This is a genomic window from Nocardia flavorosea (assembly GCF_015477805.1).
Classification (GTDB): Bacteria; Actinomycetota; Actinomycetes; order Mycobacteriales; family Mycobacteriaceae; genus Nocardia; species Nocardia flavorosea_A.
On record NZ_JADLQL010000008.1, the window covers coordinates 57,240 to 149,952 of the forward strand.

Genomic DNA, 92,713 nt, shown 5'->3' on the forward strand with positions numbered 1-92,713 from the left:
GTCACCACGGTCTTCGGCGGAGTCCCGGTGAACCGTCAGATCAAGGCATTCAAACAAGGCGTCGATATCGTCGTCGCCTGCCCGGGCCGGCTCGAGGATCTGATGAAGCAGCGGGCGGTCACACTGGACGCCGTGCGGATCACTGTACTGGACGAGGCCGACCATATGGCCGATCTCGGGTTCCTCCCGGGAGTGACGCGGATTCTCGCGGCCACCCCCGCCGACGGTCAGCGCCTGTTGTTCTCGGCCACCCTGGACAACGGGGTCGGGAAACTGGTCGACCGGTTCCTGCGCGCGCCGGTAACCCATTCGGTGGACGAGGTCGATGCCGCGCCGCCCAAGATGGAACATCATGTTTTCGAACTCGCAGGCACCGCCGCGAAAAAGGACATCGTCCGGCTGCTGGCCGCCGGGAGCGGGCGGCGCATCCTGTTCATGCGCACCAAACACCACGCGCGCCGGCTGGCCGGTGAACTGAACCGCGTGGGGATCGCGGCCGTCGACCTGCACGGAAATCTCTCGCAGCCGGCCCGCGACCGTAACCTGGCGGCTTTCGCGGCAGGCACTGCCCACGTCATGGTCGCGACCGATATCGCGGCGCGGGGTATCCACGTCGACGATCTCGAACTCGTCGTCCACGTCGACCCGCCCGCCGAGCACAAGGCCTACCTGCACCGGTCCGGCCGCACCGCACGCGCCGGAACCGAAGGCACCGTGGTCACGCTCGTGCTGCCCGAACAGCGCAAGGATGTCGCGGCGCTGCTGCGCAAGGCCGGTATCGCCGTGCAGCCGCGGGCGGTGACCTTCGATTCACCGATTCTCGCCGAACTCTCCGACGGTTCCCTCGCCGACCTGCGCACTCCTGTGGAACCGCAGGCCCCCGCCGGCCGGCCGGAAGCGGCACGCTCCGGGAACCGGCCCGCCCGTGGCAAACGCGGATCGCGCGGTGCGCGCACGGGAGCGAACGGCCGCACCGAGACCTCCGGTTCGGACAACGGCGCGCGCTCGGGCGCCCGGACGGGACAACGCAACCGCCCGGAGGGCGCGGGTAACCGCGCCGGACAGCGCGACCGCTCCAGCGCCGCCGAACACGCCGGCGCCCGCGGAACCGGCGGCCGGCGTGCGGCGTCCGCGGGCCGCTCCGGACAGCGGGTCACCTCCGGCCACGAGACGGGCGGCGCGCCGGCGCGCAAACACCCCGCCGGCGCGAAGCAGTCCGCGCATACGTCCGAACCGGCGCGGTCGCGCGGGCCGCGCCGTCCCCGCCGGGCCACCCGCCCGGCGGGCTGATCGGTCCGCTTGTCCGCATCCCGGCGGGGCCGGCCGCCGGGGCTCGGACTCCCCGGGCAGGAGCCGTCGCGGGTCGAGCATCCGGCGGCTGCCTGGAAATGACGGAATACACCGCGAGGTGGGCATTCGGGCGGTCGATCCGGCGCACCTGATCGGATCGAGCCGGCCGGCCGACATTCGGACCGGGATCCCGGACTGCTGCCGGTGCGGACCGGTGTCGACCCAGCCCGCGAATGCCCGGCAACGCCGGCCGACCCCTGCCTCCGGAGCCGGCCCGACCGTCGTGTCGAATCCCCGGTGACGCGAAACGGATTCAAGGCGACGACGGCTCGACCGAGTCTCGGGCGATTCCCGGGCTACGGGTGGCGCACGGAACTCGATTATCGGTTCGCGAACCCCCTCGATATCACCGAAGTGACCTCATCGGGCCGAGCGGTAGATCGAAGGCCCGGATGAACCCGGGCACCGTCCGGCCGACACGTTTCACGGAGCGGAGGCCGGGTAACTCGCCGGACGATATATCTGCCGTGCGGTAGATGTGCCGATTCCCCGGACGATCGGAGCCGAGATGCCCGCCGAACCGAGTGTGCGTATCCCGATCCCCGTCGAGGACGTATTCGCCGTCCTCGCCGACGGCTGGCTGTACGCACTGTGGGTCGTGGGCGCCACACATATCCGGAAAGTCGACACCGGGTGGCCGGAAGTCGGCACCCGGATCCACCACAGTGTGGGCGTATGGCCACTGGCTCGCAGCGACACCACGACGGTGCTCGCGGTGGACCCTCCGCACCACCTCGAACTGGAGGCCCGGCTGTGGCCGGCCGGGGCGGCGCATATCTCGCTCGATCTCGTCGCGCTCGGCCCCGACAGCACCGAGGTCCGGATGGCCGAACGCGTCTGCCGGGGCCCCGCGCGCCTGTTACCCGGGACAGTCCAGGACCTGACCCTGATCCCCCGCAATCACGAATCCCTCCAGCGTCTCGCTTCCCTGGCCACCGGCCGCTCCCCCCGCCGCCCCGCCTGAGCGCGCCGTCCACCGCATTCGGCCGCCCACTGCCCGTTCCGACTTCGGCTCCCGAGCCATGACCCGCACCGTGGTCATTCGCCCGGGCCAAAGCCCGGCCGGCTTTCAACCGCCGGACTCGGCGGCCCGGGATCGTTCTGGACGCTGGTCCTGATGAGTCGGCTGCCCGAACCGCAACCGTGGACGGACCGGCGCGAGCGGAGGACTGGGCCCTGGCCGGTCCGCCCGCATTGCGGCCGCCAGTTCCCGGCATGCGGTGACGGCGTCGTACTCCGGCACCCAGCCCAGTTCACGGCCGGCCCGGCCGGCGGCGACGAGGCACGCGCGGTCGGCGAGTCCGAGCCAGGCCGGGTGCAGTGGTTGCAGCCCCAGCCGCCAGGTCGGCCCGGCGCCGGTGGTCAGCACCGCGCGCGGTACCGGCGCACGGAACCCACCGAACAGGGACGCCAGCGTCGGCGCCGAGAGAACGGGTTCGGCGGCGAGATCGAATGCGCCCACCGCGCGGTCGCGCAGTATCGCCCGGATCGCGGTGGCCACATCGGCGGCATGCACCAGTTGCAGCCGCAGGTCCTTCCACAGTGGTACCGGAAGCGCCCGGCAGCCGATCACCGATCGTGGCAGCCATGGACTCAGCAGCCAATCCCCCAGTTCGGCCGCCGCATCGCCCTGCACAATGCCGCACGGCCGGATCCGCGCGACCCGGATACCCGGCTGCCGATGTTCGAATTCGTCGAGTCGGGTTTCCAGAGCTGCCTTACCGAGGCTGTAGGCGCTGCCGGGCACACCGGCCCGCGGATGAGTTTCCTCGACGCGGGTCCACCGGTCCGCGGGTGTGTACGCGGCCACCGAAGAAGCGCATACCAGCTGCGCCACACCGGCCGCGACCGCCGCCCGCAGCACGTGTTCGGTGCCTGCCTCGTTGGTGCGGTTCATCGGCGGGTCCGTCCGTCGCGGATGTACCGCCCACGCCAGGTGGACCACGGCGGACGCTGCGGTGAACGCCTCCGTAAGGACGGGCACGGCGGCGGGGTCGCCGATATCGCAGTCGATCCACCGCGCCCGGGCGTACGGTTGGCGCGCGGGGGGACGACGGCGGGCGATTCCGGTCAGTTCCCAGTTCTCGATACCCGGGCAACGCAGCAGCGCCGTTCCCACACTGCCGCTGGCACCGGTGACGACGACCTTCACGAGCCCGGTGTGCCGGCGATCGCCACGACCGCACCCGTCCCCGGCCCCGTCGGACCGACGCTCGGATACGGCGGACCGATGTTGGGATACGGTCGACCGGCGCTGGGATACGGCGGACCGACGCTCGGATACAGCCGGCCGGCGCTCGGCAAGGATCGCTGCCGCGACCACATTCGATCCGTACCCGCCGACAACCGATTCCGGGTTACCCGCCTCGGATTCATACAGCCCGGATTACCATCCGAACCACAGCGAAACGTTCCCGCACCCGTCACGGCGGTGCGGGGAAACCGACCCCGCACCGGCTATGCGTATACATATACTGGCTGCATGCTCGATCCGCTCAGCCTCGCCGTCGGCGCAGGTCTTCTCGCAGTCGGCTGGGTCGTCGGCCGGTTCGGCCGGCGGCGAGGAGCTGGATCGGCCCGCAAACTCACCGCCCGCTGCGGCTGCGGCCATGATCTGGCCCTGCACGATCGCGCCACCGGAACCTGCCACGCCGAATCCTCCCGCCGGGGCACCCATGGTCTGCGTGAATGGGTGCAATGCAACTGCCGCCGCTATACCGGGCCCACACCGCTCGAGGATGTGTTCAGCTCACCGATCCTGCCACCGGAATCCTGAACCGGCCGCGGGCTTTCCACCTCCCGTCCATATCACCGACCGCGCGCCGGTCACCCGCGAGCGGCCGGTAGACCTGCACCGCGCGGTGGTATTTCCCCGCAGGCGGCCACCGGTCACCAGGCGTGCCCGCCGCCGCGAATCACGGAGGCGGGCACGTGTGGCTCGGGGAAGTCAGTGCGCGAGCACCGGTTCCCCCTCGGCGGGAGCGGGCAGGGTGGACGGCAACAGCACCGCCATCACCACCGCGCCGAGCACGAATACTGCTGCGGCCCAGGCGAAGCTCGTGGTGTAGCTTTCGATGGCCGATTGCGCGACGGTGATCCGGTCCGGCGTCCGCCCGGCCAGGTAATCGCCGGCCGCCGAGGCCGCGATCGTGCTCAGCAGCGCGGTGCCGATCGACCCGCCGACCTGCTGACTGGTGTTGATCATCGCAGAGGCGACACCGGCGTCATCGTGCCGCACCCCGGCGGTGGCGCTCTGGAACGCCGTCGACATCGCGGCGCCGAGGCCGAGGCCGAGCAGGATCAGGCCGGGCAGGATATGGGTGGTGTAGCCGGTATCGAGCCCGATCCGGGTCAGCCAGGCCATACCGAGCGCGGCCAGCGCGAACCCGCCGCTGACGGCCACCTTGGGGCCGATCTTCGGCAGCAGCAGCGACGGTGTCGTGGTGGACGAGACGACCATCCCGGCGACCATCGGCAGGAACGCCACCCCGGTCATGATCGGTGAATAGCCCAGCGTCAGCTGCATGTAGTAGGTGAGGAACAGGAAGATCGCGAACATTCCGATGCCCATCACGAATACCGCGAGGTAGGCGCCGCCACGGGTGCGGTCGAGCACGATACGCAGTGGCAGCAGCGGATGCGCCACCCGCGTTTCGAGCCAGACGAACAGTGCGAGCAGGGCCGCGCCGCCGACCAGGAAGGCGAGCGTCGCCGCATCGGTCCAGCCGTCGCTTTCGGCGTGGGAGAAGCCGTAGACGATCGCGAACAGGGCGGCGGTGACCACGGCCGTCCCCGGAATGTCGAGTTTGGGCCGGGTGCCGCCGGCATGCCGGGCCAGCAGCAGGACCGCGCCGACCAGCGCGACCGCCGCGAAGATCAGGTTCACGAACATCACCCACCGCCAGGACGCCCATTCGGTGAGCGCACCGCCGAGCAGCAGGCCGATGGCTCCGCCGGTTCCGGCGACGGCGCCGAAGATACCGAAAGCCTTCGCCCGTTCGGAGGGTTCGGTGAAGGTGACGGTGAGCAGGGACAGCGCCGCCGGTGCGAGCAGTGCGCCGAAAACGCCTTGGCCGACGCGCGCGGCGACCAGCATTTCGAAGTTGGCGGCCGCGCCGCCGACGGCGGAGGCCACCGAGAAGCCGAGTAGGCCGATGATGAAGGTGTTGCGCCGGCCGAACAGGTCGCTGAGCCGGCCGCCGAGCAGGAGCAGGCTGCCGAAGGCCAAGGCGTAGCCGGTGATCACCCACTGCCGGCTCGCATCGTCGAATCCGAGGTCGTGCTGGGCCTGCGGCAGCGCGATGTTCACCACGGTCGCGTCGAGCACGACCATGAGCTGGGCGACGCCGAGGACGGCGAGAACCCACCATCGCAGTGCATGTGATCCACGCCTGCCGGACGGTTTTTCCTGCGCGGATGGGCCGCGTTCGAACGTGGTGGTCATCTCGCCCCTTAGAAGAATGAATTATCCGGAGAAGGCTCTCCGCTTACCTGAACGCTAACACAATAACGGAGATGGTGGCTCCACTTAATCCCGGCGTTGATAGACTGCGACTGTGAAACCCGCCACGGCCTTGCGTAAACGGCGGCTGCGCGCCGATGCCGTCCGCAATCAGCAACGCATCGTCGAGGCCGCCCGTGAACTGTTCGCCGACCGCGGCCTCGAGATCTCCCTGGATGACGTGGCCGAACGCGCGGGCGTGGGAGTCGGCACCGTCTACCGCCGGTTCGCCGGCAAAGCCGAACTGATCTCCCAGGTCTTCGAACACCACCTCGGCGAATTCGCCGAGGCCGCCGAGACGAGCGCGCACCACCCCGACCCGTGGCTCGGCCTCGTCGAGTTCGTCGAATACGCCTGCCGCCATCTGGCGATCAACCGCGGATTCAGCGAGGTGATCCTCGAACTCGATCTCGATACCGAACGCTTCCACCGCATGCGCGACCGGATCAAACCGGCGGTCGCCGCCATCGTCGAGCACGCCCGGGCAGCGGGCGTGCTGCAACCCGATATCGAACCGTCGGATCTCTTCGCGATGATCCACATGGTCGACGGGCTCGCCGAATTCGCCAAACCGATCAATCCCGAGGTCTGGCGGCGCTATCTGGCCATCACCCTCAACGGCATTCGCGCCGATACCGTCGCGCGCCGGGACTTACCGGTTCGCGCACTCACCGACGACGAGGTGGACCGGGCCAAAGCCGCCCGCACAGCCCCCTGCGCCGGTCGCCGCCGCTGACGGCTCGCCGAGCCGTATCACTACCCCGGCCGATAGTTCACGAAGCGTGCGGGAGCGGCACACCCGGCCGGATCCGCCCGCCTATTCGGCGTCGAGATCGTCCAGCAGTTCCACTGCGGCGCGAGCGTATTCGCCGATCCACCGGTCGTAGATGCGTTTGATCGGCATCGGCGCGAGAGCGAGATGCCGTTCCCGTCCCACTTTACGGCCGGTCACCAACCCGGCCCGTTCCAGCACTCGCAGATGCTGCAGCACCGTCGTCCGGTCCAAGCCGGGAAAGAACTCACACAACCCACCCGTGGTGCGCGGCGCCTCCTTGAGCGCGTCGAGCATGGCCCGCCTGGTCGCCGACGCCAGCGCTTTGAACACGAGGTCGTCGGGATCCTTGTCACCAGCCGCAGACATGTTGTAAATTTATCACATGTCTGAACTGAAAGAACTTTCCTTCACCGTTTCCGGTCGCGTGGCCAAACCCTGCGCGGAGGTCTACGAGGCGGTCGCCGACCCCGAACAGCTTTCGAAGTACTTCACCACCGGAGGAGCCCGCGGCCGGCTCACTCCAGGAGCGGAGGTGAGCTGGGATTTCCACGACTTCCCGGGCGCCTTCCCTGTTCAGGTGCTGAAGGCCGATCCGCCGCGCACCATCGTCATCCAGTGGGACGGCGAGGCCACCACGGACGAGGCCGGCGCCACTATCACGACCTTCGAGTTCGAGCCGATCGACAACGACACTCGAACCCTGGTGACCATTACGGAATCGTCCTGGCGCCCGACCGAAGCGGGCGCGAAGAACGCCTTCGGCAACTGTGAAGGGTGGACCGGCATGCTGGCGGCGCTCAAGGTCTGGGCCGAGCACGGCATCAACCTGCGCGAGGGCTTCTACACATAGATTCGGCACCGAGACGTCCAGATCTGTCCCGGTCCACGAGCGTGCCCATGCTGTCCGGCGGAACAAGGGCAGGGCACACGTTTTCACCGAACTCGCCGAGCGTGCGCGGAGTTACCTTCCGGCCCATGCCGATCGAGCGTCGGCCACGACTGCTTGTCAGCTCCGGGGACTATCATTCTTCAGATGTCGTTGCCGAGTGATATGCCTGCCTTCAACAAATCCGTAGTCGAGAATTTTCGCGCCAACGGCGGGAAGATCACGATGGAAGGAATGCTGAAAGGATCCGACCTGGTCCTACTGACCACTGTCGGTCGGCGCAGCGGCCGGCAGCATATCGTGCCACTCGCCTATCTGACCGACGGTGACGACCGAATCGTGTTGTGGGCGTCCAATATGGCCGCAGCCGAGCATCCGGCGTGGTACCGGAATCTCGCCGCCAATTCGCAGGTCATCGTCGAACGACCCACCACGGCGGGAATCGATCTGTTCACCGGTACCGCCCATACCGCCGACGGCGCCGACCGCGAGCGGCTTTTCGGGCTGCTGGCGGATCAGTTCCCCCATATGGCCGCGCACCAGCAGCAGACCGAGCGGGAAATCCCCCTCGTGGTCGTGGAACGGGTATCCGGACTGACCGGATAGGTCGCCCACCGGCACACGGTGCGGGGGCTACCGGCGCCGTGCGCCGGGCCGACTCGGCGCCGTCGGTACCCCGGCATCGGCCACCACGCCGGTCTCCGCTGTGCCTGTAACCGGGATATCCCCCCGGGAACCCGGCCGGTTCCAGCGTGCCCCGCTATCACCCCCGGTCCACGGTTCCGGCTGCACCCGCGGTGATTCCGACGACCGGGGACGCGTAGTGCCGGACGTGGTCGTGGCGGGGGCCGGAGCGGTGCCGGGCGGAAGGAGACCCGCCGGGCGGCTGCACCCGACCGGCGGGCCGCCGGGGCGCGGGGGCAATCATGGACCCATGAACAGCAGTGATGTCGCACGCCTCGTCCACGAGGTCCTGGACGCCGTCACCCACGGTGAACCGGATGTCGCCGCGCCGGCGAGCTCGCTGACCGAGCTGGGCCTGGATACCGGCATGATCGACGAGATCGTGGACCGCGTACGCCGCGACCGCGCCGAGGTCGCCCGCCTGCGCCGGCGCGAGCAGGAACTCACCGCACTGTTCTCCAGCGCCCGCGATCTGGCCGAGGTGCGCGATATCGACGCACTGCTGGCCAGGTTGGTGGCGCGCGCCCACGAAATGATGGGCACTGACGTGACCTACCTGTCGGAATTCGATCCCACCACCCGTGACCTGCACGTCCGCAAGACGATGGGGTCGGTGACCCCGCAGTTCCAGGATCTGCACGTCCCCGCCGGGAAGGGGCTGGCGAGCCGGATCGCCGATACCCGGTCGGCACAGTGGGTCCCCCGCTACAGCGAGTACGTGGAGGGCACCCATGAAGACACCATCGACGATGCCGTCTTCGCCGAAGGGATCGTCTCCATCCTCGGGGTACCGATGCTCTCCGACGGCACCGTGCTCGGCGTCCTGTTCGCCGCGACCCGGCAGGAACACCGATTCACCCCCGAAGAGATCGCGTTGCTCTCGGCGCTGGCCGACCATGCCTCGGTCGTACTGCAGACCGCGAATATCCTCGCCCAGCTGCGCGAATCACAAGACCGCACCCGCGGTGCCCTGGACAAGCTGACCGCGCACCTGGAAGCCCGGGACCGGTCGAGCGCGGTCCACCAAGAACTCGTTCACGCCGTACTGTCCGGTGGCGGCTTCCCGCAGGTCGCGCGCACTTTGGCGGCGGCGCTGGACCGGCGGGTGACGATCGTCGACGCGGAATCCTTTGCGATCGCCACCTCGGCGGCCACGGACACCGAGCACGGCGCGGTGAGTCTGTCACCGGAAGTGCGGGCCGCGATCTCGCTGAGCCGGTCGAGCGGACACTGCCGGTCGGTCGAGAACAACAAATCGGTCGAGGCGGTGACCGCTGTCACTGCCGGTGAACTGTATTTCGGCGCGCTCCTGCTCACACCCGGCAGTGTCGAGCTCGGTCCGGTGGAGCGGCGCACGATCGAACGGGCAGCACAGGTCGCGGCTCTGCTCGCCCTGCAACAGCGGGCGGTCACCGACGCATACCGTCGTGAAAGCGGCGAACTCATCGCCGACCTGCTGGATTCCGCGCCGGACCGGCGGCGCGATATCGACCAGCGGATGCGCAACCACCGCCTGACGCCAGCCGACCTGAAATCGCTGCATATCGTCGAGGTACCACCGGCCCGGCGGGCCCGGGCCGAACGCGCCGCCGCCGGATTCGCCGGCGACGCCGGACTGGTGGGTGAGCACGCGGGCACCGTCGCCGTCCTCGGATCGGCTGCCGATCCGATGGTCTTCGCGAACGATCTCCGCGCCCAGCTCATCGGTGCGCTCGGCGCCCCGGTTCTCGTCGTCACCCCGCCGCGGGCCGCCGCTCCCGGTGAACTCCCGCGCCTGTTCCGCACCGCGCAACAGACTGTGCGCCTGCTGGCGGGACTGGGTATCGACGACGGCGCCGTCGCCACGGACGCCTACGCCCCGTACACCGTGCTGTTCGGAGCGAACCCGGAGGCCCTGCAATCGTTCCTCGACCTCACTATCGGCCCGGTCGTCGCCTACGATGCCCGGCACGGTACCGATCTGCTCACCACGCTGCGCACGTTCGTCCGGCACGAGTCGAGCCCGACGAAGACGGCGCGCGCGCTGAACTATCACACCAACACCATCCTGCAGCGTCTCGACCGCCTCAAAGCCCTGCTCGGCGCCGATTGGCGCCAGGACGAACACTTGTTCCGGATCTCGCTCGCCACCCGGTTGGACGAGTTGCGTTCGGTATCGGGCCGATGAAGGGCGGATGTGATGAGAGCACACCGAGCAGGAGGTTTCATGTGGTCCCACCATATGTCACCGGTTACAACGCCGCCGTAGCGTCGGTCTCGGCAGATTTTCCCCGGGGCCGCGGATACCGCGGAACCGCGATATGGAGGGCGCAGTGACCGTCAACAGCAGAATTCCCGGATTCAAGGATTCGTCCGTCGAGCAACGCCGCTCGGTGGTTTCCGAACGGACCGGGGTTGCTGTCGCGGACCTGAATGTCCTCGACCCCGCGCACGGTCTCGACACCCAACACGCCGATCACATGATCGAGAACGTGATCGGTGTGCTGGGTATCCCGGTCGGCATCGCCACCAACTTCCGGATCAACGGCCGGGACTACCTGGTCCCGATGGCGACGGAGGAACCCTCGGTCGTGGCCGCGGCGAGCAATGCCGCACGGATGGCCCGCGACCGGGGCGGATTCTTCACCTCGGAAACCGGGCCGGTGATGCAGGCACAGATCCAGTTGCTGGATCTGCCCGATCCCGAGGCGGCGCGGCTACGTATCCTGGAACACCGGTCGACCGTCGTGGACCTCGCCAACGAGCAGGACCCGACCCTGGTCCGGTTCGGCGGCGGCGCCCGGGATCTGCACGTGCGCCTGGTCCCCACCCGGACCGGTACCCACGTCGTGGCGCATCTGGTGGTCGATGTGCGCGATGCGATGGGGGCCAACGCGGTGAACACTATGGCCGAAGCCATCGCCCCCCGGCTCGCGGAGATCGCCGGGGGCCGTTCCCTGCTCCGTATTCTCACCAATATGGCCGACCAGCGCATCGTGCGGGCACGCGCCGTATTCGACCGCGACCTGCTGGGCGGGGCGCAGGTCGTCGACGATATCGTGCACGCCTCGGCGCTGGCCGAAGCCGACCCGTATCGGGCCGCCACACACAACAAGGGCATTATGAACGGCATCACCGCCGCGGTGCTGGCCTCCGGCAACGACACCCGTGCCGTGGAGGCGGGCTGCCATTCCCACGCCGTCGGCCCCGACGGCCGGTACACGGCGCTGTCGCATTTCGAGAAAACCGCCGACGGACATCTGTCCGGCGCCCTGGAGGTGCCGATGGCGGTCGGCCTGGTGGGCGGCGCCACCAAGGCGCACCCGGTGGCGCAGGCAGCGATCAAGATTCTCGGGGTGACCACAGCGACCGAACTCGCCGAGGTCGTGGTCGCGGTGGGCCTCGCCCAGAACCTCGCCGCCTGCCGCGCCCTGGCCGCCGAAGGTATCCAGCGCGGGCATATGAGCCTGCACGCCCGGACCGTCGCGGTGACCGCCGGCGCGGGCGCCGCGGAACTCGACAGCGTGGTCACGCAACTCATCCGGGACGGCAACGTCCGAGTCGAGCACGCCGAAAAGGTGCTCGCGGAGCTGCGGAGCCGGAGCTGATATGAGCCCGGACCTCACACCAGTTCGGCGCCCGGCGCCGCACCCGCACCCCAGGCCGGGGCTGCCGGCCACGGTCCAGGTTTACGAGGTCGGCCCGCGCGACGGCCTCCAAGCCGAAGCTGCCGTGGTACCGACGGCGGCCAAGGCCGAATTCTGCCGGCGGCTCGTCGCCGCGGGTGTTTCGGCCGTCGAGCTCACGAGTTTCGTTTCACCGCGCTGGATTCCGCAACTGTCGGATGCCGAAGACCTGCTGGATGGTCTCGATCTGCCGGGCGATATCCGCCAGGTGGTCCTGGCCCCGAACCGCCGCGGGCTCGATCGGGCGCTGGCCGCCGGCGCCACCGAACTCGCCGTATTCGTCAGCGCGACCGAGACCTTCGCGGCGAAGAACCTGAACACCACGGTCGGCGGCGCGCTCGACTCGGCACGCCCCGTGGTGGCCGGCGCCGCCGCGCACGGGCTCGCCACCCGCGCATATATCTCGATGTGCTTCGGCGATCCGTGGGAGGGCGCCGTCGACACCGGAGCCGTCGCCGATATCGCCCAACGCCTCTTCGATATGGGGGTGGCCTCGATCTCGCTGGGCGACACCATCGGGGTCGCCACTCCCGGACACGTCCACGACTTGCTGGAGGCCCTGTTCGCGCGGGGTATCGCCCCTGAGACGCTGGCGCTCCACTGCCACGACACCTACGGCCAGGCCCTCGCGAACGTCTACGCCGCGCTGACCGCCGGGATCACCGAGTTCGACAGCGCGGCCGGCGGCCTGGGCCGCTGCCCGTATGCCGCCGGCGCCACCGGCAACCTCGCCACCGAGGACCTCGTGTGGATGCTGCACGGGCTCGGTATCGCCACCGGCATCGACCTGGACGCGCTGGCCGGGATCTCCCGGTGGATGTCCACGGTGCTGGGCCGCTCCGGCCCTTCGCGAGTGGTCAACGCACTCGCCGCCTCCGCTTCCTGACCCGCCCCACCCTATCGACGCCGACGGAGTACCCATGCCCACCGAACCCGCGCCGCCAGTACCGGCGACACCGGCCGACCCACCTGCCCCCGCGCCGGCCCCGGGCGGCGAACACCCGCAGTATCTGGAGGTGTGGGGTGACACCGTCGTAGGCCGCCATCTCGCCGTCTCTGTGGTTATCGGCATCGGCGTGAGCCTGGCCGCGCTGCTACTGTCCGACCTGGCGTTCTCCGCGTTCGTGACGAACGAATCGCTGGCCGACGCCTACGCACTGCTGGTGGGTATCGCCGGATGCGTGGTGGCCGGAGTGGTCTGTGGACGGCTGTTCCGGCCGAAACGGATCGTGGTCACCGATGCGTCCGAGGACGCGGCCGTCGGCGAGGTCATCGCCGCATTACGCGAAGAACGACACGGCCTGGGATCGCCGGCCGATCTACCCGACCACACTCGGCGTGAACTCGACGATCTCGGGCTGCGCCCGCGGTTCGCCGCGGCCGAACGCGAGAACACCGGTGCCGTGTCATGAGCGCAATTCTCACCAGCGATATCGCGCTGGCCGTATTACTCGCCGTAATCGGCGCGATCGTCTTCTCGCTGATCGGAATGGTGTCGGGGACCGACGAAACCGCCACCATCGCCCCGCTTACCCTGCTGGTCATCCTGCTGGGCGCGCCGCCCGCGGCCGTGTTCACATTCTTCCTCTCCGGGGCCGTGGCCAAACATATGACGCATGCGGCGCCGACCACGCTGCTCGGCATACCCGGGGACACGATGGCGGTCCCGCTCATGCGCGAAGCGCGGATGCTGCGTGCGTTGGGCGTACCCCATATCGCACTCCGCAAAGCGATTTCCGCGGCGGTCATCGCCGCCGTGATCGCCGTCCCGGCCGCCGTCCTGTTCGCCACGTTGCTGGCCCCGATCGCCGACCACGTCCAGTCCGCCGCCCCGTGGCTGTTCCTGCTGGCCGCGATCGGCATCGCCTACGCGTCGCCCGGCAAATGGGCGGGAGTGCTCGCGCTCATACCGTTCGTCGTCCTCATCCTGGGCCTCAAACAGCTCACCGAGTCCTACGACATCGCACTCAATATCAGCTACTTCCTCGGTATCGCCGTCGGACCGCTGATCGCCGACCTCTTCTTGTCTCTCGGCCCACAGGGACGGGCCGAGATGACCCGCAGGGAACCGGCGACGGTATGGCTCGCACCCGATGTCAAAACCTGGAAGGGATACTTCCCCAATCCGTTCCGGATATTGGACCGCGGTCAGACCGGCTATGTCGCGGCCACCGCCACGGTGTCCAGTGCGACCTTCGTATTCAGTCCGGTCGCCATGACGGTCCTGATGGGCGAAGTGGTCGCCTCCCGGGTCAAACACGGCTACCGCCGGCTCACCTCGGTGATCGCCGCGCGTAACGGCACCACCGAATCGACCTATATCGCCGAAGCACTCATCCCGCTCATCGCGTTCGGGCTACCGTTGAGCCCGGTCGCCGCCGGGCCCGCCGCACCGTTGTTCAACGCCCCACCGGTTTTCACCACCGATGACGGCCACGGCAATATCGACAACCTGTCCACCGCGCTCACCAATACCGAATTTCTTTTCTACGGGCTCGCCGCCGTCGCGGTGGCGGTCCTGATCGCGTACCCGTTCGCGATGAACTTCGCGCACCGGGCCGCGAGTATCGTCGTCCGCTATGTGAGCCACGAGGCCATCATCGCCGCGTTCACCGGGCTGGTCGTGGTGATCAGTGTCTGGGAGGGCGGAATACTGGGTCTGGCCGTCACGCTCACGGTCGGACTGGTCGGCGGGCTGCTGTGCCGGTTCTTCAAGATCCATGCCGGGGTGTTGTTCATGGGCTACTACGTGGCGGTCTTGACCGTCCCCGCGATGCTCGCGCTCTGAGGACACCCGCGTCCCGAAGCACCGCGTGTACCCGCCGGGCGGGTACACGCGGTGTCTTGTGTCAGCAGGCGTTTTCTGTCGGCGGCGGGGTGGCGGGGTCGAAGTCGTCCCTGGGCCGCGTCGTGGGTATGGCGGGCGTGCCGGTTCAACCGGGCCGTACCGATCAGGTGGCGGACGCCGACATCGCCTTCTCGACCTGACCGGTGAATCAACCGCTCCTGTCATGAGTTTCGCCATCGACATCGCACACGGTTCCGGCGACCGATCCGAAGGGCACACAGAATCTCCACAATTGACTCCTGTTCTCTCCACACGGGGTAGCTAGGCTTCCCGACCATGGAACAGAAGGCACCGGCAGGGGGAGCGACGGCGCGGCGGATCCTGGTGGTGGACGACGAACTCACCATTGCCGAATCCGTGGCGGCGCGGTTGCGGGCCGAAGGGTTCACGGTAGAACTGGCCCACGACGGACCCACCGCGGTAGCCGCCGCCGGCACATTCCAGCCGGACCTCGTCGTCCTCGACGTCATGCTGCCCGGCTTCGACGGACTGGAGGTGTGCCGGCGCATCCAGGCCGAACGCGCGGTGCCGGTGCTGATGCTCACCGCGCGAACCGATGAAACCGATCAGCTCATCGGTCTCGGCGTCGGCGCCGACGACTATCTCACCAAACCTTTCTCCTTGCGCGTCCTCACTGCCCGGGTGCACGCGCTGCTGCGCCGGGTCGAGCGCGCCGGCGATCGGCCCGGCGCGATCACCGTGGTCGGCGATCTGCGGATCGACGCCGACCAGCGCCGGGTCTGGCGCGGCGGAGTCGAGGCGCAGCTGACCCCGCTGGAATTCGATCTGCTCGCCCGGCTGGCGCAGCGTCCCCGGGCAGTGCTGGCCCGCGAACGACTCCTCGAAGAGGTGTGGGACTGGGCCGATGCCGCGGGCACCCGGGCGGTCGACAGTCATATCAAGGCGCTGCGCCGCAAACTCGGCGCCGACCTGATCCGGACGGTCCACGGTGTCGGCTACGCCCTGGAGAGCAGATGAACACGATGCCCGGCACCGAGACCCCGAGCCGGTTGCGGCAGCTCGCCGGCCGGGTGACAGCGGTGCTGCCGCGGCCACTCGACCGGATCAGGTCCATCAAACTCAAACTCGCCGTGCTGATGACCTTCGCGGGCGGACTCGCCTTCGGCTACTTCCGCCTGCAGATCGGCTGGCTACCACCGATGACCACGCTCGCCGCAATGGTGATCGCACTGGTGTCCTCCCAGTTCCTGGCGCACGGCATCACCACGCCGCTGCGGGAGATGACGGCCGCGGCGCAGCGGATGGCCCGCGGGGACTACACGAGCCGAGTCCGGGCCTCGTCCCGGGACGAGGTGGGGCAACTGGCCGAGGCGTTCAACCGGATGGCGGCCGATCTCGCCGCCGCCGACCGGCAGCGCCGCGATCTGATCGCCAATGTCTCGCACGAACTGCGCACGCCGATCACCGCCCTGAGCGCCGTGCTGGAGAACCTGGTCGACGGGGTGTCGCAGCCCGATCCGAAAACCCTCGAAACGGCTCTCGCGCAGACCGAACGGCTCGGGCGGCTCGTCTCCGAACTGCTCGACCTCTCGACTATCGAGGCCGGCGCCGTTGCGCTCGACCGGGGCGAATTCGCGGTCGCACCGCTTTTCGCGGAGGTGGTGGCCGAGGCGGAGGTCATGACGGCGGCATCGGGTCGCGGGATCCGCTTCCGCAGCGAGACCGACCCGGCATCCGCATCCGTGTACGCCGACCGTGCCCGCCTCCACCAGGTGCTGTCGAACCTCCTGGACAACGCCGCCCGGCACGGCCCGGCCGGCGGTGAGGTCCGGCTCCGCGCCCGCACCCTGAGCGGCGACCTCGTCATCGACGTCGAGGACGACGGCCCCGGAATACCGCCCGCCCAGCGCGAGCACATCTTCGACCGATTCACCCGCGGCGGCCGCACCGACGGCGGCGGCACCGGACTCGGACTCGCCATCGCGCGCTGGGTGATCGATCTGCACCGCGGCTCGATAGCCGTCACCGACCCCGGATCCCGGATCCGCGTAATCCTCCCGGCCACCGAGCCACCCGACCACTGACCATCCCACCCGCACAACCCGGCCGCCGATCGGCTCCGGGGCGATAACGCACACCTTCAGGAGGGATCCCATGCCCAGACGCGCCCAAGCGAACGACGACGGCCCGGAAAGGACGCTCCCGGTGAAGCCGGCGAATCCTGCTGAGCCCGGCCCCGCGCCGGCAACCGCGAAATCAGCGACGCCGGAAACCGCGGAAACGACCGCGAGCAGCGAATCGGCGGCGCCGGCCGAGCCGGCTGCCCCGGCGATTCCGGCCGGGTCGGCAGGAACAACCGACCCAGCGATACCGACCGAACCCGCCGGTCCCGCGACCGAACCCACCGGCCCCACGGGCCGGTCGGCTGATCCCACAACGCCGGCCGGGGCTCGGCAGCCCGATCCCCGCGCTGGTGATTCGGCGGAGCGCGTATATGGTTCGCCGGTCCCGGCCGACCCGATCGCGAGTTCTCCCGCCGAGCACGGAACTGCCGCGGATTCGATAGCCGATACCGCGGTCCGGGGTCCCGGCAGCCGGGCACAAGCGCTGCAGCCGTCCAGAGCACTCGGTACACCGGAATACCCGAGACCACCGGCCGTCCCGCCGCGCCGGCATCTGGTCGCCTACCCGGCGGGTGCTCTGCCCGCGGCGGCGATAACGGGTCTCGTCGCGGCAGTGGCCGTTCCGCTCTTCCAGCCCGGAATCGGCTGGCTGCTCGCGGGTTCCGCGGCGGCGGCCGCGGTCGGCACGGTTCATCGCCGGGCAAGCCGTACCGCAAGACCGGAGCAGGGGCATACCAGGAACTGGGAACGCGTGTGGTGGTCCGTCGCGGCGCTGGCGTTGCTGGCCGTCGGAACTTTCCGGGCCGCGGGCTGGTTGTTCGCGCTGTGCCTGGCGGCGGCGGCCGTGGCCGGGTCGCTGGCGGTGGTGGGCCGGCGTTCGGAGCGCGGGATATTCCGGGATGCACTGGCTGTTCCGCTGGCGTCGGCCGGTGCGGTTGCCTGGGCGTACACCGCCTCCGGGAAACGGCCCGGCGGCGGCGGGGCGCGTAATCGCAGGCTCGGGGGCTCCATCGCCGTCACGGTGCTGTTGCTGGCCGTGTTCATACCGCTGCTGGCGGGTGCCGACGCCACGTTCGCGGCGTTGGTCGACGGCCTGATTCCGCGGCTGGACGGCGACATTCTGACCCGCTGGGCGCTGGTGTTCCTCTGGGTGGGTATCGGAACTCTGGGCGCGCTCTACCTGCTCGCCGGACCCCCGCGCCCGGCCGGTGATCAGCCGAAATCCGCGAATCGCACGCTGGCGCGGCTGGAGTGGGGGCTGCCGGTCGGCGCGCTGACGGCAGTGTTCGCGCTGTTCCTCGGGGCACAGCTGGTGGCCCTGTTCGGTGGCGACGACTACGTGCAGCGCACCGCCGGCCTGACCTACGCCGAATACGCCCGGAGCGGTTTCTGGCAGCTGTCCGCGGTCACCGTGCTCACCCTCGCCGTCATCCTGCCGGTCCTGCACCGCGCTGCCCGGGACACCGCCGTGGACCGGCTGTGGTTGCGCGGCCTGTTGTGCACGATCAGCGGGCTCACGCTGGTGATGATCGCCTCCGCGCTCGGGCGGATGTGGACCTACCAGCAGGCGTACGGATTCACCGTGCTGCGGTTGCTGGTCGGCACCTGCGAACTCTGGCTGGGCATCGTCTACGTGCTGGTGATCGTCGCGGTGCTGCGCCTGGAAACGACGTGGCTGCCCCGCAGTGCGGTCGCAACCGCGACGGCCGCGCTGTTGGCGCTGGCGGCACTGAATCCCGAGGGTCTGGTCGCCGGCGAGAACATCGACCGCTGGGAGCGCGGCGAGGAACTCGATGTCGACTACCTGGCCGATCTGTCGGTCGATATCGTCCCCGCCCTGAACCGTCTGCCCGCCGCCATCCGCGCCGACCTGCTCGACAGGCTCGAGTACCGGCTCGACGACGAAACCTGGAACAGCTGGAACCTGTCGCGCGCCCGGGCACACTGAGCCGCGGAGCCGGGGCTCGGCGCGAACGCGGACTCCTCAGGCGTGGGCCAGGGTGGTCAGTGCCACGTGAACGGCGGTGCCCGTAAGAATGCTGAGGACGGCGTTGTGGCGCCACAGGTGCAGGCCGAGGGTGACGGCGAGAGCGGGGCCGATGATCCACAGTTGTGTGGGGCCGATATCGCGCAGGGTGTAGGCGGCGAGGATGACCATGACGCCGACAGGCATATGGCGACCCAGATAGTCGACGATACGGCCGGCGCGCAGCGGGGCGAGCACCGCGAACGGCAGGGCTCGCAGCGACCAGGTGATCACCGAGCACAATACTGTGGCGGCGATCAGGTAGCCGGTATCAGGCATCGACGGTCTCCTTCTCGGTCAGTACGCGGCGCAGCAGCAGAGCCGCCAGGAACAATCCCAACGCCACCAGCAGCATCTGTCCGGGCAGCAGCACTCGGGCGATCAGCGCGCAGAGCAGGGCGAGCACCGGCACGGGGATATCGCGCTCGGCCCGGAAGCCGTCCACGGCGAGTACGACGAACAGCGCGGTCAGGGCGAAGTCGAGGCCCTGCAGCTGCACCGGAACCAGTGCCGCGCCCACGGCGCCGACGGTGGCTCCCCCGACCCAGTAGCCCTGGCACAGCACCTGCAGCCACAGGATCCGGCGGCCGCTCCACTCCTGGGCCGCCGGGCCGGTGGTCAGGGCGTATGCCTCGTCGGTGAGCGCGAAGGTCGCATACCCCTTACGCCGCTTGCCCCGGATCCGGTGCAGCGGGAACGACAGCGCATAGAAGATGTGACGGAAATTCACCAGGAACGCGGTCAGCGCCACCTGCGCCAGGGGCGTGGCAGCGGTGACCAGACCGATCAGCAGGAACTCCAGCGACCCGGCGTAGATGAGACCGGTGAACACCGGAGCCCACCACCAGGCCAGCTGGCTGTGGACCACCAGTACCCCGAACGCGAGCCCGAGCGGGAACAGCGCGAGACCGACCGAACTGGTGTCCGCCAGCGCCGCCCGCAGGTCCGACCGGCCCCGGGCCGGGGTATCGATTGCAGGGGTACATGTCGAAGTGGCGCTCACCAGGACATTTTATGCTCGAATACGCGTAATATGGTTTCCCGTTCTTATCCGATTTCGCGATTGTGAGACATATATGCATATCGATTCCGTCGATCGGGATATTTTGTTTCACCTCCGGCAGGACGGCCGGCTCACCAACGTCGAGCTGGCCAAACGGGTCGGTCTCACACCGCCGCCGTGCCTGCGCCGGGTGAAACGACTCGAGGAAGCCGGCGTGATCAGTGGTTACCGGGCGCGGATCGACCCGGCCGCGATGTCCCGCGGATTCGAGGTGGTCGTCGCGGTGGAGATCAGCATCAACGACTTGCAGACCGTGGAGGAGTTCGAGAACGCCGTCGCCTCCTATGACGAAGTGGTGGAGTTCCACCGCCTGTTCGGGCGCCCCGACTACTTCGTCCGCGTCGCGGTCACCGACCAACAGGTCTTCGAGACTTTCCTGACCGGCAAACTCATGGGCCTGCGGGCCGTCGCCAGGGTGGATTCCCACCTGATCATGAAGAAGATCAAGACCGACGACTGATGGCGGCCGGGCCGGTTACGAGGCCGCCCACGCGGATCACGAACGTCACCCGCAGGCCAGGAGAGCGGACGGTCGGATTACGACGCGGAACCGGCAGAGGATCAAACCGAACCGGTGCTTCGGGCCGCGAGATCCGGCATCGGGACCGGACGCGAGTTCTCCCGTAGCGAGCGGGCCCCGGCGACACCGACCAGCGAAGCGGCTACGGCCGGTAGCACGGGGACGAGCGGCGGGCGGCCCTCCTCGACACACGCGCGGAAACCTTCGAGGATCCGCACAGTGCCTTCCGCCCGCGGCTCGACGCGGGTCCCATCGGGGAGGAACAGCGGCGCGGGCTCGCGTTCCTCGTCGCGAACGGTGCCCGCGGGGTCGGTCCAGGGCTCCTTACGTACCCGCACCGACCACGCCCGGTCGCCGGCTGCCCGCACCGATTCGGCGAGCCCCGCGGTCCCGCGCGCCGCGAACCAGCTCCAATGACTGTCCGGTTCGCCCTGGAGGAAACCGTGCCGGGTGATCGCCAGCCCCCCGGTGTCGAGGCGCACCAGCATCACCACGGCAGGGCGTGGATCGGCGGCGTCGACCGGGAAAGCCGCCACCTCGGTGGGCATCGCGCCGGTGAGCGCGAGGACAGGCGAGAGCGTATGGGTGCAATACGCCGTCGGTTCGATCCGGCCACGCCAATGCGCCGGATCGCCGATCAACCCAGCAACCGCGTCCGGCGCCATCCCGTGCAGGTAATCCGCTTCGACCAAGGTGACCCGTCCGATTTCCCCGGCGTCCACGATGCCTCGCACGAGCTGGATATGCGGGTGGAACACGTAGTTCTCGGCGAACGAGTAGGTGGCCGCGGAGCGCCGCTCGGCCGCGAGTAGTGCCCGCGCCTGCTGCTCGTCCGCACAGGCCGCGGATTCGGAGAGCACGTGAACGCCCGCGTCGAGAAATGCGATCGCCAAGGGGGCGTGCTCGTCGAAATCGTTGGCCAGCACCACCGCGTCGAGCCGTTCGTCCAGCAGGGCCGGCCACTCGCCGACCATCGCCGCGCCCGGCAGCAAGTCCCGCGCTTCGGCACGCCGCCCGGGATCGCGGTCACAGGCGGCCACCACTTCCATACCCAGCCGGCGACACCAGTTCGCCAGGTGCAACCCCATCCCCAGACCCACGACACCCACGCGCATCCCGGCATCCTCGGACGTCCGGCAGGTGCCGGTCAACCGAATTCACCGGTGACGCGGTCGCCTGCCACTCGACCGGCAGACCGGGCCGGCCGGATATCCGTCAGACGTCCTGGGACCGTAGCGGAGAACTGCGACCACGTGCCGCGGCAGACCGGATGTGACCGAAAGCGGTTCCCCGCCGACCGGCGCCCGCAGCGTTCCGGCCGTGGCGACTCCCGCCGGTTCGAGCACCGCATGCAGCAGCACACCGATACTGGCCACGCAGGCCGCCGGAGTGGAGTATTCGCGCGGGTTGTGACTGATCCCGTCGTACCGACCCGGCACGAAGATCAATGTGACCGGGCGCTCCGGGCCTCGATCCGGGCATTCCGATCGGCGCTGAAGTCGGCTGTCCACAGTGGTTGCAGCATGTGCCAATCGGCCGGGTGGGCGGCGATCCCCGCGGCGAACCTGTCGGCCAGCCGCTGCGTCGTAGGGGCGACGCCGCCGGTGGTGTCGACCGGTGCGCCGATATCGAACCCCCAGCCACCGGGCGTGAACCAGCAGTGCACCGGCAGCAGGGGCGCGCCGGTCTCGATCGCCAGCTTCGCCGGGCCGGCCGGCATGGTGGCGGATTCACCGAAGAAGTCGACCGTTACACCGGCACCGGACAGGTCGCGTTCGCCCAGCAGGCCCACGATCCGGCCCGCTCGGAGCCGGGCAGCCAATCGGTCGAAGGGGGGCGTCTGCGAACCGGTGAGCGGAATGATCTCGAATCCCAGATCTTCCCGGAACCGGACGAACCGCTGGAACAGTGACTCCGGGGCGAGCCGTTCGGCCACAACGGTCGGCGTGCCCAGCCGCCGCACCACCCACACGCCGGCCAGGTCCCAGTTCCCGCTGTGCGGCAGAGCGAGCACGACACCCCTGCCACGCCCGACGGCGTCGTGAATATGCTCGATCCCGGTGGCCGAGGTTTCGATCGTCTCGGCCAGCCGCACCGGATCCATCGACGGCAGCCGGAACGCTTCGCACCAGTACCTGGCGTAGGAACGCAGGCTCTCGCGGACGAGGCCGCCGGGGACCTCCGCAGGGGTGGTGCCGAGCACGCGGGAGAGGTTGCGGCGCAATTGTTCCGGGCCCCCCGCGGGCCGCCCGATCGGCCGCGATCCGGAACAGCCGGGCCGCCCACCGCTGCGGCAGCAATCGCACCAGGCGCCAGGCCGCCGCGTACCCCAGATCCGTCGCCCACGCCCCCGCGTTCACCCGGACTCCCCGGTGGCGCGGACGGAGACGGTATTGCTCGACTTTGTCATGGGCGATACCTCGGCTCGGGTTTCCGATGGACCGATCCCGAAATGAGCACGCGCAGTCGCGTGCGCCGCGCGAACGCCTAGATTCTACCCCCCGTCGGGAGGACCGCCCACAAGGAACAAGCGAGGACACTGGGTACCGCCGGTGGAACGCGGACACCTCTGTGCAGTACATCGCTGCCGGAACAGTCGCACGCCAGGCTCGAGCCGCGTCCGTTCGGCACTCATCGAGCGGAGCGCGCCTCGCGCCGGATGTCGCGACCTCTCGGCCACGTGCCCGTCCGGGGCCGCCGGTGATGTCGTTACGCCAGGTGTCGGTGGTTGTCGGTAGCGTCGACAGCTGTGGAAACAGGGGAACGTATCCGAGAGCTCGCCGACCGCATCGTGGCCTTGCGCGATGCCTACTACCGGGGCTCACCGCTGGTCGCGGACGCCGAGTACGACACGATCGAGGACGAGCTGCGCGGCTTGATCGAGGCATACCCCGAGCTCGCGCCCGACCCGAACCCGTTGGAGCAGGTCGGCGCACCTGCGGTGCTGCACGCCCCGGTCCGGCATTCGCGGCCGATGCTGTCGCTCGAGAAGGCCACCACCGCCGAGCAGGTGACGGCTTTCTTCGATCGCTTCCCCGGTCAGCCGGTGGTGGTGATGCCGAAGCTGGACGGTTTGTCGTTGGCCCTGGTCTACGAGGACGGGCGGTTCCGCCGCGCGGTGACCCGCGGGGACGGCACCACCGGCGACGATGTGACCGTGCTGGTACGCGCTCTCGTCGACGGCGTTCCGGCGCGGATCGATGCCCCGGGCCTGGTGGAGGTGCGTGGCGAAGCGGTGATGCTGCGCTCGACGTTCCTCGCCTACAACACCGCGCATCCGGACAAACCGCTGATCAATCCCCGTAACGCCGCGGCGGGCACACTGCGCGCGAAGGACCCGGCCACGGTCGCCGAGCGCCGCCTGCAATTCTTCGGCTTCGACCTCGACACCTCCGCCGGCGGCGCGGCAGCCGATCTGGAGCAGGGCCTGCGGGCCCTGGGGATCGCGGGCGCGCAGATGCGGATCTGCGCCGACGCCGAGCAGGCCCGGGCGGCGATCACCGCGATCGAGCAGGGCCGCAACGACCTGGACTACGACATCGACGGCGCGGTACTGCGACTGGCCGACCGCGGCGCCTACGCGGCCGCCGGTACCCGATCCGCCAGCCCGCGTGGCGCGCTGGCGTTCAAGTTCGCCGCCGAGGAGAAGACCACACTGCTCAACGAGGTGGTCTGGGATGTCGGCAAAACGGGCAAGATCGTCCCCGTCGCCTGGCTGGAACCGGTGTTCGTAGGCGGCACCACCGTGACGAAGGCGACGCTGGCCAACCAGGAGGTGATCCGCGCCCGCGATATCAAGGTCGGGGACACCGTGCTGGTCCGCCGGGCGGGCGATGTGATCCCGTTCGTGGCGGGTGTGCTCGACGCCGCGAAACGCACCGGAGCGGAACGCGAGATCGTGCCGCCGACGGCCTGCCCGTCGTGCGGGCAGGCCGTGACCGAACAGGGCAACAGCCGGGAGCTGTTCTGCACCAATGTCGCGTGTCCCGCGCAGACGGTGCGCAGGCTGATCCACTGGGCGTCACGTGCGGCAGCCGATATCGATGCCTTCGGGCAGGTGTGGATCGAACGTCTCGCCGAGGCCGGCATCCTGGAGCGTCCGTCGGATTTCTACGGGCTCACCAAGGAACGCCTGCTCGAATTCGACCGTATCGGCGAGGTTTCGGCCGCGCGCATGATCGATTCGATCGACGCGAGCCGTGCGGTCGGGCTGCGCCGCGCACTGATCGGCTTGGCGATCCCGATGGCTTCCGACGGCACCGCCGCGCGCCTGGCCCGAGCGGGTTTCGGTTCGCTGGAGGAGGTCGCCGACGCGGGCGAGGAACGGCTCGTGGCGGTGGAGGACATCGGCCCGAAGGTCGCCGCCTCGCTGGTCGAACACCTCACCCGCCTGCGCCCGGAACTGGTACGACTGCGCGAGGCGGGTGTCTCCCTCGACGTCCGCGAAGAGGACCTTCCCCCGGTCGTCGAAGCCGGCGCTCCCCTGGAAGGCAAAACGGTGGTGATCACCGGCGCCATCAGCGATCCGCGCTCCGGCGAGAAGGTCGCCCGCCCGACGTTCCAGCGCCTGTGTGAGAAGGCGGGCGCGACCGCCGCGTCGTCGGTATCGGCGAATACCGACATGCTGATCACCGGCGCCGGAGTCGGCGACAGCAAATTGGCCAAAGCGGAGAAACTGGGCGTCGAGATCGTCGATCAGAGCGAGATCTGGAACCTGCTCATCGACGCCAAGGTGCTATAGGACCCCCTCTGCCGGGGATCGGTACTGCGTAGCGATTCCCAGCAGAGGAGTGAAAACCTGTGCCCGCGTATCGGGGTCACCCGGATCGGCGCACCGGCGAAATCCTCGCCGCCCGCTTCGTGGCCGACCGCCCCATATCGAGTCGTGTTCCGCCCCAGCCGCAGCCGGCTCGGGGTTCCATCCGCGCACTCTGGCTTTCCCGCCGGATCTCGTCCAGGCCCGGGCGCGCCATTTCCGGGCTCAGGACTTGCTTGCCTCAGCCGGGGTCGCCGACACCGAGTTCCGCTATGGCTGCGCGGGTTGCGGCGGCCAGCAGGGAGCTGTCGGGTTCGGCGTCCTGTTCGGATTTGGTGCTGAGCACGGCGATGACGAGCGGCGCGCGGCCAGGCGGCCAGGCGATGGCGACATCGAGGGCGGAGCCGTAGGCGGGGGTTCCGGTCTTGTGGCCGACGGTCCAGTCGGCGGGCAGGCCGGCGCGGATGCGATCCGCCCCCGAAGTGGTGGCGATCAACCAGGTTTTCAGCTGTTCGCGTTCGGGTTCGGGGAGCGTATCGCCGACGACGAGGGTGCGATAGCCGGCGGCCAGCGCGGACGGTGTGGTGGTATCGCGTTCATCACCGGGAACGGCGGTGTTGAGTTCGGTTTCCCAGCGGTCCAGTCGCGAGGTGCCGTCCCCGATCGAGCGCAGGAACGCGGTGAACCCGGCGGGGCCGCCGAGGAGTTTCAGAATCTGGTTGCCGGCAGTGTTGTCGGAGACGGTGATCGCCGCGTGGCAGAGATCGGCGACCGTCATCCCGGTATCGACGTGCTGTTCGGTGACCGGCGAGTATTCGACGAGTTCCTGTCGTGAATAGTGGATCACCTGATCGAAGAACCCCGACGACAGCGGGTGGGCGTGCAGCAGGGCTCCGCAGGCCAGCCCCTTGAAGGTGGAGGCCATCGGGAACCGTTCGTCCGGGCGGTACGCGACGCTGCGCCCGGTGGCGGTATCCAGGGCGAAAACACCCAGCCGCGCATCATGGGTCTGCTCCAGATCCGTGAACGCCTGGGTTGCGGTCGCCGGTGCGGTGACACTCGTGGGTTGCGAGGTCGCCGTGGTACTCGGTGCGGAATCACAGGCCGTGCTGAACGACAGGGCGGATACCGCCAGTGCGGCGGCGAGGAACCGCTTCCGGTTCCGCGGGGTGAACTGTTCGAGAAGTGGGTGGGTCACCGCCGCAGGACATCACCGAAGGGCCGGTCCCCGCAAATACGGTGCTGCGCCGCGCACGAGTCGCAATGGATATCGTGGCAGGTCGTAGCTATTTCTCCGGTACAACACGGGCCGGCCGGACGGCCGGCGTCACCGTAGACCTGAACGCGCACACCGAGCACCGCAGAGCGCTCATCGTCCTCGTGGCGGCGGTGGGCAGCGCAGGCACGCGCGCCCTGCTCGCTTCGTCTGGGCCGCAGTGGCCCACCGCAGCCGGCGGCGTGATCTGCGGATTCCCGATCACCTGTGCACGGCCGGCATCCGGGTTCAGCGGGCGGCGATGAGCTCCAGGGTGGCGTCGAGGACGGCGCGATCGGGCGAGCCCGGGACCAGGATGAATTCGTCGAGTCCGGCCGCTTGCGCCGCGTCCAGCGTCCGGTGCAGCGTATCGGTGTCGTAGGTCTTCATGGCCGATGCGGCCGCCGCGGCATTGCCCGAACCGAGGAACCCGAGGTACTCCGCGGTGAAACCGTGCAGGACGGTCTGGGCGTCCGGAATTCCCAGGGCATAGAAACAGCCGCTCACCAGCCGGGGTGTGCCGCGGTCCGCGTCGGCCCAGGCGCGGCGCGCGGCGTCGGCGGACCAGGCGATCTCCCCCGGTACCCCGCCCACGCTGAAGGACACCACTCCGTCGGCCCATCGTGCGGCGCGGGCCAGCGATTTGGGGCCGAGCGCACCGGCGAGCAGCGGCGGGCCTCCGGGCTGGACGCACGGTGGTCCGACGGGATCCGCACCGTCCACCGGCGGCTCGCCCGCCCACAGCGACCGCAGTTCGGTGACGGCCCGATCGAGCCGTTCGTGACGGCGTCCGGAATCGGCCGCGAGACTGTGGTAGTCGCCGCCCCGGCCGCCGACGCCGACCCCGAGGGTGAAGCGGCCCTCGGACAGGACGTCGAGCGTCGCGGCCTGTTTGGCCACCAGCGCCACCGGATGGGCCGGCACCACCGAGAGATTCGCGAAGATCCGCACCCGTTCGGTCACCGCGGCCGCGGCCGCCAGGGTGGTCCACATCTCGGGATTGTGGAAGGCCATCCGTTCACCGCACGAAATGCTGGATACCGGGCCCTGGTCGGCGAGCCGCGACCATTCGACGGTGGCCGCCCGGTCGTAGCCCCGGCACATGGTGGGTAACGCGATCCCGATATCCATAGCCCCAGCATCGGGCACGGCCGGCGCGCTCCGCAAGAACACGTTCCTGTCCCGTTGGGACGAGCACGGCCACATCGGTCACGAAGTGTTCGCAATTCCGTGCTAAATGTTGAACAGCGGTCATTTCGACCTGCCGCGAGAATAAGGCGCGACCTGCAGGTGCGTGCGCCGGAGGGAGGACGGACCATGATCTGTCCGCATTGCCGCGAAAATCTGCTGCGTCGGGAACGCACCGATCACCGCTGCTCGAAATGCGAGCGGAAGTTCGCCCTCGACCCCAAGGAAGAGCCACTGGGCCTGCACGATCTGCGGTTGCGTTCGCTCACCGAACGCCTGGCGGCCGGTCGCGGTCTGTCGGCAACCGTGACGCAACTCCGGTACGCGGCGGCTCGGCGGCGGCTGCCCGAACTGGACCGCTATGCCGGTGGTACGGCCGGCGCCTGGGTAGTCCTCGTTGTCACAACGACCTACATCCTGTGCCTGATCAGCGGTATCCAGGGATGGAGCGGGCCTTTCGCTTTCTGGAAAGTGATTCTGGCCGGTGTGTTCGTCCTGGCGGCGGGACTGGTGGTGATCTACGCCTGCCGGCCGCTGTTCCGGCAGCGCACCCGGATCGCGATGCCGGTGACCGCGTACGGGTTCCGGACCGATGTGCTCGACCGCTGGGTCGGCGTCTACGGCGAATTCCCGCCGGGCGTACTCGACGAACAGCAGGTTTCGATTCCGGTGGTCGAGCAGCCGCGGTTCGCCCTGGTCTGCGCCGACCCGAGTGTGCGGGCCTGCCTGGCGGCCAACCGGATACCGCAGGCGTTCGATATGGCGCTGGCCGACCGGATCGAGAACGCGCCGGCCGGAGTCCCGGTGCTGTTGCTGCACGATGCGAGCCTGCAGGGATTCGCCACCGCGAAGGCCGCCCGGCTCACTCTCGGCCAACGGGTGCGGATCCTCGGTCTCGCCCCCCGCGCGGTGATGGACAACGAATCCGCCATCCGGCTGCACGAACGACCACCGGCCGCCGACCGTATCTCCTTCCTGCACACCGTGGGGCTCACTCAGCGGGAGATCGACTGGCTCGCGGCCGGATGGTGGTCGCCGATCGCGGCGATTCCACCGGCGCGGCTGCTCGCGGTGGTCACCCGGGCAGCCGAGAGGTACGAGGACGAAACCGATGCCGAACGGCGCGCCGCGAGGCGTACCGGCTTCCTGACGTGGCCGGCGGCATGAGGGCCGGGCCGTTCGACCGTGTGCTACGTCTCGCCGCCCGGCGGGCCGCGGCGCCGAACGGGCTGCTGTTCACCGAACGACAGCTGTACTACGAGGTGTGCCGCACCGTACTGCCGGTGCACCGGCTACCGCGCCGGCTCGCATTCACGGTGCCGCCGGTGGTGTCGTATCGCGCTTTCCGGGCCGCCCTCGACCGGATCGGCGAAGTACCCGGACTGCTCGGCCCGCCTCGTCCCCGCCCGGCGACCGCCGGTGCGCACACCCCCGAACGGGATCTGTTCGATTACGGCCTGCCGCGACTGCTGATCTGCGGTTCCGCGGCGGTCGCGGCCATGTTGCGCGCCAACGGGATACCGATGGAGTCGGCGTGCCCGGTGGTGAGCGCGGCGGATCTACCGCTCGCGCCGGGGATCACGGCGATGCTCGCCCGCGCGCACGGCACCGTCTACGTACTGCACGACGCGAGCCCGGCCGGACTCGTCTTCCCGGAGCGTTTACCCGCCCTGACCGATATCCCGGACGGGGTCGGTATCGTGCCGATCGGTCTGCGCCCGGCGCAGACCGCACCGCTTCACCTCACACATATGTCCGGGAGCCGCGCCGTGGAGGTGGAATCGGTGAATCCCGCGGTACTGCTGCGCAGCGTGCATCGGCTGGTCCGCGATGTGCACCGGACCGGCAGCCCCCTGATCGATATCCGCCGCGCCCGGCGGACGGGCTTCCTCACCTGGCCCGCCTCATGAAGGAGCCGAGCATGCACGAGCGCCGCGAGATCACCTACACCGACGAGTTGCTGGCCGACCGGACCGTACACCGCCGGTATTCCGACGGCCGCCAGGAATGGCGCTCCCGCGGACCGGACGCAGTGGTGTCGTGGCGCGACGACAGCGGCGCCACCGGCACCGATGAACCGCTGGGCCGGCACCTGATCAAACGCACCTACGGCGACGGCCGCATCGTCTACGGGCGCGAAGCGGGTTACGGGCGGACCCTGTGGGGCGACGGCACACTCACCGCCAATCGTTCGTGGTTCGGTGGCCGGCTCGGCGGTCTGCTCGCCGCCGCGGCGGGTGCGGTGCTGGTGGGCAGCCTGATCGCGCCGCCGGATTCGCTGACCCCCGAGCAGGAAGACGAACTACGCCTCGCCGCCGAAGAGGACCCGGCAGCAGCCACCGGCGGCTCCGGCGAATACGGCGAATGGGGTGGCGACGCCGATACCGACAGCGATTTCGGCTGAGGAGCAGCAGTGACCCGATGGTGTGCCGTCCTGACAGAGCACGATCCGGCCGCGCAGATACGCGCGGTCGGCGGCGATCCGGTTTCGGTGGCGGGCAGTACCGCCTTCGGGCTGCTGCCCGACGAACCCGGCCGGGCCGCGGGACCGTTCACCTGGGGTGAGCTGACAGCGATCGGGGAGGTCACCCTGTTCAATGCCGCGGAATTGCGCCGGCGCCTGGGATCGGACGCCCCGCCACCGGATTGCGCCGACGGTGTACTGCTGCTGGCCTGCTACGCCCGTTTCGGGACAGCGGGTCCGGCCGCGGCCGACGGCATGTTCGCCCTGGCGATTGCCGAGGGCGCCGATCTGGTGCTCATCCGCGACCACGTCGGCGCCCGCACTGTGTTCCATGCCCGCGCCCGCGGTCATTGGGCGGCGGCGACCTCCTTACGCGCGCTGCGGCGCTGGCCCGAACTCGGCACCGGGCTACATCTGCCCGCGGTGCGCTCGTTCCTCACCTTCGCCTACCTGCCCGGTTCCGAAACCCTCCTACGCGGTATCCACGAGGTACTGCCGGGCCGGTGTCTGCGGTTGCGCACCGACGGTTCGGCCGCGGAAGAGATCTTCTGGGAACCGGCCGAACACATCGAAGACCGGCCCGCGCGCGAACACGCGCAGCGGTTGCGGGAACTGCTCGAAAGCGCGACCGCCCGCCGCTTACCGGCCGGGGAGCCGGTCGCGGTCCTGCTGTCCGGTGGTATCGACAGCAGCCTGGTCACGGCCCTGGCCACAAAGCTGCACGAGCATCCGGTGCGGTCGTATTCGATCGGTTTCGACGGCACCACCCCGAACGAGCTCGCCTACTCCGGCCTCGTCGCGACGCACTGTCACACCACGCACCGGGTTCTCACCGTGCCCGGAACCGCCGTCGCCGACCGCCTGGCGCATACCGTCGCCCTGCTCGACTGCCCGGTCGGTGATCCGCTCACCGTGCCGAATCTGCTGCTGGCCGAGGCCGCCGCGGCCGACGGCGCCGGCACCATCCTCAACGGTGAGGGCGGGGACCCGGTTTTCGGTGGCCCGAAGAACCTGCCGATGCTGATCTTCGAACTGTTCCGCGACGACCCCGGCCCCGGCGCCCGCGCCCGCGCGTATCTCGACAGCTACCGCAAATGCCACGGCGACCTGCCCGTCCTGCTCACCCCCGGGGTGCTCGCCGAATTGGCGGACGCCCCACCGCTGACCGATGTCCTGACCCCGTATCTGCGGCAGGGCCGGATGACCGCCCTGCTCAACCAGCTCCTGCACACCAACCTGCGCACCAAAGGTGCGCACCATATCCTCACCAAAGTGGAGCGGCTCACCGCCGCCAGCGCAGTGGAGGGGCGCGCCCCGCTGTTCGATCGCGACGTCATCGACTACTCGTTCCGGATACCACCGAACCTGAAACTTGCCGGTACCACGGAGAAGTGGATCCTGAAGGAAGCCGTCCGCGATCTGCTGCCCGCGACCATCGTGGACCGGCCGAAAAGCGGAATGCGAGTGCCGGTGCAGCAGTGGCTCACCGGCCCGCTCGCCGAACTGGGCAACGATCTGCTCTTCGGTCCGAGCGCGCGGGCCCGCGATCTGTTCCGCGCCGATACGCTGCGCGCCTGGCTGCGCGGTGACGGCTCCCTGCTGCCGCGCCACGGCGGCAAGCTGTGGCTGGTCCTCACTCTCGAGCTGTGGTTGCGTTCCTTCGAGGTGGGCCCCTGAACCTTGCCGCGCCGTTTCCCGTCACTGTTCGAAATCAGGAGCCCGCACCGATGTCCGCACCGCACACCCCGCCCCCGCTCAAACAGCAGGCCGACGCCGACAACGAGATCCACGATGTCGGCGCGTTCCGGGATGCGGGCCGCAATGCCGTCACCCCGGTCGCGCAGTTCGAGGAGCAGGTCGCGCTGGCTGTGGTGAACGCCTTCGCCGATATCGTCACCCGCGCCAAACAGAGCCGGGCGGCGACGGTCCCGGACTCCGACGGCATCGTCCGCTCCCAGACTTTCGAGGAGGGCGATGTGTACATGATCGAGAAACCGTTCGACGGCTTCTTCGCCGACCGCTACATCATGGACTTCTACGATGTCGCCGAACGCGATATCTGCTCGCGGATGCACCTGCACACCGGGCTGCGTTTCGTGCGAATGATGACCGGTCCCGAGACCCGCATCCGGGTCGGAAGCCTCTCGCCGTTCGAGATCACCGATATCCCCGGCGTCACACCGTTCCGCCCGGCCACCTTCGAAGACGATCTGCCCGACGCCCCCGCCGGTGTGCACCGCACCCGCTACAACCTGATCGTGCCGCCCTGTTCCTTCGTGGATATGCAGATCCCGCGTGGAGTGAGCCACCAGTTCAACGCGATCGGCCCGCACGCGGTGATCGATTCGGTGCACCCGGAGGAATCCATCGAGGTCTTCCGCGAACAGATGTCGGGCTACAAGATGATGGCCCAGACGGTCTTCCTCGCCGACGAGCTCCCCGCCGCCGCCACCTGCCTCGATACCGTCACCGATCGCTGACCCCTACCGGCCGCACGACCGTTGGGGCCCACCGGTTGCCACGTTACCGCGGTCATCACCGGCGGAACCCGCAGTATCGGGCTCGCGCCGGCCGAGGGCGTCGCCTGCGCAGGCGCAGAGATTGTGGTGGCGAGCCGAACCCCCTCGACTCCGCAGCGTCTCGGCCTGTGGCCGAGACGGCACCGGCGCAGCACCCGGAACCGCTCAGATGACCGTCTGACCACCGTCGATTGTCAGGACGGCCCCGGTCGTATTGCGGGCTGTGTCGGCGGTGAGGAAGGCGATTGCCGCCGCGATCTCGCCTGGTCGAGATCCCTTTCCGGTCAGCGGTGCAAGGCGGCCGAGGAGATCGGCGTCGACGTCGGGCCCGAACCCGCCCCCACCGGCGGTCATGGGGGTGAGCACATGCCCGGGGCATACCGCGTTCACTCGGACACCGCGGCGCGAGTACTCGGCCGCGAGTGCCTTCGTCAGTCCGATGACGCCCGCTTTGGAAGCGCTGTAGGCGGCACCGTAGGGAACCCCGATCAGACCGGCGGTGGAGGCCACATTCACGATGCTTCCCCCGGTTTCGAGGAGATGGGGGATCACGCGTTTGCTGATGTAGAACGGGCCGTTGAGGTTGACTGCCAGTACTTTCTGCCAGGTGGCATCAGGAAGGTCCTCGGTCGGCCCGTTGCCGAGAACTCCCGCGATATTGCACACGATATCCAGTTTGCCGAGCTGGTCCACCGCGCGTTCGACGAGGTGCGTGCACGAATCCGGGTCCGCGGTGTCGCACGGCACGGCGAAGACTTCGCCCGGCCCTTCGGCCGCCAATGCGCGCGTGGCAGCCTGCAGTCCGTCTTCGTCGATATCGGCGGCGACGATATCGGCGCCGTTGCGGGCGAACAATTCCGCTGTGGCGTATCCGATTCCCGAGGCAGCGCCGGTGATCAGCACTGATTTTCCTGAATAGGTCATGATTTCCGTCCTCGGCTCAGGTTGGTGGGCTCGCTGTTACCGGACTCCCGGCGGGTGCTTCGATCTCGGATCATCCGGCGAACACCCGTTTGATCGAGAACATCCCGCCGGACAGGAACTGGCCGTCACCCATCGGAGTGATCATGCCGCCGAACAGGTTCCATTTGCGGCTGTCGTCCGGGAACGGCCAGCGGGCTACGGTTTCACCGGTTGCCCAGTCGATACCGAGGTACTCGTATCGTCCCTCGTTCTTACTCGCCGCGTAGAGCAACCCGGTCGCGGACGAGACCGAGGCAACGGTGATATCGCTGTTGTCCACTTCGGTATTGGTCCATACCCGGTCGAACTTCCGTTCCGTGCTGTTCCAGTGGAATTTCTGCATGCCGTGCGGGGCCGCGCGGGTGGTGCCGGGTGCGAAGGTGTTCGCCCAGACATTCCGGGCGGGCTCGGGATATGCGGTGGTGGTGGCCAGGACGTCCTGGCCGAGGACGGTCGGTGACAGCTCGAGGGTGACTTTCGAAACGTCCACCTTGGCCGTGCCCGCGATCCGGTCGTCGTCGCCGGCGGGAATCTCGTCGCGCCAGAACGCGACCAGGCTCGGGCCGGTGGCACTGGCGTCGGAGATGATCACCAGTTTGTCGTCGTCGGGGCCGAAACCCATGAGGGTCGGCGTGGTCCCCGATCCGCCGGACCGGGTCAGCGAACCGGCCGCGGTGGCGACGGCGGGGTCGGAGGTTTCGTAGTCGGCCGCCCAGCCGCCGTCCTTCTCATCGATCGAGAGGGCCGATCCGGTCCAGACCACCTTCAACATCCGGCGCGAGGTCACCGCATAGATACCGGTTTCGTCGATCGCGAAGTTGTTCTCGAGTTTCTCGTCGGTGAACGGGAGCACCCCGACCACGTCCAGATCCCGGTTCAGCAGGAACAGGGCCGCGTGCGAGCCGGCGACGATATGACCGTCGTAGGTCATTCCCAGCGCCACGATGCTCGTCGTCGGTCCGTGCACGGCCGCGGCGGCTTCGGGTGAAGTGCCCGCGGGCAGCGGAGCTTTCTGCAGTTCCACCACTTTCTCGAACCGCATCGGGCCGTGCGGATCGCCGTCGTCGGTCGTTTTCAGGATTCGCATACCCTCGATGACCGAGTAGTGGAACCCGTCCTTGTCGATCATGTTGTAGGCGCCGTTCGAGATCTTCCCGTAGGTGATCCCGGTCGCCTCGGCATCCCGGCCGAGCGCGGAGAGGGCGGCGTCGTCACCCGCTGCCACCGCCGCGTCCGTTTTCGTGAGCAGCGCGTCGAGGTCCTTCGTCGATGGCGGCTCGGCGCCCGGATAGGGCAGGAAATCGACGGGCTCGAATTCGTCGCCGGTCGCGAAGATCTTCTGGATGCCGTACATCGTGGGCGCGAAGACGATCCGGTCGTCACCGCTGTATTTGATCGTCGGGTTGGACGAATACGTCGTCGGGACGGATCGCACATCCGATTCGGCCAGCTGTTCGGCCACGGTGGGCCCCACCGCCGAGGTGGAATCCGACGCGGCCGAATCGAAGTGGGTGATCGGGTATTCGGAGTCGGTCAGCCAGGGGTTCTTCGGCGGCATCTCGGCCGCGATCGCGTTGTCCTGCGATGACGGGTCGCCTGGTTCGGCGGTGCACCCGGTGACGGCTGCCAGCCCGATCGCGACCCCCATCGCTGCGAGTGACACCAGCTTGCGGCCCGTCAGCGGCCCCGCGGGGGCGTCGCGTCGCGTCGCGCTTGTGTGCCGCGAGCCTTCGAGTTTCGTGCGCATATCGTTCGTCTCCGGGTGGTGGCTGGATGGGCGTGGACTGCACAGGGACAATCGGATCACCGCCGCTGTGTTACAAAATATGAATGTCGGATTACAATCGGCCGGGTGATCCTAAGCAGGCCGATCGCAGCGCAACAACGAGTGGTCCCGTTGAGCGGAAATCACCGCCGACCGAGCGGGTCGTCCAGATCCTCGAACTACTCGCCGACACACCCCACGAGCGCCTCACCCTGACCCAGATCGCGGACCGGCTCGGGCTGAACAAACCCACCTGCCTCGGCATCCTGACCGCACTGACGGACGCGGATTTCCTCACCCGCGACCACGCGAAGACCTACGGCCTCGGACCGGCTCTGCTCCGCCTGGGCGCGGCGGCCGAAACCGGGCTCGCCGAACTCGATCTGGTCCGGCCCGTGCTGACCGAACTCCACGGACAGACCGGCGTGGGCTGTGTCCTGAGCACGACTCACCGGGGGCAGATCATCGTTCTCGACCAACTCGGTATCGACCTCCCCGGCGACCACCGCGACCTCGCCACCGAAAGAAGCCCGCTCGCGCCGCCGCTCGGCCTGGTGAACATCGCCTGGGAACGCGACGATGTCGTCGACGCCTGGTTCGATCGCACCCCCCTGATCCCGCTGGCCGCAGGCAGAGACCGCGTCCGTTCGATCATCGACAGCGGGCGCCGGCACGGCTACCTCATCCAGCAGCTCACCACGAACACCTCGTCGAACATCGCCCTGGCCGCCCTGCTGTCCTCGGGTATGTCGCCCCGGATAATCGAAGCGCTCCGGCAGCATCTCCCGCCCGCGGACTGGTCGGAGTTCCTCACCGCGCTTCCCGGCGACGACAGCGCAATCGTGCCGGTCGCCACGATCAACACTCCCGTCTTCGATCGGCACGGCACCCAGCGCTACACCTTGAGCCTCGTCCCCAATCGCCCGGACGCCACGGTCGCGCAGTGCCGGGAATGGGCCGATGCGGTGATGAGTGCCGCCCGCACCGCCACCGGGATCCTCGGCGGTAGGTGACGGCTAGCGTAGGTGAGCACACGCTCGCGATCGCTGCGGCAGCCCGCTTGCCACAGCGCCCACCCCGACGGAGGCCGCATGTCCCAGTCGCTGTCCCAGCTGTTCGCCCTCGACTCGCTGCTCACGCCCGAGGAAATCGAGATCAGGACCACCGTGCGCGAGTTCGCCGCCGAGCGCATCCGGCCGCATATCGCCGAATGGTTCGAGGACGGACAGCTCCCGGCGCGTGAACTGGCCGTCGAACTCGGGTCGCTGGGGGTGCTCGGTATGCACCTGGACGGATACGACTGCGCCGGTATGAGCGCCACCGCCTACGGTCTGGCCTGTCTCGAACTCGAGGCCGTCGACTCCGGTATCCGGAGTCTCGTATCGGTGCAGGGCTCGCTGGCCATGTTCTCGATCCACCGTTGGGGTAGCGAGGAACAGAAACAGCAGTGGCTGCCGCCGATGGCCGCCGGCCGGGCGATCGGCTGCTTCGGACTCACCGAACCCGATCACGGCTCCGACCCGGCCGGGATGCGCACCCGCGCCACCCGCGACGGCCGGGATTGGGTGCTCAACGGAACGAAGATGTGGATCACCAATGGCTCGATCGCCGATGTCGCGGTGGTCTGGGCCCAGACCGATGACGGTATCCGTGGCTTCGTCGTCCCCACCGACACTCCCGGATTCTCCACCTCCGAGATCCGGGCGAAGATGTCGCTGCGCGCCTCGGTCACCTCCGAACTCGTCCTCGACGATGTCCGGCTGCCCGATACCGCCGTACTCCCCCACGCCCGCGGCCTGCGCGGCCCCCTCACCAGCCTCGGCGAGGCCCGGTTCGGAATCATCTTCGGCGCGCTGGGCGCCGCCCGCGATTGTCTCGAAATCGCCATCGAGTACGCGCAGACCCGGGAGGTTTTCGACAAACCGCTCGCCGCCTACCAGCTGACGCAGGCCAAGCTCGCGGATATGGCGCTGGAACTGGGTAAAGGGCATCTGCTCGCCTACCACCTCGGCCGGCTCAAGGACCGCGGCGACATCACTGCGGAACAGGTCAGCACCGGCAAGCTGAACAATGTGCGCGAAGCCCTCGCGATCGCCCGCGAATGCCGGACCATCCTGGGAGCCAACGGCATCACTCTCGAATATCCGGTGATCCGGCACGCCAACAACCTCGAATCCGTGCTCACCTACGAAGGCACCTCCGAGGTCCACCAACTGACCATCGGCAAGGCGCTCACCGGCTCGACGGCCTTCCGGTGACCCGGTCTGCCGAGTGTTTCGGCGCCGCGTAGGTTCAGCGTGGGCTCGTGCCGAGCCCCGAGGATCGAAAGAAGCGCGCCGCCATGACAACCCCGAATATCCCGGCCTCCGGGATTCCCGGCCCCGTCGCCACCCCGATCGTCTCGGTGAAGCCGATCGTCCTGTCTGCCCCGGATCGGGGTCACGACCTGCAAGTCCGGGTGTCCGCGCCCGTGACCGGCCGGGATCTGCCGATAATCCTGCTCTCCCACGGCTACGGCTCATCGCTGGACGGGTACGGTCCGCTCGCCGACCATTGGGCCGCCCACGGTTTCGTCGTGCTCCAGCCCACCCATCTCGACTCGAAAACGCTTCCCTTCATTGCCGACGATCCCCGTCGGCCCCATCATTGGCGGTTCCGCGTCGACGATATGGTGCGCATCCTCGACAACCTCGATGTGCTGGAGGCTGCTGTTCCCGGGCTTACCGGACGCCCGGACCGAACCCGTATCGCCGCCGCCGGCCATTCGTTCGGCGGTCAGACGGCAGGCATGCTGCTGGGCCTGCGGGTCCGTGACCCGAGCACCGGGCGGGTCGAAGACCTCCGCGACTCCCGAATCACCGCGGGCGTGCTGCTGGCGACGGCAGGCGAAGGCGGCGAAAGCCTGACGCCCTTCGCGCTCGAGCACGCGCCGTGGCTGTCGGACCAGGACTTCTCAGGTATGACCACGCCCGCACTCGTGGTCGCCGGCGACGCCGACAACTACCCGCTGACCATGCGCGGACCCGACTGGACGACCGACCCCTACACCCTGAGCCCCGGCGACAAAAGCCTGCTCACCCTGTTCGGAGCGGAACACTTCCTCGGCGGTATCTCCGGCTACCGGGCTGCGGAGACCACCGACGAGCACCCGGCCCGCGTCGAGCTGATCCAGCAGGTCACCACCGCCTACCTGCGGCACGCACTCGGTATCGACGGCAGCGGCTGGAAAGCAGCACAAGAATTCCTCGCCGCGGATCACCCGCTGGGCCGGCTGGAATCGACTCCGCCTGCTACCGACAACCCCTGAACTCGGCGGGCCACGCGGAATCCTCGCCCGAGCCCGCTGCGGTGCCGGCGCCGGAGGCGACGCAGCAGATCTCGGGCAGGTGCCGACGTATCGACACCGGCCGGCAGCAGGCCCACTCCCCTGACCGGCTGGTCGCCTCCCGTTCTTTCGTAAATATGACTCCGGGCCCCTCGGCATCCTTGCCCGGACAGTCGAGAACCGGTAGCTCACCTGTTGCCTCGGGCGGCCTCATTCCGGCCGGATCAGCCGTGAGCAGGCCCGTGGCGTCAAAGTTCGGGTCTACCGGCCGGTAACCAAACCCCCCTACACTCGGTTGAGACCGCCATCACCTCCGAGGAGGCAGTATGAGCACCAATGCGAAAGTCGACGCCACCGAGGAACAGGCCCGGCAGCTGGTCGAGGAATCCCGCGAGGCCACCTGGTCCAAACCGTCCTTCGCCAAGGAACTGTTCCTCGGCCGCTTCCGGGTGGACCTGATCCACCCCTTTCCGCGCCCCAGCGCGGAAGAAACGGCCGAGACCGAAGCGTACCTGTCCCGACTCCGGGCCTACTGCGAAACCCTCGACGGCAGCGTGATCGAGGAGCAGGGCCGTATACCGGAGCAGTATGTGCAGGGCCTGGCCCGGCTCGGCTGCTTCGGCCTGAAGATTCCCCGCGAATACGGTGGCCAGGGGCTTTCGCAGGTCGGCTACAACAAGGCCCTCATGCTCACCGGTTCGGTCCACCCCAGCCTGGGCGCGCTGTTGTCGGCGCACCAGTCGATCGGTGTCCCCGAACCGCTGAAACTGGCGGGCACCTCCGAGCAGAAGCAACATTTCCTACCGCGTTGCGCGCAGGGCGCGATCAGCGCGTTCCTGCTCACCGAACCCGATGTCGGCTCGGATCCGGCCCGGATGGCCAGCACCGCCACCCCCACCGCCGACGGCACCGCCTACGAGCTGAACGGCGTCAAACTGTGGACCACCAACGGTGTGGTCGCGGAACTGCTGGTGGTGATGGCCCGGGTACCGGAGAGCGAAGGGCATCGCGGCGGTATCTCCGCCTTCGTCGTCGAAGCCGGCAGCCCGGGCATCACCGTGGAGCGGCGCAACGCGTTCATGGGGCTGCGCGGTCTCGAGAACGGCGTCACCCGCATGTACAACGTCCGGGTGCCGCGCGAGAACCTGATCGGCCGCGAAGGCGACGGGTTGAAAATCGCCCTGACCACCCTCAATGCCGGCCGGCTCGCGATTCCGGCACTGTGCACCGCGGCAGCCAAATGGTCGCTGAAGATCGCCCGCGAATGGAGTACCGCGCGCGTCCAGTGGGGACGCCCCGTCGGCGAGCATGCCGCGGTATCGGCCAAGGTCTCCTATATCGCCGCGACCACCTACGCCCTGGAAGCCGTACTCGACCTCTCGGCCACCATGTGCGACGAGAACCGCAACGATATCCGCATCGAGGCAGCGCTCGCCAAGCTCTGGTCTTCGGAAATGAGCTGCCGGATCGCCGACGAACTCCTGCAGATCCGCGGCGGCCGCGGCTACGAGACAGCGGCCTCGCTACGAGCACGGGGCGAACGCGCGGTCGGCGCCGAGCAACTGGTCCGCGATCTGCGGATCAACCGGATCTTCGAAGGCTCCAGCGAGATCATGCGGCTGCTCATCGCCCGGGAAATGGCCGACGCGCATATGTCCGCCGCCGGCGCACTCGTCGACCGGCACGCGGAGTTCAAGGAGAAAGCCAAGGCCGCGGTGGGCGCCGGCGGCTTCTACGCCAAATGGTTCCCGCAGCTGACCCTCGGCTCCGGCACGATGCCGGCCGCGTTCACGGAGTTCGGGCCGCTGGCACAACACCTGCGGTTCGTCGAGCGCATGGCCCGCAAACAGGCCCGCGCACTGGTGTACGGCATGGCGCGCTGGCAGGCCAAGCTGGAATACCGGCAGATGTTCCTGGGTCGACTCGTCGATATCGGCGCCGAGCTGTTCGCGATGTCGGCAGTCTGCGTGCGCGCGCAGGCCGAGCGCGCACACGGCGCGCCGGAAGGCGAAGCCGCCGAGGAACTGGCCGATATCTTCTGCCTACAGGCCGGAATCCGGGTGCGGGAGCTGTTCGATGCGCTGTGGGACAACACCGATGACGAAGACGTGCGCACGGCCCGCAATGTGTTCGACGGACGCTACCGATGGCTGGAAGAGGGAGTACTCGACCAGAGCGAAGGCACCGGCCCGTGGATCGCCGAATGGGAGCCGGGTCCGTCCACCGAGGAGAACCTGCTCCGGCCGTGGTTGCGGGCAGGCGTTTCCCAATGATCGAGGCGGCGACAACTTCTAGGGAGTGGCGGAGTCCCGGCACGGCGGCGCGCCGGCTGTGAAAGCGAGCTTCCCTGATCCGGCTGACGGATCGGCGGTGAAAGCCGGCCGCGGTCAGGACTTCCGGCCGCGACCGGTCCAGAGGTGCTGCAGGATCATCAGCGGAAACAACATCACGCAGACGATCGGGATTCCTCCCACGAGCAGCAGGAAAGCCCCCATGAACAGCCCGATGAGCAGTGCCGAAACCCACCCGGCTCCGGCGTAGGCATGATCCCGGTCGTTACCGTCGATCCAGTTCCCCGGGTCCGCACGGACCAGCCGCGCCGGGAGCACACGCCCCGCATCGCACTCACCGTCCACGTGGACACGGATATCGAGGAGCCGTTCGGATCCGTGCGCCGGAGTGAAATCGCCGAAACAGTAGGTGGTTCGGTGACCGCCTCCCCGGCCGCCCCCTTCATACACCCGTTCCGACCGGGTGACCGTGACAGTCCCCCGTTCACCGGCCCAATCGAGCCCTGCCAGCACCACTTCGGCGTTGCGGACCGGTATGTCACCGATCAGATGCCCGAAGAACCAGGCGACCGGCAGACACACCAACCACATCACGATCAGAGTGCCCGGATCCCGGTTGTTCCGGATCGGGTTTCGCTTGCTCACCTATCCATTGTCGGCGGTTACGTCCAAGCGAGCCGACGGAACTGATCCAGCCTCAGCCCTATTCATCTTCGGCCCAGGTCGAGGACCGGCCGCTTCCGAATGCTTCCCGATATTCCGCGCGCTGCACGAGGTGACCGCGCGCTTTTCGTAGTTGGCAGTGGCATACGGCCCGCGCACGCCGGATACCGGACGGCGCCGAGTTCTGATGCCAGAATGGCTGCATGTCGAAGCTCGGAGTGCTGGGACGTGTTGCCGGATGGTCATGTGTCGCGATCGGGGCGGTGCAGCTCGTCGCCGGCACGCGTGCTGAACCTGGGATGAACGGCGACGCGACGGTCGATTCCCATGTCCGCTTCATGGGTTCCGCCTTCATCGGTTACGGCCTGGGCTGGGTGGAGGCCGCGGCTTCGCCGACCCCGAACCTGCAGCGGATGAGGGTACTTTCCGGCCTGATGGCGCTCGGCGGGGCAAGCCGCCTGGTCACCCGAGCCACCTTGGGCCGGCCACACCGCTTCCACGATGTGCTCCTCGGTGTGGAACTTGCGGCACCGATCGTCGTGGAGGCCCTCGGCAGGCTGGACCGTCCGGCCCGCTGAACTCGGAGAAGGCGCTGCGGTAGCGCCCGGACGATCCGCGCCCTGCCTCGCCTACGGTCAGCGAACCAGCGTCTCGACGAATCGGTTCGCGGCAGCATACAGTTCTGCCTCACGCCGCGAGTCATATGATTCCTCCGACGACCGCGCCGCCCGCTTCCGGTCGATATAGGACCCGGTCGGCGCCGTGGTGACACCGAGAACGATATCGGCCAGGGAATTCCCCGCGGCGCGGCGAGTGGTCGCCAACGGCGTCCAGGTCAACACCGGCAGAATACGGCGCATGAGGAACCGGGATAGGGGGTCCGCGTCGCGGGCGAGGTCGGTACCGGGAACGAATCCGGGGTTGTAGGCGACAGCATCGATCCCGGCGGGCAGCCGGCGAGCGTATTCGTGCACGAGATGGATCGCGGCGAGCTTGCTCGTCGAGTACGCCGTGCGACCGGCCCGCGCCGTCGCCGGTTCCGGAAAGGCGGCGATACGGGCGAGTACCTCCGGCTCCCGCCAGACCGGCCCGGGCACCATGCCCAGGTTGTGCCGGAGGTCGCCGAAGTGGGTGTCGCTGACGGTGATCACGATTCGCGCGGGCGCGGTGAAGCGGTCCTCGAGCAGCCGGACCAGCAGGTGGTTGGCCAGGACGTTGACCGTGAAGGTGGATTCGAACCCGTCCGGCCCCGCGGTGAGCGCGTTCGAATACTGGATCCCGGCGTTACCGGCGAATCCGCACAGCGGCGGCAGGTCGCCGCGGTCGAGCCGGTCACGGATCTCGGTGGCGGCGGCGCGAACGCTGTCGAGAGATGCGAGATCCGCCGGAACGTACGTGACGTGCCGGCCGCCCGGGTCGAGTTCGGTGGCCGGTTGCGCCGCGGATGTTGCGCGGGCGACGACCACCAGGTGCGTGTCCGGCGACCGGCGCAGGATTTGCTCGGCGGCGATCCGGCCGATACCGCGGGTCGCGCCGGTCATGACGATGGTGTGCATATGGACTCCTCGATATGTGCTGCTCGGTTGTCCTGCCCACATTCGCCGCTGATCGCCGCGCCGACCAGTACTGCGACCGACCCCAGGACTGGCAGTACCCAGGCTCCTCTAGCGCCGAGAAGCGAGAATGGAGGGTATGACCCGCTCTGCTACCGAATTCGGCCGACTCCTCCGCAGCCGGCGGGATCGCCTGTCGCCGGCCGATGCCGGTATCGCCGTCACCTCGGTCCGGCGGGCTCCGGGACTGCGCCGGGAGGAACTCGCGCAGCTCGCCGCCCTGTCCGTCGACTACATCTTGCGCTTGGAGCAGGGCCGCGCCGTGAATCCGTCACCCCAGGTGATCGCTGCGCTCGCGCGGGCACTTCAGCTGTCGCGGGCCGAACGCGACGAGTTGTATCGCAGCGCCGGTCAGTTGCCACCCCAGGACGGAATTATCAGCGATCATGTGCCCGCCGGGATACAGCGGCTCACCGCACGGCTCGGAGACATCCCGATCGGTGTGTTCACCGCCGACTGGTCACTCGTGTGGTGGAACAGCATGTGGAGTGCTCTGCACGGCGATCCGGCGCTGATCCCGGCCGCGGAACGCAATCTCGCGCTCGCCCTTTTCGGCACCGGGCTCGCGCACACTTCGCTGCGGCCGATGCGGTCCGAACGCGGGGAGGACGCCTTCGCGGCATCGATCGTCGCCGATCTCAGGGATACGGTGTCCCGCTATCCCGCCGACGCCCGACTCGACCGGCTGGTCCGTGAGCTGCGTGCCGATTCCGCCGCCTTCGACCGGTTCTGGAATACGGCGGCGACGGCACAGCATGTGGTGGAGCAGAAGACGATCGGCCATCCGGAAGTCGGCGATATCCGGCTCGACTGCGACGTTCTCGTGGTGCCGGGCGCGGATCTGCGGATGGTGACTTACACGGCCGCGGCGGCAACCCCGGATGCCGGGAAACTCGATCTGCTCCGGGTCACCGGCGGTCACCCGATCGGTCGCCGGGAAACAGCACTTTGACGAAGGGGCATTCGACCCGAGTGGCTACCCGGGACTTCCCGATCAGCCGCGGGGTAGTGCCTGCGCGATTCTCGTGATCCGCGCTCCCGCGTCGCATACTTTCTCGATTTTCGCGGCCAGGGCGTCGCCTTCGAATTCCTCGGCGCGACCGCCCACGCTGATCGACGCCACCACCGATCCGTCCCGGCCCAGAATCGGCGCCGCCACCGCGGCGACCCCCGGCAGGTAGTCGGCGTTGCTCAAGGCGTAACCGGCCGAACGGATCTCGTCGAGATGTTCGACGAGCCGGTTCACATCGGTGATGGTCCGATCGGTGATCGCCGGGAGATCACCGGTGAGCCACCTGTCCCGCAAGGCTTTCGAATGTGCCAGCATGACCACCGGCCCCGCGGCGGCGTGATAGGGCATCACGGAACCCACGTTGATTCCTGCGACGACAAGCGAATTCCGCCCTTCGAGCAGATCGATGCACACCGCGCCCTGTTCGGCGGGCACCATCAGGTATGCGGTGTTGCCGAAGGCGCCCGCCAGTTCGGACATGAACGGCTTTGCCGCCGAACGGATATCGAGTTTCGCCAGCGCCGCGGAGCCGATTTCGAAAACGGGCATCGCGATGCGGTAGCCGCCCTCGCCGGACCGGTCCACCCATCCCGCCTGGATCAGTGTCGCCATCAGGCGGTGCACCGTCGTCTTGTTCATCCCGCTCGCCGTGGTGAGATCGTTCAGCGTCCAGGTGGGCCGGTCGGCACGGAAGTAGCCGAGCAGCGTGCATGCCTTGAGGACCGCGCCCACGACATCGCGCCCTCCGGCCGCTTCGGATCCGGTGGGCACAGCCGTGTTCGGCTCGGTGGACACAGCCGTATCCGGCTCTGTAGGCACAGCCACTGATACTCACTCGCTTTCTTCGGTCGCACGGTCGGTGTCGCCACCATACGAACAGCTTCACCACCGGGGGTTGACTTTGTGACCTGAGCCACCTTACCGTCTCGTATCGAGATTTTGAAACGCATTCCGCATTGCGAAACGGAGAGTGGACTGTGAGCAGCCCGACCTTGAAAGACCTCACGGCACGCGGCCTGGTCTATGCGCCCGGCGTATGGGACGGCCTGACCGCGCGCCTCGCCGAACAGGCCGGTTTCAGCGCGCTGTGCGCCTCCGGATTCGCCGTCTCGGCCGCCCTCGGCCTCCCCGACGCCGAGCTCTACACCCAGACCGAGAACCTCCAGGCAGTCCGCACGATCCGCGAATCCTCGAAACTGCCCCTGGTCGCCGATATCGACACCGGCTACGGCAACGCCGTCAACGCCGCCCGCACCGCCACCAAATTCGTCGATGCGGGCGTCGGTGGGATGTTCATGGAAGACCAGGTCTCCCCCAAGTCCTGCCCCATCTGCGTAGGCGACCCCGTCGACCTGATCACCGTCCCCGAGGCCACCGGCAAGATCCGCGCCGTCCGCGATTCCATTCCCGACGACGTCCTGCTCATCGCCCGCACCGACGCCCGCGGCGACGACGCCATCCGCCGTGCCCGAGCCTACGTCGAGGCCGGCGCCGACATGATCATGCCGGTCACCAAAACCTTCGAAACCGTCGAACAGTGGCAGCGCTGCCACGAAGAGGTCGGCGTACCGTTGATGGCCACCCTCACCGCCTCCACTTGGACCGAACGCGAGTTCACCCCCGGAATCCTCGACCAGATCGGCGTCCGGCTGGCCCTGCTGCCGACCCAGGTCCTGATGGCGGTGGCCGGAGCAGCCCAGGCCACCTTGAAACGCCTGGCCGCGGGCGAAGCACCCGCCCAGGTGAGCGCCGATGCGCTCCAGCACCACGAATTCGTCGAACTGATCGGCTTCCCCGAGGTCGAGGCCATGCAGAACAAGTACCTACCCGCGAAGGAGCAGTAACGCCGTGGGTTACACGATGACGGAGAAGATCCTGGGCCGCGCCTCGGATCAGAAAACGGTCCACGCCGGCGAGAACCACCCGGTGCAGCCGGCGCGCATGATCGCCTACGACTTCCCCGGCTACACCGACGTGATGTTCCGGCAGATGCGCGAGGACTTCGGAATCACCGAACTGAAGGACCCCAGCCGCTACATCGTCTTCATCGACCACATGCTGACGAAGCACAACGAGAAGGAATCCGAGGTCCACCAGGTCACCCGCGACTGGTGCGAGTTCTACGGCATCGAACTGCACGAGGGTCGCGGTATCGGCCACCAGCTCACCGCCGAACTCGGCCTGGCCATTCCCGGCGAGTTCCTCGTCCACTTCGACGGCCATATCAGCGGTATCGGCGCCTTCGGCGCGCTCGGCTGGGGTATCCGCCGCGACCTCATCGAAGCCTGGGTCACCGGCCAGGTGTTCGTCGATATCCCCGCCACCACCCGTTTCGACCTGGTCGGCGAGTTCCCGCCCGGCGTGGACAGCCGCGATCTCGTGCACACCATCATCGATATGGTCGGCGCCGACGGCTGCGCCCATCAGGTGATGGAGTTCGGCGGCCCCGGCGCCCGCTCCATGGCCATCGACCACCGTCAGGGCCTGTGCGGAATGGCCATGTTCACCGGCGCCGTCTCCGCGATCTTCGAACCCGACGACATGTCGCTGGCCTACGCGAACAAGGTCGCCCGCCGCGGCTTCGACCCGGTGTATCCCGACGCCGACGCCACCTACGCCGCCCGCTACGAAATCGACCTCGCGACCCTCACCCCTCGCGTCGTGCTCCCCGGCTCCGCCCGCGCCGTCAACACCAAGACAGCCCAGGAACTCGCCGGCACCCCGATCACCAAAGCCTTCATCGGATCCTGCGCCAGCGGCCGTATCGAGGATCTGCGCGCCGCCGCCCTGGTGCTGGACGGTCGCAAAGTGGCCCCCGGCGTCGAGCTCAATGTCGTCCCCACCTCACAGAAGGTGTACGAGCAGGCCGAGCAAGAAGGCATCCTCGACGTCCTCCGCGCCGCAGGTGCACATATCAACATATCGAGCTGTGATTTCTGCTTCGGCTACCAGAAACCCCTGCAACCCGGCGAGAACTGCATCTCCACCGGCGTCCTGAACATCTCCGGCCGGATGGGCAGCCCCGACGCCAACATCTACATGGGCTCCCCCTACACCGTCGCCGCCAGCGCCCTCACCGGCACGATCCAGGAGTCGGTCCAGTGAGCGCCTATCCCCCACCGCCCGACCTCATCGAAGGCAAAGTCGCCTGGATCTTCGGCGACGATTTCGATATCGACCTCGTCGTCGGCGTCTCCAACATCAAGTCCTACGACCCCGACCACCTGCGCTCGGTGTGTATGCAGGCCTACGACCCCACCTTCACCGACCGCGTCCGCCCCGGCGATATCATCGTCGGCGGTCGCAACTTCGGCTACGGTCACCCGCACTATCCACCCATGGTCGCCCTGCGCAACGCGGGGATCTCGGCCATCGTCGCGGAATCCTTCTCGCCCGGCTTCTGGCGCGGCGAAACCTTCAACGGCATGCCGTTGATCACGATCCCCGGCGTCTCGACCGCAGTGCAGGTCGACGACGCCGTGGCCCTCGACTGGCGCACCGCCACCCTGCGCCTGCCCGGGGGAACCGACCTGGTCGGAACCCCACCGAGCCCGCGGACCATCAAGGTCATCGAAGCCGGTGGTTCGTATGAACTCCTGCTCGCCGAGCACGCACGCGAAAGACAGATTCAATGACGAACACCGAACCTCGCGTCGGGTCCAGTGACCTCCACCCCTCCGGACCGCTGCCGGTGACAGCAGCGAAGAAGTCGAACTCGGTAGCCCGCCGCGCCGCCATCGCCGGCGGCGTCGGCACCCTCATCGAGTACTACGACTTCGCGGTCTACGGCTTCCTCGCCGTCACCATCGCACCCCTGTTCTTCCCCTCCGACAATTCCGCGGTGTCGATCCTGTCGACCCTCGCCGTCTTCGGTGTCGCCTACGTCGCCCGCCCCCTCGGCGGTATCTTCTTCGGCCGCCTCGGCGACCGCCGCGGCCGCCGCCACGCCCTCGTCATCACCGTCGTCACCATGGGCGTGGCCTGCGGCATCCTCGGCCTGCTCCCCACCCATTCGGCCGTCGGCGTCCTCGCCCCCATCCTTTTGGTGCTCGTCCGTCTCGCCCAGGGCTTTTCGGCCGGCGGCGAAGTCGGCGGCGCGGCGACCTATATCGCCGAATCGGCCCCGCCCAAGCGTCGCGGCTTCTTCGGCTCCTTCACCCCGGTCGGTTCGACCCTCGGTTTCGCCGTGGCAGCTGCCGTCGTCGGCCTGGTATCCCTCGCGACCACGGACGAGCAGATGGAATCGTGGGGCTGGCGTATCCCGTTCCTGCTCGCCCTCCCCCTCGCCTACGTCTGCCTGCGTGTCCGGATGAAGCTCGAGGACACCCCCGAATTCGAGGAGATGGCCGAGAAGCAGCAGGTCACCAAGAGCCCGCTGATCGACACCGTCACCAGGAACCCGTGGTCCGTCGCCCGCGTCGTCGGCGTCGCCATCGCCATGAACGGCTCCGGCTATATCGGCCTCACCTACTTCAGCGTCTACCTGATCAACGACCTCGGTTTCTCCAAAGACGCCGTCTACTGGACCTCCGCCATAGCCATCGCCCTGGCCTGCGCCACCTTCCCGCTCAGCGGTATGGCCACCGACAGGTGGGGCCGCAAACCGGTCCTCATCGGTGGCTACCTCGCCTACGTCGTGATCGCCCTGCCCGCCTTCATGATCATGGGCGCCACCGAGAGCATCCTCGTCATCGGCATCGTCTACTTCCTCTACATGGTGCTCAACGGCGTAGTCCAGGTCCCCGCCTTCCCGCTGTTCACCGAGCTCTTCCCCCGCACCGTCCGCTACACCGGCGTCTCCCTGGGCTTCAATATCGGCACCATCGCCGCCGGCGGCACCGCCCCCTACGTCGCCGCCCAGCTCGTCGAATCGACCGGTAACGCGATGTCGCCCGCCTACTGGGTGATGGGCGTCTGCGCCATCGGCCTCCTCACCGTCGCCACCATCCGCGAAACCAGCCGCAAGGAACTCCCTGCATGACCACCGGTAACACCGGGAACGCCCCGTCCGCCGCATTTGATGAGGGTGCGGCGGGCGGGGCGTCCCGCCCTCGAGAAGAGCTCGGCACCCTCGTGGCGGCCTGGCACGACCGGGTCCGGCACGAACCCGACGCCCCCGCCCTCGTCTACTTCGACACCACCCTCACCGTCCGCGAGGCCGACGACCTCGCCACCGCCCTCGCGGCCGCCTTCGCCGACCGCGGCGTGGGCCACGGTGAACGGGTGGGCATCCACCTCCAGAACATCCCGCAATACGCGCTCGTGCTGCTCGCCCTCTGGAAACTCGGCGCGATCGCCCTCCTGCTCAACCCGATGTATCGCGGCCGCGAACTCCGCGAACTGGTCACCGATGCCGAACCGGTCGGGGTCATCACCACCGACCGCGATGTGCGGCAGGTCCGGGAGGACGTCGAGGGCACCACAGTCGGCTGGGTACTCGGCACCGCGGAGTCGGACCTCCAGTCCCGCAACGACCCCCGCGTCTTCAAACCCGAAACCGCGGCTGCCGACGAGTGTTCCGCAGACCTACTCACTTTGGCCCACGAGTACGCCGGCCGGAAACTCCCGACGATCCAGGTACACGGCGACGACCTCGCTTTCCTCGCCTACACCTCCGGCACCACCGGCCCACCCAAGGGCGCCATGAACTCGCACACCAACGTCCGCGCGGTAACCACCAGCTTCGCCGAACTCGCCGGCATCACCCCCGGCGACGTCGTCTACGCCCTGGCCCCGCTGTTCCACATCACCGGAGCGGTCGTCATCGGCGCCCTCGCCCTCACCGAACGCACCTCCCTGGTCTTCACCGGCCGCTTCACCACCGACGTAGCCGTCGACGCCCTCCGCGAACACGGCGTCACCTACACCATCGGCTCCATCACCGCCTTCAACGCGATGATGAACTCGGAATACGCCACAGCCGAACACTTCTCCACCATCAAAACGCTGTACAGCGGGGGTGCGCCGGTCCCACCGAGCACGGTCGCCCGATTCCAGGAACGCTTCGGCCACTACATCCACAACGCCTACGGCATGACCGAAACCTCCTCGGCAGTCACCGCAGTGCCGCCTGGAGCAAGCGCCCCGGTCGACCCGAATAGCGGCACCCTGTCCATCGGGCTACCGCTCCCTGGCGTGAACGTCGAGGTGGTCGACGCCGAAGGCCACCCCCTCCCGCCCGGCAGCCAAGGCGAACTCGTCGTCACCGGCCCCCAGGTCATCCGCGGATACTGGCGCAAACCAGAAGAATCCGAAGCCGCCCTACCCGAAGGCCGCCTCCGAACCGGTGACAGCGCGATCGTCGACCAACAGGGCTGGGTGTACCTGGTCGACCGGATCAAAGACCAGATCAACGTGTCCGGGTACAAGGTATGGCCGCGCGAGGTCGAGGATGTTCTCTACGAACACCCGGCCGTACTCGAAGCTGCTGTCGTGGGCGTTGCTGACGAATACCGAGGCGAGTCGGTAGCCGCCTATGTCTCTCTGAAAGACGGCCACACCGCCGACGCCGACGCGCTGATCGCGTTCGCCCGGGAACGCCTCGCGCCCTACAAACGGCCCAGGTCCGTGGGAATACTCGCCGACCTACCCAAAACACAAACCGGCAAGATCCGCCGACGAGCGCTGCGCGAGAACCTGCAGGACATTCGGACAACGCAATAAAATGCTGTCAGTCGCCCCGATACAGCCGCTCGAGGCCGATCAATTCCACATCGTCGCGGGAATCCGCCACGGCGCGCAGTTCGGGGGTGAAGTCGTATCCGGTGAAGAGCAGCAGTTTGGTCTGCCGCGACGCGCGGGGATCGCGCTGAACCAGCAGATCCCGAATCCGGTCGAGCCGGTTGACCTGTTTCTCCCCGACGACCGCATGGTTCTTCGCCTCACCGATCGCGAGGATCCGTTCCGCACCACCGGCGTCCCGCCCGAACACTACGACGTCCAACTGATGGCCGGTCTTACCCGCGGGGTCGGGCAGAACTCCGGAAAGCACATGCGTGCGCCTGCCTCCCACGGTGCCTGGGGCTGCGTACCACCGGCACCACGCACGCGACAACTGCTCGAAATGCGGACCGAGTACTTGACTTGTGAAGGTGGGCCCCGAGCGTTCCCATACCTCAGTGGCGTGCCCCGGGCGTTCGAGGTCGCTCCATTCCGAGCGCATGATCGCGTAATAGAACGTCAGCAGCGGCTCGGTGATCCGGTAAGTGGACCGGCGGGCGTGGAAAGCGTCCTGTTCACGGGCGACCATGCCGACATCTTCCAGGACGGTAAGCGGGTGCCCGAGGTCGGTGGACTTGCGGCCGAGGAAGCTCGCAATCCCGCCCCGGGTGTTGTTGCCCTCGGCAATCGCCGCGAGAACACCGTGATAGAGCGCGCTTTCCCGGAGTTCGGGCTCTTCCGCCAGCAGGAACCGCGCTTCCCGGAACAGCGGCCTCGACGAGTTGAGCACATTGCGAACCACCCACGGTCCGAAATCCTCGCGGTCGGCGGGTGTGTCACCGAGCGTATATTCGCGCCGGTACGCCGGCGTACCCCCCACCACGGCGTTCACCAGGAACGCCAGCGACAGGTCGCCGATCTCCCAGAACTCCCGCGCCAGCCGGTAGTCGAGGGTCGGCACGACAAGCTCCAGGCTTGCGCGTCCCCGCAACGGGGCGCTACCGACGAGCAGTTTGCTCATGAACGACTGGGCCGAACCGCACAGCAACAGGCGGATGGCACCGGCGTGGCGCCGACCGGCCGGATCGAATGCGCGTTGGATCAACGACGGCAGCTCGGGTGACGCCTTGGCCAGGTAGGGAAACTCGTCGAGGACCACTGTCAGGGGCCGGTCACCAGCGCCCAGGGTCATGATTGTCTCGATTGCCTCCGGCCACCCGGCGAACCGGCGCGGCACCGGCTCGCCGAGATACCGCGCCAGAGCGCTACCGAGCTGGTGCAGCGACTCGGGTTCGGTCGCCTCGGTGGCCGCGAAGTAGAACCCGCCGGTTGCCTCGCATACCGCGTCGAGGAGGAAGGTCTTTCCTTGCCGGCGATGCCCCGAAACGATACCCAGCGCCGGCTGCGGCCCAGGGTAGGTGGCAAATCGGGTTAGCTCCGACCACTCGTGCTCGCGATCGAACATGGTCTCGGGCTTTAACATGAGATCTATTATAACTCGATCTATTATAGGTGGAGTTATAATAGTCCGGACTGTCGTGGATCAGCTCGCGTCGCTGCAGCAGGATCTCACCCGATTCACACCACCTGCTGATTGTCTCGGCGGCGCCGGGATCGAATCTGCTTCTCCACTGCGGCCCGCACCTCGTCGATCAGCACTGTGGGGCGTTCGGCGTTGCACTTTCCCCCGGCCGCAGCATCGCACACTGCAGCAATCGCGGCCTGAACTGAACTGTGGGTAGCCGCGAGACCTTCCACGAAGCGATCCGCGATCTGAAACGATTCCTCGACGAACCCCAGACCACCGGTCGATCAAAATTCACATAGGTGAGTCGGCTCGCCGGCACCGAAACCGCGGGCTTCACCGAGCCGGCTGTACACGATTTGTCAGCTCCGCGGGATCCACCGCCTGGACGAATGCCTCGATCCGATCGCCGGACACCGGGAGGTAGGAGCGATATTCGGCGACAGCCAGCACGTATGTCCAGGCGTAGAGCCTGTTTTCATCGAGCATGGGATGCGCGCAAAGCTCGCTCAGCCGCTCCGGAATCGACTCCGGCCCGTCTTGGATCGCAACCCATAAGCCCGCCTCGGCATTGATATCCCCGACCGCGCCGAGTGGATCGATCGTGTACCACCTACCCGGGCCTTGCAGGATGTTCTTCGCCTGCAGGTCCGCATGGAGCACATGACGCTCAGTAGTAGTGCTGATCAGTACCTCCAGCAGCTTCTCTACCTTTGCAAGACGAGTTGCAGCACCGAAACGTTCCATGGCGTCGGCATAGCGCTCGTCCGCGAAACGCTCGCGCGCCCAACCGATCCGCATCCACGCTATATCGGCTAGGTCCTTGAGCTTCGGCGGTTCGGGCAACCCGGGAGCGTTGAGCCTACTCAGCAGCTCACCGAACTGTGCCGAATCACCGGCGCCGTGCACGGGCCAGGCAATCTCACCCGGCACGATGCGAGACATCAGGAAGACGCCCGAATCTTGGTCGAAGTGCAGAATTTCCGGTGTCGCACCCGAAGCCGACCAGCGATCGAGCATCGCCGTCTCGGTGGCCCCGGATTCCTGGTCCACGGGAATTTTCAGTACCGTAGCCGTTCCGTCTTCGGTGCTCGAATACACGCAGCACGACATGGCCCCGCTATCGGCGATACTCTCCAACCGCAGACCCCATCGGTCGGCATAGCTCGCGATCCGTTCGGGCAACGCGTCGAGCCACACCCGGCCGTCGTCTTCACCCCGGAGAAAGATGATCGCCCTTTCGAGCCGTTCGGGAACGAGAGGCACTGTCATCGTGGGAGAGCCTCCTTGATGCGGCCGGCGAGGGCTTCGAGGTCGTGCTGGTCATTGTAGATGTGGGTCGCGAACCGAAGCAGGCATTCCCCCTGCGGGCCAGGACCAACCCAAGCACGAATGCCGGCTTCTCTCAGGACGGCCTTGATCTCGGCCACGGTAACGCCGCTCAGAACGAATGCGCGCATTCGCGGCGCGGAAAGTTCGGTGGAAGCGGTGGGCTGGGCTCCTATTTCTGTCAGCAGCTCCGACCCCAGATCGGCCAGGCGTCCACACTCGGCGAGCAGACCGGCGTCCTGCCATTGCTCCCACTGGTCGATCGCCGAGGTGGCGGTCAGTCGGGGCACCGGGTCGAAGGTGCCTGGCCAGGAGAAGCGTTCGACCAGATCGGGCGAGTCCCAGGTAAGCGACACCTCGGCTGGCCGGATACGGTCGACGAGATCTCCGGTGAGCCAGAGCAGCCCGACCGGGCGGAGGGTGGGCAGCCATTTGTGCAGTGTGCCGAACATGGCGGCGGCACCCCAGGCATCGGGCGCGACCGGGATATGCCCCGGAGCATGTGCCGCATCGAGGATCAACTGGCCCCCACGCTCACGCACCCACCGGGCAATGTCCTCGATCGGGAGTCGTAGGGCAGCCGAAGACGAGATGACGCTCAGCTGCATATAGGTCACGGAGCCGGGGACTGCAGAATTCAGAGCCGTGAGCAACTGATCCGAGCTCTGGAGCGGGAGCGGCACCGGCACCTCGACCAGATGCGCCGAGGCGCGCTGGCAGGCGGTTGCCCAGGCTCTGATGATCGACGAGTACTCGGCGTCGAGGATCACAACGGTGTCACCCGCGGCGAGGGGAAGCGAGCCGATCAGTGCGGCGGCGCCGGAGGTAGCGTTCGTACAAAAGGTAGTTCGACTCGCATCGAGGCCGAGCATCTCCGCTGTGCGGAATGTTCGGGAGCGCAACCCGTCTGTGAGCTCACTGCCGAGATGGATTGTCGGATCGGATTCTATTCTGTAGCGCTCGGATTCGGCCGCATTCAGCACGTGACGGGAGGTCAGGCCGTACGACGGGTGGTTCAGCTGAACCAATCCAGCTTCGAGCGCAAAGTCGACGTAGGCGAACCTTTTCACGATCCGGCACCGTTGCCGAGTATCGAACGCAGATGCGGCAGACTCGGCACGTCGAAACGGAAGATCGCATCCGCAGCCAGCGCGTCATCGGGCGGCACGCCGAGGCCGGCGATCGAGAATTCGACTGGGTTCCATCCCGGCGCACGCAGGTCGATCGCGTCCAGAACCTCCACGAGCCGCTCACCACGCTCAGTGGCGATGACGGCATCTCGGGAGACCCGGCGCAGCTGAGCCAGTAGTATCTCGCTCGCCATCCGCCCGTGGAGATTCTCCACCTCATGGATTTGGCAGGCCAGAGTTGCCGCCGCTCGCGGAAGCGCCGGCGGGAGACTGATATCGAGGTACCGCGCGAACGCTTCCGCCGCTTCGGGGTACCGCCGCTGTAAGCCCAGCACGCGACTCGAGTCGCGCAGATGGGGCGGATTCTCGCTCGCGACACCGGAGGTTCGTGACATCCGGCCCAGCTCCTCGAGCAATTGCCAGGACCGATCGAGTTCCAGGCAGGCCATCGTTTTCTTGCTCAGCCAGTGCAGTGCCTCGTAACCGGCGTAGGGATGGCCGGTAGAGCTCGCGACGTCGATCGACCGCCCAAGCCAATGCTCGGCGTCGGCCGGCTCATATGCGGCAAGATGCGCGAGGCCGCGATGCCCGTGCGCGCGAGACCGGATATCGGGACGATTACTCATCGCGGCGACGGAGTCACATAGTTCGATACAGCGCCTGGCGTCCAGGCTCGGTCCGCACAAGGCGATCTCTGCTTTGAGCATCAGCGCTTCAGCGTGGATTTCGCCGGGCCCGGAATGCTCGGCGAGCAACTCGTCGAGCGCCCGGTCGACCTCGCCCCAACGGCAGGTCATGCGAAGGTTCCGAGCCCAGAGCAGCCGGACATCCGCTTCCCGCCCGGGATCGACCGTCTCGTCGACCGTGCATGTCAATGCTTCCGCGCAGGCCCGAGTGGCCTCGAGATGATCCCCGCGTGCCGAAAGCGACTCGGCCAGCAGTGACCAGGCATCGAAGGAGGGAGCATGGTCCACTGCTATTTGCGCGAGTTCCCGCGCCTTCGACACCGCGCCGAGCGCAAACTGTCGGCGCGCGGCCGCCAGCGATAACGCACCAGCCTTCTCGCGATCCCCCGCAGCAACAGCGACCGCCGCCACCCGGACCTGCATCTCGTCGTCCCAGTCCGGCTCGGATTCCAGAACCTCCAGGAACCGAATGTGATGGCGACGCCAACGCGGCGAGTTCGACGCTCCCCGTTCCCGGAGAATTTCCGCAAACAGCGGATGGTGGATCAGGTACCGGTCGTACTTCCCGCGTGGTTCCGCCGGCCGCACCAGACCGTGCTCATCGAACAGCACATGCAGCCGCTCGTACACATCGTCGACATCCATTCGCGCCAGGACGGCGAGGTAGTCGACTTCGAAGCTGTAGCCGATCAACGCGGCGGTCTCGAGCAGCCGCTGATCCTCCGGCCGCAGGAACGACAACCGTTCTTCCAGCACCGCGGCGATTTGCCGTGGCGCCACACCGTCACCCTGACCACCGAGCCGCACGAGCGACTCCGCGAACAGCGGGTTCCCGGCACTCAACCGGACGATCCGCGACACCACTCGCGGCGAAACAGGACTACCGTCCGCCGCCTGCCGGACAAGCTGCTCGGTATCAGCACTCGATAACCGCGGCAGGTCCATGACAACCGTTTCGGGCCGGTACCGGCACAACCGGAACACCGCCCGCTGCAGCGGATGAGTCTGATCGGCCGAAAGAAGCTGATCGGGCCGATAAGCCAGCACCATGACGAGCGGACCCTCCACGCGCAGCGCGATCGTGGTCAACAGGTCGATGGTGGCGGTATCGGCCCAGTGCAGGTCATCCAGAACCATCAGCACCGGCCCGTCGGCGAGCAACGCCTCGATGAACCGGAGCAGCTGATCGAGCCGGCTGTCGATCTCGGACTGATCCCGCCCGGACGCCGCATACGTCTGTCCGGTCCGCACCCCCGCGGCGAGCAGCTGCCCTACGACAGGGACGGATTCGATCCAGTCGGGAGCATGCTCACCGAACGAGGAGGCCAAGCGCTCGAGCCTCGACTTCGGTCCCGATCGATCTGCAGACGAGGTGAGCGAGCGCAAGCATTCGCGGATGGCCTGGAATGAATCGGAGGCAAGAGAATTCAGCATCGCCTGCCCGTAGCCGGACAACAGGCCGGAGTGCCCGTGCTGCTGCACCGCCCGATGCGCCAAGGTCGCGAGCAAACTGGTCTTCCCGACACCGGCTTCCCCACGAAGAACGAACACGGTACTCGCCCCGGATTCGACAGCGTGATCGACGCCTTCGAGCAGTTGGGAGAGCTCGTCGATACGATCGACCAGCGGTGCGGGTTCCGCGAGACTCGACGACAATTCCCCTCCAGATCAGCCGAGCGACAGATGATCACGATTCTAATCCGTGATCACGGCACGAGAACGACTGATCGCCAAAGGATCTGGCCGCGTGCGCTATCGCCCTCCCACGTACAGCCGTTCGCACGGCAGACGCGGCAGATCAGCCGCGGACCCAGGAATAACGGCGACCGAGCCCGCCGCGTGCCGGTGGCGCCATTCAGCCATGAACAACAACGCCGCCGACCGGCACGCCACGTATTCGAGCCTGATCCCGTGCAGAAAGATACTCAGGCACAGATCCGGCTCCCCCGGCCGAGGCGTTCCCTGCCCGCTCATCCGGCACACTCCACAAGCGCGTCCAGGACGGTCTTCAAACTCGGCAGATAGACATCACGCGCCGGCACCACCCACCGCCGATAGGCGTCGTCGACCGGACCCGGCAACGCGACAATCGCGAGCGGTGGAACAATCTGCGAGTTCGTGCGTAGCAGGGCCCGTGCGTAGAGCGAGCTCTCCTCGGCCTCGGGCGAATACCCGGTCAAGAAGGTGTACCGGCGGGACCGATGCGAAACGACCGGGCCGACCAGAGACCGTGCGGACAGGAATTCACGCATTACTTTCCCGAGCCCATCCGGAGTGGTGACCGCTCGAACCCGACCACCGATCGTCAACGCAATCCGGCCGGACTCGTCGACATGGCAAGGTAATCCGCACACCGTGCGGTAGTAGTGACAGCGGCCGAGAGCAATAGGCACAGACATCAGACCCCCTGAAGTGGCGTCACTGAAGTTCGAGAGAACGCGCCCGGCCCCGACCAGCCCAATCGCGAATCGGGGATGCCGCTGCGGAGTCGTCTCCGACCAGGCGCATATCCAGCCTGCTCTCACGTGACGCTTCAATCCACGGCGCCTTTGAAACGGTTATGATGCCCTTATGCGACGCACTCGCTTGATCGATGCGCGGAAAGCCACAGGGAAGACCCAGGAACAGATCGCCGAGTTCATCGGTGTCGACCGCACCACCCTGGGCAAGTGGGAGCGAGGCGAGTCCACCCCGCACCCCAACCAACGCGGCCCTTATGCCGAAGTACTGGGCGTAGCCATGTCCGCTCTCGATTCCATGCTCAGCGGCCTCCCCGCCGACCAGGCCGAAATGCCGGAATGGCTCACCACCTACCTCGCCATGGAACAGTCCGCTACCGCACTACGCGCCCACGAGCCGCGCGCCGTGTACGGAATGCTGCAGACTCCCCGCTACGTCGAACACCTCGCGGGCCGCGCCGGGATCTCCGGAGTCTCGTCGTCTTTCGTACAACGCACCATCGACCAGCGCCTGCACCGGCAGAAACGGGTCCGCAACGGCGACCTGCAGGTCGAGGTGATCCAACCCGAATCCGCCCTGCATCTCCGCGTCGGCGACCCATCGGTCATGGCCGAGCAACTCCGGACCATGACCGAACTGGCGGACCTGCCGAATGTGACGGTCCGTATCACCACATACGATGCAGGTCAGTACGAAGCGCGGCGGCTGGGCGATTTCGCCATAGTGACCCACCCGTGGGGCAACCCTCGGGTGCACGTCGAGGGATACAAAGGCGGAGAGTTCTTGACCGACCAGGAGACGGTGGCCTACTTCATGGCGGCACTCGACGACGCCGAACGGATCGCACTGTCCTCGAGGGAGTCCCGCGACTTCATGCTGCGATTGGCCGATAGCTGGAGTGAACGATGAGCGAGTTGAACTGGCGAAAGTCGAGCTTTACGGACCCGCATACGTGCGTGGAGGTCGCAGCGGTATCTGGGGGCGTCCTGGTTCGCAACAGCAATGCGCCAGAGGCGGGTGCGTTGCGATTCACCTCGGAGGAGTTCCGGGCTTGGCTGCTGGGGTGCAAAGCAGGCGAGTTCGACGATCTTGCCGTTCGATAGTCCTGGTCACATCGTCCCGAACACCCCCAGGGAAGCCATAGCACCGCCGAAACAACTCGACATCGCTGTACCCGGCCGATTTGATCCATTACCCGCCCCCAGCGGGTTCACTTGATCCACATTCGCTGGGTGCAACTCTCGCCCAGCTGTCGGGTTTCTGCATTTTTGACTACAGTCACCTCGCAGACGCCGACTGGAGGGGAGATGGATGAGCGTCGTTCAGGCGAGGTACGTGCAGCGGGCCATCGAGGAACGCTTCGGCAGACTCATCGATCTATCCGACATCCCGCGTCGCAGTGAGCATGAGCAAGCGCTTCGCAGCCGCGGCCTGGCCGCGCTTGCAGTTCAGATCGAGCACCCATGCAGCGACCTTGTCGCAACTCAGGCGGTGTTCGACGGCCAGGATGACCGGGGTCTGGACGCAATCGCCGTGGAGAACCGACAGGCTCAACCCCGGATAACGCTGATTCAGGCGAAGTGGAGCGACAAAGCCAAGGCCGGGTTCGGCGAAGCCGAGGTCCATAAGATGATCCGAGGCTTGGACCTGCTGATCGAGCTCGAGTTCGATCGGTTCAACCGCCGCTTCCAGCGACATGTCCGAGCAGTTGAACAGGCATTCGAGGGCCGGGCGCCGAGGATTACGCTCGCCCTCGCGTTGATGCGAACCGAGCCTCTCAACGACGATATCCGCGAGCTCCTCGAATCGAGTATCGCGCAGTACAACAAGGTCGAGGAAATGGTGGACTACAAGGTCCTCGACCTACGCGACTTTCACCGGGCGATCCTCGGCGACGCGGCCGCGCCGAAGATCGCCGCGACGCTGCGGTTGGAGGGTTTCGGCCAGGAGACCAGCCCTTATCGCGCCATGTACGGGACGATGACCGTACCTGACATAGCCGACCTGTACGACGAACACCGGCGGGGGCTGTTCGCCCGCAACATCCGTGACGCGCTCGACGTGTCGGACGTCAATCCCAAGATCCGTGCCACCCTGCTCGAGCAGCCCGAGCACTTCTGGTACTTCAGCAACGGGATCACGATGCTGTGCGATTCGATCCGGCCGGCCGGACGCGCTCCGGTTCCAGGCGGCGTCGGAGAGTTCCTGGTCAGCGGCGCCAGCGTGGTCAATGGTGCGCAGACCGTCAGCGCGATATACGAGGCACACAAGGCCATGCCCGACGTCGCGCAACAGGGGCGCGTGATGGTGCGCCTGATCTCGTTGGAGGACTGTCCGCCGGAGTTCGGCGACCTGGTGACAACCAACACGAACACGCAGAACCCGATCGAGGATCGAGACTTCAAGTCCCTCGACCCCAGGCAGGTGCAGCTCCGCGACGACTTTGCATTGCAGCTGAGCCTCAGCTATGTGATCAAGAGGGGTGAGCCTGTTCCGAACCTGGAACACGGTTGTTCGATCACGGAGGCCGCTGAGGCGCTCGCGGCCGCCCACCCCAATGCCGAGTTCGCCGCATTGGCCAAGCGTGACCCCAATGCGCTGTGGGACGACGGTGTCTACAGCGAGATATTCGGCCTCACCCCAAATGCCCAGCGTGTCTGGCGCTGCGTGCTCCTGGCCCGCCGGGTACGTGCGCGACTCGACGCGCTGCGGGATGAGCTGATGTCACGGGCCTCGGCGATGGCCGGATACGGCGACCTCCTGGTCACGCACGTAGTCTTCCGGTTGCTCGATACGAAGAGCATCGAAGACCCCGGAACGGACTGGGACGCTCGGCTCGACCAGGTCCCGGGGCTGGTCAAGGACGCGCTGTCATGGTCGCTGTTCGCCATCGACGCCGAGTACGGGAAGTCGAGCCACATCATCGCTGCTGTGCGGAACACAGAGCGCATCGAGCGGGTAGCCCGCGCCGCGATCCGGGGCATGCGTGATGGCGACACCACGCCGGAGCTGCGTTCGGACTACCAAATGTCGGGCGAAGCGCGACCGGGACGGCAGGTCGACGCTGTGCGCACACTGGTCGACGCTGAACGAATCCCGGATGGCACCCGCCTCGAGTTCCGGCCGTTCACACGGCCGGAACGGCGCGACATGACCGACTGGTTGGCCGCCGAGCCGGCTCGGAGTCTCGCCGTGTGGCGAAACAGCACAAGGGATCAGCTGCAATGGCAGGCAGACGGCCAGTGGTATTCGCCGAGCGGTCTGGTCCGCCGGATGCGGAACCTGGCGTCCGGAGTAGATCAGAATGTGCAGGGCACGCTGAACTGGTACGTCCCCGAACAAGGCTCTCTGAGGGACCTAGCCGAGGAGGTCCGTGCGGAGCAGACCGTCGCAGACCTGTTCGAGCCGGAGCCGACGCCCGAACAGTGACACATCCCACTATGGAGACGGCTCTTACAGCGCCATGAGGTTCCCACAGTAGCTGTCGGACCAACCCGCTATGTTAGGTGGTCGGCGTATCCCCAGCTTATGGATGGGCCGACCTTGACACATCGACACGGCAGATCGGGGCATACACGGATGGCTCAGGGCACCTTGGACTTCGGCGAGCCGAACGAGGTAGAGGATCACGGCACCGCTGCGGAGTCGCTCGCCGACAACGAGGTCTTCGACTTCATCAGGAACGAGCCGGTGAAGATGCGAGCCAACGAGGAGGTGCGTCAGGAGATCGCGCGCGCTCTCTTCCATGAGTACGGGATCTCGGTCGACGACATGGAGCGTGACTACCCGATCCAGGTGCAAGCCCAAGGCGCCCGCAAGCTCCGCAAGAAGGCCGATATCGCCATTTTCAAGCCCGGAACCGAGCACACACCGGAGAACCTCCAGCGGGTCGTGGTGTGCAAGCCGAAGCCGAAGGCGAGCCGCACCGTCACCAAGATCCGTACCTTTCAGCAGGCTCAGCAGGACCTCGAGGAGTTGGAACTCCTACTCGGGACCGAGGCCACGCCGAACGCCGAGTACGGTATGTGGGCCGACGGCGTCGACTTCTTCTTCCTCCACAAGAAGACCAGCCGGTTCGGCGCGAAGTTCGAGCCGATTGCGAACTGGCCGGTTTCGCCCGATTCGGTCGGCACCCGGTCGGTCGCGTCCACGGCGAAGCTTCGCCGCGGCGAATATGCAATGCTGCGCACGGCATTCCGGCGGTGTCACAATTACATCCACGGCAACGAGGGCATGGCGAAGGACGTCGCCTTCTGGCAGTTCCTCTACCTGCTGTTCGCCAAAATCCATGATGAGCGCACCGTCAAGCGGACGGGACAGTCGCCGAGGTTCTACGCACTGCCGAGCGAACCCTTCGACCCGGACGGTCAGAAGCAGATCGCCGAACGAATCCAGGACCTGTTCACCGAGGTGAAGAAGACCTATCCGCACTTCGACGACCGTGATCAGATCGCCCTGTCGCCGGCGGCGCAGGCGTTCATCGTGGGTGAACTCGCTTCCTATGATCTGCAGGGCACCGACATGGACGTCAAGGGCGTCGCCTACCAGGAGCTGGTCGGCACCAACCTGCGCGGGGACCGCGGGCAGTACTTCACGCCCAGCGGCGCCGTGAAGCTCATGGTGGAGATCCTCGACCCCAGTGAACACGACGTCGTCCTCGACCCGGCGTGCGGTACCGGCGGTTTCCTTCGCGAAACACTGCGTCACCTGCTCGCACAGTGGAAAGAGCAGGACGGCACGGTCGGCCTCCCGGACACCGAGGAGCAGATTCAACGCCTCGCTGCGTTCGCCGACCGCAACCTGTTCGGCGCGGACTTCGACTCCAGCCTCGTCCGCGCCACCCTCATGAGCTTGATGACCCTGACCGGCGGAACGGGGAACGTCTACCACATGGACTCGCTCAAGTTCCCGCACGGCGACCGGTCCGGCAACGATATCGCCGACCAGCGGATCCCACTGGGCAGTGTTGACGTGCTGATGACCAACCCGCCGTTCGGCACCGACATCAAAGTCGAGGACCGCAAGACCATCGACCAATACCGTGAAGGCGTGGCCCGTCCCTGGACCAGAAACCGGGAAACCGGTGAACTCGAACCCGGCCGAGCCGAGATCACCGCCATGTCACCGGAGCAACTGTTCATCCAACGCGCCGTGGACTGGGTCCGCCCCGGCGGCCGGATCGGCATCGTCCTGCCGAACGGGATCCTGTCCAATCCCGGCCCCACGGACGAGGCGATCCGGCGATGGATCCTCGACAACTGCTGGGTGCTCGCCAGCATCGAACTGCCGGTGGAGACGTTCATCGTGGAAGCCAACGTCAATATCCTGACCTCCCTGTTATTCCTCAAGAAGAAAACCGACGCGGAACGCTATTCCGCCTCGATGGGCGGTGCTGCTGACGACTACCCGGTGTTCATGGCCGTTGCCGAGAAGGTCGGTGTCGACCGCCGCGGCAATCCGGTGTACAAGCGCACCCCCGACGGCGAGCTGATACTCACCACCCGCGAGGAGACCGAGACCATACCGATCAACGGCAAACACATCACCCGCCGCCTCGTCCGCAAGGGTCGCGTGCCGGACAACGATCTTCCGGTGATCGCCGAGAAGTATCACGAATTCCGCCGGAAGTACCCGGAACCAGGGAGCATCAAGTAGATGAAACTCGTCGATTTCGACAACCCGGTTCGCGCTAGCTGGCTCGCGGACCAAGGGTTCCGACTCGACCCCGGACCGTTCATCTCCGAGACGTACGCGGCACGGATGATGCTTCGTCACGTTTCTCGTACTGAGCAGCTGGGGGACCTGGCCGAGCGGATATTTCGCCCAGGTATCTTCAAACGCCATTGGACCGGAAGCGCGGAACACGGTGTTCGGTTCCTTTCAAGCGCGGACATCTTCGAGGCGGACCTGTCGACGCTGCCCATGATCACCGAGAAGTCGTTCGATTCGGACCCCAAGCTTCCCCTCGAGCCGGGATGGACACTCATTACGTGCTCTGGAATGACCGCGGGCCGCGTCACCTATGCCCGAAATGAGATGGAGGGATACGCGTGCACGCAGGACGTGCTGCGCGTCGTCCCTGGAGCGGATATTCCGGGTGGATACCTCTACACGTTCCTTGCCAGCCGGTACGGCACGGCGATGATCAAGGGCGGAATCTACGGAAGTAGCATCAAGCACATAGAACCTCCACACCTCGTCGACATCCCCATTCCCCGCCTCGGCAACGGGATCGAGTCCCAAATCGACTCCCTGATCCAACACGCAATGAAACTGCGCTCCCGGTATCAGAAGGGCGTGATATCAGCAACGGAAGACCTTTTCACCAGTGCAGGACTCTCCGATCTCTTGGAATACAACTGGCATGACGACCGCGAAATAGGTTTCCATGTCGATGGCGTTCGCAGCGAATCACTGCGGGCCCTCAACTTTTCCCCGAGAGCGCGGCGCCTGATCGCACGGATTCGCGATGTACCACACCGTTCGCTCGGTAGCGTCTGTGAAAATGGTTTACTCGCCCGCGGTCCACAGTTCAAAAGGATCGACGCGGCGCCTGGATACGGAGTTAAGCTAGTCGGCCAACGACAGGGGTTCTGGATGCGTCCGGAGGGGCGCTGGGTTTCAATGTCTGAGTCTGAGCGGCGCGCTGTGCAGGTGGATGACGAGACAGTGCTCGTTGCCTCGACAGGAACACTTGGCGAAACCGAAGTCTATTGCAGGGCTATCTTTGCAACCGGATCGGCGCTGAAGAATGCTTTCACAGGACACTTTCTGCGAATCCGATCGGGCGACCCGGCCGTGTCGAATCCATACCTATTCGCTTTTTTCAGGTCTGACATTGCCTTCAGGTTACTTCGCTCAATGAGCACTGGGGGCAAGCAGCAGGACATCCATGCCTCGTTTCGGATTGAACTACCAATACCAATGTGCGACAACGAATCCCGGGATAGGATTACCGAGACCGTGCGACAGTCGTACCGACGCCGAGATGAGGCCGATGCGCTGGAGGACGAGGCTATGACCTTACTGGAGAAGGCGATTCGAGAGGCGGCCAGATAGACATGGCAGAGATCGTCGGCGGGGGGCCGCCGGTCAACGACGCGGAGCGTGCGGTCATCGCATACCTGCGGGACCATGGACCCGACGAGTGGTGGGTGCTGCACAATATCGAAATCCCCGTGCACGGTGGCCGGTACGAAGTCGACCTGATCGTGGTTACGGAGCATTCGGTGTGCCTGATAGATGTGAAAGGCACGCGCGGACGGATCGAGGTCAGCGGGCATCGATGGTTCCCTGACGGCCGTCAACCTTTCGGTTCTCCAGTGGCGAAGCTGAACGGGCACGCTCGGGCCTACAAGGGTTACCTCGAAAGGCAGCGGCGGGTTCTCAGCCGGGTATACGTCGATACGCTGGTGGTGCTGACCGCTCCGAACGCCGTCCTCGTCGACCCGAACAGCGCGCCCGGTGCGGACGCAAACAGCGTGACCTCGATGGACGGATTGATTCCGATGCTCGCGGATGTGTCGCGTGTTCGTGCCGGCATGTCGCGAGACCTCACGCAATACCGGTCGGACCTGCTCGAAGCCCTGACGGGATCGGTGCAGCGGCCGACCGGTCCGCGCCGGTTCGGGCACTGGACGGTAGTCGAGCGCCTGGGCGGTAGCGATGAAGTGACCGAGTACCGGGCGATCAACGCTGAGCTCGGTGGTTCGGAATCGGTGCTGCTGCGGGTGTATCGGGTGGATCCGTTCCAGCCGGAGGAACAGCGGAACGCCGAGCGGAATGCGCTTGCGAATGCTTACCGGGTGCTGGCGCGGATGCCGTCCAACGAGTGCATCGTCGGGAGTCGCGACTTTTTCCCGACCGAGGACGAGGATCAGTTCGTCCAGGTCCTCGACGACCCGCACGGACGGGCGCTGTACGCGCGCCTGACCGATACACGCAACCCGATGTCAGCGGATGTGAAGATTCGTGTCATCGCCGATATTCTGCGCGGGCTGGCGTGGGCGCACGGACACAAGGTAATACACCGTGCGCTGTCGCCGGCCAGTGTGCTGATGAAGCCCAATGGCCGGGCGATGCTCACCGGGTTCGACTACGCACGCCCAGAAGGGCCGCGGGCGATGACGGTGCAGGGCAAGCTCGGTGATGTTCTGGACCCGGCCTATGTGGCTCCGGAGTGCCAGGGCCGGGTTCAGCAGATGAGTCGTGCCTCCGACGTGTACGCCGCCGGGGTGATCGCCTTTCAGCTGCTCACGGGTGAGCTTCCGTTCACCACGACGGTCGAGCAGTTCGAACAGGGCAGTGTGCTGCCGACGAACGTCCTTACGCGGGCCGGGGTGCCGGAGGACGTGGCGTCACTGCTGCAACAGCTGTGCGCGCTGGCACCGTCGGCCCGCCCTCCGGCGGCGGAGGCTTTTCAGCAGTTCGGTCGGATCGCTGGAGGACGTCGGCCCAGCAGGGAGCAGGGCGCGGAAGAAAGGGCAGCATCCGAAAAGCCCGGCCTGCGCAATCTGACGGAGGGATACCAGCTCACGCCGCAGTACACGATCCGCCGCAAACTCGGAGCGGGCACATTCGGCGTCGTGTACCAGGTGTACGACAACCTCGCCGGCGCAGATCAAGTCGTGAAGATCGTCGACCGCGACCGGGAGTCGGAGGTCGAGCGACTGCGACAGGAGTACACGATCCTGCGCGGGTTGCCGCCGCACTCGAACGTAGTGAAGGTGGAAGGTGCGGGGTATCTCGATAGCGGCACGGTGCCCTATCTGGTGTTCGAATATCTCGATGGTCGTGATCTGAAAGATCTTCTGCAGGAAGGGGCGCTCAACCCCGCGGATGCCCTCGCCGTGGGCCGCGACCTCGCGGCAGGTTTGAGATTCTTGCACGGGTGCGGCGTCTACCACTGCGACGTGAAACCCAACAACGTGCTCCGCACCGATCAGGGCTGTAAGATCCTGGACTTCAATGTGGCAGTGACCGCCGAGTCCAGCCTGAGCAGGGCAGGCGGCAATCACCGGTACGTGCCACCCGATGTCACCGACAGTGGTCCGATGAACTCCGACCGGCTCATCGACCGTGACATCTACGGCGCGGGCCTGATCCTGTACGAAGCGCTCACCGGGGAATGGCCGTTCGTGAACCAGGGTAAGCCCGTGCTGTCGGAACTTCCCCGCGACCCCCGCGAGCTACCCGGACTGAGCGACCTGTCCGACGGTTTCGCCACCGCCGTTCTCAAGGCCATCGCGCCGTTGCGCAGTGACCGTTTCGCGAGCGCCGAGGAGTTCTGTAAAGCTCTCGACGCGTTTGGTGACACGATCCGGAAGCCACGCGAAACACCGCCACTGGAACCGGTTCCAGCACCCCAAGGCGGTATTCCTGTCGGCACCAATCCGTTCGTCGACCACCTGCAAACCCTGTACAGCCAGAGTACGAGCAGCAACGCCGGCACCCGCGGGCACGACCCGTACAAGCTGTATGTTGCGACGCTGCTCGACAACGAACTGCGCGACGACGTACTCGCCGGGAAGTTTCGCCTGGTCGTCATCACCGGCAATGCGGGCGACGGCAAGACCGCCTTCCTCGAGGCGCTCGTCGCGAAGGCGCTGCGCGAGGGGGCAACGGCGGGTCCGCCACGCGTCAACGGAGCGGATATCCGCCTGTTCAACGGGACGTGGCTGCGAACCAACTACGACGGAAGTCAGGACGAGGGCGCACGCGACAACGACGAGGTGTTGCTCGACTTCTTCGCGCCGTACCGCGACGGGGCAGCGCCCGACGGCGACATCCGACTGATCGCCATCAATGAGGGCCGCCTCGTCGACTTCTGCGCGACGCAGGCCGACTCGTTCGGCCTGTTCACACAGGCCGTGCGGGCAGGACTCAACGGCGGATCCCCGGCGGAGGGCATCGCGGTGGTGAACCTGAACCGCCGCAGCCTGGTCGCGGATCGGGAGCTCGACGGGTCGATCTTCGAGCGGATTCTCGACCAGATGACCGCCGACGAGTACTGGGAGGCATGTGGTTCGTGTGAGCTGGCCCGACGTTGCTTTGCGCGGCACAATGCAGTCACCTTGGGTCATTCCAATGCGGGCCCGAAGGTGGTATCGCGGCTCAAGGAGCTGTACACGCTGAACCACCTGAGGGGAAAGCTGCACATGACGGTGCGGGACGTGCGGTCCGCCCTGGCCTACACCCTCACCTCCGGTCGAGGATGCGAGCAGATTCACGACCTCTACCGAGACGGTGACACGCGCGCCATCCTGGACGGCTTCTACTTCAACAGTTGGGCAGGGCTACCCGATTCACCAGACCGGTTGCTGACACTGCTGCGGGAGATCGATGTGGCTAAGGTGCCCGAACCCGCACTCGACCGGAAGCTCGACTATGTCGGGCCGGATGCGGGGCAGGCGCTCATGCGTATCGACGGCCGCGATGACTACGACCTGGATCTGCTCGAAGCGCTGTTTTCCCAGCTTCCCCGGACCCCGAAACCCACAGCGGCGCAAACCGAGCTACATTCGCGTTATTTGGCGGCCGCGCGGAGACGATTCTTCTTCGAATGCGTAGACGAGCAGCGTGCCCGACGGCTGCTGCCATACCGGTCCGCCACAACATTTCTGGAGCTGCTGGCTTCACCCGCGCAGACGCAGGCCTACGTGGCGGAGGTCATCGAGGCCGTCAACCGCGGTGAGGGCTTGCCCGAACCACGCCGGTTCGGTGGCGATCTCGCGCTGCAGATCCGCGAGGTGGTCGGCGGTACGATCCGGTCCTACCGACTGTTCCGCAAGGAGAATCTTTCACTGTCGACGACCGGTTCTGACTCCGCTCCATACCTCGAAACCCAGCGTGATGGCCTGCTGCTTCAGCATCACGCCGACAGCGGGCACCAGGCACGGCTGCGTATCGGGCTGGACCTTTTCGAGTTCCTACACCGGCTCCGCCACGGCCATCTACCTGGGCTCGCCGACGAGCAGGGGCTACTCCTCGGACTCACTATTTTCAAAAATGAACTTGCGGCCGCGCCGTACCAGGAGGTACTGCTCACCTCCGGCGGCGACGATCTGCACCGCGTACAGCGGGATCCGGACGGGCGGCTGGTGATGCAGACTATGGGCATGGGGGTGAGCTGATGGCTCTGGCCAAGCTCGACCGGGAATTCCGCTTCCCTGGCGTAACGACGATCGACTACAAGTCCCTCGACATGGACCGGGTACTCACTGCGTTCCTGGCACGGCTGTGGCACTACGGCAGATCCAGCGTCATCCTCAGAACCAGCGAACTGTCCATCGACGCGTACGCGGACACCATTACCGAGCATCCGGAGCTATTTTCCGAGTTCGACTCCGATACCTCGCGGCGGTGGCTCGAAACGCATCTACTGGACCTGGTCAGCCGTGGCAAGGCCAAGCAGGCAGTCGCCGGGTTGCGGCCCCTGCACGGGTTCACGTATCGGCTCCGAAACGCCCGTCATTCCCGGTCGTACGGCGCAGATGAGCAGTTGTATTCCATGCTGCGAGCCGGCCAGGGACCCGGTACCGGTGTGCTGCAATATCTGCGGGAATTCTTCTTCACCGGACTGGATGCGGTAACCGGCCAAACCAAGGCGGACGGCCAGGTCGATGTCGACACCCAGGCCCTGATCAACCTCACGACGGCCGTCAAGGACAGCATCACCGATCGGGCGTCATCAGATGCGCCGGTGTTTCATCCTCCCCTCTACGCTGAGGCGTCGACCCTGCTGGTCGAGGATTCACTTCGGCTGCTCTACCACAAGGACTTGATCCCGAGGTCGGTCCTCGTCGAGTACTTGAAGATCCTCTTCGCCTTCCACCTCGCGCTGTATCATCTCCGGTGCGCAAAGTTCCTCCCCGCCCTCGTCGCGGGCGAGCCGGCGCCCCGGTCGGCAAGCTTCTTCCTCGACGTCGCCGCAGTATCCGGCACACCGGCGGCGGCGTTGGCCGAACGCAGCGCCGCCGGTTGGTACGGGCGATTCCCGGAATTCATCCGCGCCACCTTCGTCGTCCGCAAACTCGACGACTTCGCGCACTCACTGGTCAAGCGCAAGAAGATCAGCCGACCTGCCGACGGGGTCTTTCGTGTTTCCGAGCTGCTCGCGTTTCTCGGAAAAGACTTCGCCCACGAGCGGGAGCAGTTCGCCGGCGCCCGGATCAGCCGCGTCCTGGACAGCATTCCCCCTGGCGAGGATGATCCTACGGAGCAGATCCGGGAGTTCGGGCTCGACGACTTCACCACCTACATCGAGATGATCACGACCTACCGGGTGCGGTTCCATCTCAGCTATCTGCGGGAATGCGTTGATTCGTTGCTGCTGAAGAACCGGCCGGGCGCGATGATCACCCAGCCCAAGCAAGGGCAGCGGCGCTTCATTCTCGATAGCCGGCTGCTCGAGGTGCTGTTGCAGATCGCACTGCTCGGATCGGATGGCCACGGTGGCTTCCATACTGTGCCGCTGCGCGTCGACGAATTTCTCGACGTCCTGCGCGAACGTTACGGTCTGTACATCGATCGGCTCCCGGACGGCGACGGTTTCGGCGAAGCCACCATCGCCGATCAGACTGCGCTCCGATCGAACACCCGTGCCTTCGTCGATCGGCTGCGAGAGATCGGGTTCTATTCCGACCTCTCCGATGCTTACGTGACCCAGACAATCACTCCACGCTACGTCGTCGGAGCCACACTCAGACCAGGACAGCAATGAGCGAAGGACTGCGCGAACTGACCGACCGGGACCTCGATGAGGCCCTCGAGCAGCTGCTGGTCCCGAAACTGACCTCCGTACTGTTGTCCCGGGAGAATGGGCACTGCGCCCGGGTCACAGAACTGTCCGCTGCCCTCGCGACCGGCGTGTGCGCGCAACTGCAGGCCGCTGCGGGTACCCGAGCGCACGTATATGTCCTCGGCCGCCCGCCTGGCGTACCCGAATCCGTCGCCGTTACCAGCACCAAGCTGATCGAGCTGCGTAACCCCGACGAGGATGGTCGGCGCCCGCCGCTTCTCGTCCTCATCCCACCCGGCACTCGTGCCAGCGCCGAGGACTCCTTCGATATCGCGACCTTCGAGCAAATCGAACTCGGCGACGTGTACGGCGACCTCGCTGGTCGTCTCTTCAGCGAGCTTCCCGCGGAGCTGCACATCGGTGTGAAGGAACTCTTCTCGGTGCTGGATGAGAACGCGTGGCTCTGGGCGAATTCGTACGCTCGCGCGCGCTATCTGCTTACGGTGAAGCTGAACGAATACGATCTGTCGGCGGCCGGCGCGGCGCTCTTCGAACTGGGGCTGATCCCCGACTTCGATCTTTTCGACGATGCCGCCGAAGTACGGACTCGCCTGACCCGCAACGTTCAGCAGATGGGCATGCTCACCACCGCAGACCGACCCACCCGCCAGCGAGTCATCAGGCTCGGCTTGACCGAGTCGTCCTTCCGGGCGCGCTTGGCCGACTTCCTGGTAAATCACGGCACAGAAGATCCGAGGGCCTGGACTCGCCGGATCGTGGTCGATCGCGCCAACTGGCCACTCGCCTTCCCACGGTGGCCTCTCCGCGAGGACAGTCCTGCCAACGACCGGATGACGATCCGGGTAAAGGAACTCGACCTCCCGACCGCAGGCAGCGCCCCGGAGCACGCGCAGCATCCGACACTATCGGCGATCACCGGACAGCCGTACCTACTGGGCGGATCGAAAGGAGTCAACCAGCTCGCCGCCGAGTTCGAGGTCGACCCCGATCCGCGTACCATCGCCGCGCTCGAGAAGTTCACTGTTCAACTGATTGCCGAACAAAGCGGATTCACCGGACTGTCGGTCTCGACGAAGGTGAACAAGACAGCCAAGGCGGCCAAACGCAGCTACAAGGCCGCGTTGAAAAGGCTTCGGGCAGCGGAGCTCGATGACGGGTGGTATTTCCTGCGTGTGCTCCCGATCGACGAGGACGGTGTCCCGTTGCCGGTAGTGCCGGACCGCAATGGCGCCCGCCCTCGCAACGAAAGCGAGCGGTTCTACATCGTATCAGATGAAGCGCTCGACGACCCCGCCCCGTCAACGCGGATCAGCAAGGACGTCGGGGTTTCTCAGGCCATCGCGGATCTGGCATTCAAGGCTGTCACCGACGGCAAGTCGCCGTCGGTCGTATCGCTGCGGGAAGTCGGGTGGCGGGACGGGAAAACCACGCTGCATGCCGCTTTCAGCAACGCTGCTCAGGTAGAGATCCCGCTGTCGCCCACGTTGGTCGAGCTCGAACGCAGCACCCTCGCCTCACCGGGCAATCCCGGACAGTGGAAGATTGCCATCCGGAACGGGGTACCGGCTACACCGACAGCAGTCGAACACATCTGGCCGGCCTCGGGTGACGAGGCCATGACGAACTTCCTGCGCACCCGCACCCAACTGTTTCGCGCCATCCGCGGCGATGAGGATCTCGTCGTGGAGGGGCGGGATCTCCGGCAGTTCCACGAGTTGGTGATCGAGTACGCCGAATCGTACGGCGAGCTGCTCAATCGTCAGCTGTATCAGAACGAACGGGCCGACGACAGTCAACTCCGAGAGCGGCTGCGAGAGCTGACCGGCCTGTTGCAAATTGACACCATAACCGTCGACCATATCGATACGCACGGGCTCCGAACACAAATCATCCTGACCTCGCCCACTCATCCTCTACGGCTGCTGTGGTTGGCTACCTGGGCAGAACTCGGACATGAGTGGAGGGAGGCCGCCGCCGACGTAGATGTCACCGTCAGGGCGGCAACCGCTGCCTCTCACCGGCTGATGAGCCCCCTCGGGTTTCCGCTCGTGGTCCCCCGAGCAGATGGCCGCATGGCGGTCGCGGCAAGCAACCTTACTCCCTACTGGGGAGTCTGCCTTCCGGCAGATGTCGCCGATCCTCAAAGACTCCTCAGTCTTACGGCAACGGCGCTCACGGTCGCTCGGCGCGGCGGAGACGGTGATGTCGTCGACGGTCGACGTCTCGCGGACCGGATCGAACGATATCTACGGCTGCATCCTTACGTAGGCACACTCGTCGTCAACGCAGTCAATCCCGGCGGCGCGGACGCGCTTGCGGACATGCTGCTCGTGCTCGAGTCCCGCAGGGGGCTCAAGGGCATCTGCTATGAGCTGAGACTCTTCAGCTCCGAGCCGGAGTCCACGACCGAAGGATCGGCCCTATCGAAGCTGCTGCGGGGTGAATGGCGAGACACTCTCGATGCCGAGACTTTCCGTGCCCCGCGTGCTGCGGGCACCGGGGCGAAGCTGACGGTCGCGATTCGCCCGCTCGATGAATTCCGGTCGGCGACAAGCGAGAACAACGCCCACATCACCTTTCTATTCGATGCATTCAGCAACGAGGACTTCGGAGCGATACCAGCCAGCAACCGCGGCACCGTCCCGGTGCACGGCCTGGTGCAGGATGTCACGGTCACCTACACCGACGACGGTGACACCGTGCTATGGCAGAAGCAGCCACGCCACGGCTCGGCCCACTCGCTGGCCCGGTCGGACGAACTCACCGATCTGTTGTCATCGCTGCCGGAGGTGGTCTCCAACGCGGCTTGCGCCGTCGCAACCCGCCAGGTGGGCACGCGAATGGTGCCGAATATCGGACTCACTCTGGACGCAGCCGACAACACACTGCTCCATCAGGCCCATCAGTCCAGCGACTGGGTCATCACAATCGACCGAACCCTCGGGATCGAATACTTCGACAGCCCTCACAGCAGTCGTCGCTCCGATTACGTCATCGATGTCGAGGAAAGTGGCCGAGAAGGTCTCGGCCACCACGTGGTGACCACCTCGAGGTCCATCGACGAACTCAGTGCACTACTGACACCGGTGATCGAACAGCACCACCTTCAGATCGACTCACGACACACGCGGACGTTCTTCGATCAACTTCGTTTGCTGTCGGGCCGCTTGGCTTTGAAAATCGCGTCGGCCGCAGCCAACCAACGAACCGAAGTGCTAGGACTCGCACTGGCGAGGTTGTTTCTCGATTACCAGGGCGTGCTCGCCAACCAGATCCTTGTCCCGCTCGACTCCCACCTCGAGCTCTACCGCGACGCTCGCCGCAGCGATCAGATCGGGGAATCCGTCAGTTTGCAGCGCACCGACCTAGCGCTGTTCAGCCTCGATGCGCGGGAACGGAAGATTGTCTGCCGCCTGGTCGAGGTGAAATGCTACAGCAGCGTCTCGCACTCGTTGTACGACGAGATGAAAAGCAGGATCGCCGACCAAATCGAGCGAAGCGCAAGCGTTCTCGCCGAGCACTTCGATCCGTATCTGACCCAACCGGACCGGCCCGACCGAGTGGTACGCAACGCCGAGTTCGCTGCGATGCTGCGCTCCTATCTGGATCGGGCTGTTCGCTACGACACCATGGGCACCAAGCCGGCAGCCGAAGCACGCTGGCTGCTCGACCGGCTCGACCGCGAACCGCCCTGTCGACTGGAGTTCACCAGGACCGGACTGATATTCGATCTGTCCACAACAGGAATTTCGAACGAGATCGAGGATGGCATCGAGTTCCACCGCGTCGGACGAGACCTGGTGCAGCAGCTCATCGATGCGATTCCAACCAAACCCGCCGAACCCGCGCACAGTGAAGCCACGCCGTCGCTGTCGTCGCTGCGCTCGATGGAACTGACCGTACCGCGCCTTGTCGCCGCCGAATTCAGGGCCCCAGCTCGCCGGCATGACGTGCCCGCCGACGACATTTTCGAGGAACGGATGGGCGACAAGGTCGAGAACGATCCGCAAACCCCGCCGCAAGACGACGTCGAGCCTACGGATGACAGCGCCGACCGGCCGGACCCAGAGGAGGTTACGACCGGGACGACGCAGTCCGTGGAAGCAGAACCGATATTGCCGGCACCCCGTGGGGAGACCCTGGCGTCAACCTCCATAAGAAACGCCGACATCTTCCTCGGATCGGTACAGTCATCCCCCCAATACGCGGTCATCGGCGAAACCGCCGGCACCGGCAAGACGGTCGCACTCGACCTGAACGAGACACATACCATCAGCCTCTTCGGCGTCCAAGGCGGTGGTAAGAGCTACACCCTCGGCACCATCATCGAGGCCGCGTCACTTGCGCACCCTCCGGTGAACCAGCTGCCGAATCCGCTCGCGACCATCGTCTTCCACTACAGCCCAACACTGGACTACGCGCCGGAATTCACCAGCATGGTGAACCCCAACAGCGCCGCCGACCAGACCGTTAAGCTGCGAGAACGATACGGCGTGGAACCGACCGGCCTGGATGACGTGGTCATGTTGGTCCCCGAGGACCAACTCGCTGATCGCCTTGCCGAATACCCTGGAATCCAAGTGCTTCCGCTGAAATTCGGCTCCAGCGAACTGCGAGCCGAGCACTGGCGGTTCTTGATGGGAGCGATCGGCAATCAGTCCACCTATATACGTCAGCTCCAACGGATCATGAAGTCCAACCGAAACGACCTTCGGCTGGACGCGATCCGGACGGGAATCGACAGCTCGTCGCTGACCGATAATCTGAAGCAACTGGCTCACCAACGCCTCGACCTCGCGGCCGAGTACATCGATGACCATGCGCGCGTGAAAACTCTGGTGAAACCGGGCCGGATGATCATTGTCGATCTGCGCGACGAGTTCATCGAGAAAGACGAAGCACTTGGGTTGTTCGTGGTGCTCATGCAGCTTTTTGCCGAAGCCCGGAACGACGGGGCGCGATTCAATAAGCTCGTGGTCTTCGACGAGGCGCACAAGTACATCGAAAGCCCCGACCTGATCGCCGGCCTCGTGGAAAGTGTGCGCGAGATGCGACACAAAGGGATGAGCGTGCTGGTCGCAAGTCAGGATCCGCCGTCGGTGCCGATTTCACTAATCGAGCTTTCCGACCATATTTTCCTGCACAAGTTCACGTCACCAGCTTGGCTGAAGCACATCCAGAAGGCCAACGCCGCCCTTGCCGATCTTTCGCCGTCGAAATTGGCGAACCTCACACAAGGCGAGGCGTGGGTGTGGGCCAGCAAGGCCACCGACCAGGAATTCACCAGGAAAGCGGTCAAGGTACGCCTCCGCCCGCGCGTCACGCAGCACGGTGGCGGGACGAAAACGGCTGTTGAATAGTTCCCGCCGCCATTCGGGTTTCTAGACAAACCGGGCCCAGGATCCGCAACCAACGCAGGTTCCGGCTTAGATGTGGAATAATATGTGGTGGGGCGGGCGTACTACTTGGCGTACCCACCACTCATCACGCCACCACACCGGCCCCCCGCCTCCTAACAAGCGCCTCTGCCTCTGCTCCTTAGGCATGGTCAATTCCAGGATGGCCGCTGCCCGCTCGGATCATCAAAAACTCCAACCATCGCAGACCCCCTGCGCGTCAGCGCATTTCGATTTCTCGGGAGACAATATCCGTACCTACATCACTGCTCCCTACATAACCGTAGGCAACCAGCTGCGAGAAGAGAGTGCTGGTCATGTAGTCCTTTACGGTCTCGTAGGAGAATACCGCCGATTTGCCCGTTTCCTTGAACTTCCCGATGTGCAATTCGACCTGTGCCCGGGGCATACACATTCCCGATACAACCGAAAGACTGTCGATGTCGAAGCTTTCCAACTTGCATATCTTCACAAAGCCGGGTTCCGCAGTCAGCCTGAAATCGCTGCGGTCGGCCACTTTCGCGCAGGCAGAGTCAAGATCTCTCATTTTCGATAGTTGATCCCGGAAGTGATCATCCACCCGGTACCGCCATACCGCATTCTCCTTCTCCATCCTCTTGTACTGAACAAGGACGAAACAGCGGCGCTGTACGTGATAATAGAGTAGGTCAGGCCCCAGGTTTTCCTCGATGCGTGTGCGGTTGACATTCATAACCCGCAGAGTCCGATCGCGGCCATCACTGTACACACGGACACCTAGCTAATCGCTGGGTTGCGGCGTCCATCCGAGAAAGTTATTAGCATCGTGCTCGATCATGGCGTCTTCACGAGGGGGAACATACTTTCCTCTCGGGAGAAACGAACCCCTCTCGGAAATATCGACCTTTTCCTCCTGCAACAGCAGACCTTCCTCTGGCCCGAGACCGGGAAAGCCGGTGAATGCTATGATCGAGGCCAAGGCATCCCGCTCTTGAGCTATTCGGGCTGTACGCGAGTCAGATGACCCGGAAAACCGATAACCGAAGGTTGAATCAATATATTCGCCGAGCGTTCGGTCATACTCGACGAGAAGATTCAAAACCTTATCCGAAGCATTGTCAGTGAACGCGCCACCGCGATCTTTGATCGGCTTCCGCTGAGATGCCACAAGCCGAGCCTCTACCATGGAAATGCGCAGAGGGTGGGACAACTTGAACACTGAGCGAAACGAAAAGGCCCATCGTATGTCATCCGCCTTGACGCATTTTTCAACTTCGGCCGCGAATAATATCGACTTGCCGTGCGCGATCAAGACAGCTTTGGATTTTATGCGATCATAAATTTCAAAAGATAGCGTACAGGAGCTTGTATCCCTCATGCCTTTCTCTGCAACCTCCACGACCCGGCGCAGCCTAGTAAGCGCACTGTCGTCAGGAAACAGGACACCGATCTGCCGCCATGACATAAAATGCCTTTCCCGGTCCGAAACCCCGCTGCAGCGGAAACTCGCTCATTGTGCAGTCGCCAGCATAGCTGACCATTCGAGGCCTAGCGATCTTGAATTTCCAATGCACGCTCGCGACGCCGGACCACGACTCGACAGCTCGCAGGGGGTCTCGGTGGACCAAACCAGCCTGGTCACGCAGGTTCTGCGACATAGCCAGCCCACTGCGGTGAGGTTGGTAGTGAACCTCGGGAGTTCCTGCCGGATGACAGGGCCCGAGGATCGCGCTGTTTCGGGCGCGGACGTCCTTCATCTGTAGTGGGCGCCCAGTACATCGAGATTGCTCGGGTCACCGGCGACGGTGCCGCGAGACCAGGTACGGAACTCCCGCAGCGAGCGCGCATATCGCGACGACAGGCACGGCAACCAGCAGCACCGCCAGAATCGGATAGGCCGTGTACGGCAGCACGACCCTCGACACGGCCACGATCAGCGCAACCCCGGTCTGCCGGAAGGCACCGCGCGACACGGTGAGCAGCACGCCACAAATCACCCCGACCGCCACAATCCACCGCCGGCCGGAACCAGAGAAGCCCTCGACGGTCGAGTCCAGAACGAACAGCGGCGAGAACACGAGCACGACGGTCACGAAGCCGACCAGGCCGAACCAGCTGCGAGAGCCCGAATTGCCGTCCGGTCCGGCAAGCCTGTCCGGGCTGCCGTGGCTCACGCGAGTACGCCGGCAACGATGATCAACAGGCCCGCTGCCGCGAGACCGCAGGCCGCACCACAACTCACGGGCGATGCCGATCGAGCCAGTAGCGCCGCTGCCATCAGCAAGAGCGGGAACGGCACGACGCCGGCGACGGCCCCTTCCGATCTATCCGGAACATCCACCGCGGACCGAATGGCGGCGACCGGATGCAACAGCGCATTGGCCACAAGGAATGCACACGGAAAGCTCAATGTTGCTGTAGCCCAGTACTGCTCATCAGACGCAGCCATCGGCCGCTTCATGCCGTCGGACGAGAATTGCGAGGCGAAGGTAGCAGTCTGGCCAACTGGGTGATGGCAGCCTCGAAGCGCTGTCGGGCCGCTGGAGTGGCCAGGCCGCGGCGCGAGCAATGCGGCACGCCGAACGGGAACACGTACAAGTCGTCGCGATGGATTCCGGTACGTTTCCAGCCGTCCTCCGCTGCCCGGCCGAGGCAGAGCACGATTTCGAGCTCGGGCAGCAGGGTGACGAACTCGCGGGTCCAATGGACTGCACGCGAACGTTCAGCGGCGGTGGAGCCGCCGTTCTCCCGACCGGTCGGGAAGGGCCAGACGTTCCAGTGGACGACCTGGGACCACTCGATTCCGTTCGCCGCGTGTGCTTCCCGGCAATTCTTGGCCGTGTGGTCGTTGTTGTCGAGACTGAGCAGCCCGGACCCGCCGGTCCGCGCAGCGTCGGCCTTGGTCGAAGGATTGTCGAGCAGTACCAGAGCCCGGGCGTGGACGCCGCCCAGATCCGGGTCGACATAGGGCGCGTGGCCGCGCGGGATAGCTTCGGCGTCGGCGATGCGGTCGGCCAGTCGGTTCAGTGGCGCTATATGCGGCTGCCGAAGGCGAGAACGTTTGTCTGCCAGCACTGACCAGCCGAGTCGGTGATAAACTCACGCAGGGCTACTGCAGTTTCAGTCTCAGGCACACTCCCTCCGATGACGGAACCTTGACCCGGCCACCTCGATCTACACAATCGGGCAAGCACGTGCACTGCGACCGTGATCAAGTTGTCGCCGCGTTCGACAGCGCGTATTAACGTCAACCCCTATGGCTCTCACACCACAGCATGTACTCCGTGGCTACATCTTGCTCGCGCTGCACGAACGCGGAGGTTCGGCACTCAAGCGTGAGGTTATCGCCTGGATAGAGGAGCGGTTCGGCGATGACCTGACAGCCGACGACCATCGTCCACAGCCGTCGAACGGCGAAGTCAAGTGGGAGAATCAAGTGGCCTGGGAACGAAACTCGATGGTCACCGATCAATTGATCGAGCGCTACATTCCAGGTGAGACCACCCGAGGCCGCTGGAGTCTGACTGGCCTCGGTCGCAGAGAAGCGAGTCGGCTTGCCGAACAACTGCGGGGCTGAAACGTCCGCTGATGCACGGCATTTCGACATGCACAGGCGCTGGCATCGGAATGGAATCGGACGCTGGAGGACGAAAAAATCTTGCCGCAAGGCGAATCGGTAACAGGGTCAAACCGAGTAACTCCATCCGTCAGATCCGATCAGGCGCCCCCTTCGTTCTCCTCAGCGCCAAACGGTGGCAGGCCAAGCGCTCCGTCGATTGGAAACCTTGGTGAACGGTCCAGGGACTATTCAGATCGGCTTATAGGTGGCCGACCCGTCAGGCTCGCGCCAGTTCACCACCCGTTTCCCGATGCTGCCGCGCCGAAACAGCGCGACTACCGCCGCGGTCTCTGCTCCGGCGGGATCAACTCGGAAGAGTCGCGAATTGCTCCGCGCAGCGCGGACATACCGGCAGCTGGTCTGGATCGCGCATCGGAACGAAAACGACCCCGCACATCGCCCGGATTGCTGTACCGTTCACGCTGGCCTCGGCGATATGGGCCGAATGCGTGTAGTGCCCCACCGCGCCTTGTTCGGCGGACAGAAGCTCCGACCGACTATCCGCGGCGTCGATGCACCAGCCTTGGCGATCGAGGTGGCCGACCTCGCAGATAACCCAGGCGTGGTTCTGATGACGATCCCAATCCTGTACGGGTGGTGCAACGGAGATCAGAACACGCTCCATCGCGAGCCAACCCCACCTGCTCGCCTGGTGCGCCGGCTCCAGTTCGAAGGTGAGCGTGAATTCCTCACGCGGAGTTCCGTCGTCGGGAATATTGTCGAACTCGATCTCGACCCGTCCGATCCTGGAGGGTTGTCTGGACGGGGTCTGAGGGAGTTCGACTACCACTGTCCGTGTCGACCGAATCCCGCGCAATGCCACGGCAATACGATTCTGGATATCGAGGTGCCACCTCGTGAGTGCCCAGGCGGCAGTCTCTCGCTTCAGCAGGGTGAAGTCCTGTGAAGTGGGCAGCAAGGACGACCCTCGATCCGGCTTTGCGACCTGCCGCTCGAGGAGTTTGTAGAAGTCGTCGTCATCCTGGTGGTCGCCCTTGGCCAGTCCGGCGGTCACCACCCAGCGGACGCCGGTTGCAGGATCGGTCCAGATACCTGCTCGCCATTGAGCATTACGGAGTTCTCGGAGTCGCAGATCACCCGAACAACCGATCAGACGGGGCGCCGGATCCTGCCGGGGATCGGGGCCGTACATCGCTGCAGCTTTCCGCAGTAGCGGGTGCGGTAGCTCGCCGAGCGGCTGGATCGTGTCCCAACGGCCGTCGGCGATCGCACGCGTGTAATGAGGGTCTTCCCAGTTGGCGTGCAGGTCTTCGGCCAGCAATCGGACGGTGGGTCGCGCTCGCCGGTTGTGTTCCATCACGCCATTTTGCACAGCTGCGGGGCACCGCGTAAACCCAGTGCCCCGCAACCTTTGTGCGTTCTATAGTTCATCCATCAGTTCTTCGAGCGCGGCATTGTTGTCCTGGTCCATACGTGCAAAACGTTCGGCGAGCTCGTGGCGGTCACGATCGCGAGCAGCCGCGAAATCGAAGACGTCCTTCACGTAGAGGCGGCGGTCGCGGCCGACGTTGTGATAGGGCAGGACTCCTTTGTCGAGCAGCTTGTAGAGGTGGGTGCGACTCATGCCGAGCCGCGTCGCCGCGTCGGCGGGCGTGCAGGTTGCAGTGTCACCGAACACTGCGACGTGCACCCCATCGCCCGACGCGACACTGTCGGTAACCATACGAAGCGCTTCTCGCAGGTCAGAGGGACCAAGGGTATCGATCAACGATTGCAGGGCGGCCAGCTGTTCGGCTGGGGCACCCGTCGCGCTAACTTCGCGTATCGCGGCAGCCACGGCAACCTCCTCATCCTTCAGTTCGGCCTGATCTGATGTCACAGACGATACAGATGTCACAAATGACACTACGCGGCTCGGAGTGCAGCGTCAACGCAAAATGATCAGCAACAACCCTGCCGCGGTGAACTCGAACACCGGCACTCGCCGACATCCAGGAGCGATCGCGATGAACCTGAACCGTCCGGAGCCGGCCCAGGGGCTGCTGTACGGCCGCGCCGTCCACACCGACATCCAGCACAGCCACCGCCGCGGCGCCATCGGATGCACCGCACCCGTCCTCACTCATCCGCGCACCGGCCGCTGGGCCTTCCTCATCCGCGCCGACCTCCCCGACGACACCGCCCTGTTCGCCGAGATGTTCCGCCACGACATCTGCCCCACCCGCCCCTGCGCCACTATCGTCGTCCTCCCCTCCCCGCCGATATCGACGAACACTTCCGCCGCTGGATACAACTGCCCCGCAATCCGTTCCGCCCCTCCGGCCACACCGTCCGCGCCTGCACCGCCTGCACCGGCCGGCTGGCCATCCCCCCCACCCACGGACCACGCCCATGACCTCGCCCCGCCCCGAGGAGCCCGACCTCCACCTCAGCATCCACCTCCACGACCTCCGCCTCGACTACGCCGCCTCCCACACCGCAGCCCACCACTTTCTCCACGAATAGCGCACCCACCACCACCCCGACGCCGCCGCCATCGTCCCCGGCCCGCCCGCAGGTCTACCCCGCCTCCCCAACGAACGCCTTTATCTACACCGCTGAGCCGAAAGGTTCGGTTTGCCGCTCGTGCCGGTGAGCCTTTCGCGAAGCAGTACGACATTGAGACCCAGCCATAGCCGCAGCCCTGCGTTCGGAGGGTCGGCATATCGAGGACCTCCACGACATCCATGGTCCAGCAAGGATTGCCGTCGACAGGACCTACCTGGTCACGCAAGGGCAACGTACCCTGGATCAGATAACTGAAGCAAATGCGCGCGATTGGCGTGAAATAATGAAGTCGCGTCCAGACCGAATCCGTGGCTCCGGGCGCGGATTCAGGAGGTCCACGATGGTTTCCTCACCAGCCGACGCTCTCGGCCCCCACGCTTCCGGCGTCCGTTCCCTGCTCGTCGAAGTCGTGCGGTCCAGGCACGATCGGTTTGCCGAGGGGCACCAGATCTCAGGGTCGCGGTACACGCTCGGATTCAGTACCCAGTGGCGAGACCTGCTGGAGGACTTCCACGAAGCGGCGACGAAAATCGGCTTCCAGTCGTACAAGCTGACTCCGGGGGGTCACAAGATCCCGGTTATCAACGGCTGCCTGGTTTACCTCTGGCGCGTCCCGGACAACCCGAATGCGGTGAGCAAGTTCGCCGCGAGTCCGACACGCAAGGCCGGCTTCGCTGCCGAGCCACCTCCACCGATGCTGTTCGAGCCCCGTTTCGCTGACGTGGTCGAGTCGGCTGAGGACAGTCGCGCGACGAGCGAGACCGAGGCCATATACGAGACCGTTCACGATACGATGCCGGTCGTACTCGTCATGGTCTGGTCGACTCCCCGTCACTTGCAGTCGATCGAGTGGGCAGTCGCCGTGCTGGACGACGCTGATAACGTCCAGCTGAGCGGCCAGGAGTGCATCTGGGAACCGGAGCTCGTCAGTGCTGATGTGGCATCCGACGTCGAATCGTTCGATAGCGGCACTCCGGTCAGCCCCGTCGTCGAACCGCGCGAACAGGAGGAAACGGATCCGAATGGGTGACGACACCCCGAGTCTGTTCGCCCCGGCCGGCTCCGGGCAGATGCACGGTCGCTTCGAGCCCGCGCGGCTGACCCAGGCCCGTGTCTTCCGCTCGATAACCAAGTCGGACTTGGCCGGCCAGGTAGGCGTGTCGGCCGCCGCGATCGGCCAGTACGAGGCCGGAGTCAACGCGCCCCGTCACGACGTGCTCGAACTCCTGGCGAAGGTTCTGGAGGTTCGTCCGAGCTTTTTCTCTATCGGACGCCCTCTGGTCCGCATCGACGCCGTGAACGCGCACTTCCGAAGCTTGCGGTCGGCGCGCGTGAGCGACCGCCAGAAAGCACTGGCTACGGCGACGCTCGTGTGGGAACTGACGTTCGCGTTGGAGCGGCATGTCAAGCTCCCCGCAGCGGACCTCCCCGTGGTCCGGCCCGGCACTTCACCGGCGGAGGCCGCTGCGCTCCTTCGCCGACACTGGAGCCTGCCCGACGGTCCGGTCAAGCACTTGGTCGCTACGGCCGAATCCCGCGGCATCGTCGTGGCGGTGCGCCCACTCGGTGAGATCGACGCGGTGGACGCCTTCTCGGCCCTGCTCGTGGACCGACCCATCATCGTGACAACGCCACGGCGGACCGAAAACGTGTTCAAGCATCGGTTCTCGATCGCGCATGAAATCGGCCATCTCCTGCTGCACCCCGGCCCCGGTGAGCACGGTGTAACCATCGAGAAGGAGGCCGACGAGTTCGCCGCTGCGTTCCTCACCCCGGCGGCCTCGATGGATGCTGTCCTCCCACAGCGCCTCGACTTGGCTGCCCTCGATCGGCTGGGCAGGACGTGGGGTGTCTCGCCGCATTCACTGGTTCGCAGGATGGTCGAGCGCGGGCGCACCACCGAGTCATCGGCCCGGCGGGCCTACCAGCGCCTCACAATGGTCAACAACCCGCATGCCGACCCATCGAGCGCGTACCCGGGAGAGGTACCGACGCTTCTGAAGAAGGCCGCGGAGCTCGCAGGAAACCACGGCGCTGGTATCCCCGCCCTCGCCGAAGCTCTCAGGATCAGCCCGGGCCAAGTCCGCGACATACTCGGCGAGGCCGATCAGCGGCCAGTCCTGCGCCTCGTCGGTAGCGAATAGCGGTCGGCCCGGATGCCTTCGGATAGCGGGAAACCGAAGGTATCGAAGTGCCCGTCCGGACTGGGAATCCCTGACCACAGCCAAGTCCAGCCCGCACTCGAGCGCCGGGCACAGGCCGGGGAACCCTGAGCTTCGGAGTCCGCTTCGGGTCAGCGTACGAATGGCTTACCGTACTCCCGCGCGACGACCAACCGGACGATTTCCTGCAGTCTCAGGTAGCATCGACCGTCAATCGGGCTAGTCGAGCAGTATCACTGCGCATGCCACCGACGCGGGCACGAAGAGCTTCCACACAAGCTACCAAAGAGGTACATTACCTGCAGTTATGGTCAGCTATCGAGGTGATTTGGTCCAGATTTCACAAACAGGTCTAGTGCAGATACTGACAACTGACATTACGACTGAGTTGATGCGTTGCTATAGAGTCGGCGGCATCGAATCCGAGACCCCACCCAGTGAGGCGTTATGTCCGTAGAACCAGATCCGGCGACCAACCTCCCGGCAACGTCGGCGCCGACCGGAGGGTCTGAGGCGTCGCACAGCGATACCGAGACCTGTCCCCGATGCCGGACCGCCACATGTCTCGCGCATGTCCGGATCACCGATAAACCAGATACCTGGATCGACGTCGTAGACCGCTTCTTCACGAGGTTCAGCAGCGAGCACTGGGGATGGAAGAAAACCCTACAGCTGTTGGCCCTCATAGGCGGTCTGCTCTGGATGGCGGTGATCGCGCACAATTTCCTGTCCTGGCCCTTCCGGTAACCCACCGGAGTCGACGCCCACCGGCTTCCCCGAACAACCGCCGAGCACGAGGACTCATGACAACGCCGACCTGGAACTTCACCACAATCCACCTGCGACTTTCCGAGATTGCCGAGAAGATCGGCGTAAGCACCGCGACCTGCAGTAACTGGCGCAGGCGCCATCCGGACTTTCCCACCCCTGATGAATCCGGCAGTTACGCGTCCGACGCCGTCATTGACTGGCTCGGCAAACGGCCGATACCCGCGGCCTACCGCACTCCCGCGGAACTCGACGGCGCAACCTACGGTGACCGGTTGCAACGTGCGCTCGGCGAAGGCGTTCCCACGCGAACCTGCCGCGATGCCGGGGACGGGCAAGCGAATCAAGCCGCGCGCCAGTTTCTTTGCACCGGGCTGCCCAGGCGTTTCCGGGATGCCGGTATAAGCGATATCGACTACCTCGATGCCGGTCTACTGCTCGTGTTCACCTGGATCTGCTCCGAACAGCATTGGCAGCGCCTCACCGACGAAATCCAGCCACACGCAAGCGCCGATCGTCCGACCGTGCTGCTGGGCGTCGTCGCGGAAGCCGTTGATGCCGCACTGCGTTTGCACGGACTGCCGGTCGGGGCCGCGGAAGTCTTCCGCAGATTGCGGAAAGCCCGGACATCCGACGTTATCGCCCTGATCGACAACGCAAGCCGAGCCGGGAAGCCCGGCTTCGACAGGCTGCTCGATCAACTCCCGAAGGCTCAACCCGCCACCAGCCACGACTACCGCACGCCTGCGGAAGTCGCGAAACTCATGGCAAGGTGCGTTACGCCGCCCGGGAACTCGGTGAACACCGTCCTCGACCCCTACACACGCCTGGGCGAACTACCGTTGGCAGTTCTGGGGCGAAAAGGGGCAACGCCGGTACAGTTGCGGGCGATCGGCCGCCGAACCGATGCCGCACGCCGTGCCGGCCTGAACCTCGCCGTGCACGGCTGTGTTTCCGATATACAAGTCGAAGACAAATTGCCCTGGCAGTATCGCCTCCGCGGACCTTACGACGCCGTCGTGGCAAACCCGCCGTTCAACGAGACCTTTCTGGACAGCTCGGCCACCACTTGGCCGTTCCCAACTCCTCCACACAGCGGAAATCTCGCTTGGGTTCACACGGCGGTCAAGGTCCTCGCCGCGAAAGGAAGAGCGGCAGTACTGCTGCCTGCGGCGGCAGGCGGCACCAACAATCGGTACGAGCGCGAGAACAGGAAGGAGATGCTCGAACAAGGCGCCGTTCACGCCGTCATCCGGCTTCCGGCGCAGATCTTCCCGGCCTCCTCGGTAGATGCCGCTATCTGGGTGCTGCGTCCCCCGTCGAAAACGCCACGCCCAGTTGTCTTCGCCGACGTTCGTTCGATGCTGCAGGCCACTCCCGGCTCTATGCCGCGGCTGGCCGACACGGCACAGATCGCCGAACTCGTCAATACCCCAGAAGGGTTGAAGGAAGGCATTGCGGCTGTCGTCGAACACGGCGGACGTGCGATCTCGGTTCCCATCGAGACGATCCGTGAAGCCCAGCACTCACTGGTTCCCGATGACTACCTGCAGTCGGCACCCACAGATGCTGACGCCCGCTGGCAGACGATCGGCCGGTACACCACCGCGATGGCGCGGGCGATCGAGGCGATCGACTCCTCGACCAGGGCACCCTTTCACCCGCCTATCTCTCGTGCCCGAACCAGTCCACGAGCGCTGGATGTGTTACCCGCCGAGGGCAAATGGTTCCGGGCACGGCTTTCCGACCTATGTGAAATCAAGGCCGGGCCCTCCAACACCTATGGCATCAAATACGGACCGGATTCAGCATTTCAAGTGTTGAAAGCCAGGCATATCTATTCCCGCCGACTAGAAGTCCCCGAGAACGACGACAGTCGGATATCCCCGCAGATGGCGAAGCGCCTCGCCCATTTCGAGGTACACAAGAACGACATCCTCTTTGTCCGCGTCGGTCAGGTCGGCGATGCGGCGCTCGTGACAGACATGCACCACCAGGCTTACTTCGCCACCAACGTAATCCGACTGCGGATCAAGAATCATGATGCACTGGCCCCGGAGTACCTCTTGGAATGGCTCCTATCCGACGATATTCGACTCCGCATCCGGTCCCGGGCCGCAGTCAACTCCGTTCCGTCGATCAGCACCGGCGACCTCGGCCGGTTCGAGATCGAATATCCGCCAACCGAACAGCAGCGAGCTATCGCCACTGTGCTGCAAGAATGCGACCGTCGAGCACAGGCGTACCAAGATGCAGCGACACAATGCGCGGCCTACCGAACCGCGGTGGCCGCTGGGCTTCTGTCCGGCGCGGCCAAAGTCGACCGCCGGAATATATCTGAACAGTTATACCTGTTCAAGTAGATTCCGCCCACTGCGGTGAGGTTCGGAGGTGAGCCTCGGGGGTTACCGTCGGATGACGGACCCCGAGGCTCATGCTGTGCGCCTCCCCCACCGGGACCTGGTGATGGGCGCCCACGCGACAGCATGACGTGGTCGGCAGACAGAAGTTGACCACCGCGACCGGACCGAATCGGGCGTATTGAGAAGCCGCCTCGGCATCCCCGGAAAGTACGCTGCCCGAAGTACCGACGATCAGACGGGAAGTGCGCGAAGAAGAACGTCGAATGTAGGCGCCCCATCCCAGCCGGGACGCTGCACGCCGACCCGGTACCAACCCCATCGCCGATACCGTGCGTAGGCCCGCTCGTTACCAGGATCCACCAACAGCGTCGCCCGCGTCTCCTGCCGAGTACCCAGCAGTTCGTCATGCAGCTTTCGCGCGTAACCCTGGCCGGTGTGCTCGGGTACCACCATGATCTCCGACAGCCCGAAGGTCCGGGTCTCGTCCTCCCGGGTGAATTCTGGATCGTCTTCGTCGAGCTGCAATCCGTCCCAGCCGGCGGTGTTCTCGCCGAGCGGCCAGCCCCATGCCTGCCCTATCGGTTCCCCGTGTAGGTACAGCACCACCAGGTCGAAGCCCGGCGCGCGGAGATAAGCGTCGAACCGATTCATCGACGCCTCCAGCGATTCGAACGGATCGCCGGTCGCGATCGCCTCCGCGTAGGCGCGCGCGTAGACGTCCTGGACCGTGTCGCGCATTTCGCGCGCACCGCTGTGATCGAAACGGCGGAATTCAATCAACCGAAGCCCCCTTGGAGGAAGCGAGTGCGTCGAATCGATCTCGGAACTCCTTGCCTTCAGAAGCCGTGTCGGCCAGCTGCCGCACCGGCTTCAGCGCGCTGAGCGCCCGGGGCGATGCAAGCCACCTTTCCAGCGCCTCAAGCACCGAGTTACCCACTTCGACCGCCGACCTCGTGTCGCCGGTACGGGCGAGCGCCGCTGACCACCAGGCCGACGCGTGCACGGTATTACCAGCGCTTGCCGGCTCGCCAGCAACGACTTCGTGCAGGACGAGTGCTCGGCTGTGGTTTCCGATGTCAGTGCAGGCCCGCGCTTCATGGAATCGGATTTCGGAATGGTCGACGAACTGGAGCCATGGAACGCACTCTCCCACCGGCTCATGCTCGGCTGCGTTGTCCATTTCCCGCCATGCCGCTGACATGGCTCGCTCCACACTTGGCCGATCACCGGCCGTGCCGTAGGCCGCTGCTTCGCGGGCGGCGATCAGCGCGTGTACCCGTCCCGCGGGCCGCCTCCGTACCAGGTCCGCGGCCCGGCGTGTCAGCGCGAGTGCGTAGGAGGGCGATGCATGACCGCTGCGTGCCGAGCTGATGGATTGCAGAGCAGCATTCATGCAGGCGTGGACAGCCAGATCGTCATCTTCGGCCATGGACGCCAGCGAAAGCGCATCGGAATAGCACCTCCGCGCCAACTGAACTCGATCCGCGTCGTATGCGAGCCAGCCGGTTTCCACGGCCAGCGCCCCTACGGCGGACATCCACGCTCGACCAGTCGCAGCGTCAAACACGCTACTGTGCAGCAAGCTCTGGCTACGTTCCAACGTGTCCACGGCGGAGGGCAGTAGGCCCGCTCCGCCGACAGCCTGATCGGCGGCTTCCAGCTCCGCCGTGAATACGTTCAGACGTTCGACGTCGGCCATACCGATCCGGGAGTGGCTGGCCGTCGGCAATGTCGCGGCGGTAAGCGCTGCGGCTTTGCCGAATTCGCGGCGGTTCACGTCTGCCTCATCGTCAATACTTCCAGGGGTTGGATGTCCTTGCGCTGATGGCCGCGCGGACGATACAGCGAGCGCAAATCGGCGCATCGCCTCAGGGCTCAGCTTGGCGAGCCAACTATCGAGGTCGGCGGCACGTTGCCCGCGCACCGGCCGCGATTCGGTGGCACGTTCCCATTTTCGCACGGTCGCAACAGACCACCCGATCTGTTCGGCGAACTGCTCCTGGGTCATCCGCAACGCCGCGTCACGCAGCGCCCGCACCTCGACCCTTGTCCAAGCCTCCACGATCACGCGAAACCCCCTGTCGCTGCGCACTTAGCGGAAGCGTAGCGGTTCTCTATGACTGCTGTCCCTGGGACCGCGAACACCGGTCGATGAGGCTTGATCCAGCCCCGGCGCCGGGTCGAACCATCAGGCCGGCCAGCACCTTACGAGGCCGCCGACCACGGAATTCCTCGGCGCCGGGTGCACGCCATGACACCCCACCCAGGAGGCACTGTGCGCGAACGACCACCTCTGCCCAAGCGACCGGCGCGAAACCGGGCGTTGGAAGCGACCGTCCGGCTGTTGCGCGACCAATACTGCACCGATACAGCAACATTGGAACGGGTGGCGGCCGGGCTCCGCGCGGGACGCGATGTCCCGGACCCCGCCACCGATGCCGATATCGCGCCATGAGCCACTCGATCGCGTTCGGCTGGATCGACCACGACATCAGCCGAGCACCCGAGACCGACCGCGACCACGTACACCGCCTCGCCGACCGACTCGGCTACCACCTCGTATGGCCCGGCGAACACTCGGTGCTACGCGTGGCCGACCAGGCACGCAACGCCGGCGCCGACCTGGTGATCCTGCCCGCACCCGACCACCTCGGCCCGCACGAACTCGACGCCGTACTGGACATTTGCGATGTGGAAACCGTGCTACCGCGTCTCAGCTTCCCACGCTGGACCTCCACGCAGGACACACGATGAGCGCCCTGGTAGTGGTCGGTTTCGCCATCGCGATCGGACTACCGCTGCTGGTGATCGCGGCGACAATTTGGTGGCCGTAATGATCGGAGCACCGAACCACTTCGCGCCCGAGCACAAGTCGGCCCCGACTTACCTCGACACCGCCGCCATCGACCACGGCGACGAGAGAGGGCTACTCGTACACCGGGCATTGCGACGCATCGAATCAACCGAACCACATATCGTCGAAATCGGCCCGGGTGGTGGCCTGCCGTCGACTACCTCGCGACGCGGGCAGCGGAGGATCCACGCCCTGTACGACTCACACTGGTGGAGGTACCCGGCGTCTCGTCTACGTCCCTCGCGGACGCGACCGCGCGATTCAACGCGATCGGGTCGTGCGCGCTGGTGCACCGATTCACCGAGGTTGTGGCTATCGCAGGCGAGCCCACACAGCACGCCCTCTACCGGTGTCGGAGAAGGATCGACGCCAGGGCGTTCAATTCCGGGTGATCGTCGAGTACAGCGCCGCCACAGATAGTGGCATGGATCACATCCTATGTAGGGGCAACTCGGGAACCAGGTCACGCCGGGGCGCATCCAAAGAAGCAAGCGGGTCGGGAAGATCGCTCGCTGCAACGCAATTACTGGAGGGGATTCAATGAAAATGCGTACTTTCGCGGTCGGCGTAGGCCTCGTCGCTACGACCCTGGCGCCGTCGGGACTCACCGCCGGCGCTGATGCAGCACCGGGCGACGCTATGTGCCACGTGGCAGCAAACAATCCGCACCATTCGAAGGGATCTCCCGGGTGGATCGTCGGCAAGGGACGAATCTCGTGCACAGCAGACATCGACTCGGTCAAGGTGATCGTAAAGCTGGAACGGAAGCAAGATGGGAAATGGGTAACGGTAGGCAACACCGGGACGAATGAGCAGGTTGCGCCGAAGGCAAACGCCAAGTACACAGCACAGGGTGAGTTCAAATGCGCTCCTGGTGAGTACCGGACAGCCGCGCAGGGCAGCGGCGTGTATGGCGGCCGGTCTTCCGGATCGATGGCATGGCAGTACTCGGGAGTTGTCAGCAGCCCGTGTGGCTGACCGAGAGGGGCGACATGTGCGCGTCTGGTAGCTGGGACGAACTCGTCATCGGATTGTGCGACCTTGCAGTGAAGTTCGACGCCGAGACCTATCTGCACGATAACCTGGTCGTACTCTCCGCGCGCGCGGAGATTCCCGGCGACCAAGCAGGCAGTATCCGGGTCAGCCGGTTCGACGACGAGTCGGCGCGAGTGGAAACAGGCTGGTGTTTCAACCTGGTGGTCGACTATGTCTTAGACGACGAGACCCGTCCGGCTCCCGCACTCGAAGTGGTCGAAGCGATCTGCTCCGGACGCGCACAGGAGAGCTGCCTACTCGACTCCGGCGGTAATTGGGTCGGCGTGCTGACCGAGGCATGGACCAGCAGCGGCTCCCGCTGGACGTCCGGCACCTCCCGTTCCTCTACACGACAGGTGACACGGCGATTCCCCAGCTGGGCTGCGGGGTAGCCGACGGGAGCGAGCCAAGGCCGAAAGGGCCCTGCGACCTGGTGATGACTCCTCGGGCGTAATCACTGGGTGCAGGGTTCGATCGACACAACGGCGAGCTGCGTGCAGTGGCCGACGGTTCCCGACCGATACCGCCCGAATATCAACTGAGGCTATGGTGGCGCGGGTGAGCACACCATCGAGTTCGGAGTCGGCTACCGGGGTGTTGCCGGTGGAGCAGTACGTGGCCGGGCTGGCACGCAAGCGGATGGCTGCGGGGGTGTTGTTTCGCGACGGGCGGGGCCGGTTGCTGTTGGTGGAGCCCACCTACAAACCCAACTGGGAAATACCGGGTGGTGCCGTCGAAGAAGACGAGGCACCGTGGGAAACAGTTCGCCGCGAACTGTACGAGGAGATCGGCTGGGACCAACCTGCGGGCCGGTTGCTACTGGTGGATTACGTGCGCCCACAGGACAGCCGCCCCGAGGGCGTGGTGTTCCTCTTCGACGGTGGTGTGCTCTCCGACAGTGACGTAGCGGGGATGGTTCTGCATCCGGGCGAGATCCGCTCTGCGGGGTTCTACACGCTCGATGAAGCAGCCGGGAAGGTGAAGCCGCTGCTGGCAGATCGTTTGGCGGCGGCATTCGATGCGGTGCGCGAAGGGACGACGGTGCTCTGCGAACAAGGGCGGCGCATCGGTTGACCACCGCCCTTGGTTCGCGGTCAGGCCGAGACCGGCAACAACCCTGGTACCGGATGTAGACTTGAGGTTCCCCCGCTTCCTTGGAGGGCTCTGAGCATGGTCCGATAGGACCGGGAAGGAGCCCCACGTGGCAGCACCGAAGAAATACCCGGACGAGTTGAAGGCCCGAGCGGTCCGGCTGTATTTGGA

Annotated in this window: 76 protein-coding genes and 1 pseudogene (1 of these 77 running past the window's edge); 49 read left to right on the forward strand and 28 right to left on the reverse strand. The window is 66.0% G+C overall.

The genetic code is table 11. The features are described from left to right. On the forward strand, positions 1–1,290 hold the 3' portion of the coding sequence (locus IU448_RS27975) for a DEAD/DEAH box helicase (protein ID WP_195058725.1). It extends 330 nt beyond the left edge of the window; the window shows 1,290 of its 1,620 coding nt (coding positions 331–1,620); the start codon falls outside the window, past its left edge; its stop codon occupies positions 1,288–1,290. A 568-nt stretch (positions 1,291–1,858) separates the two neighbouring features. Beyond that, positions 1,859–2,314 (forward strand): SRPBCC family protein, encoded by a 456-nt coding sequence (locus IU448_RS27980; protein ID WP_195058726.1) that lies wholly within the window; start codon positions 1,859–1,861, stop codon positions 2,312–2,314. A gap of 105 nt (positions 2,315–2,419) precedes the next feature. On the opposite strand, the gene IU448_RS27985 is transcribed toward IU448_RS27980, so the two are convergent. Next, positions 2,420–3,502, reverse strand: a complete 1,083-nt coding sequence (locus IU448_RS27985) for an NAD-dependent epimerase/dehydratase family protein (protein ID WP_195058727.1) — start codon at positions 3,500–3,502, stop codon at positions 2,420–2,422. A gap of 330 nt (positions 3,503–3,832) precedes the next feature. On the opposite strand from IU448_RS27985, the gene IU448_RS27990 reads away from it, so the two are divergent. Then, positions 3,833–4,126, forward strand: coding sequence for a hypothetical protein (locus tag IU448_RS27990; RefSeq protein ID WP_195058728.1), 294 nt, complete (start codon positions 3,833–3,835; stop codon positions 4,124–4,126). Between the two features lie 171 nt (positions 4,127–4,297). Here IU448_RS27990 and IU448_RS27995 read toward each other — a convergent pair whose 3' ends face one another. After that, positions 4,298–5,794: an MFS transporter gene (locus IU448_RS27995; RefSeq protein WP_195058729.1), complete on the reverse strand. Its 1,497-nt coding sequence runs from the start codon at positions 5,792–5,794 to the stop codon at positions 4,298–4,300. 112 nt (positions 5,795–5,906) lie between these two features. Here IU448_RS27995 and IU448_RS28000 point away from each other — a divergent pair, with 112 nt between their 5' ends. Beyond that, positions 5,907–6,587, forward strand: coding sequence for a TetR/AcrR family transcriptional regulator (locus IU448_RS28000; RefSeq protein WP_280457613.1), 681 nt, complete (start codon positions 5,907–5,909; stop codon positions 6,585–6,587). Between the two features lie 81 nt (positions 6,588–6,668). On the opposite strand, the gene IU448_RS28005 is transcribed toward IU448_RS28000, so the two are convergent. Beyond that, positions 6,669–6,992, reverse strand: coding sequence for an ArsR/SmtB family transcription factor (locus IU448_RS28005; RefSeq protein ID WP_195058730.1), 324 nt, complete (start codon positions 6,990–6,992; stop codon positions 6,669–6,671). Between the two features lie 16 nt (positions 6,993–7,008). Here IU448_RS28005 and IU448_RS28010 point away from each other — a divergent pair, with 16 nt between their 5' ends. From IU448_RS28010 to IU448_RS29265, 10 genes are all read left to right on the forward strand, one after another. After that, positions 7,009–7,476 carry an SRPBCC domain-containing protein gene (locus IU448_RS28010; RefSeq protein WP_195058731.1) on the forward strand — a complete coding sequence of 156 codons (468 nt, stop codon included), beginning with the start codon at positions 7,009–7,011 and terminating at the stop codon, positions 7,474–7,476. 183 nt (positions 7,477–7,659) lie between these two features. Beyond that, entirely contained in the window at positions 7,660–8,118 is a 459-nt protein-coding gene (locus IU448_RS28015) for a nitroreductase/quinone reductase family protein (protein WP_195058732.1), read from the forward strand. Positions 8,119–8,446: 328 nt separating this feature from the next. Next, positions 8,447–10,363, forward strand: coding sequence for a helix-turn-helix domain-containing protein (locus IU448_RS28020; protein ID WP_195058733.1), 1,917 nt, complete (start codon positions 8,447–8,449; stop codon positions 10,361–10,363). A gap of 145 nt (positions 10,364–10,508) precedes the next feature. Continuing rightward, a complete protein-coding gene (locus IU448_RS28025; protein WP_195058734.1) occupies positions 10,509–11,783 on the forward strand; it encodes a hydroxymethylglutaryl-CoA reductase, degradative in 1,275 nt (424 codons plus the stop codon). 1 nt (position 11,784) lies between these two features. Beyond that, entirely contained in the window at positions 11,785–12,747 is a 963-nt protein-coding gene (locus IU448_RS28030) for a hydroxymethylglutaryl-CoA lyase (protein WP_195058735.1), read from the forward strand. A 34-nt stretch (positions 12,748–12,781) separates the two neighbouring features. Next, entirely contained in the window at positions 12,782–13,273 is a 492-nt protein-coding gene (locus IU448_RS28035) for a hypothetical protein (RefSeq protein WP_195058736.1), read from the forward strand. Beyond that, complete coding sequence (locus tag IU448_RS28040; RefSeq protein WP_195058737.1) at positions 13,270–14,649, forward strand: tripartite tricarboxylate transporter permease; 1,380 nt, start codon at positions 13,270–13,272, stop codon at positions 14,647–14,649. Before IU448_RS28035 ends, IU448_RS28040 begins: the two co-directional genes overlap by 4 nt. Before the next feature lie 336 nt (positions 14,650–14,985). Then, positions 14,986–15,687 carry a response regulator transcription factor gene (locus IU448_RS28045; protein ID WP_195058738.1) on the forward strand — a complete coding sequence of 234 codons (702 nt, stop codon included), beginning with the start codon at positions 14,986–14,988 and terminating at the stop codon, positions 15,685–15,687. 5 nt (positions 15,688–15,692) lie between these two features. Continuing rightward, positions 15,693–16,754: a HAMP domain-containing sensor histidine kinase gene (locus tag IU448_RS28050; RefSeq protein ID WP_195058796.1), complete on the forward strand. Its 1,062-nt coding sequence runs from the start codon at positions 15,693–15,695 to the stop codon at positions 16,752–16,754. 652 nt (positions 16,755–17,406) lie between these two features. Then, a complete protein-coding gene (locus tag IU448_RS29265) occupies positions 17,407–18,741 on the forward strand; it encodes a DUF4173 domain-containing protein (protein WP_324188740.1) in 1,335 nt (444 codons plus the stop codon). A 36-nt stretch (positions 18,742–18,777) separates the two neighbouring features. Here the strand turns inward: IU448_RS29265 and IU448_RS28060 are convergent, their stop codons facing one another. Together IU448_RS28060 and IU448_RS28065 are read right to left on the reverse strand one after the other, a co-directional pair. Further along, positions 18,778–19,098, reverse strand: a complete 321-nt coding sequence (locus IU448_RS28060) for a branched-chain amino acid transporter permease (RefSeq protein WP_195058740.1) — start codon at positions 19,096–19,098, stop codon at positions 18,778–18,780. Continuing rightward, positions 19,091–19,822: an AzlC family ABC transporter permease gene (locus IU448_RS28065; RefSeq protein WP_324188741.1), complete on the reverse strand. Its 732-nt coding sequence runs from the start codon at positions 19,820–19,822 to the stop codon at positions 19,091–19,093. The genes IU448_RS28060 and IU448_RS28065 overlap by 8 nt, the downstream gene beginning before the upstream one ends. 73 nt (positions 19,823–19,895) lie before the next feature. On the opposite strand from IU448_RS28065, the gene IU448_RS28070 reads away from it, so the two are divergent. After that, the gene (locus tag IU448_RS28070; RefSeq protein ID WP_195058741.1) at positions 19,896–20,342 is read left to right on the forward strand and encodes an Lrp/AsnC family transcriptional regulator; all 447 of its coding nucleotides are present in this window, start codon (positions 19,896–19,898) and stop codon (positions 20,340–20,342) included. Between the two features lie 101 nt (positions 20,343–20,443). Here IU448_RS28070 and IU448_RS28075 read toward each other — a convergent pair whose 3' ends face one another. Together IU448_RS28075 and IU448_RS28080 are read right to left on the reverse strand one after the other, a co-directional pair. Then, positions 20,444–21,517 carry a Gfo/Idh/MocA family protein gene (locus tag IU448_RS28075; protein WP_195058742.1) on the reverse strand — a complete coding sequence of 358 codons (1,074 nt, stop codon included), beginning with the start codon at positions 21,515–21,517 and terminating at the stop codon, positions 20,444–20,446. A 329-nt stretch (positions 21,518–21,846) separates the two neighbouring features. Then, positions 21,847–22,762 (reverse strand): annotated as a pseudogene (locus tag IU448_RS28080) (phosphatidylinositol mannoside acyltransferase). A 389-nt stretch (positions 22,763–23,151) separates the two neighbouring features. On the opposite strand from IU448_RS28080, the gene ligA reads away from it, so the two are divergent. Beyond that, the gene (ligA, locus tag IU448_RS28085; protein ID WP_195058743.1) at positions 23,152–25,143 is read left to right on the forward strand and encodes an NAD-dependent DNA ligase LigA; all 1,992 of its coding nucleotides are present in this window, start codon (positions 23,152–23,154) and stop codon (positions 25,141–25,143) included. 256 nt (positions 25,144–25,399) lie between these two features. Here the strand turns inward: ligA and bla are convergent, their stop codons facing one another. Next, complete coding sequence (gene bla / locus IU448_RS28090; protein ID WP_195058744.1) at positions 25,400–26,356, reverse strand: class A beta-lactamase; 957 nt, start codon at positions 26,354–26,356, stop codon at positions 25,400–25,402. A gap of 306 nt (positions 26,357–26,662) precedes the next feature. Continuing rightward, on the reverse strand, positions 26,663–27,544 hold the full coding sequence (locus tag IU448_RS28095; RefSeq protein WP_195058745.1) for an LLM class flavin-dependent oxidoreductase: 882 nt from the start codon (positions 27,542–27,544) through the stop codon (positions 26,663–26,665). A 186-nt stretch (positions 27,545–27,730) separates the two neighbouring features. Here IU448_RS28095 and IU448_RS28100 point away from each other — a divergent pair, with 186 nt between their 5' ends. From IU448_RS28100 to IU448_RS28120, 5 genes are read left to right on the forward strand one after another with little or no spacing between them, the layout of a single operon-like run. Next, positions 27,731–28,768, forward strand: coding sequence for a hypothetical protein (locus IU448_RS28100; RefSeq protein WP_195058746.1), 1,038 nt, complete (start codon positions 27,731–27,733; stop codon positions 28,766–28,768). Further along, the gene (locus IU448_RS28105) at positions 28,765–29,511 is read left to right on the forward strand and encodes a hypothetical protein (RefSeq protein ID WP_195058747.1); all 747 of its coding nucleotides are present in this window, start codon (positions 28,765–28,767) and stop codon (positions 29,509–29,511) included. The genes IU448_RS28100 and IU448_RS28105 overlap by 4 nt, the downstream gene beginning before the upstream one ends. An 11-nt stretch (positions 29,512–29,522) precedes the next feature. Then, on the forward strand, positions 29,523–30,005 hold the full coding sequence (locus IU448_RS28110) for a hypothetical protein (protein ID WP_195058748.1): 483 nt from the start codon (positions 29,523–29,525) through the stop codon (positions 30,003–30,005). A 9-nt stretch (positions 30,006–30,014) separates the two neighbouring features. Beyond that, positions 30,015–31,742: an asparagine synthetase B family protein gene (locus IU448_RS28115; protein ID WP_195058749.1), complete on the forward strand. Its 1,728-nt coding sequence runs from the start codon at positions 30,015–30,017 to the stop codon at positions 31,740–31,742. A gap of 50 nt (positions 31,743–31,792) precedes the next feature. Further along, the gene (locus IU448_RS28120; protein ID WP_195058750.1) at positions 31,793–32,545 is read left to right on the forward strand and encodes a hypothetical protein; all 753 of its coding nucleotides are present in this window, start codon (positions 31,793–31,795) and stop codon (positions 32,543–32,545) included. Positions 32,546–32,749: 204 nt separating this feature from the next. Here the strand turns inward: IU448_RS28120 and IU448_RS28125 are convergent, their stop codons facing one another. Together IU448_RS28125 and IU448_RS28130 are read right to left on the reverse strand one after the other, a co-directional pair. Continuing rightward, a complete protein-coding gene (locus IU448_RS28125; protein ID WP_195058751.1) occupies positions 32,750–33,508 on the reverse strand; it encodes an SDR family NAD(P)-dependent oxidoreductase in 759 nt (252 codons plus the stop codon). A 70-nt stretch (positions 33,509–33,578) separates the two neighbouring features. Next, positions 33,579–35,294: a hypothetical protein gene (locus tag IU448_RS28130; protein ID WP_195058752.1), complete on the reverse strand. Its 1,716-nt coding sequence runs from the start codon at positions 35,292–35,294 to the stop codon at positions 33,579–33,581. Between the two features lie 83 nt (positions 35,295–35,377). Here IU448_RS28130 and IU448_RS28135 point away from each other — a divergent pair, with 83 nt between their 5' ends. The 4 genes from IU448_RS28135 (at position 35,378) to IU448_RS28150 (ending at position 40,910) form a co-directional block, all read left to right on the forward strand. Further along, on the forward strand, positions 35,378–36,325 hold the full coding sequence (locus IU448_RS28135; RefSeq protein WP_195058753.1) for an IclR family transcriptional regulator: 948 nt from the start codon (positions 35,378–35,380) through the stop codon (positions 36,323–36,325). A gap of 78 nt (positions 36,326–36,403) precedes the next feature. Further along, entirely contained in the window at positions 36,404–37,570 is a 1,167-nt protein-coding gene (locus IU448_RS28140) for an acyl-CoA dehydrogenase family protein (protein ID WP_195058754.1), read from the forward strand. 83 nt (positions 37,571–37,653) lie between these two features. Next, positions 37,654–38,619, forward strand: coding sequence for an alpha/beta hydrolase family protein (locus IU448_RS28145; RefSeq protein WP_195058755.1), 966 nt, complete (start codon positions 37,654–37,656; stop codon positions 38,617–38,619). Positions 38,620–38,963: 344 nt separating this feature from the next. Next, the gene (locus IU448_RS28150) at positions 38,964–40,910 is read left to right on the forward strand and encodes an acyl-CoA dehydrogenase family protein (RefSeq protein WP_195058756.1); all 1,947 of its coding nucleotides are present in this window, start codon (positions 38,964–38,966) and stop codon (positions 40,908–40,910) included. A 114-nt stretch (positions 40,911–41,024) separates the two neighbouring features. Here IU448_RS28150 and IU448_RS28155 read toward each other — a convergent pair whose 3' ends face one another. Beyond that, positions 41,025–41,573, reverse strand: coding sequence for a hypothetical protein (locus IU448_RS28155; protein ID WP_195058757.1), 549 nt, complete (start codon positions 41,571–41,573; stop codon positions 41,025–41,027). 221 nt (positions 41,574–41,794) lie between these two features. Between IU448_RS28155 and IU448_RS28160 the strand changes: the two genes are divergently transcribed. Then, positions 41,795–42,169, forward strand: coding sequence for a DUF4345 domain-containing protein (locus IU448_RS28160; RefSeq protein WP_195058758.1), 375 nt, complete (start codon positions 41,795–41,797; stop codon positions 42,167–42,169). Positions 42,170–42,226: 57 nt separating this feature from the next. Here IU448_RS28160 and IU448_RS28165 read toward each other — a convergent pair whose 3' ends face one another. Next, complete coding sequence (locus IU448_RS28165) at positions 42,227–43,147, reverse strand: SDR family NAD(P)-dependent oxidoreductase (RefSeq protein WP_195058759.1); 921 nt, start codon at positions 43,145–43,147, stop codon at positions 42,227–42,229. 136 nt (positions 43,148–43,283) lie between these two features. Between IU448_RS28165 and IU448_RS28170 the strand changes: the two genes are divergently transcribed. Next, the gene (locus IU448_RS28170; RefSeq protein ID WP_228814540.1) at positions 43,284–44,156 is read left to right on the forward strand and encodes a helix-turn-helix transcriptional regulator; all 873 of its coding nucleotides are present in this window, start codon (positions 43,284–43,286) and stop codon (positions 44,154–44,156) included. Positions 44,157–44,198: 42 nt separating this feature from the next. Here the strand turns inward: IU448_RS28170 and IU448_RS29650 are convergent, their stop codons facing one another. Beyond that, positions 44,199–45,011, reverse strand: a complete 813-nt coding sequence (locus IU448_RS29650; protein WP_324188742.1) for an IclR family transcriptional regulator — start codon at positions 45,009–45,011, stop codon at positions 44,199–44,201. 182 nt (positions 45,012–45,193) lie between these two features. Between IU448_RS29650 and IU448_RS28180 the strand changes: the two genes are divergently transcribed. Genes IU448_RS28180 through IU448_RS28200 form a run of 5 tightly spaced genes read left to right on the forward strand, consistent with a single transcriptional unit; the run spans position 45,194 to position 50,879 of the window. Next, positions 45,194–46,060 (forward strand): isocitrate lyase/PEP mutase family protein, encoded by an 867-nt coding sequence (locus IU448_RS28180; RefSeq protein WP_195058761.1) that lies wholly within the window; start codon positions 45,194–45,196, stop codon positions 46,058–46,060. A 16-nt stretch (positions 46,061–46,076) separates the two neighbouring features. Continuing rightward, positions 46,077–47,321, forward strand: coding sequence for a 3-isopropylmalate dehydratase large subunit (locus IU448_RS28185; protein WP_195058799.1), 1,245 nt, complete (start codon positions 46,077–46,079; stop codon positions 47,319–47,321). Beyond that, on the forward strand, positions 47,318–47,851 hold the full coding sequence (locus IU448_RS28190) for a 3-isopropylmalate dehydratase (protein ID WP_195058762.1): 534 nt from the start codon (positions 47,318–47,320) through the stop codon (positions 47,849–47,851). Before IU448_RS28185 ends, IU448_RS28190 begins: the two co-directional genes overlap by 4 nt. Then, complete coding sequence (locus tag IU448_RS28195) at positions 47,848–49,197, forward strand: MFS transporter (RefSeq protein ID WP_195058763.1); 1,350 nt, start codon at positions 47,848–47,850, stop codon at positions 49,195–49,197. The genes IU448_RS28190 and IU448_RS28195 overlap by 4 nt, the downstream gene beginning before the upstream one ends. Then, complete coding sequence (locus IU448_RS28200; protein ID WP_195058764.1) at positions 49,194–50,879, forward strand: class I adenylate-forming enzyme family protein; 1,686 nt, start codon at positions 49,194–49,196, stop codon at positions 50,877–50,879. Before IU448_RS28195 ends, IU448_RS28200 begins: the two co-directional genes overlap by 4 nt. Positions 50,880–50,886: 7 nt before the next feature. Here IU448_RS28200 and IU448_RS28205 read toward each other — a convergent pair whose 3' ends face one another. From IU448_RS28205 to IU448_RS28225, 5 genes are all read right to left on the reverse strand, one after another. Then, positions 50,887–52,359 carry an AAA family ATPase gene (locus IU448_RS28205; protein ID WP_195058765.1) on the reverse strand — a complete coding sequence of 491 codons (1,473 nt, stop codon included), beginning with the start codon at positions 52,357–52,359 and terminating at the stop codon, positions 50,887–50,889. A gap of 378 nt (positions 52,360–52,737) precedes the next feature. Further along, positions 52,738–53,673, reverse strand: a complete 936-nt coding sequence (locus IU448_RS28210) for an aminoglycoside phosphotransferase family protein (protein WP_195058766.1) — start codon at positions 53,671–53,673, stop codon at positions 52,738–52,740. Continuing rightward, positions 53,670–54,800 (reverse strand): aminotransferase class V-fold PLP-dependent enzyme, encoded by a 1,131-nt coding sequence (locus tag IU448_RS28215; protein WP_195058767.1) that lies wholly within the window; start codon positions 54,798–54,800, stop codon positions 53,670–53,672. The genes IU448_RS28210 and IU448_RS28215 overlap by 4 nt, the downstream gene beginning before the upstream one ends. Beyond that, positions 54,797–57,202, reverse strand: coding sequence for an ATP-binding protein (locus tag IU448_RS28220; protein ID WP_195058768.1), 2,406 nt, complete (start codon positions 57,200–57,202; stop codon positions 54,797–54,799). Before IU448_RS28220 ends, IU448_RS28215 begins: the two co-directional genes overlap by 4 nt. A 314-nt stretch (positions 57,203–57,516) precedes the next feature. After that, complete coding sequence (locus IU448_RS28225; RefSeq protein ID WP_195058769.1) at positions 57,517–57,945, reverse strand: hypothetical protein; 429 nt, start codon at positions 57,943–57,945, stop codon at positions 57,517–57,519. 172 nt (positions 57,946–58,117) lie between these two features. Here IU448_RS28225 and IU448_RS28230 point away from each other — a divergent pair, with 172 nt between their 5' ends. From IU448_RS28230 to mads8, 8 genes are all read left to right on the forward strand, one after another. Then, positions 58,118–58,915 (forward strand): helix-turn-helix domain-containing protein, encoded by a 798-nt coding sequence (locus IU448_RS28230; RefSeq protein ID WP_195058770.1) that lies wholly within the window; start codon positions 58,118–58,120, stop codon positions 58,913–58,915. Beyond that, entirely contained in the window at positions 58,912–59,109 is a 198-nt protein-coding gene (locus IU448_RS28235) for a DUF397 domain-containing protein (protein ID WP_195058771.1), read from the forward strand. The genes IU448_RS28230 and IU448_RS28235 overlap by 4 nt, the downstream gene beginning before the upstream one ends. 208 nt (positions 59,110–59,317) lie before the next feature. Further along, positions 59,318–61,435 (forward strand): AIPR family protein, encoded by a 2,118-nt coding sequence (locus IU448_RS28240; protein WP_195058772.1) that lies wholly within the window; start codon positions 59,318–59,320, stop codon positions 61,433–61,435. A 150-nt stretch (positions 61,436–61,585) separates the two neighbouring features. Beyond that, entirely contained in the window at positions 61,586–63,661 is a 2,076-nt protein-coding gene (mads2, locus tag IU448_RS28245; RefSeq protein ID WP_195058773.1) for a methylation-associated defense system DNA methyltransferase MAD2, read from the forward strand. After that, positions 63,662–65,065: a methylation-associated defense system restriction endonuclease subunit S MAD5 gene (gene mads5 / locus IU448_RS28250; RefSeq protein ID WP_195058774.1), complete on the forward strand. Its 1,404-nt coding sequence runs from the start codon at positions 63,662–63,664 to the stop codon at positions 65,063–65,065. 2 nt (positions 65,066–65,067) lie between these two features. Then, the gene (gene mads6, locus IU448_RS28255) at positions 65,068–69,138 is read left to right on the forward strand and encodes a methylation-associated defense system protein kinase MAD6 (protein WP_195058775.1); all 4,071 of its coding nucleotides are present in this window, start codon (positions 65,068–65,070) and stop codon (positions 69,136–69,138) included. Then, positions 69,138–70,727, forward strand: a complete 1,590-nt coding sequence (gene mads7 / locus IU448_RS28260) for a methylation-associated defense system protein MAD7 (RefSeq protein ID WP_195058776.1) — start codon at positions 69,138–69,140, stop codon at positions 70,725–70,727. The genes mads6 and mads7 overlap by 1 nt, the downstream gene beginning before the upstream one ends. Next, on the forward strand, positions 70,724–76,126 hold the full coding sequence (gene mads8, locus IU448_RS28265; protein WP_195058777.1) for a methylation-associated defense system ATP-binding protein MAD8: 5,403 nt from the start codon (positions 70,724–70,726) through the stop codon (positions 76,124–76,126). Before mads7 ends, mads8 begins: the two co-directional genes overlap by 4 nt. 256 nt (positions 76,127–76,382) lie before the next feature. Here mads8 and IU448_RS28270 read toward each other — a convergent pair whose 3' ends face one another. From IU448_RS28270 to IU448_RS28290, 5 genes are all read right to left on the reverse strand, one after another. Next, entirely contained in the window at positions 76,383–76,874 is a 492-nt protein-coding gene (locus tag IU448_RS28270; protein ID WP_195058778.1) for a hypothetical protein, read from the reverse strand. 48 nt (positions 76,875–76,922) lie between these two features. Further along, the gene (locus IU448_RS28275) at positions 76,923–77,540 is read right to left on the reverse strand and encodes a hypothetical protein (RefSeq protein WP_195058779.1); all 618 of its coding nucleotides are present in this window, start codon (positions 77,538–77,540) and stop codon (positions 76,923–76,925) included. A gap of 394 nt (positions 77,541–77,934) precedes the next feature. Then, a complete protein-coding gene (locus tag IU448_RS28280; RefSeq protein WP_195058780.1) occupies positions 77,935–78,315 on the reverse strand; it encodes a hypothetical protein in 381 nt (126 codons plus the stop codon). Continuing rightward, positions 78,312–78,602: a hypothetical protein gene (locus IU448_RS28285; protein WP_195058781.1), complete on the reverse strand. Its 291-nt coding sequence runs from the start codon at positions 78,600–78,602 to the stop codon at positions 78,312–78,314. The genes IU448_RS28280 and IU448_RS28285 overlap by 4 nt, the downstream gene beginning before the upstream one ends. Continuing rightward, positions 78,599–79,216, reverse strand: a complete 618-nt coding sequence (locus IU448_RS28290) for a uracil-DNA glycosylase (RefSeq protein WP_195058782.1) — start codon at positions 79,214–79,216, stop codon at positions 78,599–78,601. Before IU448_RS28290 ends, IU448_RS28285 begins: the two co-directional genes overlap by 4 nt. Before the next feature lie 181 nt (positions 79,217–79,397). Between IU448_RS28290 and IU448_RS28295 the strand changes: the two genes are divergently transcribed. Next, on the forward strand, positions 79,398–79,718 hold the full coding sequence (locus IU448_RS28295) for a winged helix-turn-helix domain-containing protein (RefSeq protein WP_195058783.1): 321 nt from the start codon (positions 79,398–79,400) through the stop codon (positions 79,716–79,718). A gap of 346 nt (positions 79,719–80,064) precedes the next feature. Here IU448_RS28295 and IU448_RS29270 read toward each other — a convergent pair whose 3' ends face one another. After that, positions 80,065–81,078 carry a DUF3039 domain-containing protein gene (locus tag IU448_RS29270; RefSeq protein WP_228814541.1) on the reverse strand — a complete coding sequence of 338 codons (1,014 nt, stop codon included), beginning with the start codon at positions 81,076–81,078 and terminating at the stop codon, positions 80,065–80,067. A 63-nt stretch (positions 81,079–81,141) separates the two neighbouring features. After that, positions 81,142–81,600 (reverse strand): helix-turn-helix domain-containing protein, encoded by a 459-nt coding sequence (locus IU448_RS28305; protein WP_324188743.1) that lies wholly within the window; start codon positions 81,598–81,600, stop codon positions 81,142–81,144. A gap of 1,008 nt (positions 81,601–82,608) precedes the next feature. On the opposite strand from IU448_RS28305, the gene IU448_RS28310 reads away from it, so the two are divergent. The 3 genes from IU448_RS28310 to IU448_RS28320 all read left to right on the forward strand — a co-directional run bounded on the left by IU448_RS28310 (position 82,609) and on the right by IU448_RS28320 (position 87,561). After that, entirely contained in the window at positions 82,609–83,298 is a 690-nt protein-coding gene (locus IU448_RS28310) for a hypothetical protein (RefSeq protein WP_195058784.1), read from the forward strand. Then, positions 83,291–84,412: a helix-turn-helix domain-containing protein gene (locus IU448_RS28315; RefSeq protein ID WP_195058785.1), complete on the forward strand. Its 1,122-nt coding sequence runs from the start codon at positions 83,291–83,293 to the stop codon at positions 84,410–84,412. The genes IU448_RS28310 and IU448_RS28315 overlap by 8 nt, the downstream gene beginning before the upstream one ends. Positions 84,413–85,233: 821 nt before the next feature. Beyond that, positions 85,234–87,561 (forward strand): type I restriction-modification system subunit M/S, encoded by a 2,328-nt coding sequence (locus tag IU448_RS28320; protein ID WP_195058786.1) that lies wholly within the window; start codon positions 85,234–85,236, stop codon positions 87,559–87,561. Positions 87,562–87,792: 231 nt separating this feature from the next. Here IU448_RS28320 and IU448_RS28325 read toward each other — a convergent pair whose 3' ends face one another. Further along, positions 87,793–88,341: a GNAT family N-acetyltransferase gene (locus IU448_RS28325; protein WP_228814543.1), complete on the reverse strand. Its 549-nt coding sequence runs from the start codon at positions 88,339–88,341 to the stop codon at positions 87,793–87,795. Continuing rightward, positions 88,334–89,653: a helix-turn-helix domain-containing protein gene (locus IU448_RS28330; protein WP_195058787.1), complete on the reverse strand. Its 1,320-nt coding sequence runs from the start codon at positions 89,651–89,653 to the stop codon at positions 88,334–88,336. The genes IU448_RS28325 and IU448_RS28330 overlap by 8 nt, the downstream gene beginning before the upstream one ends. Positions 89,654–89,836: 183 nt before the next feature. Between IU448_RS28330 and IU448_RS28335 the strand changes: the two genes are divergently transcribed. The 5 genes from IU448_RS28335 (at position 89,837) to IU448_RS28355 (ending at position 92,524) form a co-directional block, all read left to right on the forward strand. Continuing rightward, on the forward strand, positions 89,837–90,016 hold the full coding sequence (locus IU448_RS28335; protein ID WP_195058788.1) for a hypothetical protein: 180 nt from the start codon (positions 89,837–89,839) through the stop codon (positions 90,014–90,016). Next, a complete protein-coding gene (locus IU448_RS28340; RefSeq protein ID WP_195058789.1) occupies positions 90,013–90,315 on the forward strand; it encodes a hypothetical protein in 303 nt (100 codons plus the stop codon). The genes IU448_RS28335 and IU448_RS28340 overlap by 4 nt, the downstream gene beginning before the upstream one ends. A gap of 640 nt (positions 90,316–90,955) precedes the next feature. Continuing rightward, the gene (locus IU448_RS28345; RefSeq protein WP_195058790.1) at positions 90,956–91,393 is read left to right on the forward strand and encodes a hypothetical protein; all 438 of its coding nucleotides are present in this window, start codon (positions 90,956–90,958) and stop codon (positions 91,391–91,393) included. Positions 91,394–91,407: 14 nt separating this feature from the next. After that, positions 91,408–91,842 (forward strand): hypothetical protein, encoded by a 435-nt coding sequence (locus IU448_RS28350; protein ID WP_195058791.1) that lies wholly within the window; start codon positions 91,408–91,410, stop codon positions 91,840–91,842. Positions 91,843–92,008: 166 nt separating this feature from the next. Continuing rightward, the gene (locus IU448_RS28355) at positions 92,009–92,524 is read left to right on the forward strand and encodes an NUDIX hydrolase (protein WP_324188744.1); all 516 of its coding nucleotides are present in this window, start codon (positions 92,009–92,011) and stop codon (positions 92,522–92,524) included. Positions 92,525–92,713: the final 189 nt, after the last annotated feature.

Excerpts from the sequence above, each read along its gene's own strand:
- IU448_RS27980 (WP_195058726.1), top strand. The coding sequence starts at position 1,859 with ATGCCCGCCGAACCGAGTGTGCGTATCCCGATCCCCGTCGAGGACGTA.
- IU448_RS27990 (WP_195058728.1), top strand. The coding sequence starts at position 3,833 with ATGCTCGATCCGCTCAGCCTCGCCGTCGGCGCAGGTCTTCTCGCAGTC.
- IU448_RS27995 (WP_195058729.1), bottom strand. The coding sequence starts at position 5,794 with ATGACCACCACGTTCGAACGCGGCCCATCCGCGCAGGAAAAACCGTCC.
- IU448_RS28005 (WP_195058730.1), bottom strand. The coding sequence starts at position 6,992 with ATGTCTGCGGCTGGTGACAAGGATCCCGACGACCTCGTGTTCAAAGCG.
- IU448_RS28010 (WP_195058731.1), top strand. The coding sequence starts at position 7,009 with ATGTCTGAACTGAAAGAACTTTCCTTCACCGTTTCCGGTCGCGTGGCC.
- IU448_RS28015 (WP_195058732.1), top strand. The coding sequence starts at position 7,660 with ATGTCGTTGCCGAGTGATATGCCTGCCTTCAACAAATCCGTAGTCGAG.
- IU448_RS28020 (WP_195058733.1), top strand. The coding sequence starts at position 8,447 with ATGAACAGCAGTGATGTCGCACGCCTCGTCCACGAGGTCCTGGACGCC.
- IU448_RS28030 (WP_195058735.1), top strand. The coding sequence starts at position 11,785 with ATGAGCCCGGACCTCACACCAGTTCGGCGCCCGGCGCCGCACCCGCAC.
- IU448_RS28035 (WP_195058736.1), top strand. The coding sequence starts at position 12,782 with ATGCCCACCGAACCCGCGCCGCCAGTACCGGCGACACCGGCCGACCCA.
- IU448_RS28040 (WP_195058737.1), top strand. The coding sequence starts at position 13,270 with ATGAGCGCAATTCTCACCAGCGATATCGCGCTGGCCGTATTACTCGCC.
- IU448_RS28045 (WP_195058738.1), top strand. The coding sequence starts at position 14,986 with ATGGAACAGAAGGCACCGGCAGGGGGAGCGACGGCGCGGCGGATCCTG.
- IU448_RS28050 (WP_195058796.1), top strand. The coding sequence starts at position 15,693 with ATGCCCGGCACCGAGACCCCGAGCCGGTTGCGGCAGCTCGCCGGCCGG.
- IU448_RS28060 (WP_195058740.1), bottom strand. The coding sequence starts at position 19,098 with ATGCCTGATACCGGCTACCTGATCGCCGCCACAGTATTGTGCTCGGTG.
- IU448_RS28070 (WP_195058741.1), top strand. The coding sequence starts at position 19,896 with ATGCATATCGATTCCGTCGATCGGGATATTTTGTTTCACCTCCGGCAG.
- IU448_RS28075 (WP_195058742.1), bottom strand. The coding sequence starts at position 21,517 with ATGCGCGTGGGTGTCGTGGGTCTGGGGATGGGGTTGCACCTGGCGAAC.
- IU448_RS28095 (WP_195058745.1), bottom strand. The coding sequence starts at position 27,544 with ATGGATATCGGGATCGCGTTACCCACCATGTGCCGGGGCTACGACCGG.
- IU448_RS28100 (WP_195058746.1), top strand. The coding sequence starts at position 27,731 with ATGATCTGTCCGCATTGCCGCGAAAATCTGCTGCGTCGGGAACGCACC.
- IU448_RS28105 (WP_195058747.1), top strand. The coding sequence starts at position 28,765 with ATGAGGGCCGGGCCGTTCGACCGTGTGCTACGTCTCGCCGCCCGGCGG.
- IU448_RS28110 (WP_195058748.1), top strand. The coding sequence starts at position 29,523 with ATGCACGAGCGCCGCGAGATCACCTACACCGACGAGTTGCTGGCCGAC.
- IU448_RS28120 (WP_195058750.1), top strand. The coding sequence starts at position 31,793 with ATGTCCGCACCGCACACCCCGCCCCCGCTCAAACAGCAGGCCGACGCC.
- IU448_RS28125 (WP_195058751.1), bottom strand. The coding sequence starts at position 33,508 with ATGACCTATTCAGGAAAATCAGTGCTGATCACCGGCGCTGCCTCGGGA.
- IU448_RS28130 (WP_195058752.1), bottom strand. The coding sequence starts at position 35,294 with ATGCGCACGAAACTCGAAGGCTCGCGGCACACAAGCGCGACGCGACGC.
- IU448_RS28135 (WP_195058753.1), top strand. The coding sequence starts at position 35,378 with ATGTCGGATTACAATCGGCCGGGTGATCCTAAGCAGGCCGATCGCAGC.
- IU448_RS28140 (WP_195058754.1), top strand. The coding sequence starts at position 36,404 with ATGTCCCAGTCGCTGTCCCAGCTGTTCGCCCTCGACTCGCTGCTCACG.
- IU448_RS28145 (WP_195058755.1), top strand. The coding sequence starts at position 37,654 with ATGACAACCCCGAATATCCCGGCCTCCGGGATTCCCGGCCCCGTCGCC.
- IU448_RS28150 (WP_195058756.1), top strand. The coding sequence starts at position 38,964 with ATGAGCACCAATGCGAAAGTCGACGCCACCGAGGAACAGGCCCGGCAG.
- IU448_RS28160 (WP_195058758.1), top strand. The coding sequence starts at position 41,795 with ATGTCGAAGCTCGGAGTGCTGGGACGTGTTGCCGGATGGTCATGTGTC.
- IU448_RS28165 (WP_195058759.1), bottom strand. The coding sequence starts at position 43,147 with ATGCACACCATCGTCATGACCGGCGCGACCCGCGGTATCGGCCGGATC.
- IU448_RS28170 (WP_228814540.1), top strand. The coding sequence starts at position 43,284 with ATGACCCGCTCTGCTACCGAATTCGGCCGACTCCTCCGCAGCCGGCGG.
- IU448_RS28185 (WP_195058799.1), top strand. The coding sequence starts at position 46,077 with ATGACGGAGAAGATCCTGGGCCGCGCCTCGGATCAGAAAACGGTCCAC.
- IU448_RS28195 (WP_195058763.1), top strand. The coding sequence starts at position 47,848 with ATGACGAACACCGAACCTCGCGTCGGGTCCAGTGACCTCCACCCCTCC.
- IU448_RS28200 (WP_195058764.1), top strand. The coding sequence starts at position 49,194 with ATGACCACCGGTAACACCGGGAACGCCCCGTCCGCCGCATTTGATGAG.
- IU448_RS28205 (WP_195058765.1), bottom strand. The coding sequence starts at position 52,359 with ATGTTAAAGCCCGAGACCATGTTCGATCGCGAGCACGAGTGGTCGGAG.
- IU448_RS28210 (WP_195058766.1), bottom strand. The coding sequence starts at position 53,673 with ATGACAGTGCCTCTCGTTCCCGAACGGCTCGAAAGGGCGATCATCTTT.
- IU448_RS28225 (WP_195058769.1), bottom strand. The coding sequence starts at position 57,945 with ATGTCTGTGCCTATTGCTCTCGGCCGCTGTCACTACTACCGCACGGTG.
- IU448_RS28230 (WP_195058770.1), top strand. The coding sequence starts at position 58,118 with ATGCGACGCACTCGCTTGATCGATGCGCGGAAAGCCACAGGGAAGACC.
- IU448_RS28235 (WP_195058771.1), top strand. The coding sequence starts at position 58,912 with ATGAGCGAGTTGAACTGGCGAAAGTCGAGCTTTACGGACCCGCATACG.
- IU448_RS28240 (WP_195058772.1), top strand. The coding sequence starts at position 59,318 with ATGAGCGTCGTTCAGGCGAGGTACGTGCAGCGGGCCATCGAGGAACGC.
- mads2 (WP_195058773.1), top strand. The coding sequence starts at position 61,586 with ATGGCTCAGGGCACCTTGGACTTCGGCGAGCCGAACGAGGTAGAGGAT.
- mads5 (WP_195058774.1), top strand. The coding sequence starts at position 63,662 with ATGAAACTCGTCGATTTCGACAACCCGGTTCGCGCTAGCTGGCTCGCG.
- mads6 (WP_195058775.1), top strand. The coding sequence starts at position 65,068 with ATGGCAGAGATCGTCGGCGGGGGGCCGCCGGTCAACGACGCGGAGCGT.
- mads7 (WP_195058776.1), top strand. The coding sequence starts at position 69,138 with ATGGCTCTGGCCAAGCTCGACCGGGAATTCCGCTTCCCTGGCGTAACG.
- mads8 (WP_195058777.1), top strand. The coding sequence starts at position 70,724 with ATGAGCGAAGGACTGCGCGAACTGACCGACCGGGACCTCGATGAGGCC.
- IU448_RS28270 (WP_195058778.1), bottom strand. The coding sequence starts at position 76,874 with ATGAATGTCAACCGCACACGCATCGAGGAAAACCTGGGGCCTGACCTA.
- IU448_RS28285 (WP_195058781.1), bottom strand. The coding sequence starts at position 78,602 with ATGAAGCGGCCGATGGCTGCGTCTGATGAGCAGTACTGGGCTACAGCA.
- IU448_RS28295 (WP_195058783.1), top strand. The coding sequence starts at position 79,398 with ATGGCTCTCACACCACAGCATGTACTCCGTGGCTACATCTTGCTCGCG.
- IU448_RS29270 (WP_228814541.1), bottom strand. The coding sequence starts at position 81,078 with ATGGAACACAACCGGCGAGCGCGACCCACCGTCCGATTGCTGGCCGAA.
- IU448_RS28310 (WP_195058784.1), top strand. The coding sequence starts at position 82,609 with ATGGTTTCCTCACCAGCCGACGCTCTCGGCCCCCACGCTTCCGGCGTC.
- IU448_RS28315 (WP_195058785.1), top strand. The coding sequence starts at position 83,291 with ATGGGTGACGACACCCCGAGTCTGTTCGCCCCGGCCGGCTCCGGGCAG.
- IU448_RS28320 (WP_195058786.1), top strand. The coding sequence starts at position 85,234 with ATGACAACGCCGACCTGGAACTTCACCACAATCCACCTGCGACTTTCC.
- IU448_RS28340 (WP_195058789.1), top strand. The coding sequence starts at position 90,013 with ATGAGCCACTCGATCGCGTTCGGCTGGATCGACCACGACATCAGCCGA.
- IU448_RS28345 (WP_195058790.1), top strand. The coding sequence starts at position 90,956 with ATGAAAATGCGTACTTTCGCGGTCGGCGTAGGCCTCGTCGCTACGACC.
- IU448_RS28350 (WP_195058791.1), top strand. The coding sequence starts at position 91,408 with ATGTGCGCGTCTGGTAGCTGGGACGAACTCGTCATCGGATTGTGCGAC.